Origin of the sequence: Anaerococcus obesiensis ph10, assembly GCF_000311745.1 — a bacterium.
Lineage (GTDB): Bacteria > Bacillota > Clostridia > Tissierellales > Peptoniphilaceae > Anaerococcus > Anaerococcus vaginalis.
The window spans coordinates 367,774-483,116 of record NZ_HE978532.1; the positions used below are offsets into that span (position 1 = coordinate 367,774).

118 protein-coding genes, 2 pseudogenes and 1 riboswitch (1 of these 121 running past the window's edge) are annotated in these 115,343 nt (G+C 30.3%); of the genes and pseudogenes, 15 read left to right on the top strand and 105 right to left on the bottom strand.

The window, feature by feature from the left end:
• Positions 1-170 precede the first annotated feature (170 nt).
• The 4 genes from mobQ (at position 171) to HGAG_RS07815 (ending at position 2,564) form a co-directional block, all read left to right on the top strand.
• Positions 171-1,655 carry a MobQ family relaxase gene (gene mobQ, locus HGAG_RS07800; RefSeq protein WP_019118614.1) on the top strand — a complete coding sequence of 495 codons (1,485 nt, stop codon included), beginning with the start codon at positions 171-173 and terminating at the stop codon, positions 1,653-1,655.
• Positions 1,656-1,742: 87 nt separating this feature from the next.
• Complete coding sequence (locus HGAG_RS07805; protein WP_019118615.1) at positions 1,743-2,102, top strand: DUF3796 domain-containing protein; 360 nt, start codon at positions 1,743-1,745, stop codon at positions 2,100-2,102.
• On the top strand, positions 2,095-2,298 hold the full coding sequence (locus HGAG_RS07810) for a helix-turn-helix transcriptional regulator (RefSeq protein WP_019118616.1): 204 nt from the start codon (positions 2,095-2,097) through the stop codon (positions 2,296-2,298). The genes HGAG_RS07805 and HGAG_RS07810 overlap by 8 nt, the downstream gene beginning before the upstream one ends.
• A 101-nt stretch (positions 2,299-2,399) precedes the next feature.
• Entirely contained in the window at positions 2,400-2,564 is a 165-nt protein-coding gene (locus tag HGAG_RS07815; protein WP_019118617.1) for a transposon-encoded TnpW family protein, read from the top strand.
• A 168-nt stretch (positions 2,565-2,732) separates the two neighbouring features.
• On the opposite strand, the gene HGAG_RS07820 is transcribed toward HGAG_RS07815, so the two are convergent.
• From HGAG_RS07820 to HGAG_RS07830, 3 genes are all read right to left on the bottom strand, one after another.
• On the bottom strand, positions 2,733-4,067 hold the full coding sequence (locus HGAG_RS07820; RefSeq protein ID WP_019118618.1) for a sodium-dependent transporter: 1,335 nt from the start codon (positions 4,065-4,067) through the stop codon (positions 2,733-2,735).
• Positions 4,068-4,266: 199 nt separating this feature from the next.
• Positions 4,267-5,541 (bottom strand): amidohydrolase family protein, encoded by a 1,275-nt coding sequence (locus HGAG_RS07825; RefSeq protein WP_019118619.1) that lies wholly within the window; start codon positions 5,539-5,541, stop codon positions 4,267-4,269.
• 8 nt (positions 5,542-5,549) lie between these two features.
• Positions 5,550-6,971 (bottom strand): NCS2 family permease, encoded by a 1,422-nt coding sequence (locus HGAG_RS07830; protein ID WP_019118620.1) that lies wholly within the window; start codon positions 6,969-6,971, stop codon positions 5,550-5,552.
• Positions 6,972-7,029: 58 nt separating this feature from the next.
• Positions 7,030-7,126, bottom strand: a riboswitch (purine riboswitch).
• A 192-nt stretch (positions 7,127-7,318) separates the two neighbouring features.
• On the opposite strand from HGAG_RS07830, the gene HGAG_RS07835 reads away from it, so the two are divergent.
• Positions 7,319-8,107, top strand: coding sequence for a hypothetical protein (locus HGAG_RS07835; protein ID WP_019118621.1), 789 nt, complete (start codon positions 7,319-7,321; stop codon positions 8,105-8,107).
• A 68-nt stretch (positions 8,108-8,175) separates the two neighbouring features.
• On the opposite strand, the gene HGAG_RS07840 is transcribed toward HGAG_RS07835, so the two are convergent.
• Together HGAG_RS07840 and HGAG_RS07845 are read right to left on the bottom strand one after the other, a co-directional pair.
• Positions 8,176-9,477: a pyrimidine-nucleoside phosphorylase gene (locus HGAG_RS07840; protein WP_019118622.1), complete on the bottom strand. Its 1,302-nt coding sequence runs from the start codon at positions 9,475-9,477 to the stop codon at positions 8,176-8,178.
• Between the two features lie 60 nt (positions 9,478-9,537).
• The gene (locus tag HGAG_RS07845; protein WP_004839362.1) at positions 9,538-9,762 is read right to left on the bottom strand and encodes a hypothetical protein; all 225 of its coding nucleotides are present in this window, start codon (positions 9,760-9,762) and stop codon (positions 9,538-9,540) included.
• Between the two features lie 92 nt (positions 9,763-9,854).
• Between HGAG_RS07845 and HGAG_RS07850 the strand changes: the two genes are divergently transcribed.
• Positions 9,855-10,259 carry a hypothetical protein gene (locus HGAG_RS07850; protein WP_019118623.1) on the top strand — a complete coding sequence of 135 codons (405 nt, stop codon included), beginning with the start codon at positions 9,855-9,857 and terminating at the stop codon, positions 10,257-10,259.
• 225 nt (positions 10,260-10,484) lie between these two features.
• On the opposite strand, the gene HGAG_RS10890 is transcribed toward HGAG_RS07850, so the two are convergent.
• The 20 genes from HGAG_RS10890 to dpaL form a co-directional block, all read right to left on the bottom strand.
• On the bottom strand, positions 10,485-10,823 hold the full coding sequence (locus HGAG_RS10890) for a hypothetical protein (protein ID WP_019118624.1): 339 nt from the start codon (positions 10,821-10,823) through the stop codon (positions 10,485-10,487).
• The gene (locus tag HGAG_RS12160; RefSeq protein ID WP_019118625.1) at positions 10,780-10,926 is read right to left on the bottom strand and encodes a hypothetical protein; all 147 of its coding nucleotides are present in this window, start codon (positions 10,924-10,926) and stop codon (positions 10,780-10,782) included. The genes HGAG_RS10890 and HGAG_RS12160 overlap by 44 nt, the downstream gene beginning before the upstream one ends.
• An 8-nt stretch (positions 10,927-10,934) precedes the next feature.
• The gene (locus HGAG_RS07860) at positions 10,935-12,098 is read right to left on the bottom strand and encodes a M20 metallopeptidase family protein (RefSeq protein WP_019118626.1); all 1,164 of its coding nucleotides are present in this window, start codon (positions 12,096-12,098) and stop codon (positions 10,935-10,937) included.
• The gene (locus tag HGAG_RS07865) at positions 12,098-13,081 is read right to left on the bottom strand and encodes a molybdopterin-binding protein (RefSeq protein WP_019118627.1); all 984 of its coding nucleotides are present in this window, start codon (positions 13,079-13,081) and stop codon (positions 12,098-12,100) included. The genes HGAG_RS07860 and HGAG_RS07865 overlap by 1 nt, the downstream gene beginning before the upstream one ends.
• Positions 13,082-13,150: 69 nt before the next feature.
• Positions 13,151-13,927 (bottom strand): XdhC family protein, encoded by a 777-nt coding sequence (locus HGAG_RS07870; protein ID WP_019118628.1) that lies wholly within the window; start codon positions 13,925-13,927, stop codon positions 13,151-13,153.
• On the bottom strand, positions 13,908-14,729 hold the full coding sequence (gene yqeB / locus HGAG_RS07875; protein ID WP_019118629.1) for a selenium-dependent molybdenum cofactor biosynthesis protein YqeB: 822 nt from the start codon (positions 14,727-14,729) through the stop codon (positions 13,908-13,910). Before yqeB ends, HGAG_RS07870 begins: the two co-directional genes overlap by 20 nt.
• The gene (locus tag HGAG_RS07880) at positions 14,716-15,288 is read right to left on the bottom strand and encodes a nucleotidyltransferase family protein (protein ID WP_019118630.1); all 573 of its coding nucleotides are present in this window, start codon (positions 15,286-15,288) and stop codon (positions 14,716-14,718) included. The genes yqeB and HGAG_RS07880 overlap by 14 nt, the downstream gene beginning before the upstream one ends.
• Complete coding sequence (gene yqeC / locus HGAG_RS07885) at positions 15,278-15,985, bottom strand: selenium cofactor biosynthesis protein YqeC (RefSeq protein WP_040401680.1); 708 nt, start codon at positions 15,983-15,985, stop codon at positions 15,278-15,280. Before yqeC ends, HGAG_RS07880 begins: the two co-directional genes overlap by 11 nt.
• A 257-nt stretch (positions 15,986-16,242) precedes the next feature.
• On the bottom strand, positions 16,243-18,843 hold the full coding sequence (gene xdh, locus HGAG_RS07890; RefSeq protein WP_026074078.1) for a selenium-dependent xanthine dehydrogenase: 2,601 nt from the start codon (positions 18,841-18,843) through the stop codon (positions 16,243-16,245).
• A 237-nt stretch (positions 18,844-19,080) separates the two neighbouring features.
• The gene (hydA, locus tag HGAG_RS10895) at positions 19,081-20,259 is read right to left on the bottom strand and encodes a dihydropyrimidinase (RefSeq protein ID WP_019118633.1); all 1,179 of its coding nucleotides are present in this window, start codon (positions 20,257-20,259) and stop codon (positions 19,081-19,083) included.
• A 15-nt stretch (positions 20,260-20,274) separates the two neighbouring features.
• Entirely contained in the window at positions 20,275-20,874 is a 600-nt protein-coding gene (xdhC, locus tag HGAG_RS07900; RefSeq protein WP_019118634.1) for a xanthine dehydrogenase subunit XdhC, read from the bottom strand.
• Positions 20,867-21,751 (bottom strand): xanthine dehydrogenase subunit XdhB, encoded by an 885-nt coding sequence (xdhB, locus tag HGAG_RS07905; protein WP_019118635.1) that lies wholly within the window; start codon positions 21,749-21,751, stop codon positions 20,867-20,869. The genes xdhC and xdhB overlap by 8 nt, the downstream gene beginning before the upstream one ends.
• A gap of 12 nt (positions 21,752-21,763) precedes the next feature.
• The gene (xdhA, locus tag HGAG_RS07910; RefSeq protein ID WP_019118636.1) at positions 21,764-24,079 is read right to left on the bottom strand and encodes a xanthine dehydrogenase subunit XdhA; all 2,316 of its coding nucleotides are present in this window, start codon (positions 24,077-24,079) and stop codon (positions 21,764-21,766) included.
• Between the two features lie 334 nt (positions 24,080-24,413).
• A complete protein-coding gene (locus HGAG_RS07915) occupies positions 24,414-25,820 on the bottom strand; it encodes a uracil-xanthine permease family protein (protein WP_019118637.1) in 1,407 nt (468 codons plus the stop codon).
• Positions 25,821-25,918: 98 nt separating this feature from the next.
• Positions 25,919-27,247 (bottom strand): uracil-xanthine permease family protein, encoded by a 1,329-nt coding sequence (locus HGAG_RS07920; protein WP_026074079.1) that lies wholly within the window; start codon positions 27,245-27,247, stop codon positions 25,919-25,921.
• Positions 27,248-27,494: 247 nt separating this feature from the next.
• Positions 27,495-28,817, bottom strand: a complete 1,323-nt coding sequence (gene ssnA, locus HGAG_RS07925; RefSeq protein WP_019118639.1) for a putative aminohydrolase SsnA — start codon at positions 28,815-28,817, stop codon at positions 27,495-27,497.
• A 9-nt stretch (positions 28,818-28,826) separates the two neighbouring features.
• Positions 28,827-31,862 carry a putative selenate reductase subunit YgfK gene (gene ygfK / locus HGAG_RS07930; protein ID WP_019118640.1) on the bottom strand — a complete coding sequence of 1,012 codons (3,036 nt, stop codon included), beginning with the start codon at positions 31,860-31,862 and terminating at the stop codon, positions 28,827-28,829.
• A 302-nt stretch (positions 31,863-32,164) separates the two neighbouring features.
• On the bottom strand, positions 32,165-33,484 hold the full coding sequence (locus HGAG_RS07940) for a YgeY family selenium metabolism-linked hydrolase (RefSeq protein ID WP_019118642.1): 1,320 nt from the start codon (positions 33,482-33,484) through the stop codon (positions 32,165-32,167).
• A 28-nt stretch (positions 33,485-33,512) separates the two neighbouring features.
• Complete coding sequence (gene ygeW, locus HGAG_RS07945; protein ID WP_004839385.1) at positions 33,513-34,727, bottom strand: knotted carbamoyltransferase YgeW; 1,215 nt, start codon at positions 34,725-34,727, stop codon at positions 33,513-33,515.
• A gap of 12 nt (positions 34,728-34,739) precedes the next feature.
• Positions 34,740-35,984 carry a diaminopropionate ammonia-lyase gene (gene dpaL / locus HGAG_RS07950; RefSeq protein WP_019118643.1) on the bottom strand — a complete coding sequence of 415 codons (1,245 nt, stop codon included), beginning with the start codon at positions 35,982-35,984 and terminating at the stop codon, positions 34,740-34,742.
• A gap of 254 nt (positions 35,985-36,238) precedes the next feature.
• On the opposite strand from dpaL, the gene selD reads away from it, so the two are divergent.
• The 4 genes from selD to HGAG_RS07970 are packed head-to-tail and all read left to right on the top strand — an operon-like array spanning position 36,239 to position 39,250.
• A complete protein-coding gene (gene selD / locus HGAG_RS07955) occupies positions 36,239-37,258 on the top strand; it encodes a selenide, water dikinase SelD (RefSeq protein ID WP_019118644.1) in 1,020 nt (339 codons plus the stop codon).
• A gap of 18 nt (positions 37,259-37,276) precedes the next feature.
• The gene (gene yedF / locus HGAG_RS07960; RefSeq protein WP_019118645.1) at positions 37,277-37,861 is read left to right on the top strand and encodes a sulfurtransferase-like selenium metabolism protein YedF; all 585 of its coding nucleotides are present in this window, start codon (positions 37,277-37,279) and stop codon (positions 37,859-37,861) included.
• The gene (locus tag HGAG_RS07965) at positions 37,861-38,130 is read left to right on the top strand and encodes a putative Se/S carrier protein (RefSeq protein ID WP_019118646.1); all 270 of its coding nucleotides are present in this window, start codon (positions 37,861-37,863) and stop codon (positions 38,128-38,130) included. The genes yedF and HGAG_RS07965 overlap by 1 nt, the downstream gene beginning before the upstream one ends.
• Positions 38,117-39,250: an aminotransferase class V-fold PLP-dependent enzyme gene (locus tag HGAG_RS07970; RefSeq protein WP_019118647.1), complete on the top strand. Its 1,134-nt coding sequence runs from the start codon at positions 38,117-38,119 to the stop codon at positions 39,248-39,250. The genes HGAG_RS07965 and HGAG_RS07970 overlap by 14 nt, the downstream gene beginning before the upstream one ends.
• 14 nt (positions 39,251-39,264) lie before the next feature.
• Here HGAG_RS07970 and HGAG_RS12165 read toward each other — a convergent pair whose 3' ends face one another.
• The 10 genes from HGAG_RS12165 to HGAG_RS08020 form a co-directional block, all read right to left on the bottom strand.
• Complete coding sequence (locus HGAG_RS12165; RefSeq protein ID WP_019118648.1) at positions 39,265-39,438, bottom strand: hypothetical protein; 174 nt, start codon at positions 39,436-39,438, stop codon at positions 39,265-39,267.
• Entirely contained in the window at positions 39,429-40,298 is an 870-nt protein-coding gene (locus tag HGAG_RS07980; RefSeq protein ID WP_019118649.1) for a sulfate/molybdate ABC transporter ATP-binding protein, read from the bottom strand. The genes HGAG_RS12165 and HGAG_RS07980 overlap by 10 nt, the downstream gene beginning before the upstream one ends.
• Positions 40,291-40,965 carry a molybdate ABC transporter permease subunit gene (gene modB / locus HGAG_RS07985; RefSeq protein WP_019118650.1) on the bottom strand — a complete coding sequence of 225 codons (675 nt, stop codon included), beginning with the start codon at positions 40,963-40,965 and terminating at the stop codon, positions 40,291-40,293. Before modB ends, HGAG_RS07980 begins: the two co-directional genes overlap by 8 nt.
• A 6-nt stretch (positions 40,966-40,971) precedes the next feature.
• Complete coding sequence (gene modA / locus HGAG_RS07990; protein WP_019118651.1) at positions 40,972-41,838, bottom strand: molybdate ABC transporter substrate-binding protein; 867 nt, start codon at positions 41,836-41,838, stop codon at positions 40,972-40,974.
• Entirely contained in the window at positions 41,828-42,286 is a 459-nt protein-coding gene (locus HGAG_RS07995; RefSeq protein WP_019118652.1) for an MOSC domain-containing protein, read from the bottom strand. Before HGAG_RS07995 ends, modA begins: the two co-directional genes overlap by 11 nt.
• A complete protein-coding gene (locus HGAG_RS08000; RefSeq protein WP_019118653.1) occupies positions 42,273-42,764 on the bottom strand; it encodes a MogA/MoaB family molybdenum cofactor biosynthesis protein in 492 nt (163 codons plus the stop codon). Before HGAG_RS08000 ends, HGAG_RS07995 begins: the two co-directional genes overlap by 14 nt.
• Positions 42,745-43,215 (bottom strand): cyclic pyranopterin monophosphate synthase MoaC, encoded by a 471-nt coding sequence (gene moaC / locus HGAG_RS08005; protein ID WP_019118654.1) that lies wholly within the window; start codon positions 43,213-43,215, stop codon positions 42,745-42,747. The genes HGAG_RS08000 and moaC overlap by 20 nt, the downstream gene beginning before the upstream one ends.
• On the bottom strand, positions 43,216-44,163 hold the full coding sequence (moaA, locus tag HGAG_RS08010) for a GTP 3',8-cyclase MoaA (RefSeq protein WP_019118655.1): 948 nt from the start codon (positions 44,161-44,163) through the stop codon (positions 43,216-43,218).
• A gap of 175 nt (positions 44,164-44,338) precedes the next feature.
• The gene (locus HGAG_RS08015; protein ID WP_019118656.1) at positions 44,339-45,484 is read right to left on the bottom strand and encodes a double-cubane-cluster-containing anaerobic reductase; all 1,146 of its coding nucleotides are present in this window, start codon (positions 45,482-45,484) and stop codon (positions 44,339-44,341) included.
• A 60-nt stretch (positions 45,485-45,544) separates the two neighbouring features.
• The gene (locus HGAG_RS08020) at positions 45,545-45,766 is read right to left on the bottom strand and encodes a putative Se/S carrier protein (protein WP_004839399.1); all 222 of its coding nucleotides are present in this window, start codon (positions 45,764-45,766) and stop codon (positions 45,545-45,547) included.
• A 126-nt stretch (positions 45,767-45,892) separates the two neighbouring features.
• On the opposite strand from HGAG_RS08020, the gene HGAG_RS08025 reads away from it, so the two are divergent.
• Complete coding sequence (locus tag HGAG_RS08025) at positions 45,893-46,606, top strand: GntR family transcriptional regulator (protein ID WP_019118657.1); 714 nt, start codon at positions 45,893-45,895, stop codon at positions 46,604-46,606.
• Positions 46,607-46,858: 252 nt separating this feature from the next.
• Here the strand turns inward: HGAG_RS08025 and HGAG_RS08030 are convergent, their stop codons facing one another.
• The 34 genes and pseudogenes from HGAG_RS08030 to HGAG_RS08190 all read right to left on the bottom strand — a co-directional run bounded on the left by HGAG_RS08030 (position 46,859) and on the right by HGAG_RS08190 (position 74,603).
• Positions 46,859-48,040: a diaminopimelate decarboxylase family protein gene (locus HGAG_RS08030; RefSeq protein WP_019118658.1), complete on the bottom strand. Its 1,182-nt coding sequence runs from the start codon at positions 48,038-48,040 to the stop codon at positions 46,859-46,861.
• A gap of 131 nt (positions 48,041-48,171) precedes the next feature.
• Complete coding sequence (locus HGAG_RS08035; protein WP_019118659.1) at positions 48,172-49,251, bottom strand: ABC transporter substrate-binding protein; 1,080 nt, start codon at positions 49,249-49,251, stop codon at positions 48,172-48,174.
• A complete protein-coding gene (locus HGAG_RS08040; RefSeq protein ID WP_051008251.1) occupies positions 49,248-49,988 on the bottom strand; it encodes an ABC transporter permease in 741 nt (246 codons plus the stop codon). The genes HGAG_RS08035 and HGAG_RS08040 overlap by 4 nt, the downstream gene beginning before the upstream one ends.
• 45 nt (positions 49,989-50,033) lie before the next feature.
• Complete coding sequence (locus HGAG_RS08045) at positions 50,034-50,831, bottom strand: ABC transporter permease (protein ID WP_019118661.1); 798 nt, start codon at positions 50,829-50,831, stop codon at positions 50,034-50,036.
• Positions 50,824-51,951, bottom strand: coding sequence for an ABC transporter ATP-binding protein (locus HGAG_RS08050; RefSeq protein ID WP_019118662.1), 1,128 nt, complete (start codon positions 51,949-51,951; stop codon positions 50,824-50,826). Before HGAG_RS08050 ends, HGAG_RS08045 begins: the two co-directional genes overlap by 8 nt.
• A gap of 195 nt (positions 51,952-52,146) precedes the next feature.
• The gene (locus HGAG_RS08055) at positions 52,147-53,232 is read right to left on the bottom strand and encodes a 1-propanol dehydrogenase PduQ (protein ID WP_019118663.1); all 1,086 of its coding nucleotides are present in this window, start codon (positions 53,230-53,232) and stop codon (positions 52,147-52,149) included.
• Positions 53,229-54,089 (bottom strand): MerR family transcriptional regulator, encoded by an 861-nt coding sequence (locus HGAG_RS08060; RefSeq protein ID WP_019118664.1) that lies wholly within the window; start codon positions 54,087-54,089, stop codon positions 53,229-53,231. Before HGAG_RS08060 ends, HGAG_RS08055 begins: the two co-directional genes overlap by 4 nt.
• A gap of 9 nt (positions 54,090-54,098) precedes the next feature.
• Positions 54,099-54,722 carry a DUF4125 family protein gene (locus HGAG_RS08065; protein WP_019118665.1) on the bottom strand — a complete coding sequence of 208 codons (624 nt, stop codon included), beginning with the start codon at positions 54,720-54,722 and terminating at the stop codon, positions 54,099-54,101.
• A gap of 1 nt (position 54,723) precedes the next feature.
• Complete coding sequence (locus HGAG_RS08070; RefSeq protein ID WP_019118666.1) at positions 54,724-55,650, bottom strand: DUF4037 domain-containing protein; 927 nt, start codon at positions 55,648-55,650, stop codon at positions 54,724-54,726.
• Positions 55,647-55,886, bottom strand: coding sequence for a hypothetical protein (locus HGAG_RS12170; protein ID WP_019118667.1), 240 nt, complete (start codon positions 55,884-55,886; stop codon positions 55,647-55,649). The genes HGAG_RS08070 and HGAG_RS12170 overlap by 4 nt, the downstream gene beginning before the upstream one ends.
• A complete protein-coding gene (locus HGAG_RS10900) occupies positions 55,880-56,437 on the bottom strand; it encodes a tetratricopeptide repeat protein (RefSeq protein WP_019118668.1) in 558 nt (185 codons plus the stop codon). Before HGAG_RS10900 ends, HGAG_RS12170 begins: the two co-directional genes overlap by 7 nt.
• Positions 56,438-56,442: 5 nt before the next feature.
• Positions 56,443-56,718 (bottom strand): ethanolamine utilization microcompartment protein EutM, encoded by a 276-nt coding sequence (eutM, locus tag HGAG_RS08080; protein ID WP_019118669.1) that lies wholly within the window; start codon positions 56,716-56,718, stop codon positions 56,443-56,445.
• 41 nt (positions 56,719-56,759) lie between these two features.
• Positions 56,760-58,352, bottom strand: coding sequence for an acetaldehyde dehydrogenase (acetylating) (locus tag HGAG_RS08085; protein WP_019118670.1), 1,593 nt, complete (start codon positions 58,350-58,352; stop codon positions 56,760-56,762).
• Positions 58,353-58,381: 29 nt separating this feature from the next.
• Positions 58,382-58,663: an ethanolamine utilization microcompartment protein EutM gene (gene eutM, locus HGAG_RS08090; protein WP_026065049.1), complete on the bottom strand. Its 282-nt coding sequence runs from the start codon at positions 58,661-58,663 to the stop codon at positions 58,382-58,384.
• A 138-nt stretch (positions 58,664-58,801) separates the two neighbouring features.
• The gene (locus HGAG_RS08095; RefSeq protein ID WP_019118672.1) at positions 58,802-59,446 is read right to left on the bottom strand and encodes a phosphate propanoyltransferase; all 645 of its coding nucleotides are present in this window, start codon (positions 59,444-59,446) and stop codon (positions 58,802-58,804) included.
• Between the two features lies 1 nt (position 59,447).
• Entirely contained in the window at positions 59,448-59,735 is a 288-nt protein-coding gene (locus tag HGAG_RS08100) for a hypothetical protein (RefSeq protein ID WP_019118673.1), read from the bottom strand.
• Positions 59,736-59,744: 9 nt separating this feature from the next.
• Positions 59,745-60,013 (bottom strand): annotated as a pseudogene (locus HGAG_RS12425) (EutN/CcmL family microcompartment protein).
• Positions 60,007-60,300 (bottom strand): BMC domain-containing protein, encoded by a 294-nt coding sequence (locus HGAG_RS08110; RefSeq protein WP_019118675.1) that lies wholly within the window; start codon positions 60,298-60,300, stop codon positions 60,007-60,009. Before HGAG_RS08110 ends, HGAG_RS12425 begins: the two are co-directional and overlap by 7 nt.
• 2 nt (positions 60,301-60,302) lie before the next feature.
• Positions 60,303-61,079, bottom strand: coding sequence for an ethanolamine utilization protein EutJ (gene eutJ, locus HGAG_RS08115; protein WP_208853649.1), 777 nt, complete (start codon positions 61,077-61,079; stop codon positions 60,303-60,305).
• 48 nt (positions 61,080-61,127) lie between these two features.
• Complete coding sequence (locus HGAG_RS08120; protein ID WP_019118677.1) at positions 61,128-61,676, bottom strand: ethanolamine utilization cobalamin adenosyltransferase; 549 nt, start codon at positions 61,674-61,676, stop codon at positions 61,128-61,130.
• Positions 61,664-62,119, bottom strand: coding sequence for a EutP/PduV family microcompartment system protein (locus tag HGAG_RS08125; RefSeq protein WP_019118678.1), 456 nt, complete (start codon positions 62,117-62,119; stop codon positions 61,664-61,666). Before HGAG_RS08125 ends, HGAG_RS08120 begins: the two co-directional genes overlap by 13 nt.
• A complete protein-coding gene (locus HGAG_RS08130; protein WP_004839420.1) occupies positions 62,116-62,454 on the bottom strand; it encodes a BMC domain-containing protein in 339 nt (112 codons plus the stop codon). The genes HGAG_RS08125 and HGAG_RS08130 overlap by 4 nt, the downstream gene beginning before the upstream one ends.
• A gap of 8 nt (positions 62,455-62,462) precedes the next feature.
• Entirely contained in the window at positions 62,463-63,425 is a 963-nt protein-coding gene (gene cutD, locus HGAG_RS08135) for a choline TMA-lyase-activating enzyme (RefSeq protein ID WP_019118679.1), read from the bottom strand.
• Positions 63,426-63,442: 17 nt separating this feature from the next.
• Positions 63,443-65,992 carry a choline trimethylamine-lyase gene (cutC, locus tag HGAG_RS08140; RefSeq protein WP_019118680.1) on the bottom strand — a complete coding sequence of 850 codons (2,550 nt, stop codon included), beginning with the start codon at positions 65,990-65,992 and terminating at the stop codon, positions 63,443-63,445.
• An 8-nt stretch (positions 65,993-66,000) separates the two neighbouring features.
• Positions 66,001-67,266: an aldehyde dehydrogenase family protein gene (locus HGAG_RS08145; protein WP_019118681.1), complete on the bottom strand. Its 1,266-nt coding sequence runs from the start codon at positions 67,264-67,266 to the stop codon at positions 66,001-66,003.
• Between the two features lie 38 nt (positions 67,267-67,304).
• Positions 67,305-67,433 (bottom strand): hypothetical protein, encoded by a 129-nt coding sequence (locus HGAG_RS12320; protein ID WP_019118682.1) that lies wholly within the window; start codon positions 67,431-67,433, stop codon positions 67,305-67,307.
• 10 nt (positions 67,434-67,443) lie between these two features.
• Positions 67,444-67,734: a BMC domain-containing protein gene (locus HGAG_RS08155; protein WP_004839424.1), complete on the bottom strand. Its 291-nt coding sequence runs from the start codon at positions 67,732-67,734 to the stop codon at positions 67,444-67,446.
• Positions 67,735-67,742: 8 nt separating this feature from the next.
• Entirely contained in the window at positions 67,743-68,036 is a 294-nt protein-coding gene (locus HGAG_RS08160) for a BMC domain-containing protein (RefSeq protein WP_004839425.1), read from the bottom strand.
• Positions 68,037-68,044: 8 nt separating this feature from the next.
• Positions 68,045-68,308, bottom strand: coding sequence for a hypothetical protein (locus HGAG_RS08165; protein WP_019118683.1), 264 nt, complete (start codon positions 68,306-68,308; stop codon positions 68,045-68,047).
• Positions 68,308-69,402 (bottom strand): DMT family transporter, encoded by a 1,095-nt coding sequence (locus tag HGAG_RS08170; RefSeq protein ID WP_040401662.1) that lies wholly within the window; start codon positions 69,400-69,402, stop codon positions 68,308-68,310. Before HGAG_RS08170 ends, HGAG_RS08165 begins: the two co-directional genes overlap by 1 nt.
• Before the next feature lie 355 nt (positions 69,403-69,757).
• Complete coding sequence (locus HGAG_RS08175; RefSeq protein ID WP_019118685.1) at positions 69,758-70,216, bottom strand: NUDIX domain-containing protein; 459 nt, start codon at positions 70,214-70,216, stop codon at positions 69,758-69,760.
• Positions 70,217-70,269: 53 nt separating this feature from the next.
• Positions 70,270-73,380 (bottom strand): isoleucine--tRNA ligase, encoded by a 3,111-nt coding sequence (gene ileS / locus HGAG_RS08180; protein WP_019118686.1) that lies wholly within the window; start codon positions 73,378-73,380, stop codon positions 70,270-70,272.
• 307 nt (positions 73,381-73,687) lie between these two features.
• Entirely contained in the window at positions 73,688-74,101 is a 414-nt protein-coding gene (locus HGAG_RS08185; protein WP_026074082.1) for an EamA family transporter, read from the bottom strand.
• Between the two features lie 10 nt (positions 74,102-74,111).
• Complete coding sequence (locus HGAG_RS08190) at positions 74,112-74,603, bottom strand: AMMECR1 domain-containing protein (RefSeq protein WP_019118688.1); 492 nt, start codon at positions 74,601-74,603, stop codon at positions 74,112-74,114.
• Between the two features lie 149 nt (positions 74,604-74,752).
• Between HGAG_RS08190 and HGAG_RS08195 the strand changes: the two genes are divergently transcribed.
• The gene (locus HGAG_RS08195) at positions 74,753-75,934 is read left to right on the top strand and encodes an NAD(P)/FAD-dependent oxidoreductase (protein ID WP_019118689.1); all 1,182 of its coding nucleotides are present in this window, start codon (positions 74,753-74,755) and stop codon (positions 75,932-75,934) included.
• A 32-nt stretch (positions 75,935-75,966) separates the two neighbouring features.
• Here HGAG_RS08195 and HGAG_RS12175 read toward each other — a convergent pair whose 3' ends face one another.
• From HGAG_RS12175 to ilvA, 12 genes are all read right to left on the bottom strand, one after another.
• Positions 75,967-76,491: an erythromycin esterase family protein gene (locus HGAG_RS12175; RefSeq protein ID WP_040401663.1), complete on the bottom strand. Its 525-nt coding sequence runs from the start codon at positions 76,489-76,491 to the stop codon at positions 75,967-75,969.
• A gap of 74 nt (positions 76,492-76,565) precedes the next feature.
• Positions 76,566-77,186, bottom strand: a complete 621-nt coding sequence (locus HGAG_RS12180; RefSeq protein WP_244263847.1) for an erythromycin esterase family protein — start codon at positions 77,184-77,186, stop codon at positions 76,566-76,568.
• 2 nt (positions 77,187-77,188) lie between these two features.
• Positions 77,189-79,180 (bottom strand): ABC transporter permease, encoded by a 1,992-nt coding sequence (locus tag HGAG_RS08205; protein WP_019118690.1) that lies wholly within the window; start codon positions 79,178-79,180, stop codon positions 77,189-77,191.
• Positions 79,167-79,940 (bottom strand): ABC transporter ATP-binding protein, encoded by a 774-nt coding sequence (locus HGAG_RS08210; protein ID WP_019118691.1) that lies wholly within the window; start codon positions 79,938-79,940, stop codon positions 79,167-79,169. The genes HGAG_RS08205 and HGAG_RS08210 overlap by 14 nt, the downstream gene beginning before the upstream one ends.
• Positions 79,941-80,271: 331 nt before the next feature.
• Positions 80,272-81,024, bottom strand: coding sequence for a sensor histidine kinase (locus tag HGAG_RS08215; protein ID WP_244263848.1), 753 nt, complete (start codon positions 81,022-81,024; stop codon positions 80,272-80,274).
• A 188-nt stretch (positions 81,025-81,212) separates the two neighbouring features.
• Entirely contained in the window at positions 81,213-81,881 is a 669-nt protein-coding gene (locus HGAG_RS08220; protein ID WP_019118693.1) for a response regulator transcription factor, read from the bottom strand.
• An 82-nt stretch (positions 81,882-81,963) separates the two neighbouring features.
• Positions 81,964-82,845 (bottom strand): GTP-binding protein, encoded by an 882-nt coding sequence (locus tag HGAG_RS08225; RefSeq protein WP_019118694.1) that lies wholly within the window; start codon positions 82,843-82,845, stop codon positions 81,964-81,966.
• The gene (locus HGAG_RS08230; RefSeq protein ID WP_019118695.1) at positions 82,846-83,922 is read right to left on the bottom strand and encodes an NAD(P)-dependent alcohol dehydrogenase; all 1,077 of its coding nucleotides are present in this window, start codon (positions 83,920-83,922) and stop codon (positions 82,846-82,848) included.
• Between the two features lie 496 nt (positions 83,923-84,418).
• The gene (locus HGAG_RS08235; RefSeq protein ID WP_019118696.1) at positions 84,419-85,711 is read right to left on the bottom strand and encodes an NAD(P)H-dependent oxidoreductase; all 1,293 of its coding nucleotides are present in this window, start codon (positions 85,709-85,711) and stop codon (positions 84,419-84,421) included.
• Positions 85,704-86,906 (bottom strand): aminoacetone oxidase family FAD-binding enzyme, encoded by a 1,203-nt coding sequence (locus HGAG_RS08240; protein ID WP_019118697.1) that lies wholly within the window; start codon positions 86,904-86,906, stop codon positions 85,704-85,706. The genes HGAG_RS08235 and HGAG_RS08240 overlap by 8 nt, the downstream gene beginning before the upstream one ends.
• A complete protein-coding gene (locus HGAG_RS08245) occupies positions 86,903-88,333 on the bottom strand; it encodes a UDP-N-acetylmuramoyl-L-alanyl-D-glutamate--2,6-diaminopimelate ligase (protein ID WP_019118698.1) in 1,431 nt (476 codons plus the stop codon). Before HGAG_RS08245 ends, HGAG_RS08240 begins: the two co-directional genes overlap by 4 nt.
• Positions 88,334-89,518, bottom strand: coding sequence for a threonine ammonia-lyase (gene ilvA / locus HGAG_RS08250; RefSeq protein WP_019118699.1), 1,185 nt, complete (start codon positions 89,516-89,518; stop codon positions 88,334-88,336).
• Between the two features lie 553 nt (positions 89,519-90,071).
• Between ilvA and HGAG_RS10920 the strand changes: the two are divergent.
• From HGAG_RS10920 to HGAG_RS08265, 3 genes and pseudogenes are all read left to right on the top strand, one after another.
• A pseudogene (locus tag HGAG_RS10920) lies at positions 90,072-90,652 on the top strand (N-acetylmannosamine-6-phosphate 2-epimerase).
• Between the two features lie 13 nt (positions 90,653-90,665).
• Entirely contained in the window at positions 90,666-92,171 is a 1,506-nt protein-coding gene (locus tag HGAG_RS08260; protein ID WP_019118701.1) for a PTS transporter subunit EIIC, read from the top strand.
• Positions 92,172-92,195: 24 nt separating this feature from the next.
• Complete coding sequence (locus HGAG_RS08265) at positions 92,196-93,014, top strand: MurR/RpiR family transcriptional regulator (RefSeq protein ID WP_019118702.1); 819 nt, start codon at positions 92,196-92,198, stop codon at positions 93,012-93,014.
• Between the two features lie 200 nt (positions 93,015-93,214).
• Here HGAG_RS08265 and HGAG_RS08270 read toward each other — a convergent pair whose 3' ends face one another.
• The 24 genes from HGAG_RS08270 to HGAG_RS08390 form a co-directional block, all read right to left on the bottom strand.
• Entirely contained in the window at positions 93,215-93,445 is a 231-nt protein-coding gene (locus HGAG_RS08270; protein WP_004839446.1) for a glutaredoxin family protein, read from the bottom strand.
• A 74-nt stretch (positions 93,446-93,519) separates the two neighbouring features.
• Complete coding sequence (rsmA, locus tag HGAG_RS08275; protein ID WP_019118703.1) at positions 93,520-94,368, bottom strand: 16S rRNA (adenine(1518)-N(6)/adenine(1519)-N(6))-dimethyltransferase RsmA; 849 nt, start codon at positions 94,366-94,368, stop codon at positions 93,520-93,522.
• Positions 94,365-94,895, bottom strand: coding sequence for a ribonuclease M5 (gene rnmV, locus HGAG_RS08280; RefSeq protein ID WP_019118704.1), 531 nt, complete (start codon positions 94,893-94,895; stop codon positions 94,365-94,367). Before rnmV ends, rsmA begins: the two co-directional genes overlap by 4 nt.
• 5 nt (positions 94,896-94,900) lie before the next feature.
• Entirely contained in the window at positions 94,901-95,665 is a 765-nt protein-coding gene (locus HGAG_RS08285; protein WP_019118705.1) for a TatD family hydrolase, read from the bottom strand.
• Positions 95,665-97,602: a methionine--tRNA ligase gene (gene metG, locus HGAG_RS08290; RefSeq protein WP_019118706.1), complete on the bottom strand. Its 1,938-nt coding sequence runs from the start codon at positions 97,600-97,602 to the stop codon at positions 95,665-95,667. The genes HGAG_RS08285 and metG overlap by 1 nt, the downstream gene beginning before the upstream one ends.
• A 324-nt stretch (positions 97,603-97,926) precedes the next feature.
• Positions 97,927-98,136: a TOBE domain-containing protein gene (locus tag HGAG_RS08295; RefSeq protein WP_004839451.1), complete on the bottom strand. Its 210-nt coding sequence runs from the start codon at positions 98,134-98,136 to the stop codon at positions 97,927-97,929.
• 345 nt (positions 98,137-98,481) lie between these two features.
• Positions 98,482-99,747 (bottom strand): tyrosine--tRNA ligase, encoded by a 1,266-nt coding sequence (gene tyrS / locus HGAG_RS08305; protein ID WP_019118708.1) that lies wholly within the window; start codon positions 99,745-99,747, stop codon positions 98,482-98,484.
• A 243-nt stretch (positions 99,748-99,990) separates the two neighbouring features.
• On the bottom strand, positions 99,991-100,407 hold the full coding sequence (locus HGAG_RS08310; RefSeq protein ID WP_019118709.1) for a hypothetical protein: 417 nt from the start codon (positions 100,405-100,407) through the stop codon (positions 99,991-99,993).
• 9 nt (positions 100,408-100,416) lie between these two features.
• The gene (locus HGAG_RS08315; RefSeq protein ID WP_019118710.1) at positions 100,417-100,620 is read right to left on the bottom strand and encodes a helix-turn-helix transcriptional regulator; all 204 of its coding nucleotides are present in this window, start codon (positions 100,618-100,620) and stop codon (positions 100,417-100,419) included.
• A gap of 299 nt (positions 100,621-100,919) precedes the next feature.
• On the bottom strand, positions 100,920-102,074 hold the full coding sequence (locus HGAG_RS08320) for an iron-containing alcohol dehydrogenase (protein WP_019118711.1): 1,155 nt from the start codon (positions 102,072-102,074) through the stop codon (positions 100,920-100,922).
• A 502-nt stretch (positions 102,075-102,576) separates the two neighbouring features.
• Positions 102,577-102,861, bottom strand: a complete 285-nt coding sequence (locus HGAG_RS08325; RefSeq protein WP_004839456.1) for a ferredoxin family protein — start codon at positions 102,859-102,861, stop codon at positions 102,577-102,579.
• Complete coding sequence (locus HGAG_RS08330) at positions 102,862-104,154, bottom strand: FAD-dependent oxidoreductase (RefSeq protein ID WP_019118712.1); 1,293 nt, start codon at positions 104,152-104,154, stop codon at positions 102,862-102,864.
• A gap of 20 nt (positions 104,155-104,174) precedes the next feature.
• Positions 104,175-104,858: a ubiquinone/menaquinone biosynthesis methyltransferase gene (locus tag HGAG_RS08335; protein ID WP_019118713.1), complete on the bottom strand. Its 684-nt coding sequence runs from the start codon at positions 104,856-104,858 to the stop codon at positions 104,175-104,177.
• A gap of 1 nt (position 104,859) precedes the next feature.
• Entirely contained in the window at positions 104,860-105,780 is a 921-nt protein-coding gene (locus HGAG_RS08340; RefSeq protein WP_019118714.1) for a prenyltransferase, read from the bottom strand.
• Positions 105,780-106,781 carry a polyprenyl synthetase family protein gene (locus tag HGAG_RS08345; protein WP_019118715.1) on the bottom strand — a complete coding sequence of 334 codons (1,002 nt, stop codon included), beginning with the start codon at positions 106,779-106,781 and terminating at the stop codon, positions 105,780-105,782. Before HGAG_RS08345 ends, HGAG_RS08340 begins: the two co-directional genes overlap by 1 nt.
• A 2-nt stretch (positions 106,782-106,783) precedes the next feature.
• A complete protein-coding gene (gene ldhH / locus HGAG_RS08350; protein WP_019118716.1) occupies positions 106,784-108,943 on the bottom strand; it encodes an L-lactate dehydrogenase (quinone) large subunit LdhH in 2,160 nt (719 codons plus the stop codon).
• 26 nt (positions 108,944-108,969) lie between these two features.
• Positions 108,970-109,521, bottom strand: coding sequence for a LutC/YkgG family protein (locus HGAG_RS08355; RefSeq protein WP_019118717.1), 552 nt, complete (start codon positions 109,519-109,521; stop codon positions 108,970-108,972).
• A gap of 32 nt (positions 109,522-109,553) precedes the next feature.
• Complete coding sequence (locus tag HGAG_RS08360) at positions 109,554-110,717, bottom strand: ArsA family ATPase (protein WP_019118718.1); 1,164 nt, start codon at positions 110,715-110,717, stop codon at positions 109,554-109,556.
• A complete protein-coding gene (locus HGAG_RS08365; RefSeq protein ID WP_019118719.1) occupies positions 110,714-111,889 on the bottom strand; it encodes an ArsA family ATPase in 1,176 nt (391 codons plus the stop codon). Before HGAG_RS08365 ends, HGAG_RS08360 begins: the two co-directional genes overlap by 4 nt.
• 23 nt (positions 111,890-111,912) lie before the next feature.
• The gene (locus HGAG_RS08370) at positions 111,913-112,656 is read right to left on the bottom strand and encodes an LrgB family protein (protein WP_019118720.1); all 744 of its coding nucleotides are present in this window, start codon (positions 112,654-112,656) and stop codon (positions 111,913-111,915) included.
• Position 112,657: 1 nt separating this feature from the next.
• The gene (locus HGAG_RS08375) at positions 112,658-113,005 is read right to left on the bottom strand and encodes a CidA/LrgA family protein (RefSeq protein ID WP_019118721.1); all 348 of its coding nucleotides are present in this window, start codon (positions 113,003-113,005) and stop codon (positions 112,658-112,660) included.
• Positions 113,006-113,853: 848 nt separating this feature from the next.
• Positions 113,854-114,306, bottom strand: coding sequence for a hypothetical protein (locus tag HGAG_RS08380; protein WP_019118722.1), 453 nt, complete (start codon positions 114,304-114,306; stop codon positions 113,854-113,856).
• Positions 114,307-114,351: 45 nt separating this feature from the next.
• The gene (locus HGAG_RS08385) at positions 114,352-115,014 is read right to left on the bottom strand and encodes a CpsD/CapB family tyrosine-protein kinase (RefSeq protein WP_019118723.1); all 663 of its coding nucleotides are present in this window, start codon (positions 115,012-115,014) and stop codon (positions 114,352-114,354) included.
• A gap of 1 nt (position 115,015) precedes the next feature.
• On the bottom strand, positions 115,016-115,343 hold the 3' portion of the coding sequence (locus HGAG_RS08390) for a YveK family protein (protein ID WP_019118724.1). The gene runs 311 nt beyond the window's last position; 328 of the gene's 639 nt are visible here — the last part of the coding sequence; the start codon falls outside the window, past its right edge — the gene reads right to left on this strand; the stop codon is at positions 115,016-115,018.

Here is a 115,343-nt window from a genome sequence, read left to right on the forward strand (position 1 = left end):
CATATCAGCTAACGCTGATACAGGGGAGCTACACTCCCCTACGGAAATAAATTTCCTACCCCTTGTGTACTTCCAAAAAGAAAACCGATAAAAGCTATCCGATTTCTTTTTGGAAGTCTTATCCGTCGCCACATCAAAGTATCAGAAAAACGGAAAGGAGGTTTTTAACTATGGCGATATATCATCTTTGTATAAAGATTATCTCAAGAGGCAAAGGCAAAAGTGCAGTGGCAGCTTCCGCCTATCGAAGTGGCGAAAAGATAAAAAACAAATATGACGGAATAGTCCATGACTTTACAAGAAAAGGCGGAATAGCCCATACAGAAATTTTACTACCACAAAATGCACCGCAGGAATTTGTAAATCGTTCTGTCTTATGGAACAGTGTCGAGAAAATAGAAAAAAGTAAAAACTCACAGCTTGCAAGAGAAATTGAAATTGCCTTACCTAAAGAATTAGACAGAGAAAAACAGATTGAACTTGTACGAGAATATGTAAAAGAAAATTTTGTGAAAGTCGGTATGTGTGCCGATATTGCATTACACGATAAAAATGACGGAAACCCACACGCTCATATCCTGCTTACTATGCGATCGTTAAATGAAGATAAAACATGGGGAGCAAAATCAAAAAAGGAATATATCCTTGATGAAAATGGAGAAAAGATAAAACTCAAAAACGGCAATTACAAAACAAAAAAAATAGATACAGTAGATTGGAATGAACAAGACAAAGCAGAAGAATGGAGAAAATCATGGGCAGACATCACAAACAAATATTTGAAAGAAAATAGCATACAGGAAAAAGTAGACCATCGTTCTTATCAAAGGCAAGGTATAGAACAAATACCGACCATTCATTTAGGAGTATCAGCAACCCAAATGGAGAGGAAAGGCATAGCCACAGATAGAGGAAATATCAACCGAGAAATCAAACATCAGAATAAGATATTAAAAGAAATCGCAAGACGAATAAAAGCCTTAATGAGATGGATAAGGAGTTTAACAACAAACAAGAACAAAGATAATCCAACAGAGAACCAAGAGGATATATCTTTACAATCCACCACCTCACCAAAACAAAATGATTTAACAGATATACTCTCCATTATCATAAAAGAAAATGCAGATAACGGTAACATAGATTTAGAAAAATATATTGAAAGCTATCAATTTCTTAAAGAGAAAAACATTACATCAATATCAGAATTAAAAGAAAGCATATCAGTATTAAGAGATAAGAATTATAAGACCACAAGAGCAATAAAAGATACCGAAAAGAAAATCAATGACAAAGTAGAGCTTATCGACCAATCCGATAAATATTTGAAACATAAAGACACCTATAAAGCCTATACCAAGCTAAAGAAAAATAAACAAGATACTTTCTACAATGAACATACCGCAGAGATTATTTTATTTGAAAGTGCAAAGAAATATCTCAAAGAGCATTTAGGAGAAAGCAAGACCCTAAATATATCCAAATGGAAATCAGAAATAGGCACTTTGAGGAAAGAAAAAGATACTTTATATTCTCAAATCACAGATATACGAAAAGAAGTGGAGCAGGCTGAAAGTGTTAGAAGCTGTATAGAGAATCTACTAACAGAAAACAGAGGACTAACACAGGTTAAGAGAAATGAGTTGGACATATAATTTTAATATTAATTTATTGACACCAAAAACTGAATGTGGTATATTTATATCATAAAGATAGAAATATACCACATTAGGAGATCTATTATGAAAAGAAAATTAAATCCAGTCGGGTTTTTATCCTGTATTTCCATTATTGCGTTGATGGGGTTTATTACAAATAATCGAGGATGGTTTGGTTTTTTAGGTTTTCTTTATTATTTTAGATACTTTTGGATTATACCAGATGAATCTTTCCGAAATAATATCAAGAAATCAGCTACAGTCGCTTTTTTTGCTCAACTTTTTTCTTTAGCTCCATTATTGTTTTTAACCAAATTCTTAATAAGACACGAAAATTTTGTTCCTATATCATTTGGGATAAGCTTTTGCGTAGGGATTTTATTTTTTACCTTGACAATAGTTGTTTTGGAATGGAGGGAATCTAAAGGGATATCAAATGATTAAAAATAAGATAAAGGAATATAGGGCTAAAAATAATATGAAACAGGAAGAGTTGGCTCAAAAAGTAGGTGTAAGAAGAGAAACAATAGGGAATTTAGAAAAAGGTAGATATAATCCGTCTTTGGTACTTGCTTGGAATATAGCAAAACAGTTTAATGCTTCAATTGAAGAAATATTCACCGTAGAAGATGAGATATAAATTTATATTTTACAGAAGATAATGTAATGAGGATTCAAGAAACAGTAAATCAAAAAAGGTTTACTGTTTTTTCTTTGCCTAAAAAACGGAAAGGAGGACTTATGGAAGAAGAAAAAAGAGGAATACAAGCACCACCTAATAAACAGTTAACAATGGATCTTGGAAAGATAAAATATACTGTAAACCTACATTTCAAGCAAGGTACAGGGGAAACATACAAAGATAAAATACTAAGGCTAATCAAGAGAGAAACAGAGAAGATATAAATTTGTCAAAGAAATTTTGTTTATGTCCTTGACAAATCTTCCCAAATCAAGGCACAATCATCTAGTCGAGATGAGTTTTAGCATAATTTTATTTTTGAATTATTAAACTGACTTTGTCTGCGCTCTAACTAGATAAAATAATTATCTCGTTTACTTTTATATAATTTCTCAGCCTATTCCTCCAAGAATTGCTCCTGCTATCAAGGCTATTAGTGATGCTCCTACGTATATATATTTTGAAAGTAGAAAATAAAAATTTCCGACTGGTTTTTTTGCTCCTTGGTTTACTGCTTTTAGGGCAAATTCTTTTCCTCCTACCCACAAAAACATTATTCCTGCAAGTCCTGCTCCCAATGGACAAACATAAATTGAAATTACATCCATCCACTCTCCTACAATTTTTTGAATCAATATTGCCATTATGCAACCAAAAATATGAATTATAAGGGTTGATTTTTTTCTAGAAAAATTAAATTTTTCTTGCAAATAGGCTACTGATGATTCGTATAGATTTATAATTGAGCTAATTCCTGCAAACAAAACGCAAAGGTAAAAAATTATTCCCAAATATCTTCCAGCTGGCATAGAATTTAAAACATTTACTAAGTATATAAACATAAGTCCTGGCCCGCCTGTATCTAGAGGTGTATTTGTTGTTGCCATGGCTGGAATTATTACAAAAGATGCCATAAGGGATGCTATTGTATCAAAAATAGCTACATTTTTTGCGGATGCAATGAGATCTTCTTTTTTTGATAAATATGAGCCGTAAATTATTGTTCCAGATCCTGCTACTGATAGTGAAAAAAATGCTTGGCCAAAGGCATATATCCAAACTTTTGGATTTTTTATTAAATCTTTGTTGATGGTAAAAATATATTCGTAGCCTTTTGATGAGCCATTCATTGTTGAAATATAAATTGCAAGAAATACAAATAAAATAAAAAGTGTTGGCATCATTATTTTATTTGATTTTTCTATTCCTTTTGAAACGCCCAAAATCATAATAAAAAAACTTACAATTATGGCTATTACTATCCAAAGATTTGCCCCGCTTGCTGTTTTTGAAAAAGTTTCGCCAATTAGGTCCATATTATTTCCCATAGCTTTCAAATCTCCAGAAAAAGCCATAAAAGTATATTTAAAAATCCAAGCCATTACGCAAGTATAGCCGATAGCAAGGGCAAGCGAACCTACAACTGGAATTATTCCAAGTCTTTCTCCAATTTTTTTGTTATTGTATCTTAATTCGGTGCATTTACCAAAAGCTCTAACAGTTCCAGATTCTGTAAATCTTCCCAAAGCCATCTCGCTTATAACTCCTGTTGATGCAATTAAAATTACAAATATAAAATATGGAATTAAAAAAGTCATCCCATCATATTGAGAAACAAGAATTGGAAATCTCCAAATATTTCCCATCCCAACAGCCGAACCTATACAAGCTAAAATAAAGCCCCACTTACTTTGAAATCCATCTCTTTTTAAATTCTTTTCTTTCATAATTTACTCCTAGTATTATTATAACAGAAAATAATAATTTTTATTTTATTTTAATAAATATTAAAAAAGTAGGCAAGTAAGTTTTATAACTTTGTAAGAAAGATTAAAATTAATCCATAAAAATCCTTCCGATTTTAAAATTTATAAAGAGTTTTTATCAACAAAAAAACTCCGCCTGCTTTAAAACAGGCGAAGCTTTTTAAAATATTTTATTTCCTCTTACAAATTTTGAAACTATATCTTCATCTTTTGACAAATATACTATTCTTTCAAGTCTTTGTTTTAAGTTGAATTTATCTTCTTCTAATAATTTTTCATCATCTATTACTATAGTATCGAATTCGTAGCCTTTTTCAAATGAACCGACTTTTCCAAAAAATTCTCCTCCGCCCAAAGTTGCCATATAAAATGCTTCTTCGAGGCTTAATGGTTTTATTTTTTCGTCAACTAATCTATATCTTAATTTTGAAACTTTTATGGCATCTGCCATGGCTTTAAAAATTGATGCGTGAGTTCCTCCTGCAACATCCGAACCAAGTCCAATTTTTTGTCCTTCTCTTAGATATTTTCCTGCAGGAGCAATTCCTGATGTTAAATTTGTATTTGAATCTGGACAATGTGCAATGAAAACTTCGTTTTCTTTTATCAAATCTTGTTCATCATCATTTGAATATACACAATGAGCCATTACCGTTTTGTTGTTTTTGCCAAATAAATCAAAAATATTGTAAGCATCTCCATAAAATTTAGCCTTTGGAACTAATTCTTTTACCCATTCTATCTCTCCCAAATTTTCTGATAAGTGGGATTGGATAGGAAGATTGTACTCATCTTTTATTTTTCTTAATTTTTCAAGCAATTCATCAGTACATGATGGGATAAATCTTGGTGTTAAAATTGGATAGGTGTTTTTATATTTTCCTTTAATGGATTCTAGCCAATCAAGTGTTGCCTTTTCTGATTCATCTGCATCTTTTTCTTCAAGGTCTACTCCACCATTTCTATCCATATTAACTTTTCCAACAAATGAAACCATTTTTGACTTTTCCATCAAATCCATCAAAATTTGTGTAGATTTTACATGAAGACTTGCAAAAATTACATGTCTTGTATTTGGTCCATATTTTAAATAATCTACAAATCTTTGGTAAGATCTTTTGGCATAATCTTCGTCTTTAAATTTTGCCTCGCTTGGAAATGTGTAAGTGTTTAACCAATCCAACAATTCCAAATCCATGCCCATGCCCCTAAAATTATATTGAGGGGCGTGGATATGAAGGTCAACAAGACCTGGGCAAATTATTTTTTCTCCAAAATCTATTACTTCTATGTCTTTATATTTTTCATCTAATTTTTCGAAAACTCCCATTGATTTTCCATCTTGGCAAATTAAATAAGAATTTTCAAAACAATTTATTTCGTTTTGATTTTTGCTATAAATTATATTTCCCTTTAGGGCATAAGTTTTTGTCATTTGTCCACCTACCCTAAGGTTATAAAGGCATACCTAAATACAAAGGTAAGGGCAATTATTAGTGTTAGTGGTTTTATTTGATCTTTTTGTCCTGTAAAGAATTTTGCTATACAATATGTGATTAAGCCAAGTGCTATACCATTTGCTATTGAATATGTAAATGGCATGAAAACTATTGTACAAAATGCTGGGAGTGCATTTGTTATGTCGTTAAAATCTATGTCTTTTACGCCACTAAGCATCAAAACGCCTACAAAAATTAAAGCTGGTGCTGTAGCTTGTGCTGGGATTATTGAAATAATTGGCACAAATATTATTGATAGTAAAAATAAAAGTGCTGTTGTAAGACTTGTAAGTCCTGTTCTTCCACCTTCTGCAATACCTGCTGATGATTCTACAACTGTAGTTACTGTACTTGTTCCAACCAAAGCTCCTGCTGCAGTAGAAATTGCATCACTCATTAGAGCCTTTTTCAAATTAATAACTTCTCCTTTTTCATCAACAAGACCAGATTGTTTTGCTGCTGCAAGCAAAGTTCCAAGTGAGTCAAACATATTTACAAGTGAAAAGCTTAGAACAAGCATAGTTACAGTAAAAATTGATGTCCACATATTTTCTCCCGCAAAAAGTCCTGCGAAATCTAAATTAAAAAATGAAACTTCAAAAAAGTCATTAACTTGTGCTCCCAAATTTAAGCTTAAATTTGAAATATGAGTAAGTCCCATTGGAATACCTAAAAGAGTTGAAGCTAAAATAGAAATCAAAATTGCTCCCTTAACTTTTTTGTAAGATAAAATTGCTATTAAACAAAGTCCAATAAGTGAAAGGACTGCACCCATAACAAGTTCTACATTTGCATCAGGGCCTCTCCATTTTGCAAAATCTACAAGAGAAACCAAGGTAGCCTCATTTCCTACAACAAGACCTGCGTTTTTCAAACCAATTATGGTAATAAACAAACCAATTCCAGGTGTCATAGCAAGTTTTATAGAATCGGGAATTGCACGAATAATTGCCTCCCTAATTCCAAGAGCTGTGATTACAATAAATAATATTCCTGAGATAAAAACAATTACAAGAGCTTGGGCATAAGAATATCCCATACCAAGCATAGTAGTATAAGCAAAAAATGCACTTAGGCCCATGCCGGGAGCTTGAGCAAAAGGAAGTTTTGCATAAAAAGCAACTAAAATTGTACCAATAAAGGCACCAAGACAAGTTCCGATAAATACACCGTTTGAAATTTTTTGAGCCATTTGGCTATCACCCATAATTTCAAAAGGCGAAGACAAAACTTGAGGGTTAATTATCAACACATATGCGATAGTGATAAAAGTAGTGATTCCAGCGATAATTTCAGTTTTTACATTAGTATTATTTTCATTAAGATGAAAAAACCTATTTAGAAAACCATTTGTTTTTGAGTCCATAAGGATCCTCCTTCATAATTTTTTTCTAATTTAATAGTTATAGTTATTTTAAGATTAACTATTAATCTTTAAAAGCCATAGCCACTTATTTACGGTAAGTCGTAGAAACTCTCAACCAATTATGAGATTATATCGCTTTTAGTCAAAACTTATCATTTGTCGACAATTAAGATAACGTTTTCTGTATTATACTACATACAACATTTCTTTGTCAATAGCTTATTAGCGAAATAAAGTTATTTTTTATAAGATTTTTTCAAAATTTTGTGATTTTCTAAAAATAAAAATTAAAAATTCAAATTATTTTAAAAATGGGTAAATATCTATTGAGATTTTTAGGAGGACTTATGAAAAAGAAATTAAAAAATAAAAATTACCTAATCGGATTAATAATGTTCATTTTGACATTGATTTTTTCTTATATGGCTTATGTTGGAGTATTTTTTTTACACAAATATAAAGATATTTTAGAAATGTATGAAAATCCACTTGTACCCGACTTTTTTACTTTTTATATTTGGATTTTCATTTATATTTTTTCTCTTTTATTTTTGCTTTTGCCTTTTATTAAAAAGCTTTCAATGACAAATGAGGAAATTTATTACGAAAAATTGATGCCACTATTTATTTTTTGGAATATGGCAAATGGAATTTATGTAGTAATGGTAAACAATAATTATCTTATGCCAGCCCTTATAGGAGCAATGGCTTATGCTTTGATTTTGATTAATCTTGTAAAAACTATTGATCAAAATAAGGATTTTTCTAAAAAATACAAATATCTTATCACTCTTCCTACAGGAATTCATGCAGGATGGATTATTTTTTCGGTTTTTACAAATATAATGATGGTTCTTTTCGAAAATAGAAAAGATTCATATTCAACTTTTGCAATAATTATAAGCCTAATTTTGTTAATTCTTGCAAGTGCTGTGGTTTTGTTTGTTTTTAAAGAAAACAAAAATTCAGGCTTAATTATTGGATTTTTATTTTCCTTGATTGGAATAATAGGAAAACAAAGACCATCATCAAGTTTTCAAAATTCTAATTATATTGTATTTATTGGAGCGGTTGTTTTATTTATAATGACAAGCCTTGTCGCAATTTATATTTTTAAATTCATTAAAGAAAAGTAAAATTTAAAAATCCTAGCTTTTTTGCTAGGATTGTTTTTTTAAAAAATTTTATTATTTTAACTTCAAAACTATTCCAAAATTTCTTCTACAACTGGAATTGGATTTGTTTTTTCATTTGAGTAGGAAAATGTATTGTAAAAACTTTTTATCCATTCATCTGTTAGTTTTTCGTCGTGATAAACTGTTGCGAGAATATCGTCTTTTTTGATTTTATCGCCTTTTTTTACTTTCATTTCAAGTCCTACTGCATAATTTATATTATCTTCTTTCTTTTCACGTCCTCCTCCAAGTTTCATTGATAAAATTCCAAGATTCATGGAATGAATGTTATCAATGTAACCTTCTTTTTGGGATTTCATTTCAGTTTTAAATTTTGCTTGAGGCAAAAGGTCTGGATCTTCTATTTGTTTTACATTTCCGCCTTGGTATTCAACCATTTTCTTTAACTTTTCAAAGGCTTTTCCAGAATTTATTGCATCTTCAAGCATAGCTCTTGCTTCATTTTTATTTTTTGCAATTTTTCCTTGAACAAGCATAATCTCTCCTGCAGTCAAAACCAATTCTGTAAAATCTTTTGGCCCATTTCCTTTAACAGTTTCAATTGCCTCTTTTACTTCAAGAGCATTGCCGATTGTATTTCCCAAAGGTTGATTCATATCAGTAATCATTGCCTTGGTGTCTTTGCCAAGTTTTTTCCCTATATTTATCATTGCATTTGCTAATTTTTTGGCATCTTCAATTGTATGCATAAAAGCACCTTCTCCATATTTTACATCAAGTAAAATTGTGTCAGATCCAGATGCAAGTTTTTTACTCATTATAGATGATGCAATAAGCGGAATTGAATCGACAGTTGCTGTAACATCTCTTAGGGCATAGAGTTTTTTATCAGCAGGAACCAACTCTCCAGTTTGACCAATAATTGCAAAGCCAATTTCATTGACTTGTTTTTTAAAATCTTCTTCTTTTAAAAATACATTGAAGCCTTCAATTGATTCCAATTTATCAAGTGTTCCACCAGTATGACCCAAACCACGTCCGCTCATTTTCGCAAGTTTTAAGCCACAAGCAGAAATTATTGGGCCAAGAGCAAGAGAAGTTTTATCTCCAACCCCACCAGTAGAATGTTTGTCAGCCTTTATTCCTTTTATATCTGACAAATCAATTACATCGCCACTATTCATCATACACTCTGCAAGTTTTGCAGTTTCATGATCTGTCATTCCATTTAAAACAATAGCCATAAGAAGAGCAGAAGTTTGATAATCAGGAATTGATTCATCCGTTACACCATCAATCCAAAATTTAATTTCATCATCTGTTAATTCTTCTTTATTTTTCTTTTTTTCAATTATATCTACAAATCTCATCATATCCTCCTAATTATATATAAATACCCATTTTTCAAATTTTTGAAAAATTTATATAAATTAAGCGTTTTCTTTATCAATTAATTTTTCAATATTCTTATTAAGCCTATCAAGTTGTTTAATCATAAGCCAATTTTGTGCAAATAAAGCATTTATTCCACCACTAGCAAACATAGTAGAATTATTAAAAATAAGGTCCAAATCCTCTTTCTTAATTTCTTCTAATTCATAATAATCAACAATTTGTTCAAACGCTTTCTCATTTTTCCTATCAAAAATCGCCATGTCATCCTCCAATCTATATAATGATTTTACCCCATATAAAAAATATATATAAATTTCTTTTTATTATGATATTATTTATATAGGAGGATTTTATGATTAAAAAATTAATTAAGAATTTTAAACCTAATCTTTTTAGGGTTTTTATTTTACTAATTTTATTTTTAGCAATGGGCGGAGTATTTTTGGCAACAAATATGAGTGGAGCTGTACTTTTGATTGGAGATTTACTTTTTATTTTTGTTACCTTGCTTTTTTCAGATCATTTTGACTTGTATAAGTCCAAAAAATATAAAAATCAATTTTTAATAACCGTAGTATTTACAATTATTTTAATATTAATTTTATCTATGGTTTTGGTTTCTTTGGATATGGATGTGAATGATTTTAAAGGATTTAAATCTATTTCATTTAACTTATATATGCTAACCGGAGCTTATATTTTATCTTTACTTTACAAGGAAATCAGATACTTTTTGGATAAAAGGGCAAAAAAATAAGAGCTGTTACTCTTCATACTGTTGACAAAGTATACAAATCCTCATGCTAAGAATATCATACGGAAAAAATTGATTTGATTTCAAATTTTAAAATTCGTCAAAAAACGCACTGTTTGAGCGTTAGCGAGTTTGCGTTTTTTGAATTTTGGAATTTAGAAATCAACAATTTTTGAAGTCCGATATTCGTGCTTGAGGGTTTGTCTACGCTCTGAAGAACTTTTGCTCTTATTTTTTTAATATATCCAAAGGATTTATAGCCTGAGGGCTTATGGATAATTTGTTTTTATTATTGTAGAAAACAAAAATTGGAAAATTTGTTTTGCCTTCTTCTAAGTTTTCTGCTAGACTTTCTAGGAAAAATTTCAAATCTTTTTTGTTTATATTTTTCTTTTCTTTTTCTAGCCAAAATGGGGATAGGGGTTTTATTTCTTCTATATCAAGAAGGATTCCTACTTCATATTCCCTATTTAAAAAACTTGCCCCAAAGGCATAGATTCCATTTTCGTGGTCTTCTTTTTGGTCAAACTTTAAATTTTTTGGAAGATTTATTACATCTATTTCCATTACATTTGTAATTTCCCCCATTTATTTTTTCAAAATTTTCTAAAATTTTATCTTTTTCTAATTGTTTTTTTACTAGATTGTAGTATTTTCTATTTTTTAACATGATCCCTCCTAATTTTGTAAATCCAAAACTGCATTTGCCATAACTTCTACTGCGGGCTTTATTGCCTTATCTGAGCAGTAGAAATTTTTGCTGTGGAGGGCTTCTTTTTTGTGATTTTCTTCTCCACTTCCAAACCAATAGAAAAATCCTGGGACTTTTTCCATATAAAAGGCAAAATCTTCACTTGCCATGGTTTGTCCTTCTTTTATTATATTTTCTTCTCCCAAAATTTTTTCTGCTGATTTTAAAACTTTTTCATACATTTCTTCTGGGTTATAGACTAGGGGAATTTTTTCTGTGTATTTTATTTCGTACTTACACTCATAGGCACAGGCTATATTTTTTACTATTTCTTCCATTCTTTTTACTGATTTTTCCAAAGATTTTTCTGAAAGTGATCTGATTGTTGCAGACAGATGAGTCCTATCTACAACTAGATTGTTTTCTGAGCCTCCATTTATAGAATTTACGGATAAAACTGCAGAGTCAAATGGATTTGTGTTTCTTGAAATAATTGTTTGAAGGGCCATTACTATATTTGAAGCACAGACAATCGGGTCAATGTTTAAATGTGGCATAGATCCGTGTTGGCCTTTTCCAATAATTTCAATTTTAAAATTGACCTTTGTGCTCATAAGAGGGCCTTTTTTTATTATCGCCTTGCCATAATCAATTTCTGGCCAATTGTGAAGGCCCAAAATCTTGTCAATTTTTACTTTTTCAAAAAGTCCCTTGTCCAAATATTCCTTGGCTCCTGTCGTTATTTCTTCTGATTTTTGGAAAATAAAAACCACATCGCCATTTAATTTTTCCTTATTTTTTGATAAAAGTTTAGCTATAGCAAGGACAACCGATGTGTGATAATCGTGGCCACAAGCGTGCATGATCTTATCATTTTTTGATTTGTAGGAAATTTCTGTTTCTTCCTTTTGTAAAAGAGCGTCAATATCTGCCCTAAGACCAATAACTTCTCCATTTTTTCCAGTATTAAGCCTTGCAATCAAACCAGTTTCTATTGGAAAATCTATAATTTCTATTCCATCAATTTTTTCCAGAAAGTCCCTTATAATTTTTGTTGTCCTAAATTCATTTTCAGAAACTTCTGGGTGCATGTGAATATCGTGTCTAATTTTTATTATTTCTTCTAAATCTTCTTTCGAAATTTCAAGCATTATTTGTTTAATAGTCCTCCCTCTCCAAGTTCAATAAAATCTTCTTTTTTAAGGTCGATTTTTGCAAAAATTCTTGGCAAGAATATGTCAAAACTTGTAAATTTTGAATGCATACTTGCTCCTGGAACCCCAAGTAAATAAGTTTTCCCCTTCATACCAAGAGTGAGCATATTTCCTGGTTGAACTGGCATTCCTTGGATAATAAATTTATCAGATAAATCTTTTATGGTTGATGGAGTTATATCGTCAGGATCCACGCTCATTCCACCAGAAAATATAACAAGGTCAGCGTCTTCTTCTAGATATTTTTTACAAACTTTTTCTATATATTCTTTGTCATCTGGACATTTTTCAATTCCAAGAAGCTCATGGTTAAAGTGGGATAATTTTTCCCTAACTACAGGCTCAAACATATCTTTTATTCTTCCTGTAAAAACTTCATTTCCCGTAATAATTACTCCAACTTTTAATTTTTGAAATTTTTTCACTTCAAAGATTGGCTCATATTTTTTTGCAATTTTTTTAATATTTTGAACCTGGTCTTCTTCGGTAAAAAGAGGAACAATCCTTCCTCCAACCAAATTATCTCCCTCATTTACAATTGAATATGAAGGAATAGTTGCAAAGGTGTAATCTCCTTCCATATTTAGATCAAAAAGTCCCTTTCTGTTTATCACAAAAAGTCCATAGGTCTTGCTTTTAAAGCCAATTTTTCCTTCTGATGGATTTGAATAGGAAATATTTTCTCCAATCAAATCATCTGCAACTTCTCTTATTGCATCTTCTTCGTGGACAAAACCTTTGTCAAGCTCTCCCACAAATATATTCTCTTTTCCAATATCTTTTAATTTTTCTATATCTTCTTTTTGGATTACATGGCCTCTTTTAAAAAGCACACCCTTAAAGCCACTTGCTTTTATTCCAGTTAAATCATGAAAAAGCACATGCCCAACTGCATCTTCTACTTTTATTTTTTTTAGCATAAATTCTCCTGTTTATAAATTTTTCCAAAAAATTACAAACCATTAAATATTTAATGGTTTGTATTTTTTTTAATTTTCTATTACTTTATTATTTTTAATTGAAATCATCAAGGATAGAATTGAAATTGCAATTTCCTCAACACTTCCATCGTCAATATCATAACCTACTGGAGCGTGAACTTTTTTAAGTAAATCTTCACTTACTCCTTTTTCTTTCAAATTATCAAAAACTCTTTTTACTTTTCTTTTTGAACCAATCATACCTAGGAATTTATAATCTTTGTCGATTACATTTTCCAAAACTTCCTCATCATAATCTGGTGTGCAGATTAAAATGTAGGTATTTTTGTTAAATTTATAGGTTGAAGCAAAATCTTTTGGATTTGAAATTACAAATTCTCTTATATTTTCCAAATCTTTTTTGTCTTCGAAATCTTCTCTTTGGTCAACTACGGTCACGTCAAAATTTGTATTTACAGCAACTCTTGCAAGCTTTTGTCCAACATGACCTGCCCCAAAAATAATCAAACTGGGATTTGCCCTAAAAATTTTGATATACCCCTTATTTCTTCCCCCACAAGACATTTTCACTTCTTGTTTTTCATTTAAAGTATAATCAAAAGATTTTTCTTCGTCATCTTCTAGAGCTTTTTTTGCTTGTTTAATAAGATCAAACTCTATAGGACCTCCGCCGATTGTTCCAGAAATTTCTCCATTTTCAAAAACTGCCATAGAAGAATTGTCCTTGCCGGGAGCTGAACCCTTGGTTTCTGTAAGAATTACCAAGGCAACATTTTCTCCCCCATCAAGTTTTTCTACAATTTTTTTAAGAATTTGTATATCCATTTTCAATTCTCCTTTTTCCTATAAGAATAGCATCAAGGCATCCTCCACCAATAAGCCTTGCCTTATCAGAAATAGTTTTTGCATTTTTTGGAATAACTCTTGGATCAACATCTCCAATTTTTAAACCCTTTGTAACAAAAGAGCCATTTCCAATCATGCCCCTAACCATTCCATCAAGTTGTGATTTTATTTCTTTTCCATTTACAAGAGCGACAACTTGGTCTTTTTTTACAACAGAACCAATATCTTCTATAACTTGGATTTGTCCATCGTCTACTGCTCTTAAAATTCTTTCACTTGTAAAGCCTTTAATATTTCCAGGAATTCCTGTATTTTTTTCTGCAAAACCTTCAAAAATTAACCTACCAAGGTCATGGCCCCTGTTTGTTTCAATTACATAATCAACATCAACTCCTGCCTCATAACCAGGTCCAAGAGCGATTGTAATATCAGCCATATTTTTATTTGTTCCAATATTTTTTTTGGCAAGAGTTCCATCAACCACAGCCATAGGTTTTAATTCTTCTAAAATTTCAGCCTTTGGGTCAACAAAAACTGGAACTACATTTTCATCCCAGGCTTTTTTAATTTGTTCAAGACTTTCAACTTTTCTTGCAGTAAAATCTTCAATTTGCACTTCTCCATCAAAAATTGCTTGGGCAGTTGAAACATATCTTCTTATACAAAGAGGTTTTTCCATCTCCAAAACCAAAACCTTAAAACCAGTTCTAAATAATTTTTGGATAGAACCAGTTGCAACATCGCCACCGCCCCTAAAAACTACAATATTATTTAGAGGCATCTTCTAATTCCTCCAAATTTTTGTAGGTATCAATATCCCACAATTCTTTAATATCGTCAATTTTAACTTCATTTTTATTATCATCCTTAACCAAAATCATTCCGCCTTGGTCAAAATCTAAAGACAAAAGACCTTCCCTGTATTCTGGTGAAAATATTACAGGAGCTCCCCTTCTTTTTTCAGTTCTTGGATAGGTAATCAATTGATTTTCCTTATATTTTTCAATTAATTTATTAACAGTTTCAACTTTTAATAATGGTTGGTCAGCTACAAAAAACATCATAGCAGAATCCTTATCACAATTTAAAACTCCAAGCTTAATTGATGCAGATTTGCCAACTTCGTTGTTGTCGTTGAAAATCGCCTTAAATCCTCTTTTTTTGCCAGATTCAAGAATTTCATCATAAGATGAAACAAGGATAACATCATCAAAATCAATTTCTTCTACCAAATCAAGAACCCATTCATAAAGTTTGTCGCCCTTAAAATCAAGTAAAAGTTTGTTTTCTCCCATTCTTCTAGAAAGTCCAGACGCCATAACAATTGCACTAATTTTCATAATATTTCTCCTTTAAAATTGATCCATAAAAATATTTCAAATTTATTTTCTCTCTTAAATAACTTATTACCCCTTTTGCCTGATTTTTCTCAAAAATACTATCAGCTTGGTTAAAGAAAATAAATTTTTCTCCGCAAAAATCTCCGAAAATTCCAGATTTTATAAGTTTTTCAAAAACTTCTTCATCTACAATATCACTTTTTATATTCTCCCTAAATTCATCAAAATTATAAATGAAATCAGGAGAAATTTCTTTTCCATAAACTTTTATAGAAAAAATTCCAACAAGTTTATCTGTAAAATCATAAATAACTGGTTCATATTCTTTCCAAAATTTTAGGGGAAGATTTCTACATCCATCTGCTTCTATTATAATATAATCAAAGTCTTTTTTTATAGTTTTTAAATTATTTTCTCCAATAGACTTTAATTTATTAACTCCATCAAGCTTTTGGCCAATTCCTACAATCTTATTTTTAAAATCTTTTTTTATATAATCATCAAAAGATAAAAAAAGTTCGTCGACTTGGTCTTTTTCTGGAACTTTTATTTTTGTAGAACTAGTAATTAAAACTGAACCTTTTTTCTTTAAAATATTTGCAAGATAAAACATAAGAGAAGTCTTGCCACCAGATCCTGTGATAGAAATCACATCATTTTTTTTGATTTTTAAAATCTCATCTAAATTTTTTTCCATAATAAAATAAATTAAAGGACTGTGAAAGACAATTTTTAAAAAAGCAGAAAATCGAAATGCTAAGAATATCATGCGGAAAAAATTGTTTTGATTTCAAATTTAAAACTTCGTCCAAAATCGCACTGTTTGAGGGCGTCGCCAGAGTTTGCGATTTTAGAAGTTTTAAATTTAGAAATCATCAATTTTTGTAGTCCGATATTCGTGCATGTCGATTTATCTACTTAATTAAAGTGTGAAATTCACAATCCTTTATTCTCCTATTTTTTTATAATTTTCTTTTTATTTTTACTATAAGCTGTATCTCTTAATGGAAGCTCTAATCTTAAATCGTGGTCTTTTGCATAATATGCTCCTTGAACTGCTGGTGCTGTTGGAATTGTTGCAATTTCTCCAATTCCTTTTGCTCCGTAAGCAAGGTCTAATAATTCATCTTTTTCAATTAAAATTGTATGAATATTTGGAGCATCTGGTGCTTTCCACAAGCCCATTGTTCCATATTTTGCTTTTAAAACAGAATTTTGAACTTTCAAATCTTCTGTTAAAGCATAACCAAGACTCATTATAACTCCACCTTCGATTTGGCCTTCAATTGTTGTAGGATTTACAACTTTTCCAGAATCGTGAGCAGCATAAACATCTGTAACTTTTCCATCATCATCTAAAATTGCAACATGGGCTGCAAAGCCGTAAGCGATATGTGATTTTGGATTTGGTTTATCAGAGCCAAGCGGATCTGTTGGATCATCATATTCGTAAAAATATTCTTTTTTATCAAGCTCTTCAAGGCTATGGTTTTCTAAATCTTTTGCAAGTTGTTCAGCACATTTTTTTGCAGCCTCACCAGTTATAAGGGTATGTCTTGAACCTGATGTTGTTCCAGAATCTGGACTTGTTAAAGTGCTTGGTGGCATAACTTTTATTTTGTGATATGGAAGTCCTGTTGCCTTTCCAACCATTTGTAAAATAATTGTACCAACACCTTGACCTATACAAGTTGCTCCAGAAAATACTCTTACAAAATCTTTTTCAACAACAATTTTTACCCTACCAATATCTTTTAGTCCAACACCAACTCCGGCATTTTTCATAGCAACTGCAATTCCTGCGTGATCTTTATTTTTTTCATAAATATCTTTTACAGCCTCAAGACATTCAACCATTGCAGTAGATCTATCAGCAATTTGTCCGTTTGGAAGAACTTCGCCTGGTTTTATTGCATTTCTATACCTAATTTCCCATGGAGAAATTCCAACTTTTTCTGCTAAAATATTTATGTTTGATTCCATTGCAAAATTTGATTGGCAAACTCCAAATCCTCTAAAAGCTCCTGCTGTAGGATTGTTTGTATAATATCCGTAGCCTTTTATATCTGTATTTTGATAATTGTAAGGACCTACTGAGTGAGTACAAGCTCTTTCCAAAACTGGTCCACAAAGTGAAGCATAAGCTCCTGTATCAAAATAAATTTCACATTCCATTCCTTGGAAAATTCCATTTTCATCACAGCCGATTGTAAATGTTCCTTCCATTGGGTGGCGTTTTGGATGCCATCTTAATGATTCATCTCTTGTAAATTTATGTTTAACTGGTCTTTTGAAAAGATAAGCTGCAAGAGCTGCTGGTGGCTGAACACTCATGTCTTCTTTTCCACCAAATCCTCCGCCGACAAATGGATTTACTACGACAATTCTTTCTGGAGTATCTTCCCAATCAAACATAATTGACAATTCTCTTCTTGTATCATAAACTGATTGGTCGGATGAATAAACTCTTACTCCATCCTTGTATGGTTCTGCCACACAACATTCTGGTTCAAGAAAAGCGTGTTCACCAAGTGGAGTTTTGTAAGTAAAGGTTGCTGTATATTTTGAATTTTCCAAAGCTTTTTTTGCATCTCCACGAGAAACATGTCTTTGTTGGCAAAGATTGTCAACGCCTTCGTGAACTTGTGGGGCATCTTCTGCCATAGCATCTTTGATTGAACTAACAGGTTCTAATTCTTCAAGCTCAACTTTTACAAGTTTTTTTGCTTTTTCCAAAGTTTTTTCATCTTCTGCAACTACAAAACAAAATGCATCTGCAAGGGAAGCTGTTGTTTGTCCAACATCAATAAATACCGGCCAATCTCTTTGGATGTGTCCAACTTTTTGTACTGGCAAATCTTTTGCAGTAAGAACTCCAACAACTCCATCAAGTTTTTCGGCTTCGCTTGTATCTAAACTTAAAAGCCTTGCTCTTGGAAATTTACTTCTTACACAAGAACCATAAGTCATATTTGGAAGTTCTATATCATCTGCATAAGTTCCTGTTCCAAGAATTTTTTCTTTTGCATCAATTCTGTCGGCTCTTGCTCCAACAAAAGCATCACTTTCTTCGTCTTTTATTTCTTCTTCGCCTCTTAAAATTTTTCCAGCTAAAGTTATTCCATCAACGATTTTTTTGTAGCCTGTGCACCTACAAATATTTCCCTTGATAGCTTCTCTAATTTCTTTTTCTGTAGGATTTGGATTTTGTCTAATTAAACTTGCTCCACTCATAACCATTCCAGGAATACAAAAACCGCATTGGACAGCTCCTGCCTTAGTAAAGGCGTATGTAAAGGCATCTTTTTCTTTTTGAGATAGACCTTCGTTTGTTATAATTTCTTCTCCATTAAGTTTTGATAGCCTAACTATACAAGATTTTTTGTGAATATCTCCAACTATAACTGTACAAGTTCCACAAGCTCCTTGGCTACAACCATCTTTAACAGAAAATAATTTTAAGTCATCTCTAAGAAATCTTAATAAAGATTTATCTTCGTATGTTTCATAAGTTTTCCCATTAACTTTTATAATAAAGGGATCCTGTCCTTGTATTTTTTTCCTATTAAAATCGTATCTTTATTTGTCATCATATTTCCTTATCTAATTTTCTTTTTATAAATTTGCCCATGCCTTTTTTTCCATAATATCCATTTTTATCCAAAATAATTTTTCCTTTTGCTATTACTGTATCAACTTTTACATCTGTTTTGTATCCTTCATAGCTTGTATAATCACATTTTGAATGTCTGTTTTCTTCTTTTATTGTGTAGGAAATTTTGGAAAATATCCCTATGTCTGCGTCTTTTTTTCTTTTATACTTCCTTTTTTATTTGAAAATCCAAAGATTTCTGCTGGATTTTTGCACAAAAGATTTGTTAATTTACTTAATGGAATATTTCTTTTTAAGCCTTCAGTCAAAACCACTTCCATTCTTTCTTCAACTCCAGGAATTCCTCCTGGCGCTTTTGTAAAATCATCAGCGTAAGGTTTTTTTTCGCTCTCATATATAAATGGACAATGGTCAGTTGCTATTACATCCACATCTTCATTTTTTATTCCCTCCCACAAGGCTTCTATGTCTGATTTTTTTCTAAGGGGAGGTGCACAAATATATTTAACCGCTTCTTCGTTTGGATTGTCCATATATTTACTTTCATCATAAGTTAAATATTGGGTGCATGTTTCGCAATAAATATTTTTAAGTCCTCTGGCTCTTGCTGCTTTTATTTCATCAAGTCCTTGTTTGGTTGATGTGTGAACTATATATAATTTTGGATCATTTGCTACTTTTGAAAGATAGGCAAGTCTATTTATTGTTTCTGCTTCGCTTTCATTTGGTCTTGTAAGGGCATGGTATTTTGGAGAAAGATTACCAGCTTCTATCGCCTCTTTTCTCAATTCTTTTATGAGCCCATCGTTTTCACAATGAACACAAACTATTGTCCCAACTTCTTTTGCTTTTTTCAAAACTCTTAGGATTTCATCATCTTCAAGTTTTCCTGCATAAGTTGAATAGATTTTAATGGATGGGATTCCCTCATCCATTAAATCTTCTATTTCTTCAATCAAATCATCATTGACCTCATACATTGCTCCGTGAAAAGAATAATCTATAACAGCTTTTCCGTCTGCAATATCGTGGTAATGGTCTATTAATTTGTGAAGGCTTGCTCCTTTTTCTAAGGCTCCTATGTGATCACAAATGGTAGTTGTAGCTCCATAACTTGCTGCTATTGTTCCTGTATGAAAATCATCACAAGCAACAAATTTTCCCAAATCCAAAGACATGTGGGTGTGAACGTCTACTCCACCTGCCGTAACTATTTTATCTTTGGCATCAATAATTTTTTCAGCACTTAGGTTTAAATTTTTGCCAATTTTTTGGATTTTTTCATCTTCTATATAAATATCTAAATTTTCTATTTTTTCATCTAGAACCACAGTTCCATTTTTAATCAATATAGACACGCCTTCACCTGCTTTTTACATATAATCTTTTTTATCTTCTTCTTTGATTTGATTTACTACATGTTCTTCTAGTTGTTCAAAACCATTTTCAATATTATTTGCTTTTTGAACTGCAAGCAAGATATTTTCATAGCCTGTACACCTACACATATGATTTGCTAATTCTTTTCTAAGCTCATCAATTGTATAATATTTTCCTCTTGCAATTATTTCTGTTGCTGAAACTATAAAACCTGGTGTACAAAAACCACATTGAACTGCTGCCTCATCTACAAAAGCTTGTTGGATAATTGATAGTGATCCGTCTGATGCAGTTAGTCCTTCAGTTGTCCAAATATCTTTTCCTTCTGCCCAAATTGCAAGATAGATACATGAATTGAAAGTTTCACCATCAATTATAACTGCACAAGCTCCACATTCTCCAACTTCGCATCCTTTTTTTACACTTGTTAGGGCAAATTCATTTCTTAAAAAATCTGTAAGTGACGCTCTCACATCAACCATTTTTGTAACCCTTATTCCATTTATCCTACATTTTATAACCTTATATTGAGGTTCGTAATGTAGTTTTTCTTCTGGCTTTGGGCCATATGGTCCATATTCTCTGCTATGCATTTAATCCCTCCTCGTGTTCTTTTCTAATTTCTTTTAAACATCTTGTTGTTATTTCATAAAGTATTTGTGTTCTTAGGGCTTTTGATGCTCTCCAAGAATCTCTTGGTGATAGTTCATCAAGGGCTTTTTTTGCAAAAACATTTATATTATTATCTGTTAATTTTCTTCCTACTAAAGATTTTTCAGCTTCATTGGCTCTAACCGGAATAGCTGCTGCAACTCCGTATGCAACCCTTACTTCTTCTACATTTCCATCTTCATCAAATTTTACATTTGCTGATGCAGCTGAAGTTGCTATATCCATAGCATTTCTCATTGCATATTTAAAATAATGTCCGTAATGATTTTCATAGGATTCTTTCTTAAACTTTATTGCTGTAACAATTTCAGTTTCTCTTATATCAACTGTTGCATATTTTATATAAAAATCTTTTACAGGAACATCTCTAAAACCATTTTCGCCTTTTAATTCAATTATAGCATCATATGCCATAACTGTTGTACAAGAATCTGCTGATGGAGCAGCGTTACAAATATTTCCACCGATTGTAGCAATATTTCTAAGTTGAGGTCCACCTGCAGTATCAACTGCTTCTCCCAAAGTTTTTAAGTGTTTTTGAATTATTGGATCATTTGTAATATGGGTAAAGCTGGTTAAAGATCCTACTCTAATTGTTCCATCTTCTTCCATCTTAACTCCCCTAAGCTCATCTATAAGATAAAGTGAAATAAGCTCAAGTCCTGCCATTTTTCCTTCTCTGATTTTGACCAAAACATCAGAACCACCAGCTATATATCTTGCTTCAGGATGTTCTTTTTTTAATTTTATAGCCTCGTCAATTGTATAGGCTTCATAAATTCTTTTTACATCATACATATTTTTTCTCCTTTAAGCATCATATTCCATGTCTTTTTCATAATCATTTTCTATTAGTCCAGCTTCTTTGAAAAGTGGGAACAAAACGTGTGGTGTCATTGGACATTTATTTACTCCTACTCCAGTTGCATTTAAAATTGCATTTCTTATTGCTGGAGCTGGAGAACAAGTTGGTGGTTCACCAAGTGATTTTGTATTATATGGTGAAACTGGTGATGGGTTTTCTATAAAATATGCTTCAAAGTGTGGGTGATCCATGGTTGTAGATAATTTATAATCAAGAAGGTTATCATTTAAAATTTTTCCCTTATCATTATATTTTAATTCTTCTGATAAAGCATATCCTACTGCCATACTCATTCCACCGTGAGCTTGAGCTTCAGCAAGTCTAGGATTTATAAGTCTACCACAATCGTGAACATTTATAAGTCTTAGAAGTTTAACTTTTCCAAGTGAAATATCAACTTCAACTTCTGCAAATGAACAACCAAATGAGAAAGCATTATTTCTTATTGTATAAGTTTCTTCAGCAGAAATATGTTCACTATCACGAGTATTATACAAGGCTTCTGTAGCAAGTTCTCCTAAAGACAATAATGGCTTGTTAGTTATTTTATTTATTATCATACTATCAACAAGATCAAGATTGTGTGGAGTATATTCCAAAATTTTACTTGCCCTATCTAATATTTTTTCTTTAAATACTCTAGCAGTATTTGTGATAGAAAAACTTGAAACAAAAGTTTGTCTTGAAGCATAAGCTCCCAAACCAAATGGAGTTACATCTGTATCTTGAGTTGAAACTATATGAACATCTTCCATTTTTACACCAACAGCATCCGCTGCCATTTGTGAAAATGCTGTATCTCCACCTTGGCCGATTTCAGTTTCTCCAAGTTGCAATTGAACTGAACCATCTTGGTTTAAAACCATCCTACAAGAAGATGATTCTAGTGAAATTGGATAAACTGCTGTGTTATACCAAAATGCAGCAAGACCAATTCCTCTTCTTATATTTCCAGTTTGATTTTTATATTCTTCTATCTTTTTATCATAATCAATTGCTTTTCTTCCAACAGAAATTGCTTCTCTGAAAGAATCGTAGTAGTTTTCATTTCTTGAAAATCCATCGATAAAGCCTTTTTGCATAATATTTTGCATTCTTAATTCTAATGGATCCATATCTAAAGCTTTAGCAACATCATCAAGGTGAGATTCAAAAGCAAACATAGTTTGTGGAATTCCATATCCTCTCATAGCTCCTGCTGTTGGTAGGTTTGTATAAACTGTGTATCCATCAGCTTGTGTGTTATCACAAGGATATAATTGGTGGAAGCAATTTGTTCCCTTGGCAGCTATAGAGTGACCGTGAGATGCATAAGCACCATTGTTAGAAAATAACTCTAATTTTCTAGCAGCAAAAGTTCCATCAGCTCTTACATAAGAAATTATATGAAGTTTTTGTGAGTGTCTGGTTCTTGTTGAAACAAAAGTTTCTTCTCTTGATGTATCAAGTTTTACAGGATGACCTCCAACTTGAGTTGTAAGATAGGCTGCTAATGGCTCGTACAAAGCATCTTGCTTGTTACCAAAACCTCCGCCTATATATGGTTTTACAAGTCTAATTTTTCCCCAGCCAATTCCCAAAGCTTGACCGCAAACACGTCTTACAATGTGAGGAATTTGAGTTGAAGCAATTACTACAATTTTTCCTTGTTCTTCATAAGCACAAGCAATTCCATTTTCTATGTGGGAATGTTGAACGATTGGAGTTTCGTACCAACCTTCAACTTTAATAAGTCCTTCTTCTTTTATCGCTTCGTCATAATTTCCCCTGTAATTTTTGGTATGTCCCAAAATATTATCAGGAAATTCATCATGAATTGGTCTTAATCCATTATTCATTGATTCAATAGGATCTAAAACCACATCATATTCTTCGTATTCAACTTCAATTAATTTTAAAGCCTGACTTGCTGAAACTTCATCTTCTGCAATAACTACAGCTACATCGTCACCATAATATCTAACGTGTTCATTTAATAATCTTCTATCAGCAACGTCTTGGTGATTTTTATCAGTTGACCAAGGGTGACCTGCTGTTGGGAATGAATGTTTTGGAACATCAAAACAAGTAATAATTTTAACTACTCCCTCAACTTCTTCCGCTTTTTTTGTATCAACTGAGATAACCTTTCCATGACCAATTGTTGAGTGTAAAATTTTCGCTACATAAGCACCATTTATTATTAAATCTTCTGTATATTTTGCACGTCCTGTTACCTTATCGTATGCGTCAACTCTTTTAACACTTTTTCCTACGTACATTTTAACCTCCTAAAATGTTTTAAAGCATTTTCCTTATATTAAATCTCTCTACAATTTCCCTTTTAATTGCATATTGTATATAATATATTACCACAAATTACTAATCGTTTTCAAGGTTTTGAGGGATTTTTTTTAAAAATTTTTTCCAAATTTCCCCATATTTTTTTCATTTTTTTAAAAATTTTAATTTATTATTCATTTGGCAAAAAAAATAAAGCTTAAAATCTTTATTTTCCTAAAAAATAGTGAATTTTATTTGAAATTTATTTAAAATAATTCTTTTTAAATAATTCCATAAAAAATCTATTTTTTTGAAGATTTTAAGCTTTTATTTTTACTCTTCTTCTAATTCTTTAATTTCAAGATTTGCAAGTGAATCTTCTTTCGCCTTGTCTTCTTCTTTTTCTGGAATAATTAAATTCATTAATACTGCAGAAATTGCTGCAAGTACAACTGGTGATGATCCGATTGCTACTGCTAATTCTTCTGGCATAAATACAACTCCAGCATTTTGTGCGCTTGCTGCAACTGTAGTAAATCCTACACCTAAAGCTACAGAAACTCCAACTATTGAAGTATTTCTTGCACTTAGAGGTTGGCTTGTGATCATTCTAATTCCGTTCATTGTTATAGCAGCAAAAATTGAAAGTGTTGCTCCTCCCAAAACTGGATAAGGAATTGTTGTAAGAATTGATGATAATTTTGGAACAAGTCCTGATACTAAAATTATCAAAGATGCCAGGGTAAATACTTTTTTATTTACTACCTTATTTATTGAAACAACTCCAGCATTTTGTGAAAATGTTGCCGTTGGAAGACATCCAAAAATCGCTCCAACTAAGTTTGCAGCACCATATCCAACAATTCCACCTCTTAATTCTTTTGGTGTAGGAATCCTATCCATACCACCTACTGTTGTAGAGGTCATATCACCGATTCCTTCTATTGCCGTTACTATAAAAATAATTGTAATTGAAATTATTGCTGATGGCTCAAAAGAAATTCCAAAGTGAAATGGTTCTACTACTGAAATCCAACCAGCTTCTTTTACTGGAGAAAAATCTACCATTCCAAAAAACATTGATATTATGAATCCAATAATCATAGCAAATAATACATTTGCAAGTTTAAACATTCCTTTTCCAAAATGTGTAAATCCAAGTCCTAATATTAAAGTTATTCCTCCGACTAACCAATTTTGCCAAGCTCCCCAGCCTGCAACTTCTACGCTTCCTGCTCCACCCATATAATTCATTGCTACAGGATAAAGTGAAAGTCCTATTACTAAAACTACTGTTCCTGAAACAAGTGGTGGGACAAGTGGCATTATGTATTTTAATCCTAGTCCAAAAAGTATTGAACAAATTCCTCCAACAATTTGGGCTCCCAAAACTATTGCAACGACTTCTGCGGGGCCTCGGGCTCCAAATTGATTGGCAAGACCAATCATTGTAGGTACATAAGCAAATGAAACCCCAAATATCATAGGAAGTCTTGATCCTATAATTTTAATTGGATAAATCATCAATAAAGTTGTAAGTGCTGATCCTATTAAAGCTATTTGAATTAAAATCATTGTATCTTTTGGTGAAAGACCACTTGCTCCTGCAAGCATTATTGGTGGTGTAATACAACTTGCAATCATGGCTACAACGTGTTGAAAAGCTAAAGGTAACGCTTCTTTTGTTGTTACGTCTCCTTCAAAATTAAAAAGACCTGTAAATTTTTTATCTTTTTCCATAAATTTTTCCTTCTCTATTTATTTTTATTTTTTCCGTAAGGAAGGGAGCTATTTTAAAACTCCCCTTATAATAATTTTATTTTTAAAACAAAATTATTTTATTTATCATCCATCGCCTTTCTTTCAGCTTCTTCTTCTTCTATAGTTTTCTTTGGCATTATTATATTTAGTAAGAAAACTACTAAAGTTGCTAAAACTACAGGTGAGGATGTAAATACCATTCTAAACCATTCTGGAAATTGTGCTAAAGCCTGATCGCCTAGTTGAACAATTCCCATACCAAGGGCTATTCCTAGTCCTACTATTGTTACATTTCTTGAGCTCATTTCGTCTGACATTATTAATTTCATTCCACTCATTGTTATTTGTGCAAAAACTGTAATTGTTGCACCACCTATAACCGCTTGTGGAACTGAAAGCATTAAAGCTCCAAATTTCGGAATAAATCCTGCAACAAGAATAAGGCTTGCTGTGATTGCAAAAACTTTTCTTGCAACAACTTTTGTTAATGAAACTATTCCTACGTTTTGGCTGTAAGTTGCTGTTGGCATTCCACCAATCAATGAACCAATCACTGAAGCTAAACCGTTTGCTTTAATTCCTCCTTCAAGCTCATCTGCTGTTGGAACTCTATTAAGTCCTCCAGCTGTTGTTGATGATAAATCTCCTACAGCTTGAATTGAATTTACAACAAACATTACTGACATTGTAATTACTGCATCAATTGGAAATTCTAATTTAAATGGCATAATTCTTGGTAGAGTTACCCAAGCGGCTTCTTTTACTCCATCAAAATTAACTATTCCAAAAAATATTGATGCAACATAGCCAACGCCAATTCCTATTAAAATAGCTGCAAGTTTTATAATTCCTTTTCCAAACATATTACAGCAAAGAGTTACTGCTAAAGTTAAAAATGCTACACCCCAATAAACCAAATCTCCTTGGTTAGGATTTCCATTTCCTCCTGCCATATAATTTAAGGCAACTGAATAAAGTGAAAGTCCTATTGTTAAAACTACTGTTCCTGAAACCATTGGTGGGAAAAATTTATAAATTCTTTTTATATTCATTCCTACCACAAAGGCAACTACACCACCAACTAACTGGGCACCATAAACTGCTCCTATTCCATATTTTATTCCTATTGATGTCAAAACTGGAATATAGGCAAAACTTACTCCCATAATTACTGGAAGTTTTGCTCCAACTTTGAAAACTGGATATAATTGCAAAAATGTTGCGATTGCTGCTACAAACATTCCAGCTTGAATTAAATAAACTGCATCTTGAGCTGACACTGCAAATTCTGTATTTGCTAACTGCCCTGTAAGAACGATTGCCGGAAGTGTATTACCTACTATCATTGCCAATAAATGTTGAAGGGCTATTGGCAAACTCCTTTTAAAACTCGGATTTGCATCCATGTCAAACAAGGACGTGTTTGTGTTTTTTTCTTTTTTTCCATCTCATCTCCTTTTTTTTGATATAATTTTTTTCTATATCCTATATTAGAATTTTTTAAACTCCAATAATATGATACATTTACTTATAATTTAAACAAATAAATTGATAAAAAAATTTTTCTTATATTTTAAAAATAAGTTCATAAAATATTTAAATAAGAATTTTATTTATTAAGCTAGTTTAAAAAATAAACTAGCTTAATAAATTTTAAAGATTTTTCCAAATTTTTGCAGCTCTTTGTCTTGAATCTGCATGGATTTTTGCTTGGTCGACTGTTGTAATTATTTTATCTTTCATTACAAATTTTCCATTTATAATTGTATCGTTTACAAGCCTTCCTGTTAAACCAAATAAACTATGTCCACCCCAATTGTCTTTGTTGATTGGTGTATATGGATCGTAATTTATTGTAATTAAATCTGCATAAGCTCCCTTTTTGATTCTTCCTACTTCATTGTTTAGGAAATGTGAAACTATGTCAGGGTTATTTTTAAATTGCATTTCCAAAGTTTCTCCAAATCCTTTTGTTGGATCTTGGGTATTGTGAGCTTGGATAATATTTGAAACTTTCATTGATTCAAACATATCGTTTGTATAGGCATCTGTTCCTATTCCTACTTTTAATCCTTTTTCAAAAAATCTATTTACTGGAGGAACTCCTACTGCATTGTTCATATTTGATTCTGGATTGAAAATTACTGGAGTATTATTTTTCTTTAATATCTCCATTTCTCTTCCGTTTATATGAACACAGTGAATAGCAAGTGAATTTTCATTTATTATGCCAAAATCATTTAGTCTTTCTACAATTCTTTTGCCATATTTTCTTTGACAATCCCATTGGTCTTCGATTCCTTCTGCTACGTGAACATGGAAGCCGTTATAAACTCCATCCATTGCATCAAGAGCTTTTTCTAATGACTCATCTGAAAGAGTAAATGATGCGTGGAGTCCAAATAATCCTCTTAGCATATCATCATTTTCTTTTTGAGAATATTTAATCCAATCTACGTTTTCTTTTATTTCTTTATCTCTAATTTCAGCTCCATCACGATCTGATAATTCATAGCAAAGATTTGTTCTAATTCCTACTTCTTTTGCAGCTTCTCCAAGAGTAAATAGAGAATTTTCTACAGAATTTGGTCCTGAATGGTGGTCAATTACTGTTGTAACTCCATTTGCTATTGATTCCATATAAGTTGTTAGGGCATTTAATCTTACATCTTCTGTTGTAAGTTCCCTATCAAGAGCCCACCACAAATTTTCTAAGACATTAAAGAAATTATCTGTTGGTTTTGAAACTGCCATTCCTCTTGCATAAGCTGAATAAATATGTGAGTGAGCACAAATCATTCCTGGCATAAGAAGTTTTCCTTTTAAATCAATTACTTCTTCATCAGGATATTTTTTTAAAATATCCTGATTTTCTCCAACATCTTCTATTAATTTGTCCTTGATATAAACTGCGCCGTTTTCATAAAAATTATTATTTTCATCGTTTGTAATTATTAGGCAATTTGATAATATCATCTTATCTCCTTATGAATTTAAAATTTCACTTGGCTTTATATAGAAAGCATAGTTTTCTTCGATAGCTTTTATTAATTTTTGCATATTTTCTGACAAATCATCTAAGTTTTCTGTTTCAATTACTTTGCCATTTTCAAGTCTAACTAGATATTTATTACCATCTTTTAAGAAACCTGTATTTGTTGAATCATCAAAGTCTTCTTTTGTCCAAAATACTGTAAGTTTATCTTTGTAAGGACGTCCTGCATGTGGGCAATAGAATCCACAGTTTCCACATTCATTACACATTCCATCTAAGTGGATTATTTGATGAAGATTATTAAATCCATCAACTTTTATAGCTACGTTTGCTCTGTTTGGACAAACTTCTGTACACATTTCACAAATTTGATTACATTTTAAACATCTGTATCCTTCATTTTTGCCTTGGATTTTTTCTTGAAGTCTTCCTCTTTTTTCAAAAATTATTTTGTTTTGTTCTTTAACTTCAAATTTTTCAAAATCATTTTCTAGATTTTCTTTTGCTAAAATATCAAGACAAACTGCTTTTGCTTCTCCCATTGCTTTTACAATAGTGCTTGCTCCAGCTCTACAATCTCCAATTACATAAACATTGTCGATATTTGTTTCGTAATTTTCTGTAGTTTTTACATTGCCCCAATCATCTAAATTAACATTATTTTCTTTGAATGCGCTTGTATCTACTCTTGCACCTGTTGCACCAATTACTGTATCAAATTCAAGATCAAGTTTTTCTCCTGTTGAATTGATTGATCTTCTTCCAGATTCATCAAATTCTCCAAGTTCCATTTTTTCGCATTTTAAAACTTTTCCGTCATAAGAATAAGGAGCTACTAATTCATAAATTTTGTGTCCTTCTTCTTTTACATCATTTACTTCTTCTTGAGTTGCAGGCATGTAAGCTTCTGTTCTTCTATAAACTAAGGCTACGCTTTCAACTCCTTCAAGTCTTGCAGCAGTTCTTGTACAATCCATAGCTACATCTCCTGCACCTACAACTGCAACTTTTTTACCAACATTTGCCTTGCCATTCATTCTTACATCCCACAAGAAATCAAGAGCATCAAGGATATTTTCGCTTCCTTCTTTTACTGGAGATCTTCCCTTCTCCCAAGCACCTGTTGCTGCAATTATATAATCATAATCTTTTTTCAATTCTTCGTAAGATTCTGTTACTTCAGAATCAAAAACAAATTTTACGCCTTGTTTTACAGCAATTTGGTAATCTCTTTCGATTTGTTCATCAGAAATTCTAAATTTAGGAATAACATGGCTTACAATTCCGTAAGGTTTTGACAATTTTTCTCTTACTGTAACGTCCATTCCATTTCTTCTTAGATAAGATGCTACAGCAATTCCACCAGGACCTGCTCCTATAACAAGAACTTTTTTGTCTGATTTTATTTCTGATTCTTTAATATTTTCTACAAACTTATCTTGAGCCTTATCAGCTGCTATAAGTTTCATATCTCTTATTTGAAGGCTCTTTTCATAGTCAACTCTTGTACAATGATCTTGGCAATAATGTGCACAAAGTTTTCCAAGAATTGTTGGTGCAGTATTGTCCATCGCAATAACTTCAATCGCCTTATCGTATTCACATTCAGCAACTAATTGCAAATATTCAGGAATTTGTTGTTGGATTGGACAGCCACCATCTTTACAAGGAGCCTTATAGCAATCTGTAAGTGGAAGAGTTGAATTTGTTTTTCTTGATCCAACTTTTTCTCTGTACAGTTTATTATTAACCCATTCGTTTATGATTTTATCTCTAAGTTTTACAGTTTTTTCTACATCAACATCGTGAAGTTTATCACTTAATAAATCCTCAGTTTCTTTTGCCAATTGGTTAAATCTTAAATATCCACCTGGTTTAAGAATTGTTGTAGCAACTGTAATTGGTTGACCTAAAGCTTCAAAAATTTCTTTAATATTTCTAGCATCAGCTCCACCAGAATATGACATTGGAAGTTTGCCATCAAATTTTTCTGAAAGCATAGCTGCCATAGAAATAGTTAATGGAAGAAGAGCTCTTCCTGACATATACATTTCTTCTGCTGGAAGTTCATTTCTTTTTACATCAACTGGGAAAGTATTTGTAAGCTTTACACCAAAGGCAAGATCATTTTTCTTTGCAAGTTCTAATAATCTTTCAATCATAACGACTGCATCTTCGTATTGAAGGTCATCTTTGAAATGGAAATCTGTAAAAGAAATATAATCAAAGCCCATATCATCAAGGGTTTTTCTTGCATATTCGTAACCTAACATTGTTGGATTACATTTTATAAATGTAGATATTTTCTTTTCATCTATTAGATATGATGCAATTTTTTCAATTTCTTCTGCAGGACAACCGTGAAGGGTTGAAAGAGTTATAGAATCACAAATATTTGTGCTGATTTTTTCTAAATCTTTTTTATCAAATTTTGAAAATTTATCGATATTTTCTTCAAGATATAATTTACATTCTTTAAATACTTCTGTGTCTTTAGCATTTCTTAAATTTTCAATATATGTATCAATTTTTTCAGATTTTATTCCTTCAAGATCATAACCTACTGACATATTGTAAGCAAAATCTTTTTTATCAGAAATATTTAATTCTTTCGCCAAAGCAATAATTGCAAAATATGCTTTTACATATTCATTGTAAGCTTCTTTTACTGTAAGCTCTGTTGACCATTCACAGTTATAACATTCATCTTCCGAATTTATACATGGTTTTGCAACAGCTTTTTGTATATCTACTCCATCAAGTTTTTGAACTGTTTTTAATTCAATAAATCTTGCTCCTGCAAGATAGGATGCTAGAATATTTTGGGCAAGTTGAGATTGAGGACCTGCTGCAGGGCCTACTGCTGATGAAATCTCATCTCCAAAAACAGTTTTTAACATTTTTCCCGATTCATTTTTGTAGAATTTTTCTTTTTTAATTCCAAAAATAGAACCTTCATTCTTATATTCTTCCAAAGCCCAATTCATTAGGTCTTTAAAAGGTATAGGTCTCATAAATTCACTCATTTTTTACTCCTTTTTTATGGGTTTTTATTTTTCAAATCGACAAAAATAGCGTTTTCTTTTTCTATAATTTTTTTTGAAAAATTTATAAAGATGAGGGTAGGAGAACTTCCCTCTCTTTTTAATTTTTCTAGTATATTTAAAATAAGCAATTTTTATAAGAAAGTCTTCCGCCAAGAAAGTGCAAATGACTTATTTTATTTTTATAAAAACTGATTATTTATTTTGCTATTTAAAAGTCAAATTTATAAAAATCTATAAAATTTATATCAAGAAAGGCTTAAGCCTTTCTTGATATTTTTAATTTATTTTATATATTCAAGTGGAAGAACTGCGTATGTTGCTGCACAAGTTACTAAATCTTGTTTGAATGTAACTTCGTTTGGTGCGTGAGCTTGATCTTCTGCTCCTGGTCCAAATCCTATTACTGGAATATTGTGTCTTCCCATTATAGCAACACCGTTTGTTGAGAATGTCCATTTATCTGTTAATGGTAAATCTTTTCTCTTTTCAATTTCTTTTTCTACATTTGGTGCAATTCTTTTATCTCCATAAAGACCTTTGTATGCTCTTTCTAATGCTTTTGTTACTTCGTGATCTTCTGGAATTACCCATGTTGGGAAATAGCATTCTTGTTTTTTGCTTACGCCAGTCCATGATGGTCTTTCGTAATCATACATTGTAACTTTTGCGCCGAATTTTTTAGCTGATGGTAAATCTTCAATTTCTTTTATGCAAGACTCCCATGTTTCTCCAGCTGTCATTCTTCTATCAAGTGAAATTGCACAAGAATCTGCAACTGCACATCTTGATGGAGAAGTATAGAAAATTTGGCTTGTTGTAACTGTTCCACGTCCTAAGAAGTTTGCTTCTTTGTATTCAGGATTATATTTTTCGTCAAGCATTTTTACAAGACCTTTTATTTCTACTGAATCGTCTGCTGGATTTTCGTTTAATTGTTCAATTTCGTTAAGGATTTTTGCCATTTTATAAATTGCGTTATCTCCTCTTTCTGGAGCTGAACCGTGGCAAGAAACACCTTTAACTTCTACACGAATTTCCATTCTTCCTCTTTGTCCTCTGTAGATTCCACCGTCTGTTGGTTCTGTTGAAACTACAAATTCTGGTTTGATTCCTTCTTCTTCAATCATATATAACCAGCAGTTTCCATCACAGTCTTCTTCTTGAACTGTTCCTGTAACTAAAACTCTATATTTATCATTTAAGAATCCTAAATCTTTCATGATTTTTGCTCCGTAAACTGCTGATACGATTCCACCTAATTGGTCTGAGCCACCACGACCACCAATTAAATTTTCATCTTCAAATCCTTCGTATGGATCAAATTCCCAGTTATCAATATTTCCAATTCCTACTGTATCAATGTGACCATCAAATGCGATTTGTTTTTCGCCTGTACCCATTTCGCCAAGTACATTTCCTTGACCATCAATCCAAGCCTTATTAAAGCCTAGTTTTTCCATTTCTTCTTTTATTCTTTTTGATTTATCGCCTTCTTCGCAAGATTCTCCATGTTTTAAGATTAAATCTCTCAAGAAAGCATTCATATCTTCTGAATAATTTTGAGCAGTTTCTTTTACTAAATCATAATTAATTTCTGTCATTTAAATCTCCTTTTAAATTTTAAAATTCTTATTTATTTTCGTCTTCTTTGTCAACTAATCTTTCTTTGTTAGCTTCAATTAATTTTTCAATTGTAGCTTTAGGATCTTTAACTTTTTGTAAGAATATCATTGCAGCAATTATATATGGTTTAAAGCTTGCTTCTTTGTAAAGTGGATCTCTATATCTATCAAATACAGATTCATCAACTTCTCCATCTTCACATGAAAGTCCTGTTATATCTGCTGGAAGACAGTGCATGTATAAAGCTTTACCATCTTTTGTAAGTTTCATCATTTCTTCTGTACAAGCCCAGTCCATGTGTTCTTTGTTTTGTTCAAGAAGTCTTTGTTCAAGTTCATCAATTCCTTTTTGATCTCCTTTTGCATAAAGGTCTGTTCTTTCTTCCATAGCTGCAAATGGAGCCCAAGATTTTGGATAAACTATATCAGCATCTTTGAAAGCTTCTTCCATTGAATTTGTTTTTGTAAAGCTTCCGCCGTATTTTTTAGCATTTTCTTCTGCAATTTCTTCAACTTCTGGCATTATTTCGTATCCTTCTGGATGAGCTAAAACTACATCCATTCCAAATCTTGTAAATAAACCTGAAATTCCTTGAGGAACTGAAAGTGGTTTACCATAAGATGGAGAATAAGCCCAAGTCATAGCAACTTTTTTGCCTTTAAGATTTTCAATTCCACCAAATTCGTGAATAACGTGAAGTAAATCTGCCATAGCTTGAGTTGGATGGTCAATATCGCATTGAAGGTTTACAAGGTGTGGTCTTTGTTCAAGAACGCCGTGATCATATCCTTCTTGTACATATTCAGCAAAGTCTTTCATATATTTGTAGCCTTTGCCTATATACATATCATCTCTTATTCCAACTGTATCAGCCATAAATGAAATCATGTTAGCTGTTTCTTTTACAGTTTCACCGTGAGCTTGTTGTGATTTTCCTTCGTCTAAGTCTTGAACTTCAAGTCCTAGCATATTTGCAGCTGATGCGTAAGAAAATCTTGTTCTTGTTGAATTATCTCTAAATAATGAAATAGCAAGTCCTGAATCAAAGATTTTTGGAGAAATGTTTTTTTCTCTCATTGCTCTTAATGTATCAGCAACTGTAAAAATTGCTTCAAGCTCATCTTGTGATTTATCCCATGTGTGGAAAAAGTCATCGTGGTATAAGTTTTCAAAATCTAAGCCTTCTAATTTTTCTAATAATTTGTTAATATCTTGTGTCATTAATTTTTTCTCCTATCTAATTATTTTTTTATATTCAAATTTTTCATCGTTTGTATAATATCCATCCCAAACTACTTTTCTGTAGTGTTCGAAGTCTGTATCTCCTTCTGTTGAGATAAATAAAATCACTGAATTTTCATCTAATTTTAATTTTTCTTTTATATCTTTTAAATCTTCTCTTTGTAAAATTTCACTAACAGCTCCAACAGTTGCTGCTCCAGATTCTCCAGATATAACTCTCTCATCTTCTCCAATTGGATTTCCCAAAATTCTCATTCCTCTTGCAGCCGAACTATCTGGAACTGATAAAAATGCGTCAACGTAAGATTTTAAAATTGGGTATCCGACAGTAACTGGTTCTCCACAAGCAAGCCCTGCCATGATTGTATTCATTTCGCCTTCAACGTTGTGGATTTTGCCGTCATTTATTTTTGCTGTTAGGTAGTTACAATTTGCTTTTTCTGGCTCGATTAGTCCTATAAAAGGTTTCTCACTTCCCTTATATTCGTCTGAGAAAAATCCTGTTACTCCAGTTGCAAAAGAGCCTACTCCTGCTTGTAAGAATATGTGAGTTGGTTTTTTGCCTGCTTCTTTTAATTGATCAGATGCTTCTTTTGCAAGAGTTGAATATCCTTGAATAATCCATGTAGGAATTTCTTCATATCCTTCCCAAGCTGTATCTTGAACCATAATATATCCTTTTTCTTCAGCATATTTGTTGGCAAGTCTTACGCAAGCATCGTAGTTAAGTCCATCCATAATGTCACATTTAGCGCCAGTTTTTCTGATATTATCTCTTCTTTCAAGAGCTGATCCGTCAGGCATCAATACCACGCAATCTTGTTCTAATTGTTGGCTTGTCCAAGCAACTCCTCTACCATGATTTCCATCAGTTGCTGTAATAAAAGTTACCTTGCCTAATTTTTCTTTGATTTCAGGAGAAATCAATTTCTCATAAGGTAGATCATCTAAATCCATATCAAGTTTTTGGGCTATGTATTTTGCCATAGCATAAGATCCTCCCAAAACTTTAAAAGCATTGAGACCAAATCTTAATGACTCGTCTTTGACAAATATATCCTCCACACCAAATAAATCTGCAAGATTGTTTAATCTTTTTAATGGTGTTACAGAATATTGGGGAAAGCTCGCATGAAATTTTTGAGCTTTTGAAGATTCTTCTTCATTAATAAAACTTAAATCAGCTAAATCTTCCAAATTTCTTTCATTTAAAACTATATTAAAACTCTCTTTCAATCTTTTCTCCTTTCTAGAACTTCTTCTGGTATTATAGTAACATATCACACATCAAAATGCAATACTTTTTAAAAATGTTTTCAAAAATTTTTTTAATTTTTTATCTTTTAATATTTTTCTATTTTAAATTTTTATTTTCCTGTGAAATTTTTTCGAAAAATTTCTATTCAAATTTTTTCTTTCATTAAATTTTTCGTATAGTATAATTTAAATAGAGTATTTAAAATTCAATAATTTATAGAAAGAAGGAAGATATGTCTAATATAGAACTAGAAGTTTGCGGGGGTTGTAATGCGAAAATCCCCCAAGAAAGTCTAGGCGAAACTTTATCTTCTATTAAAAATTTTAAAAGAGATGATGTTTTGATTGGATACGATACCATGGATGATTGTGCTCTTATAAGAGTTGATAAAAATAATGGAATTGTATCTACCCTAGATTTTTTCCCGCCGATGGTTTCTGACCCATATATTTTTGGACAAATCGCTGCGGCAAATGCCCTATCAGATATTTATGCTATGGGAGCTGAACCAATTTGTGGGCTAAATATTGTTTTGTTTCCTGAAGATGAAGATATAAATATTTTGAAAAAAATTCTCCAAGGAGGTGCAAGCAAGGTTATAGAAGCTGGTGCATCTCTTGTAGGCGGTCATTCAATTCATGATCCAAAAATAAAATACGGACTTTCTGTAACGGGAAAAGTCGATATTGATAAAGTTTGGAAAAATAATACGCCAAAGGAAAAAGATATTTTGATTTTAACCAAGCCTTTGGGGGTAACTTTAGTTACAAATGCCTACGGGATTGATATTCTTGGACAAAAAGAAATGGATAAGGCCATTTCTTCTATGATATTTTTAAACAAATATGCCAAGGAGATTTTGGAAAAATATAGGATAAGCTCAGCTACTGATGTTACTGGTTTTTCTTTTATGGGGCACTTGTCAGAAATGCTTGGCGATAAATATTCTGCCATAATTGATTCTAAAAATATTCCAATCCTTGATGGAGCAAAAAAAGCTGCAAGCGAATTTGTTTTTACCAAGGGAGGGCAAAGAAATAGGATGCATATGGAAAATATGGTGGAATTTCTTGTTGATAACTTTGCTCTTGAGGAAGTTTTATACGATCCTCAAACATCTGGAGGACTTTTGGTAAGTATTAATAAGGATGATGCAAAAGACGCCTTGGAAGAATTAAGAAAAAATAATATAAATGCAAAAATTGTTGGTCAAATAAGTAAAAAATATGATAAATCAATATTTATCGAATAAAAATAAAGGAGTATGAAAATGAAAGAAATTGATGCTAGAGGAATCGAATGTCCAATGCCTGTAATTATGGCAAAAAGAGAAATTAAAAATGGAGAAGAAAATTTTTATGTGCTTGTAAATGAGGACATAGCTGTAGAAAATTTGAAAAAACTTGCAAAAGAAACTAACTTTGATATTGAAATCGAAGAAAAAGAAGATGGAGTTTTCAAATTAACTTTTAATAAAAATGAAGAAAAAACAGAGAAAGATGATAAGGGAGAAAGCCTATCTTCTTCTTATGTTGTGGTTTTTGATTCTGATAAAATCGGAGATGGAGATGAAGATTTTTCAAAATCTTTATTGGAAAGTTTCTTAGTTTCAATAACTGAAGCAGACGTTCTTCCAAAATTTGTAATTTGCTACAACAAGGGAGTATTTTTGACAACTCAAAGAGAAAATACCATAGAAGATTTGAAAAAACTTGCTGATAATGGAGTAGAAATTATCTCTTGCGGTCTTTGCCTTGACCACTATGGAGTAAAGGAAGAATTAAAAGTTGGAAGAATTTCAAATATGTACGAAATCTCTTCTCTAATGAGAACTCATCACACCATTAGACCATAATGGAATATGTAATTTATACTTTCAAATCATCAAATTTAGCCTATCTTGCCCTAAGCAAAGTCGAAAACGAAAATATTAGGGCAAGGCTAGTCCCTCTTTTGCCAGAAATTGATGCAGGTTGCGGACTTTGTCTTAGGTATGAAAAAAATTTTGATGAGAAAGTAAAAGAAATTTTTTCAAAAAACAAGCTCGATTTTGAAGAAAAATACCTGCTTATTTACAAAGAAAACAAAAGAAAGCCAGAGGTTAAAGCTTATGATTTATCTTGATAATGCTGCAACTACAATCGACAAGGACGAATCAGTTGCAAGGGCAGTTTATAATGCTATAAATTCAAAATCTTTTGGCAATCCCTCAAGAGGAGCTTATAAAGTTAGCCTTGATGCCCTAAATTTATTGATGCAAACCAGAAAAGAAGTTGGGGCTTATTTCGGTATGGAAAATCCCTTAAATGTGGTTTTGTGTCCAAACATAACTTTCGCCCTAAATTTTGTGATAAAATCACTTTTTACAAGAGGCGACCACGTCATAACGAGCCTTGCAGAACACAACTCCGTCCTAAGACCCCTTTATGATTTGGCAAAAAACGGAACAGAGCTTTCTTTTATCGATATAAAAGATGATTTTAGCCTTGATCTTGAAAAAATTGAAAGTTTAGTCAAAAAAAATACAAAAGCTCTAGTAATTACAGGAGCATCAAACGTATCAGGAGTTTTGACAGACCTTGATAAGGCAAATGAAATTTGCAAAAAATATGATTTGAAATTAATAATAGATGGAGCCCAAGTTGCAGGATATGTGCCTTTTGATATAAAAAAATATCCCGAATCAATATTTTTATTTACAGGCCACAAGGGACTTCACGCTCCCCAAGGAACGGGTGGATTTATTGTAAATGGAGATTTTGATTTCAAACAAGTTTTTGCTGGTGGGTCAGGTTTTGATTCATTTTCAAAAACCCAACCACACGTCTTGCCAGATTTATTTGAGCCAGGGACTGCAAATGTTCATTCCTTTGCAGGACTAAAAAGTGCCATAGAATTTTTGAGAGAAAATCCTCAAAAGGATATAAATGAGCTTACAAAAATCTTGTATAATGGCCTAAAAGATATTGATGGAATTAAATTTTATTCAAACATAAATTTAAAACACGTTCCAATAATTGCATTTAACATAAAAGATATTCCAGCAAATTATATAGCAATGAAACTATGGGATGATTACGAAATTTGCGTAAGAGCAGGCAGCCACTGTGCCCCACTTTTTCACGAAAAAATGGGAACAAAAAAACAAGGCATAGTAAGAATGAGCCTGTCATTTTATAACACAAAAGAAGAAATAGAAAAAACAATAGAGGCTGTGAAAAATATAGCAAATGAAAAAAGCTAGGGTAATCCTAGCTTTTATTTTAAAAACATTATTTTATCTTCATCTAAATTAAAATATAGATTTTTTTCATTTTTTAAATCATTCCATTTTTCTTTTTCTATAAAAACGGTAATTTGTCCTTCGCATTCTTTTTTTCTTATTAGTAGGCAAGTGTTGAAAGTTTGGTCGATTTCTTTTATTATTTCCATTTGGAAAGAATTTTTTTCTTTTTATTTTTGGAAATTTCTATATCATGGCCTCTTATGCCTATAAATTTTTCTTCGTGATTTTTTTCTAAATCTAAATCAAGGTTCCAAGCCTCGGCTTTATAAATATTTTCTCCAATTTTTTCAACTTTTGAGAAATTTTTGCAACCTGATAGCTCTGCTGCTGCCATGGTTTCTGGATTGTGAAAAAGCTCCTTGGTTGGTTTTTTTGCTTCTGATTTTCCTTTTGTCATTATCACAATGTCATCACACATTCTGTATATTTCATCCCTATCGTGGGAGACAAAAAGAGTTGGTATTTTATATTCTTCTATAATTTTTCTAACTTCAAGCTCAATTGACCATCTCAAATATCCATCAATTGCTGAATATGGCTCGTCTAACAAAAGAATTTCTGGTTCGTTTACCAAAATTCTTGCAAGAGCCGCTCTTTGTTTTTCTCCACCAGAAATCATTTCTGGCATAGAATTTTTTATGTGTCCAATATGAAGTTCTTCTAATTTTTTATTTATTATTTTTTCAGAATTTCTATTTTTTCCCCTAAGCCCAGTTTTTATATTTTCATAAACTGTCATGTTTGGAAAAAGTGCGTAATCTTGAAATAGATAGCCAACTTTTCTATCTTTGGTTGGTATATTTATTTTTTTATCTTTATCAAAAAGGATTCTATCATTTAAAACTATTCTTCCATAATCTGGTTTTATAATTCCTGCTATTGCTTTTAGGGTTAAGCTTTTGCCAGATCCTGATGCTCCCAAAATTCCCAAAATTCCTTCTTCATTTGTAAATTTTGCATCAAGTTTAAAATTTGTAAATTCTTTTTTTATTTCAACATCAAGCATAATTTTTTTCCTTTGGATTTGTATCTTCTAAGAAATTTATGGCAACAAGAACAACAAATGAAATCAAAACATTTATCATAACCCACTTATAAGCAACAGCGTCTTGACCGATTCTCCAAAATTGATAAACAGTTGTTGAAATGGTTGCAGTTTTTCCTGGAGTGTATCCGCTTACCATGGATGTTGCTCCATATTCTCCAAGGGCTCTAGCAAATGATAAAACTAAACCTGCCATAACGCCTTTTTTGCAATTTGGCATCAAAACTTTCCAAAAAATCCATGTATTTGACTTGCCCAAAGTTTGAGCTGCGTATGATAAATTTTGGTTATAAGCTTCAAAAGCTCCTCTAGTTGTCCTATACATCAAAGGAAATGTTACTATGACTGTTGCAAAAATTGCTGAATACCAATTCATTATAAGAGGAAATTTAAAATATTCTACTGCGATTTTTCCAAGTCCTGAATTTGGTCCTAGAATTTTTATTAGAAAAAATCCTACAACAGTAGGAGGCAATACCAAGGGTAAGGTTAATACCACATCTATTGCCCCCTTTACTTTTGCAGGTAATTTTTTAATATAGTAGGCAGCAAATATACCAAGAAAAAATATTATTACCGATGATATACTTGCAATCCTTATTGAATTATATAAAGGATATAAGTCCATATCTATTTATTTAATGCCTTTATTTAATGGCTTAAATCCATATTTATCTAAAATTTCTGATGCTTTTTCGCCTTTTAAAAATTCTAAATATTTTTTGCCTTCTTCTGGATTTTTTGAATTTTTAAGTAAAGCTGCTGGATAAATTACTTTATTTTCTAGCATTGAATCATCAGCTACTGCTACTGTTTCAAGTCCTGCTGTTTTTGCGTCAGTTTTATAAACTATTCCACAATCAGCAGCTTTTTCACTTACCCATGATGTAACTTCTTTTACGTTTGAACCAAGTGTAACTTTATCTTGAATCTTATCCCAAATTCCTAAATTTTTAAGAATTTCTTCTGAATATTGTCCAACTGGAACGTCAGCATTTCCTAGAGCGATTTTTTCTACTTCATCTTTTTCAAGATCTTTAAAATCTTTTATTCCTTTTTCATTTCCCTCTGCTACTGCAAGAGTTACTTCATTTTCAAGTAAATCAAATCTTGTTTCTTTGTCAATTTTTTCTTCTTTGTCAAGTTCATCCATTTGTTTTTGAGCTGCTGAAACAAATACATCACAGTCTGCTCCCTCATCAATTTGAGTTTTTAATGTTCCTGATGAATCAAAGTTGAAGGTCAAACTAAGATTTGGATTTTCTTTTTCAAATTCTGTTTTTAATTCTTCTAAGGCTTCTGTCATTGAAGCTGCTGCGAATACTACAAGGTCTTTTTTCTCCATATTGCCCGCATTTTCATTTGATTTTTCTACGCTTGCATTTGAATTTGACATAGCTTCATTTGAATTGTTGTCATTTTTTTTGTTGTTACCACAAGCTGCTGTTCCGATTAATAATGCTCCTGCTAGAGCTGTCATTGCGATTTTTTTAATATTCATTTTCTTCTCCTAAAATTTTAATTTCATCACCTGTTTTTATCACGCCTTCTTTAATTACTTTTGCAAATATTCCCTCATAAGGCATAATACATTTTCCTACACTTTGCTTTATGGCGCAGCCCTTGTGACATTCTTTTCCAATTTGACTAACTTCCAAAATGCAATCGCCAATTTTTAATTTTTTTCCTATTGGAAGCTCATGCAAAACAATTCCTTGGGTTGTAATATTTTCTGCAAAATCCCCAAAAGCAAATTTGCGATTTTCATTTTCCATTTTTCTAATTGACTCTACTGCCAAAAGACTTACTTGCCTGTGCCACTTTCCTGCGTGGGCGTCATTTTCTAGCCCAAAATCTTTTTTAAATAAACCCTGACCTATCTGTTCCTTTCTCACTCCCTTTGTCTTTGAAATATTTATTGATAAAACTGTTGCGTTAATTGTGTCCACTATTATCCCCTTCTAATATATCTAAGCCATGACTTAAAAAAGGCAAAATTCCTTCTATACTTTCTATGACAGCCTTGGGAGATCCTGGTAAATTTATAATTAAAGAATTATTTTTTATTCCAGAAACTGCTCTTGATAAGGCCCACATATGAGTTTTTTCTTTTGAAATCAATCTTATAGCCTCGCTTATGCCTGGCGTTTGTTTTTCTATTACTTTTAAACTTGCCTCTGGTGTGTTATCTCTTTTTGAAAGTCCTGTTCCACCAGATGTTAAAATTAATTGGATATTTTCACCAACTAATTTGTTTAATTCATTTTCAATATTTTCCAAATCATCGTTAATTATAGACTTATAAACCATCTTATAATTTTCTGGCATTGTTTTTGCACAAGCGTCAATACATCCGTCTTTATTTTCTCCGCTTGATCTGGTATCAGAAATTACCACAAAGGCGTAATTATAAATTTTTTCTTTCATAAAGACCAGATTTTCCTCCTGATTTTTTTACTAAATATATATCTTTTATGGTCATAGACTTATCAAGAGCCTTGCACATATCATAAACTGTCAAAAGACCAGCTGAAACTCCCGTCAAAGCTTCCATTTCAACGCCGGTTTTTCCTTGGCACTTAACTTTTACTTGGCAAAATAATAAATTTCCCTCAAAATTAAAATCTACATTTATTCCATTTAATAAAAGTGGATGAGCCATAGGAATTATCGAAGATGTATTTTTTACAGCTTGAATTGCTGCAACTTGAGCAATGGCAAGGACATCTCCTTTTTTTATTTTTTCATTTTTTATTGCATCTATCGTTTCATTTTTTAATTCAATTGAACCCTTGGCTATGGCTTCTCTTTGGCTAATTTCTTTTTGAGAAACATCAACCATTTGCCCCCTGCCATTTTTGTCTAAATGTGTAAACATTTATCCTCCTATCCTATACATAGATTCTTTTATTACTTCTTTTTCCAAATGATGTCTTTTAGGTTTTTTCATAAGAGCCTCATCAATTAATTTTTCTATATTTTCATTTGCTCTTATTGCTTTTTTTAAATCAATTTCTAAATCCGAATGAAGACAAGGCCTAATTTTCCCGTCAGCTGTAAGTCTTAATCTGTTGCAAGTAGAGCAAAATTTATGACTTAATGGCTCAATAATCCCAAGTGTATAATCAAAATCTGGTACTTTGTAAAGGCTTGTTGGCGAATGAGTATCGGGATTTTTTATTGGAATTAAATTTAATTTTTTTATAATTTCATCGCTTGAAATAAATTTATCTTTTGAAAAATCTGCCGTACCGCCTATTGGCATTAGCTCAATAAATCTAAGCTCTATGTCATTTTCTTTGGCAAATTTTATAAAATCATAAATTTCTCCATCATTAAATCCCTTTATCAAGACGAAATTAATTTTTATTTTATAAGCAAAATTTTTGGCATAAGAAATTGCATCAAGGACTTTTTTTAAATCGCCACCTTGGCTCATAATTTTATATTTTTTCTCATCAAGGCTATCAAGAGAAATATTTAATCTTTTTAGTCCATTTTCCCACAAAATTTCTGCCTTTTCTTTTAAAAAATATCCGTTTGTTGTCATTGCCAAATCTTTTAGTCCATCAATTTCAGCAAGCATTTTTACCAAACTTTCTACATTTTTTCTAACTAAAGGCTCGCCACCGGTAAGTCTAATTTTTTTGATTCCTTTTTTTACAAAAATTTTGCTTATTTCATTAATCTCTTCTAGAGTCAACATATCTTCATGACTTTTTTTGCAAGAAAGACCATCCGGCATACAATATTTGCACCTATAATTACAACGGTCTGTAAGAGAAATTCTCAAATAATCTATTTTTCTTTCATACTTATCAAGCATATAATCAACTACTTTCTATATTTTTATAATATCCTAGCTTAAAGCCAAATAAACAATGTTCTTAAAATTTTTAAAAAAAATTGAACTTGGAAAGAAAGTAAATCTTCTAAATCTCATTAAATAACTAAAGTGAAAATTAAAAGATTTGCCCTCTTACACCAAGTTCACTATTAGCTTAAAGCATTTCTATAAAAGCTGCAATTCTTGTATTTATTTGTCCAATATCTGTTTTTGAAAAATCTGTTTCCAAAGATATGTATGGGATATTTTTTTCTTCTGTTACAAATTTTCTAATTGATGTAGTTTCTATTGCATAAGTGTGGCAAGCTTGAAGCTCTACATCCAAAACTGCATCGACTTTATATTTGTCGATTAACCTATCCAATAAATCAAATCTGTTTTTATTCGGGCTCATCACTGAACAACCAATATCTATGTATCTTTTTGCAATTGCCTTTATTGGATCGTCTGTATTTTCTTCTACAAGTCTATCATAATTTTTTTCGCCTGTACAGTTTTCGTAACTTACAACAACTGCCCCATTATCTTCAACAGCTTGTATGACTTTTTCAGTTGCCTCACCGATTGGACAACCTGTAATTAAAATTCTTGGTTTTTTTGGGCGAGTTTTATCATATTCTTTCATGATTTTTTCTGCCAAATTATTAAGCTCATCAGCAAGATTTTCCCTATCAAATTTAAAAGTTGAACCATACAAAACTTTAAAATAATCATAGCCTGACATAGGAGTTGGATCATTTGCCATTGTACCCGCAAGTTTTTTGAAAGCTTTTCTAATTTTATTTTCAAGCTTAATTTGATTTTCTAAATTTTCATCAGAAATTTCTACTCCAAAAGTATCTTCAATTTTTTCTTTTACTCTAATAACTTCTTTTTCCCAAAGATTAAGGGCATCTTCTCCTTGATTGTGAGGAAGATTCATAACATGAACTGGTTTAAATTCTCCCATAAGCTCATACATTTTTTGTTTTCCATCACAAGTAGTTTCCCCTATTACCAAATCTGAAAAATGAAAAAATGGACACTTGTCTGTGATTGCAAATCCATAAGATGATTTTATCAAAGGACAAAGATTAATTGGCAAATCTTTTTCAGCCTCGCTTATAGTTTCATCTGATGTAGAACAAAGTGAAACTGTTCTTGCTCCCATGGCTTGGGCGATTTCTCTTGGAAAATATGTACAATACATCCCAACAACAGGCTTTCCACTATCTTTTATTTTTTTAACTTGCAAAAAAGAATTTTTTCTTTGCTCAGCAAATTCTTCAAAAACTTCCGGTAAATCTTTTACTAATTTCATTTTACCTCCTTGTGATAAAACACTTTTATGGTTTTATTTATAAGTTCAAATTAAAAACAATTATATGTCTAAAATTTTTAAAATCTTATACGATATATTTTCATCATTGAGGATTTTTTTTATTTTTTCAAAATTTTCATCTTCAAATCTAAAAGCCAAACCGCAACCTGCTCCAAATTCTTCTGGAACCGGAATTAATTCTCCATTTATTTTTTTGTTTTTACAAAAATTTTCCATCAAAAGAGCATCGTTTGTCGTATCAAATCCTGCAACAAGTTTCATATCTCCTCCTCATATTTATAAGTAGAGTATAACATATCACTAAATCCTTTTCAATGAAACGTTTGTAGATATTTATATTTCTGTTATAATATTTTTGTATAGAATAATTTGATAAAAGAGGAATTTATGAGCGAGAATAGTAAAAATAAAGTTAAAATAAAAAAAATAAGCAGGACTTTTGTAAAAGACGAGGCCTATAATTTGCTTGCACAAAGAATAATTAATGGAGAATTAAAACCATGCGAAAGACTTAGAGTCCAAGAGCTTTCAGATGATTTGGGAATTTCTAGAACTCCAGTAAGAGAAGCTTTGTTGCAACTTGAAAGCGAGGGCTTAGTAATGACCAAGGCAAATCGTTGGACAATAGTTGCTCCTATAAATCCTTGCGAGGCAAAAGATATTTATCCAATTATCTATAGCTTGGAGGAGCTTGCTTTGATTGAAGCTTTCGACAAAATTGACGAGAAATTTATTGAAAAAATTCAAGATATTAATGAAGATATAAGTTATTTTCATAGAAAAAAAGACCAATTAAAAACTATAAAAAAAGACAACGAATTTCACGATGCTTTCATCGAACTTTCTGGAAATGCTGAAATAAAACCAATTATTGATAAGCTAAAAAGAAGAGTTGAAAGAATGGAAATTTATTTTTTTGAAACAGGCGATGAAAATTTCACAACTTATAAGGAGCACATGAATATAATTAACGCCTTAAAAGAAAAAAATTTGGATAAGGCAAGAAAATTTTTAGTTGAAAATTGGAAATCAACCATACATACTATAAATAAACTTTCCAAGGATTTGGAATTTGAAAATATAGAAGACCAAATAAAATAAAGGACTTTTTTAAAGGTACTCAGACTGTAGACAAAGTATACAAACCCTCATGCTAAGAATATCATACGAAAAAAATTGATTTGATTTCAAATTTTAAAATTCGTCAAAAATCGCATTGTTTGAGCGTTAGCGAGTTTGCGATTTTAGAATTTTAAAATTTAGAAATCAACAATTTTTGGAGTCAGATATTCGTGCTTGAGGGTTTGTTTACGCTCTGAGCACTTTTTAAAAGTCCTTTTTATTTTTACATTTTTATAACAAAAATTCTTTTGGCAAATCATGGCTTGCAAAGTGTAAAATCGAAAGGCTAAAGCAATAAGCTCCAGCGTTTGAAACTTTCAATATATCGCCAATATTTGCTTTTTTTAATTCTATATCACTTGCTAACAAATCTAAACTTGTACACAAGTGTCCCCCAATATCTACAATTTCTTTTTGGGAATTTTCTCCAATAATTTCAAATTCGCATTGATTTTTTCCTGTATAAAGTGGCTCAAAGGCTTTTTCGCACTCATATCCCAAAGCTTGTTTTAGCATTTCTTTCATAGGTCCTTTGACAAAACCATTCATGGCATTTTTTACAACAAGGTAGGTTTTCCCATTTGAATATTTTTTGTCGATTATTGGCGTGTAATAAACTCCCGAATCCATAACCAAAAATCTTCCGCTTTCTATCAAAAATTTTGCCCCAAGTTCATTTTTATTTTTTTCATATAAATCTTTCATAGTTTTTGCCAAAATATCCAAATTCACATCATCTTCGTTTTTTTTGTCGTAGGCAACTCCTATGCCTGAGCCAAAATTTATAAATTTAATGTCAGCATGTGATAGTTTTGAAAATTTCACTGCCAAATCATAAGTATTTTTGTAATAATTTGAAAGAAGATTTGTGTCAAGAATTTGGCTTTGAACGTGAACGTGAAGACCTACAAGTTTTAAATTTTTGTAAGCCCAATCGAAAGAAAAAATTTTATCTTCATCAATTCCAAATTTACTTGAATGGGCTTTTTTATCTGTCATAGAATAATTCGGATTTACTCTTATGCCAATTTCTAAAATTTCTCCGTGATTTTTTGCCAATTCATCTAACAAATCAAGTTCGTGGAAAGAATCTGCAATAAAAATACACTTATCCCAAGCTTTTTGTAAATCTTCCATAGTTTTACCTGGGGCAGAATAATAAATTTGATTTTTTTCCATACCAGCCTTTATTGAAAGCAAAACTTCATTGCTTGATGCTGCATCTGATCCAATTCCATTTTCTTTGATTGTTTTTATAACTGGCATAAAGGGATTTGCCTTGATTGAATATAAAAATTCTATATTTTTAAATTTTTCCTGTAATTTTTGGCAAGATTTATCAATTATTTCTTTTTGATAAATATAACAAGGGGCGTTTTCTCTTACAAATTCGTCAATATTTTTTGCTTGCATAATTTTCTCCTATTTTTGTCTGAAAACCTTTCTTCATGATTTAAATTTACTTCTTAAATCCATTATACAATAAATTAATTTATAAAAAAATCCTTGAAAAATTACTGACTAGTAAATTTTCAAGGAAATATCTAATCTGCTTGTGGCGAAATTTTTAAATCCAAAAACAAATCATTGTATAAAATTGTTGTTTCTTTGCCCAAATTTTTGAAAACTTCTAATTTTTCTATATCTTCATCATCTGGATACAAGGTCTTATCATTTCTTGCTTCTTTGTCAATATATTTCATCGCCTTTTTGTTTGGAGTTGGATACCAAACATAATCTGCGTTTTTTGCTGCAACTTTTGGTTTTAGCAAATAATTTATTAGAGCATAAGCTCCCTTTGTATTTTTTGAAGTTTTTGGAATAACCATGGTATCAAACCAAATATTTGAACCTTCTTTTGGAATAGCATAAGAAAGATTTGGATTTATTTCTTTTGCCATTGAGGCTTCTCCAGAAAATGTAATTCCAACATCAGCTTCTCCTTGAGCCATATACATTCTAATTTCGTCAGCAAGAATTGCCTTTACATTTTTCATAAAACCAACCAAGTCATCCTTAGTTTCTCTCAAAATTTTTTCATCTTTTTCATTTAGACTTTTTCCATTTGCCAAAAGACCAATGCAAAGTGTTTCTCTTGCTCCATCAAAAGATAAAATTTCTCCTTCAAATTTTTTATCCCACAAATTTTTCCAAGAAGAAAAATCTTCTTTTTTGTATTTTTTATTGTTATAAATTATACCAAAAGATCCCCAAAAATATGGAATCGAATATTGGTTGTTTGGATCATAAGAAAGATTTAAAAATCTTTGGTCAATATTTTCAAGACCTTTTATTTTTTTGTGGTCTAATTTTTTCAAAAGTTTTTTATCTTTCATCATCTCAACCGTATACTCTGACGGAAAAGCCAAATCGTAGGAAGTTTTTCCCTGCTCAACTTTTGCCATCATCGCCTCGTTTGAATCGAAAGTTTCATAAATCACGTGATAGCCTGTTTCTTTTTCAAAATCTTTTATAATTTCAGGGTCAATATAATCTCCCCAATTATAAAAATAAATATTTTTTGAATCCTGATCTTTTGCTTTTTCATTTAATTTTTTTTGTCCAACAAACAAAAGAAGGCAAAGAGTTAAAATTCCTAAGAAAAATTTATAAACCTTATTCATCTTGTCCTCCTTTTTTCTTCTCTACTTTGTATGACATAATATCCGATTGCAAGAATTAATGACAAAATAAAAATCAATGAAGAAAGCGCATTTATTTCCAAAGAAATTCCTGTTCTAACCCTTGAATAAATTTCTACAGAAAGAGTTGAAAATCCTGAGCCTGTCACAAAAAATGTAACTGCAAAATCATCCAAAGAATAAGTAAGTGCCATAAAAAATCCAGCAAATATTCCGCTTGCAATATTTGGAAGAATAATTTTATTTAAAATTGTAATATCATTTGCTCCCAAATCTTCAGCAGCCTTCATCATATCAGAATTTAGGGCGTAAAGCCTTGGAAGAACCATCAAAACCACAATTGGAATTGAAAAGGCAATGTGAGCAAGCAAAACTGAAAAAAATCCCATAGGAATTTTTAATAAAAAAGAAAATAAAATCAAAAATGAAGCGCCCATCATAACATCTGGCAAAACCATAAGGACTGAATTTAGACTTAAAACTTTCTTTTTTAATTTTTTATCTCTCATATAATAAATCGAAATTGCACCAAGCGTTCCAATAATTGTTGCAATCAAAGACGATAATAAGCCAATTATTAAAGTATTTATTACAATATTTATAAGCCTTTCGTCATTAAAAACTTTTTTGTAATAATCTAGGGTAAAGCTTTCAAAAACATTCATATTTCCCCCGCTATTAAATGAATAAAAAATCAGAAAAGCTAAGGGCAAATACATTATTATAAATACAAAAAATAAATACAAATTTCCAATTTTATTTTTTTATTTTCCATCTTTGACCGCCTTTTTATTTAAAATAGAAATAACTGCAAACATCATAAAAATCAAGACAAGCCCAATAGTTGATCCCATCCCCCAATTTTGAGTTACCAAATAATGCTCTTCAACAGCTGTTCCCAAAGTTATAATTTTATTTCCTCCAATAATTCTTGTTATAAGAAAAAGTGAAAGAGAAGGAATAAAAACCGCCTGGCTTGCTGCCATTACTCCATCCATAGAAAGTGGGAGGATTATTTTCCTAAAAGTTTGAAATTTATTTGCTCCCAAATCTTCACTCGCAATAATATATTCATTTGGAATAGAATCTATTGCCCTAAAAATTGGAATTATCATAAAGGGAAGTTCGACGTAGGAAGCAACCAAAATAAAGGCAGGATTTGTAAACAAAAATCCCTCACTTGCAAGTCCCAAAAATCCCATAATACTTCCATTTTTATTGAAAAGTCCAATAAAAGCATAGGCTTTTAAAACCAAATTTATCCAAGTTGGAAGAATTACCAAAAGCAAAATAAAATCCTTGTGCTTGGCCTTTGATAAAAAATATGAAAATGGATAAGCCCACAAAAGTGTAAAAGCTGTAATCAAAAATGCAGTCAACAAAGAATTGAAAGTCATAATCATATAATTTTTATTTGAAAAATAGGAAATATAATTATTTAAAGTAAAATTTCCATAAATATCAAAAAATGATTGATAAATCAAAAGAAGAATCGGAGCAATAATAAAAATTAAAATCCACAAATAATAAATCGCAGATAATTTTTGGTATTTTTTAGCCATCATCTTCTCCAATCGCATATTTTTCAATTCTTTTATCAAAATCATCCTCGCTTTCGTTATAACGCATAACGTGGATGTTGTCAGCATCAATTTTTATTCCAATATCATCGCCTTCTTCAAAAGTTCTTGTCGTATGAATTTTCCACCTAAAATCAGAAGAATCAAAACAAATTAATTCATTAAAAACTCCTCTATACAAAATATTGTCAATATTTACAACGATATCAGCATTTTCAATAGGAACAACATTAATATCTTCAGGTCTAATTACAACTTCAACCCTTTCATTTTTATTAATTCCAGCATCAGAGCAAGCAAAAGTTTTATTTGCAAATTCTACTTTATAATCATCAACCATCCTTGCCTTTAAAATATTACTTTCTCCAATAAATTGAGCAACATAACGATTGATTGGCTCATCGTAAATATCTTTTGGACTTCCTTGTTGGACAATTTCTCCCTTATCCATTACAAAAATCCAATCACTCATAGCAAGAGCCTCTTCTTGATCGTGAGTTACAAAAACAAAAGTAATTCCAAGCTCCCATTGCAAATCACGAAGTAAAACTTGCATAGATTTTCTAAGTTTCATATCAAGGGCAGACAAGGGCTCATCAAGCAAAAGCACATCAGGTTTATTTACAAGAGCACGAGCTATGGCAACTCTTTGTCTTTGTCCTCCTGACATTTGAGAAATTTCTCTTTTCTCAAACCCTGATAAATTTACCATATCAAGAGCCTTTTCAACCTCTTTTTTAATAATTTTTTTGTCAGTTTTTTTAATTTCAAGACCAAAGGCAACATTATCAAAAACATTCATATGAGGAAAAAGAGAATAATTTTGAAAAACTGTATTAACCTTTCTCTTACTTGCAGGAACATCCAAAACATTTTCTCCATTAATATAAATCTCTCCAGAATTTGCTTCCAAAAATCCAGCAATAAGATTTAAAATTGTAGTTTTCCCACAACCCGAAGGCCCCAAAAGAGTATAAAATTTCCCTTTTTCAAGCTCCAAATCGACCGATTTTAAAATCATTTCATCATCAAAAGACTTAGAAACGCCCTTTAAAACCACAGAATATTTATCTAAATTTTCACACACAAGATCACCCCCCATTAGTTTCTTTTAACAGTATAACATAAAAGAAGAAAAAATTTGCAAGTCAAGTCTACAATATTTTATTAGTAAATTTTACATAATATTATGAACTTGCTTATAAAATAGTGATTTGTTTAAATATAAATAAAAAGTGTGACGGCTAATAAATAATTATAACCATCACACTTTTTATTACACATTGATTTTAAAACCTTAAAAAGCATCTCTTAGGATATTTGCCAAGTCAAATTTTGTTACCAAAGCTGGATTTGTTGGTGTACACCTATCATTTAAAGCTGTAAGTGCCATCTTTTCTATAGAATCTTGGTAAGCTTTTTCATCAATTTTTCCAAGTCCACTTAATTTTTCTGGAATATTAAATTTTTTATTCATTTCTTTTATTACTTTGATTAAACAAGTGTAGTCCCTATGATTTAATTTTTGAGCTAAATCGTCTAATTTTTTTCTAGCCTCTTCACTATTTTTACAATTATATTCTATTACATAAGGTAAAAGTATTGCATTTAATCTTCCGTGAGAAATATGGAAAGTTCCACCAATTGTATGGGCTAGAGAATGATTTATTCCAAGTCCTGCATTGTTAAAAGCGATTCCTGCCATATTTGAAACTTCTAGCATTTTTTCTCTAAGTTTTAACCTATCTCCTTCATCATATACTTTTGGCAATATTTCAAAAACTGTCTTTATGCAAGTTTCTGCAAAAGTATCGGTATATATTGATGCACTTTTACTACTATAGGCTTCTATTGCGTGAGTTAATACGTCCATACCTGTATCAGCTGTAATAAAATTTGGTACAGTTTTTGTAAATTTGGGAATTAATAAAGCATAATCTGGGAGCATTATATCATCTATTAATACTTTTTTATCATTGCCTACTGTTACAACTGCAAAATTTGTAGACTCACTTCCTGTTCCTGCTGTAGTCGGTATAGCTGCAAAAATTTTTTTTACTTTTTCTTCCTTATATATATCATATATAATTGCTTTAGTAGCATCTATAGCTGAGCCTCCACCAATGGCACAGATTAAATCAGGATTTGAATTTTTTAAAGCTTTTTTCCCTTCTTCAACTAATTCTTGGCTAGGATCTGGTTGAATATTGCTAAAAATATCATAGGAAATATTTTTATCTAAAAATTTTGTCACCTGATCTATCATTTTACTTTCTACTACAAATGGATCTGTTACAAAAAAAATTTTATTAGGATTTAAAGAATTTAAAATTTTTATGCTATCATCTCCAACATTTATAGTAGGCTTTACTGAAAACGTCATATATTTTCCTCAACTTTCATTTCTATCGGTATTAGTATCTCTGTTACATATTTTTTTTCATCTCTAAAAGTCCAAGAATCTACCACAAATCTCTCTATAACATCTTCTGATAATTTATATCTATACTTTTTAGCCCACTCTCTAAGTTTTTCATAGGATTTACTTAAATTTTCATATTTTCCAAAATGATAAATAGAACCATAGAATCCATCTTTCAATGTAAAAATGATTCTTTCATCTTCAATAGGTTTAACTGCTTTTTGTATGTATAAACATCTAATGTTTCTATTTTCCTTTTCACACTTTAATCTTTGTATATAAGAATCAAAATAAAACATTACAGAACCTGTAATCTTGTTATTTTCGCTTTTTACAAAATTTGCAAAATCTAAATCTAATACAGTATCTTCATAACAAAAACTAAAATCTATAGGATAAGATATTAGTTCACTTTGTTTTATATATTTAATACTTGGGGTATTATTGCCAATAATAAATGCTGAAGATGCTTCTGATATTAACTCATTCCAATCTTTTATAATAGTTAATCGCTCATCTAATTTTTTTATTTCATTACTTGTTCTTTTAATAAGTTCATTGAATGATTTGCTCACATCATCATAGTCTGAATTAAATATAAAGTCTCTAATTTCATACAATGAAAAATCCATAAATTGCAAATATTTTATTATAGAAATCAAGAGAATAGTATCCTCTGTATAATATCTATATCCATTTTCTTTAACTACATCTGGTTTTATAAGTCCTACAGTTTCATAATGTCTTAAAGCTCTTGTGGATACATCCGCTTTATTTGAAGCCTGACCAATGGAATATAATTTTTCTTTATTGATCATTTTTACTCCTTAATTATTTACTTTTTCAAATAAGTATTTAGTATTTTTATAAATGTTTTCTTCTAAATTATAAAAAGGGCTTTCAATCATCTCTTCTATAGCCCATAATGTTTTCAAAGACAAACAAGTAATTTCTGCTACATAATAGTCATTAGATGAAATTCTTTTATGTTGAGATTTTGTTGGTCTTACTCTTTTTAGTTCTTTGGGAATGTTTTTTGACTTATCGTTTAAGATTTTTTTTATATTTTCTAATAAATGAACTTTAACAGGTGACAATTCTTCTAAGTTTTGTTTAATATCTTCAAATTTTTCTTTATCTGTAAATTCCATCATTCTAGCATACTTATCAAAAATAGGATTTACGCCATTTTTTTCAATTTCTTTTAAGTCTTTATATAAATAATCTATAATTTTTTGATTATACGCCAAATATTGAGAAAGCCTCATAATGAAAAATTCTTTAGGTGAATCTTGGCAAACTGCCCTACCATTAAGTCCCCTTATTTCATCAAAGTTTTTCCATTCAAAATCTAAAATCCAAGAAAGCTCATCGAAAACACATAATAAATTATAATCTCTAAGTATATCTTTCATCAAGTTCTTGTCAATATTTTTAAATAAATATCTCATATCAATTTCCTTTCACCAAATTAATAGCCTTAATTTGTGGATTTATAATTGAATTTTGTACTTCAATAGCATGAGCCAATAAAAAATCATCATTTGATTTAGTAATAGATCTATATTTTAATATATCCTTTACATATATACTTAACTTTTCACTCAAGTAAACAAGATCTTTTTTGTGATTTGATTCCATAAATTTATTCATATCCTCAAACAAATCACGAGGATAATAATTAATTTGTGCTAATCTTTTGTATCTTAACTTATAATAAGGCATATATACTTTTGCAAATAAAAAAAGTACTCCCAATAAAGCTTCCATAAATTCAGCTTTTGCAAAAAAAACTGCTGAAATATCATTTCTATCAAGAGATCTTTTTAAATTATATTGTCCCGCTTGAGCCATTTGGAAAAGATATGCTGCAAGTTTTTTTCTGAGTACATCTTCTGGATAAAAGTCTAATAAATATTTTCTATAGTCTGAAAATAATTTACAATTATCTAAAAAAATTTCTCCATTAGTAACAGTAGCTAGGAAAGATTCTGGTATTTTTAAAAAATCTATATCACTTATTGGAAACTTTCTAGCTGATGTATATTTTTCATAAAAATCTTCTAAAGAGAATAAACCAACTCTTTTATCTACCAGTTTCGACTCAACTTTCTTATATCCTAGAAATTCATCTGGTAACTTTTCCAAAACAGAATTAATCCTATTTTTATAAATTTTTACATCATCTTCTTTTAACCAAATACAAAATCCCAGACCAAAATCGTGATCTTTTGAGATTTCATCATCAAGACCAAAACATTCAGAGCCTTCTCCAACCAGACCAATTGAACAAAGATCTAAAATTTCTGGACAATTATTTTTAAAAATTGGATAGGCTATATCATAAAAATATTTTTTTGATAATTCCATACCATTCATGATATTTCCTTTTGCTTTTTAGCTTGATTAAGGTTTTTAATTAGAATTTCCTTTACTGGCCCTTCACCAACAGTTTCATCAAATACTTTTATAGCTTTTTCATAATAGTATACAGACGTATAATATTCTTTATTATTATAATAAATATTAGCAGCTGTCGCATAAGCATTTGCCAAATGTGGAAGTCTTAATTTATTTTTTTCATAATAAAGTATAGCCTCATTTACATTTACCAATGCTTTAGCATACTTTTTTTAAGTATTAATATTTCTGCAAGATTTATCTTAGATACAGCTATTTTTTCTTCATTTTTTATTATTTTTAGAGCTTTTTCAATATCTTCTTGTGCTAAATCCAACATATTTTTTGCCCTAAAAGCTTGAGATCTATTATTATATACGCTTGCCATTAAATGTTTTGTATCACTAAGTTGGCTAAGAATAGTTTCCGTTTCATTCAAAGTATCAATTGCTAAATCATAATTTTTAGAAACTATATGGCAATTCGATATATTTATAAGAAGACTAGCATAATCTTTTGAAATAAATCCGTAATTATCTAACACTAATTTCTTTATAACTTTATAAATCTTATAAGCCAAGTCTGTTTGACCCTTTACTCTAAGAAAAGATGCGAGCTCATTACCAACAGCGATAATGGCTCTTTCATCTTTTAAACTTATAGTTTTAGAAAATTCTTCCATCAAAAATAGAATAACTTCCTTACCATTTGATTTATTAAACTTTAGCTTTAAATCTTTATAAAAGTTTGATAAATCATATTTCATGATTCTTATTTATTTTTTGGTAAAATTGTTTCAACTTCTGTATGTGGTCTTGGAATTACGTGTACTGATACTAATTCTCCAACTCTTTGTGCTGCAGCTGCTCCTGCATCTGTTGCTGCTTTTACTGCTCCTACATCTCCTCTAACTAAAACTGTTACAAGTCCTCCTCCAACATGTTCTTTTCCTACAAGTGTAACGTTAGCTGCTTTTACCATTGCATCTGCTGCTTCAATACTTCCTACTAATCCTTTTGTTTCAATCATTCCTAAAGCTTCGTTCATTTTTTCTCTCCTTTATATTTTTTATTTTTTTATTAACTTATTTATTCACCTTTAAAGGCATTTACTAGTGAGTCTACCATTTCTTTTAATTCTTCTAGATTTATCTCACCTGTTTCATTAAAGTTTGAAGATTTCTTTTCTTCTTCTGTTTTACAATTATTACAACCTGTTGAATATTCAAAATATTTTGCTTGGTTTCCATAATTTGGTAATGAATTGTTATTTAATGAAGAATTATTTCCGTGATATTTTTTAAATATTTCATCTTCTTCAACAAGTTTATCAGCATCTTTTATTCCATAAACTAATTTTTTGAAGTTTACAAGGTGTTTTGGACCAACATTTTCTGATACACTTGATCCTCCCATTGTTCCACATCCTAAGGTTAGAGCTATTGGAAGGCCTGTTGTAAGTCCTGTTCCTCCCATTGTTCCACCAGTGTTTACAAGGATCCTACTTGCTGGTTTTATAGCAAATTTTCTTGCTATTTCTTTATCTTCTGTATGTAGGCTCATTGTATGTCCTATTCCATTTTCCAAAAGTTTAAATGAAAGATCGCAAGCTTCCTTCCAATCATTTACTGTATAAAAACCAAGTACTGATGTTAATTTTTCGTAGGATAATGGATATTCTTTTCCAACTCCATATTGTTCTCCTACAAGTACTTTAGTTCCGCTTGGTATGCTAATTCCTGCTGCATCTGCTATAACTTTTGCACTTCTACCTACAAAATTAGGATTCATAGCTGTTCCATTTCTAAATAATAAGGCACAAACTTTTTTACATTCTTCATCAGTCATGAAATATGCACCAGCTTTTTTAAATTCTGATACAACTTCTTGTCTATTTGATCTTTCAACTATTAATGATTGCTCTGATGCACAAATTGTTCCATTATCAAAAGTTTTTGATGCCATTATGTTTCTAACAGCCTTTTTAATATCAGCAGTTTTTTCTATATAAGCTGGAGAGTTTCCTGCTCCAACTCCTATAGCTGGTTTTCCAGCAGAATATGCTGCTTTTACCATTGCTGGACCACCTGTTGCTATGATTAATTTAACTTCATCAGCATGCATTAATTCATTTGTTGCATCCATTGAAAGTTTTGTTAATCCTTGAACTATATTTTCCGGTGCTCCTGCTTTTACGGCTGCATCATTTACAATTTCTATTGCCCTTGATGTACATTTACTAGCTTTTGGATGTGGACTAAAGATTATAGGGTTTCTAGATTTTATAGCTATCATTGAATTGTATAAAACTGTTGATGTTGGATTTGTTGATGGAACAATTCCCATTACCAAACCAACAGGATCTGCTATAGTAATAACTTGACCTTCTTGGTCAGCATCTACTATTCCTATAGTTTGTTGATTTTTAATTTCTTCATATAAAAGTCCACTTGCCATGTGATTTTTATATATTTTATCTTCTACCTTTCCAAAGCCTGTTTCTTCTACTGCAATTTCTGCTAATTCTTTTGCGTGAATTTCTCCAGCTTCAGCAATAGCTTTTATAATTCTATCAATTTGATCGAATGTATAATTTTTTAATTTTTTTTCTGCTTCGGCTCCTTTTCTAGCAAGATCTCTTGCTGCTTGAATTGAAGATAGATCAAAATCTAATTCTGCCATGCTTACCTTCTTTCTAATTTATTTGTTAATTATTCTTTGTGTGGTAAGATTGTTTCAACTTCTGTGTGTGGTCTTGGGATTACGTGTACTGATACTAATTCTCCAACTCTTTGTGCTGCAGCTGCTCCTGCATCTGTTGCTGCTTTTACTGCTCCTACATCTCCTCTAACTAAAACTGTTACAAGTCCTCCTCCAACGTGTTCTTTTCCTACAAGTGTAACGTTAGCTGCTTTTACCATTGCATCTGCTGCTTCAATACTTCCTACTAATCCTTTTGTTTCGATCATTCCTAATGCGTCTAATTGTGCCATTTTTTTTATCTCCTTTTTTTCTACTTTTTTTACGATCTTATTTGTGTTTTTTTTGTTTACTTCTGTCTTCACTTCTTCATTTTTTGTAGCTTCTGTTTTTTTTGCTACTTCTTTCTTTTTTTCTGTCATCTAAACCCCTTATATAATAATTTCTATAAAGTCTTTAGGACCTAATCCTAGAGCATTGGCTTCTTCTTGATCTATATGACAATCAAGATATCCGTTATCTCCTACTCTAACACTTACATTTTCAAGTAATGCTGATCTTTCGCCTTTAGTTTTTATTGAAACTATATCTCCATTTTTTAATCCTCTTTCTTTCGCTTGAAGATTGTTAAAATGAATGTGTCTTTGAGCAACTATTGTGCCTTCTTTTAAAACAACTGTTCCTTCTGGTCCTATTACTGTGATTCCTGGAGTATCTTTAATATCTCCTGACAATCTTAGTACTGGTTTTATACCAAGTTTAAAGGCATCTGATCTTAGTATTTCTACTTGACTTTGTTTTCTTACTGGACCTATTATTCTAACTTTTTCTATGCAACCTTTTTTTGCTGCTATTGTCACACATTCCTTGCATGCAAATTGTCCTGGTTGTGATAGGCTTTTTATTGGTGTAAGCTTATATCCTTTCCCAAAAAGTGTATCTAAATCTTCTTGAGATAAGTGAATGTGTCTTCCTGATATTCCTACAGGAATCTTATAAAGATCTATATTAACTTTTTGCTTATTATTTTTATAATTGTCTACTAAGCTTTCTAGCAACTGACTAAATTCATTCATCCTATCCTATTATCCTTTCAATATCATTTTCAGATAATAGGCCTTGTTCTATTCCTTTTTTTAGAATCTTGTAAATTTGATCTTCTGATAAAACAGCTGATGATTTTTTACATTCTTTTTTTTCTTCTATATCATTTTTTTTATCTTTACAATCACATTTTTTAAATTCTATGCCAAAATCTTTTGCCAAGTCTTTGGCAGCAGCTGTGATTATAGTGTTGTCATCGATATAGATTTCTTTTTCATTTTTTTTCTTTAAGACTTCTTCTTGACTTATGAGTCTTTTCATCAAAACCTCCTAGAAATCACAATCCTCATCTATTATTCCAACTATAACAGCATCTACAGGAATTTTTTGATTTTGATTTTCCTCAAGAATTGCTCTTGCAGATGAACCTTGGGTTATAATAACCCTATCTCCTCTACCAGCTCCTATTGTATCTACTGCTACTATTTTTTTATTTTTTCACTTCCATCTAAAATTTCTACTAACATAAATTTAAGACCATTTAGTGAATCATATTTTCTTGTAGCCCATACATTACCTATAAGTTTTGCGATTACCATATATCTTTTTCCTTAATTTTTTCTTCAATATTTCTTAGGGCAACTTTAACTTCTTCCATCTCTCCTATTATTGCAAGCATAATCATATTTTGTGGACATGATCCTCTAACATCTACTACTTCTACCCCACTAGTTTTATAGGCTATATCACTTGCCATAGTCATTTCTATTAATTTTCCTTGGACAAGCCCTAAAGCTCCAGGATTTTTTTCCAATTTGAATTTGGATCTATTTTTTATAATATCAAGTGTGGCTGGGCTTGGTGCTTTTATAAGTTTAATATCCATTTTTAATCCTCTATTAATGACAAAGCTATCCCTATTGGCGTTACAAACATAGGATTTGATGGTTTTAATGTTTTTATTTTTGTCTTTTGACCAACATAATCTTCCATTCCACTTAAAAGTGCTGTACCACCTACCAAAACAATTTTATCTATTTTTTGATCTTTGCTTGCATTTTCGATTATAGAAATTATTTTATCTATAACAGGTCTTACAACAGGAAATATTTCTTGGTGTTTTGAAAAATCTCTTTTTAATTCTTCTGCTTTATCAAAGTCAATTTTATATGCCCCTGATAATACTAATGAAAAATGTGTTCCACCTGTGGCTTCATCTAAAACTTTTACTACTTTTTCGTCTTTTACTATTGATATTCCAGTTGTACCGCCACCGATGTCTACTACAGCTCCATTATCAAGATTTAATAATTTATTTGCAGCTGATGGTTCATCTAGGACTTTTTCAACTATAAAACCACTTGACTCTGCTACATTTTTTACTGCTCCGCCGTCTATATTTTCTGTTCCTGGTGGTATAGCGCATCCTGCTATAAGAAGTTCTTCTCCTAGTTTTTCTTCTAGTTGATTTTTTAACTTTCTTACAATATCGCAAGCTCCTATATAATCCACAACCATTCCATCTTTAACAACTTGAGCAAATTCGTATGCTCCTGCAACTGGTTTTTTATCTTCATCAAATACACACAAAACTATAAAAGCAGTTCCTAAATCTATACCTGTGTAAAGTTTTTTATTTTTGTTTTTATAGGCTTTTTTATTGATTCTTCAAAGTCTTTTATGACTTTATTAACATTTTCTAAATTGATAAGCTTATCCTCCTTTGCAAATATTTATAAACCAGATATAAAGTCTAATAGCTATTTTATCTATAAGATCTTCATTATTTTTTTCTTTAATCTTATTAAGTTTATCAATACCTTCTTCTATACTTATAAAGCTTTTAAGATATGGATTATCAAGATTCATATTCATATAAATATCTATAGCTTCACTTTCTTTACAATTCATTTTCTCTAGGTCTATAATTTCATTTTTAAAAATTTTTATCGCTAAGTCATTTAGATAAGAAGCAAATTTATGGTCAAAATCTTTAAGCTCAAAAGCAATTTTTTTAATTATCAAACTCACTTCTTCATCTAATTTTTTCTCATCCAAATTTTTACAAATCGGATTATCCCCAAGCTTATTTTGTTTCTTTTTTGTGTTTTTAGCCTTTGTTTTATCAACTATATCTATCCTAAAATCCAAAAGAAATTGTCTAGCTTGTGGAGTTAGCTTACTACCTTTTTCAATGATGTATGAGTCAAAAGGGCTTTTTTTGTATTTGTATCTTAAATTATCTTCCGTTATAAAAAGCATCTTTTTTCCTCAGTTTCTTTTATATATTTTCTTAATTTTTCTAGTCCCTTACCTGTCTTTAGTGATATCTCAAATATATAATCACTTCCAATAGCATTTGCTATTTGCCTTAATTTTTCCAACTTTACATCATCATAAAGATCAATCTTATTGATTATTGTAATTGTTGGTCTGGTAAATGATTTTGCAAAGTTTGGTGGAACATGACAATCTTTTTGTAAATCTATCATAAAAATATTTACTAAGGCTTGATTTTGTCCAACCATAATCAAAGCACTATTTAAGTAGGGATTTTCTATATATCCTTCTGATACTTCAATAGTTTTTTCTCTAAATTGAAGATCTAAACTTTTTTTTGATTTAAGATTTTTCTCTTCAATTAAGCTTGCAAGACTTGTCTTTCCCACTCCATCATTTCCAGCTATTAACCACTTTCTTCTCATGACATTGTTACGGGACAAGAAGTAAATTTTAGCATACTTTCAAAAGTATCTTTAACTGCTTGTAGGGACTGTTTTACGCTTTCATTATCTCCTTGTAAAAGAACGCATCCATTAAATCTATCAATAAAGCAAACTTCTACATTCGCAGCTTTTGCTGCCACATCAGCTGCTATTATGGAACTTTCCGTTGGAGTTAAGGTCATAATTCCTATGGCATTTCCCTTATCCAAACCAATTTTTTCATTTACTGATGGATCGGGAGAAGAAATAAGATGAAGAAGTGTTATTTGTTTGCCTGGTACTGATTCTTGAACTATTCTTTGTAAATTTTCCATATTATCACCTAATGCCTTACTAAATTCACTTCGATTTTCTTTTCATCAATCCATTTTTGAATTTCATCTAACTGTTCATTGGACAAGGCAAATTCACCTTCCATTTCAGAATCCATTGGATAATCCATATCAAGCTGTTCATATTTGCCAACCCCATACCTATGATAAGGAAGTAAATCTATGCCATCGAAATTTTTAAAACATTTAAAATCTTCTAAAAAATCTACAACTGCTTTTATTTCTTCGTGGCTATCATTTACTCCTTTTAAAATTGGCATCCTTACCCTAACTTTTTTTCCACATTCGAGTAAATATCTTAGATTGGATAAGATTCTTTCATTATTTACTCCAGTCCAATATTTATGTTTTACAGGATCCATTTGCTTAATATCAAATAAAAATAAATCTACATGGTCTTTTATTAAATCCAAAGATTTTCTTGAAGTATATCCACAAGTTTCTATGGCTGTATTAATTCCACTCATATGACTTGCTTCAAGTAGGGATTTCAAACTTTCAGCTTGAGCACTACATTCTCCTCCGCCTACTGTTAGTCCACCACCACTCATCATATAAAAATCTTTATCTTCTTTTACAATATCCATTAATTCAGTTATTGTTTTGTCTTCGCCTACAATTTCTATAGCTTTTTGAAGGCAATTTTTCTCACATCTTCTACAACCTATACAAGTTATATCTCTATGAACTTTGTGTGTTCCATTCTCCATATAATGAATTTTTTTTGGACAAACACTAACACATTGACCACAATTTATACAAGCATTTTTTTTAATCATCACTTGATATTCTCTTTTTAATCCTTCAGGATTGGAGCACCACTTGCATCTAAGTGGGCAACCCTTGAAAAATATTAAAGTTCTTACTCCTGGACCATCATGGACGTTGTACTTTTGAGTATTGAAAATTCTAGCAGTCCTTTCAATTCCTTCTTTATTTGAATCTACATCCATTTATATTCCTTTCTATTCTAGAAATGTTCTAGCATTGTACGACTTATAATTTCGTCTTGAACATCCTTACATAATTCAACGAAGAAGGCTGAATATCCAGCTACACGAACTACTAAATCTCTATGTTTTTCTGGATGTTCTTGAGCATCTAGCATAGTTTCATTATCTAAGTAGTTAAATTGCATCTCTCCATTTCCATACATACATGCTGTACGTAATAAGGTTACAAGAGCATTTTCTCCTTCTATAGAATCTAAAATTCCTTTTTGAATTTTGAAATTGTGTACCATACCCATATTCATTGAATCATTTGCCATTTTTGATACTGATTTTATAATTGCTGTTGGCCCATTAAAGTCAGCACCTTGAGTTGGTGATATACCATCTGATAATGGTGTCCATGCATCACGACCGTTAGCTGATGCTCCTGTCATTTGTCCAAATGGTGTATTATTAGATATTGAAAGTGTTCCATGGCAAAGTCTTGAATAAAGTGTTCTATATTTTGCGTGTTCTCTTTCTGTAAAGTTTATAATATCGTTACAAATCTTATCTGCATAGTCATCATCGTTACCATATTTTGGAGCGTCTAAGCAATCTCTTTTAATTTGTTCATAGCCTTTAAATTCTGCTTTTAATGCTTCATTTAATTGTTCTAGGCTATATTTTTTATCGTCATAAACTAATTTTTTGATCGCTGCCATACTATCTGCATAAGTTGCAAGTCCTGACCATACAACTCCTGGACCAAAATTATACATTGCTCCACCTGCTGAAACATCTTTTCCATGTTCCATACAGCCTTCATACATTATTGACATTAAAGGCTTAGGTGCCATATCTCTGTGAACTATTTGAGATATTGTAGTTGCTGCTGCTGTTAATTTTGTTATATATGAAATTTGTTCTTTTACAGCCTTTTCAAATTTTTCCCAAGTATCAAAGTTTGAGAGACTTCCTAAATCAGGTGTAACTTGTTTTCCATACCAAAGTGGAACACCGTGGTTTAATGTTAATTCTATTGCTATTGGCCATTGTGTGTATGAAGTTGATGTCCATTGATATAATCTTCCAGATTTTTGTGGTTCAACGCATCCCATCATACAATAATCTCTAGCATCTTCTACGCTTACTCCTTTTGCAAGCATCATTTTTATGTGAGTATCATCAAAGTGGCAAGCAGGGAAGCCCATTCCAGCTCTTACTACATCTACAATTTTTCTTAAATATTTTTCTGGAGATTTTGTGTGGATTCTTGTTGCAAGTGATGGTTGGTATATTTTCACATGTCTTACCGCATCCATCAAAAGATATGTTAAATCATTTGTTGCATCGACACCTTCTCTTGTGATTCCACCGATTGTCATATTAACGAATGGTTGATATCCTGCAAAGAATTTAGATGAACCTTCACTTGTTAGCCACATCATCTCGCTCATTTTTATTAGCATACATCCTGCAAGTTCAAAAGCTTGGTAATCATTCATTCTTCCACTTTCAATATCTTTTTTGTAGAATGGATACATATATTGGTCAACTCTTCCTATTGACATTCCTGTTTGGTTTTCTTCAACTACAAGCAAGGATTCTATTGTCCAAACTGCTTGTATCGCTTCCCAAAATGTTCTAGGTTTATTTGCTGGAACGTGAGCATTTACTTCTGCTATTTTTTCCAATTCAATTTTTCTTTTTGGATTTGTTTCTTTTTGAGCTAATTGTTTTGCATATTCACTTAATCTTTTAGCATATATCATTACCCCTTCAGTTGTTTCTATTACTGATTTGTAGAAGTAAATTTTATCTATATCTTCTGGATTTGAATAATCAAGTTTTTCTAAGTGCTCTTTTGCTTCTTGTTGGATATCTTTCATTCCTTTTTTCATTAGGATTACATCATATCCTGGATTGGAATCTCCTCCTCCATTTACTTGGTGGTAAGAACAGTCTGATACGAAAGATTCTCCTGATAATTCCCATACTCCAGCATCTCTATATTGGTCTTCACATACTTCATCAAGACTTCTTCCTTCCCAGAATGGGAACAATACGTCTTTACAATATTGTTTGTCTTCTTCTGAAATGTGGAATGGATCTTGTGGTCTGTTTTCAATTGTATCTAATTCATCTCTTAACCATCTCCAAGAAATATCTGGAGAAAATGCTCCGCTTCTTGGTGCCCCACAAGGTGAACCTACTATTAATTCATTATCTTGAATTACAAGTGGTGCTGTTTCACAATTTTTTCTAAAAGCTTTTGCTCTTAGAACATTCTTTGGCATTCCTGGATTTGCTTTTGTTAGTTCTGTTACTATTTTTGCCCTATGCAAGGTTATAGTTGGAACTTGTTTTAAAAAGTTTGCCTTTAAATCAATAAGTCTTTGAGTAGGTCCATTAGGAATTTGTGTTCCTTCACTTTGTATTCCCACACTTAAATCACAATTTTTATTATCTTCTTTATTTAATTGATCTTGCACTTTTTCAAATAATTTGCGTACACTTTCTTTTTCTGAATCTGACATATGCTCTGTTGCCATTGCCAATTTCTTAGAAAATTCTCTTAAGTCCATTTCTCCTCCTAATAATCTTTTTCTAATGAATTTAATATTTTATCAAATAAATCTTTATCTTTTTTGACAGTTTTTTCGCTTAGAAAGGAGCTTATATCTTTTTTATCACATATACCTATTTCTCTAAATTTCATAAAATGGTTTGGTGTTAGTGATGTTTGATTGCATCCTTCTATTTTTTTTGTTGATAGGCTAAAACTTATGGGAAGGTTTGTTCCTATTCCTACTGAACCTAAACCAGTTGGTGAGTTCACCAAAACTCTTGCTACAGGTTTTTTTTCTATAAATTGTTCAATTACATATGCATCGTCAGAATATATTGAAAGGCTTTGACCTTTTTTGTCGTTTAAAATTAATTCAACGCATTTTTCACAAGCATTCAACCAATCATTTTCTATATATAAAGAAACTATAGGATTATATTTTTCTTTTGAATAAGGACTTTTTTCTGATACATATGGTTTTGTAACCACTAGAATTTTTGTATCTGAATTAACTTTTATTCCTGCAATTTCGGCGATTTGCCTTGCACTTCTTCCTATAAGTTCCTTTCTGCAATTATGGTCTTGATCATATAATATTTTTTCAAGTTTTATATGTTCGTCTTTGCTTAGAAAAAATGCTCCATATTCTTTAAATTTTTCTACAACCTTTTCATAAGCATTTTCTTCTACTACTATTGATTGCTCTACTCCTGGCAAAAGTCCGTTATTAAATGTTTTTGAATTTATAACTTCACAACTTGCCTTATCTATATCACAATCTTTGTCGATAAATACTATGTTATTTCCTATTTCCGCTTTAAAAATTTGAGCCTTATCGTTTTGGATTTTTCTTTTGTTTTCGCTTAGAAGATTTTCCAATATGAATGAAACTTTTTCACTTTCATATAAGGTTTTTTCTCCTAAGTCAGAGTTATAGGTTAAAATATCTAAAAAACCTCTTGGATAAAAATTTTCTTTTAAGATTTTCTTAATATCTTCAACCATTTTTGTTACAGTCTTTTCACATCGTAAATCACTTACTACAATAAGAGGATTTAAAGCTCTTATTGCAAAATATATGGCTTGAAAACTAGTAAGTGTTGATAGGTATGGGGCTATAAATACAAGACTAACACCTTTTGAAAGAGCTACTTGTCTTGAGTTTTGATTTTTTACTATATCATATATTTGAGGATATGCTTTCAATTCATTTTCCAAATTATCTAAATAATAATTTCCAAGTTTTATCTCATCCTCATATTTTCCATATGATGTTTCTTCAAAAGACATTTTTGCAAGTTGGTCTATGTTAGTTTTGTAATATTGTTTTATTTTTTTAATAGTTCATTTCTTGTTTCTTTGTCAATGTCAAGAAGAATTTCCCTAGAATTTTCTGCCTGTTCTAATAAAATTCTTGCTTGTTGAATCGAAAGAAGATCTGTATCTATTACTTTCATAGTCCACCCCTTAAATCAAATTATCTAAATTATAAATTTCGGTTACTTTCTCTAAATCTGGATGTGGGCTTGGTATTACTAATGACGAGTAAACTTCTGCTCCCATAGCTTCTACTGCCTTAACTCCTGCTTGTACTGCTGATTCAACTGCTGACACATCTCCTTTTACAAGTATTGAAATATATCCACTGGCTACGTTTTCGTAACCAATAATTTCTACACTACCTGCTTTTTCCATTGCATCTGCGGCTTCTAGCACATATACTAAACCGAAAGTTTCTATGCCTCCTAATGCTTGCATCTTTTCTCCTAATCTTCTACTTTATGAACTGAAATTACTTTACTTACATTTGTTACTGGTCGTTTCATAACATTATGAGCTGTTATTTTTCCAATTTTTTCACCTTCAGCTACTCCGGCTTTTACTGCACTCATACATGATGAAACATCTCCTCTTACTATTACAGTAACTAGAGTTGATCCTACGTTTTCATAGGATACAAACTTTACATCTGCTGCTTTTAGCATAGCATCTAATGCCTTTATAGCTGGCAACATACCCAAAGTTTCTATAAGACCTATTGCTTGTGATTCGTATTGCATATTTTCACCTACTTAATATAAGAATTTATAGTATTTTTTTGTTCTTCACTTGCTTTATAATAAACAACTAATTCATCATCTATTAGCATATATGAATCCTCATCTATTAATCCATTTTCTTTAGCCGTCATAAGACTTTCTATTATATTTTCCATTGTAAAAGCCTTGTGATTTTTGAATTCATCTTTTAACGCTTGATAAACATCTTTTGCAGACGCCTTATCCACATTAGTAAAATATTTTAATATTTCATAGTTTAATGGTCTTCTCATTATTTGTTACCTCTTTTAAAATAATCAAGTGGATTTACACTCATTATAAATATTCCTAATGCCATAAGAAGTGATCCTAACCATGCTATTGGCACTATTTCATAACCTGGATTTTTCAAAATTATTCCAAGTATAATCCAACAGAAAAATGGACCCCAGAAAGTATATGTTCCATTGCATGCCATACCTAAAGCTGCTCCGCACATTGAATTTCCTTTATACCAAAAGGCAAATGATATAAATGTAAAAAATCCACTAGCAAATAAAATTAAAATTGTTGGATCAGTAATAGCATTTATGAAAAGACCAGAAATAAGATGTATTCCGCTCCCTTCAATTATTCCAAAAACTGGTAAAACTATTAATAGATTTGCTAATGATGATGTGGTTTGCCTAATAGCTATTCCTATTTCCGAATCAATCATTGAAGTTCCAAATCCAGCTATAACTCCTTCAAGTCCCCATCCAAATGCTGCCACGATTGCAAGGATTATTCCTAAAACCATTCCATCTTTAACCTCTCCAGTAAGACTTGTCGCGCCTATTAAAAGAGACGAAGCTAAGCAAATAACAATTCCTAAAATTGTTCTTGCTGATAATTCTTGCTTTAAGATTATTCTTCCAAGAATTGCTCCAATAGCTACATTAAGACCCGCTATAGGTATAACAACTGGTCCTCCCATTTGAACAGCAAGAATATATGTAACTCCTGCTATCGGCCCTCCGACTATAGCTGCAAATACCATTATCATTCCTGGCTTTGTTTTTAAAGTCTTTATAAAATCTCCAAATTTCCCCTTGATAATTGAATTTGCTAAAGCCCAGATTGCTGATGTTAAATCGTTTATTCCTGTTGCAAGTGTTCCAAGAATAAAAGCCAATGTAATATCTGAAAGTCCAGCTTCACCTGAATACCAAAACTTCCATATTCCATACACTGTGGCTGTAGTTACTAATGCTGTGTAAAGTCCATAATATATACCAGATTGAATACCAATATTTAAACCCTTGCTAAAATACTTTTTATCAAGTTTTTTCTTAGTGGATTCAGCTTTACTAACAGCATCTGAATAATTTTTTGTTTTTTCCACCACTCTATCTCCTTCTTCTTAATTTAAAAACATATAAATGTTTTCCTTGTTTAGATATTAACAATATACCTAACGTAAAAGTCAACTTTTTTTATAAGAACAACGTTTCCAATTGAAATTCTAGCTTTCTTTTGTCATATTTTTATATTTTTCTTTTCTTACATTATCTTTAATCTTAACCTTAGCGTAAAACTTTTTGATTTTTTTTCTATATTTTTTATATATTTTAAATACTTATATATTTATAAATTGATTTTTTAATGTTTTTTGTGAAATCAATTAGATAAATAACTAAAAAATAGCAGAACATACCTATTCTGCTACCATTAGTCTTTATATTTTTTAAGTTTTAAATTTATTAATAATAATCCTTTCTATCCTTATCCACATCCCAATAAATTTCCCTGTATTTACCGTCATAAATTTTTAAAATTTCTGGCATAGAATCGCTCATCTTTTCCATCTTTTTAAATTCCTCATAATCTTTCCAAAACAATTTTCCTTCCCTATTATTTTCAATTAATTTTCCAGAAAAATCATTTGTTTGATACAAAAGTCCAACGTCTTTTTGAAATTCGCCCTTATCATTTGTAAATGCCCAAGTAATTATTCCTACGAATTTTGGATTTTTTATTTCTAAATTTGTTTCCTCTTTTGCCTCTCTTATTACTGAATTTTCAAAAGATTCGTTTTTTTCAACTTTTCCACCTGGAAAAGTGAGGCCCTCCCAGCCATATTTTTTCTTTTTATCTAAAACTAGAACCTTATTATTTTTTTCATCATAAATTTTTACCATATTCATAAGTACAATTTTCATATATACTCCAATCCACAAAAAAAGGAAGCAAGTTTCCCCACTTCCTCTTATATTTATTTTCTTTCTAGTTCAATTTTTACACTTTTATCATTTAATTCGAATTCTTCTGTATCAAGGTCTTTTACTTCCATTGTATCTGCTAAAGTTTCTTTTTTGATTTCTTCTTCAAATTCTTTTAAAGCATTTTTCAATTCATCATCTGCGCTGTAGAAAATATCAATTCTATCTGTAACTTCGTATCCATTATCTTTTCTAAGATTTTGGATTTTTGATACAAATTCTCTTGCATATCCTTCTTTTTTAAGATCTTCTGTGATTTCTGTATCTAAAACTACAAAGACATTTCCATCCATCTCAACATCAAATCCTTCTTTTGCTTGGATTCTTATATCAAGATAATCTTTTTCGACAGTGTATTTTTCTCCATTTATTTCGATTTCTTGTGGAGAATTTTCAACTTTTTCTACAAATTCTTTTGCATCAACACTAGCCAAGAATTTACCAAAGGCTCCTACGTTTTTAGCAAAAATTTGTCCAACTTTTCTGAAATTTGGTTTTAAATAATAATCCATAAAGTCTGAAAGATCGTCTGCAAATTCAACTTCTTTTATATTTAATTCTTCTTTGATTAAACCTGTCAAATCACCGATTGTGTCTTTAAATGATCCATCTACTATTATTTTTTCTAGAGGTTGGCGAACCTTGATTGATTCTTTTTCCCTTGATGCACGACCAAGTGTAACCATTTTTCTTACAAGATCCATTTTCTCTTCTAATTTTTCATCAATTAAATCTTCATTAACTTCATCAAGTTTTTCAACGTGAACTGAAAGTCCGCCTGTTAAATTTCTGTAGATTTCTTCTGAAATAAATGGAGCTATTGGAGCTGTCATTTTAGAAAGACTTACTAAAACATCGTAGCATGTTTTGTAAACTGCTTTTTTGGATTCTGTTAAATCTTCTCTCCAAAATCTCTTTCTATTTCTTCTTATATACCAATTTGATAAGTCTTCTACAACAAAATCATTTACCAAATGAACAACCTTGTTGTAGTCAAAAGATTCCATTTGTTCGTAATAAGCTTTTAATAGTGAATTTAATCTTGAATATAACCACTTGTCGATTTCTTCAAGCTCTACATTTTCAAAATTTTTGATCTCATCAAGTCCAATATTATCTGTATTTGCATAAAGAACAAAGAAATTATAAACATTTTCGATTGTTCTAAAGAAATTATTTTTAACTTCAATTAGACCTTTTTCATCAAATTTTGTTGGAACCCAGCAAGGTGATACATATAATGAATAAAATCTTACAGCATCTGCCCCATATTTATCAAATAATTCGAAAGGATTTAGGGTATTTCCTTTTGATTTTGACATTTTTTGTCCATTTTTATCAACAACCAAGTCATTTACTAATACATTTTTGTATGGTGCTTTTCCTGTAATAATTGTTGAAATAGCCATGAGTGAATAAAACCATCCTCTTGTTTGGTCAATTCCTTCGCAAATGAAATCTGCTGGGAAATAATTTTCTAAATCTTCCCCTTTTTCAAATGGATAATGAACTTGTGAAAATGGCATTGCTCCTGAGTCAAACCAAACGTCAATTACATCTGGAACCCTGTGCATTACTTTTCCACATTCTGGACAAGTTAAAGTTACATCATCAACATAAGGTCTGTGAAGTTCTATATCTTCACTTATATCTTCTCTTGCTTTTTCTGCTAATTCTTTTCTTGAACCAATTGATTCAACATGACCACAATCGTCACATCTCCAAAGATTTAGTGGAGTTCCCCAATATCTTGATCTTGAAATTGCCCAATCTTTTACATTTTCAAGCCAATTTCCAAATCTTTTATCCCCGATTGTTTGTGGATACCAATTAACTTCGTTATTATTTTCAACCATTTTTTCGGAAAGTTTGCTCATTTCTATATACCAAGATGGTTTTGCGTAATAAACAAGCGGAGTTTTACATCTCCAACAGTGAGGATAATTGTGTTCGATTGTTTGTTTTTTATAAACTTTTCCCTCATCTCTTAGATGAATGAAAATTTCTTCGTTTGTATCAAAAATAAATTTGCCCTTCCAAGGAGTTTCTGTAAAACATCCTTCAAGGTCAACTGGTTGAACGAATGGCAAATTATATTTTCTTCCAAGTTGGTAGTCATCTTCTCCAAAAGCTGGAGCTGTGTGAACAATTCCTGTTCCGTCTTCTGCTGAAACATAATCAGCACAAGTTAAGAAAAATGCCTTGCCATCTGGTTTTACATAAGGAAGTAGTTGTTCATATTCAACATACTCAAGATCTTTTCCTTTCATCTCTTCAACAACTTCGTATTCATGATCTGCCATAACTTTTTCAAGCAAAGATTTTGCCAAATAATAATAGCAGCCATCAGTTTTATCATTTACTTTTACATAGCTAAGTTCTGGATGAACAGTTAAAGCTACGTTTGATGGAAGAGTCCATGGAGTTGTTGTCCAAGCTAGGAAATATTCATTGTCAGCATCTTTTTTCTTAAATTTACAAATTAAAGTTATGGCCTTATCCATTTGATAGCCTTGAGCAACTTCGTGACTTGCAAGACCTGTACCACATCTCGGACAATATGGCATAACTTTTGCGCCTTCATAAATTAATCCTTTTTTGAAAGCCTCATTTAATAGCCACCATTCAGTTTCTATATAATCATTGTCCAAAGTTATGTAAGGATTGTCCATATCGTAAAGAAAAGCCATCCTGTCTGACATATCTCTCCACATATCAGAATATTTAAAAACAGAATCCTTACATTTTTGGTTGAATTTTTCAACGCCGTATTTTTCTATTTGATCTTTTTCTGTAAAGCCTAATTCTTTTTCAACTTCGATTTCAACAGGAAGTCCGTGTGTATCCCATCCAGCTTTTTTCAAAACCTTAAAGCCCATCATATTTTTATATCTTGAAGTCATATCCTTCAAGGTTCTTGCTATAACGTGATGGATTCCTGGTTTTCCATTTGCAGTTGGAGGGCCATCAAAAATTATATATTCGTCTGCATCTTCTCTTGTTGTAAAAGTCTTATCCAACAGGTCAATTTCTTGCCAATATTTGGAAAGATCAAGTTCTCTTTGTTTAGTATTTTTTGTATCTAGTGATTTAAAACTTGCCATAATTCCCTTTCTTTCTTATAAATTTTCTTTTAAAATAAATTATAATAAAAAAACGCCCCCAGAAGGGACGGTCCACCCAAAAATTGAGTATGAAGTTAACGCCTATCTTACGTAATAAACTAATTTTTTCATTTATTAAGCTAAAAGATGATCTTCATAATAAAAAATTCATAGCCACTTTCACCTAAAGGCCTCTCTGTAAATTATTTTTTAAAACTACTCTTCTTTTAATTGCCTATATCTACTGACTAATTTACTATTTTTAAAGGAAAAAGTCAAATTGCTTTTTATTTAAAAAAATATATATTTATAAAACCATAAAAAGAGTTCCTGCTGTAATTAAAATACATCCAATAATAGATTTTGCCGTAAATTCTTCGCCCAAAAATAAAAATGCAAGAATCAAAGTTAAAACCACACTCATTTTATCAATCGGAACAACCTTTGAAGCATTTCCATATTTTAAGGCTCCATAATAACAAAGCCAACTAAGTCCAGTTGCAAGACCTGATAAAATTAAAAATATCCAGGATTTTTTGCTAATATTATAAATTCCAGAAAATGAAGAAGTAATAAAAACCATGCCCCAGCTCATTATTAAAACTACAAAAGTCCTGATTGCAGTTGCAAGATTTGAATTTACCCCTTCAATTCCAACTTTTGCCAAAATTGAAGTAAGAGCTGCAAAAATTGATGAAAAAATCGCAAGTAAAAGCCACATAATATCTCCCTTATTTATGAATTTTAAGCTTAAATTTATCAATAGAAAAATTATCCCAGCTATCAACATTAGAAATTTCTAGGGCTTTTTCTAGCATTTTTATATCAGAATCAAAGTCTTTTCTATAGACATAATAGTTTTCTTCCATAAAAGAAAGCATTATTCCATCATAATCTTTGAAATCTTCAATAAATCTAAGTTTTTCTACATCAAAATATTCAAAAACTTTTATCTCTAAATGTTTTAAATTTTCTTTTCTAATTGGATTAAATTTTAGATCAAAAAATCCTGCATTTACTGCCTCATAAACTATATCAAGTCCTAAATTTTTTCTAGTTGGAAAAATTGAGCCAGAAATTCCTTTTAGTCTTCCATCAATTTTCACTTCAACTCTTATCCCATTTAATTTATTTTCAAATTTTTTATCAAAATTCCTAAGATACGTTTTATTTTCCAAATAATATTTAATTGCATCATAAGCAAGTTTTACATAATCATCCATTTTGAAATTCTTTCTTTATTTTAATTTTCAATTTTTATTTCCTTTTACTCTATTAATTTACCCAATTTATAGATAAATTAATTGAAAATGGGTAAACTAATAGGAAGAGAAAAAATTTTAGTTAATAAATAAACAAAAGGAGAAAATAAATGTACGATTATTTAATTGTTGGAAATGGAATAGCAGGTCAAAAGGCTGCTGAAACTATTCGAAAAAAAGAAGAAAATTCTTCTATTATTATAATTTCAAAATCAGCAAAACACACTTATTGGAGAACAAAATTATCTGAGCTTATTGCAAAAGATTTTACAGATGATGAAATTTTGGTAAAAAAACCTGAATGGTACGAAAAAAATAATATAGAAGAAAAGCTTGAATGTGAAGTAGAAAAACTTGACCTTGAAAATAAAAAGGCAATTTTAAAAAATGGGGAAGAAATTGAATATAAAAAAGCCCTTATAGCAACAGGATCTCATCCATTTGTGCCACCAATAAAAAATATTGACGCTGATGGAGTTTTTGCAATTAGAAGTGTTGAAGATTTAAATTCTTTCAAAAACCACATCAAGGAAAACAAGAAAGTTGTAGTAATTGGTGGGGGACTTTTGGGACTTGAAGCTGCTTTTTCTGTAAAAAATACAGGTTGCGAAGTCCTTGTTATTGAAACTTTTGACTATATTTTAGGAAAACAACTTGATAATGAACTTTCCAAAAAGTTAGAAAAAGAATTAAATGACGCAGGAATCAAAACTTCTACAGGAAAAAATACTGCAGAAATTTTAGAAAAAGATGGTAAAGTTTGTGGAATAAAACTTGAAGATGGAGAAGAAATCGAAGCAAATACAATTTTGGTTCAAACTGGTGTGAGAAATAATCTAGAACTTGCAGAAAAATCTGGACTTGAAATTGAACGTGGAATCCTTGTAAATGAAAATTTAAAAACAAGTGATGATAATGTATATGCAGCAGGAGACTGTATGCAATTAGGACAAGCTACAATCGGTCTTTGGACAGCATCAATGGAAATGGGAGAAATTGCAGGAAGCAATATGACAGGAGATAACAAAACCTACCAAACACCAAAACCATTTTCATCCCTACTTCTTGGAGATATAAAACTATTTTCAGCAGGCTTAAATTCAGGCGAAGCAATAGAAGAAATCAAAAAAGAAGACGGAGAAAAAGTCTACAAATTATTCAAAAAAGGCGAAGATTTTGTAGGAGGCATCCTCTACAAAGACATAAAATTCCAAAATGACGTTAAAAAAATAGTATTCGAAAAAGAAGATCCAAAAAATACAAAACTTGGAAAAGAAATTTTTAGGATGTAAAAATAAAGCTCTTGGCTAACCCAAGAGCTTTTTTAATTTTCTATATTTTTAATAGGATTTGCTTCATATACAAAAATCATCGAATCAAAAATTTCTTTTGGAGAATTTTCTATTCTATATGAGTATGGGATAAATTTCATTACCCAAGTGTAGCCTTCGCCTAATGAGCCCATTTTTATTTTTGAATCTAAGAGATTTTTACAATCTCCATCTTTTACTTTTGAAAAATCTAAATAATAGGAATTTTTATAATTTTTTGCCTGGTAGGCAAAAGGATCTGCTGATATAAATTTTTGTATTGTCCTTTGATTTTTTTGCATAGTTTTTATATTTACCTTTGTTTTATAAAAATCTGTTCCTATTGGAAAATATGATTTTTTATATTTTTCCAGTAAATTTTCTCCCATATTTTTATACATTGGTTCCTTTTTTCCAATATGGCCATTGTGGCCTGCTATCATTATTCTTGAATTTTTTTCGTAATCTTTTATCCAAGAAATATTTTCTGCCATTTTTTCATCTCTATATTCACTTGATTTTACATAATCATCAACCATTTTATAATATGGAAAACTTGATAGAATATTTTCTATAAGTCTTTTTTCTTTGGTATTTTTTTCAAGTTTTTCATTTAATTTTTTAAATTTTCTTCCAAGACTTTCATCTTTGGATCTTTGATTGAAATATTATCTTTTTCTAAGACATCCAGACTTTTTATATCAAAATCTATATTTTCTTTTTTTACAAAATCTTTTAAAAGTTTTACGGAATTTTCTGGATTTTGCATATCAAAACCGTAAAAGGAAATTTTTTGGTCGTGATTTTGGTTGTATTTTTTTATCCAATTTATTAAATCATTCATCTGATTTGTATGATAGATTGTAAAGGAGAAAATTTTTGATGGATTTTTTTGAAATTTTCCTGATTTTACATAAGAATCTATTTCCATCCCTTCTGAAAAATCACATTCCAAGGCAAAGGCTCTAACATTTGCATCTTTTACTAATTTTTTTAATATGTCTAATTTTAATTCTTGAAATTCTTTGTTACCATGTGTAGCTTCTCCAAGACCAATGATTTCTACTTGGTCATCAATCTTTATATCTTCTATTTTTTGAGCATATTTTCCCAAATCTGAAATTTCTTTTTTGGCTTTAAATTCCGGAATTTTTGTCCACAAAAATATAAACAAAAATCCTAATATTGAAATTGAAATTATTATATATAGAAGAATTTTAAATATTTTTTTCATTTTTACTCCTTATTTAATTTTCCCATCTCAAAATATATTGGTAAGGTTATTCTAAATATCATTATATAAATTAATGAGAAAATTATTATACAAATCGCTTCTATTTCTATAAATCTTCTAAGCTCAAGCATGGCAAACATTTGAATCATGCCAAAGGCAAGTTTTGACGCGATTAAAATATGGATTATTGAAATTATTAGTGGACCAAAAAATGTAAAATAGTTTTGTTTTTTGACTGATTTTTTTATTTCTTTTTTGCTCATTCCCACTTTTTGTAATATTTTTATATTTCTTCCATCTTCAAGACCTTCTGCGGCTTGTTTGTAATAAATTACAATTATGGTTGAGATTAAAAATACTAGGGCTAAAATAAGAACAACAATATAGGCTCCCGTGTGAATTTTATCAAATTCCATCCTGTTTTCTATGGAATTTTTAACTAAAATTTCATCTGTATCAGATATATTTTTATTTAATGTATTTGCCATCTCATCAATATTTTTTTGATTTTTTTCTTTTAGGTCAAAATACGTTCCTGATACACTAGGGAAAATCTTATTATTTTTGCCATCAGATATTTTTTTTGAAAATTCATCCAAATCATCTACAACTACAAGAATATTGTGAAAAAGACTTGTCGTAGGATCCATTAAGACATAGGAAATGTTTTTTGCATTTTCTTTTACTTTCAAATTTTGATTTTCTAAAGAAATTTTTCCGTATTTTTTTGCTTTGGAATCAAAAACTATAGCCTCATCCTTTTTAAGAGAAATATTTGTCTTATTTGCCATATTAAAGGATTTTATATCTGTTATGGATATAATTTTTGTTTTATCATCCATTATTGTTTTTCTTAAATCATCATCTTCCAGTATAGAAAATTTTCCAGGTGATTTTTCACTAACTACAAGACCTTTTCTTTTAAATTCTCCAAGATTTTTTATTTTTTCTTTGTCTATATTTTTTTCAAGGAAATTTTTTGTATATTTTTCACTTTCCTTATCATTTTCTTGGTATTGGATCAAAAAATCACTTGGAGCAATCCTATCTAATAAATCATTTTTCCCAACAAACATGGCACTCATTACAACAAAACTCAAAAGAAAAAGTGAAGAGATAATTGTAATTGATGAAAGAGCCATGGCAGATTCCTTGCTTCTTTTGATAAGCTCACCTATAAAGGTCATATTTGTGCCCTTATAATAAATTTTTTTATTTTTTCTAATTGCTTTTAAAATCCAAATCACAAGAGACCTGAAGAAAAAATATGTTCCAATTATTACGGCTATACTTGCTGGTAAAAATCTTGGAAGAGCTTGAAATATTCCCCCATCAATTGAAAGGGCTGTATAATAGCCATATCCAATCAAAATTATGGCTAAAATCATAGAAATAATATTTGCCCTTGGCTCTTTTTCTCCTTTTTGGGAAAGTTTTGAAAGCTCAATTGGATTTGTTTTTCTAATTGAATTTAAACTTATCAAAGTTATTAAAATAAAGATTGTGGCAAAAATCATAAGTCCCAAAGCTAACTTAGAAAAATTTATAGAAAGTTTAATTTGAGTTTGAATTTTTAAAATTCTTGCCACCAAATTTATAAAAAGAGGTCCCAAAAGAATTGTAAAAAATGTTCCAATTATCAAGACTAAAATTCCAAGAATTAAATTTTCTATAATCAAAATTTTTCTCAAAGATTTTTTGTCCATTCCAAGTCCATACAAAAGTCCCAATTCCTTGTAGCGATTTTTGACAATGGTTTTTGCCATGTAGACAAGAAAAATCAGAGAAAAAATAGCCACAATCCATGAACCCATTTCCAAAAGAGTTTTTATGATTTCGCTTCCCCTGGAGTCTAGAATAAATTTTTCACTTTTTAAATCTATTAAAAGATTAAAAATGAAAAGCATAAAACTTGATGCCAAAATGTAAGGAAAATACAAAAATTTATTATTTTTTATTCCCCTTGTCGCCATTTTAAAATTAAGCTTGTTCAAATCCCTCACCTCCAGATAAAATCATCATTTGAGATTTGACCAATTTTTCATACATTTGGTCATTGGTCCTATCTCCCTTATAAAGGTCATAGAAAATTTTCCCATCTTTTATAAATAAAACCCTAGAGGCCCTTGCAGCAGCCATGGTTGAATGAGTTACCATAAGAATTGTTTGCCCATTTTTGTTTATTTTTTCAAAAATATTTAAAAGCTCCATTGATGAATTCGAATCCAAGGCTCCTGTTGGCTCATCTGCCAGTAAAATTTTTGGATTTGTAATAAGAGATCTTGCAACGGCAACTCTTTGTTTTTGTCCTCCGGAAATTTGATAAGGAAATTTATCCAAAAGATTTTCAATTTTTAAGGCACTTGCAATAGGAGCTAATTTTTCTTCCATAATTTTGTATTTTTCATTTGCCAAAACCAAAGGCAAAAATATATTGTCCCTGTTGTTTAAAGAAGATAAAAGCGAAAAATATTGGTAGACAAAGCCCAATTTTTCCCTCCTAAACTTTGCCCTTTCCTTATCACTTTTATTTTTTGTATTTTCACCAGACAAAATCACATCTCCAGAAGTTTCTTTATCCAAAGTTGCAATCAAATTTAAAAGAGTAGACTTTCCAGACCCACTCTCGCCCATTATGGCAACAAATTCGCCCTCTTCAACATCAAAATTAATATCTTTTAAGGCAACAACCTCTGTATTTTTATCTTCACTATTATAAACTTTTCTTAAATTTTTAACTTCTAATATATTCATATATTCCTCCTGAGTCTATATTACAAAAAATAAAAGAAAAAATCCCTAATCTAAACTTACAATTTTTCCCCTAAACTTACATATTGTAAGATTAAAAAAATCGGCAAATGCCGATTTATACTGTTGATAAAGTATTCAAATCCTCATGCTAAGAATATCATACGTAAAAAATTGATTTGATTTCAAATTTAAAAATTCGTCAAAAATCGCACTGTTCGAGCGAACGCGAGTTTGCGATTTTAGAATTTTAAAATTTAGAAATCAACAATTTTTGTAGTCAGATATTCGTGCTTGAGGATTTGTTTACTTATAATATATACAAAAACCCCAATTAATTTTCAATAATATCAGCCTTTTTAAGATTAAGCGAAAAAACAGTCCCCTCTTTCTCCTTCGAATCAATCTTATAAGCATATCCAAGCTTTTTTAAAATATCATTTACCAAAAAAAGTCCTATGCCAGTTGAATTTGCATCTCTTTTATCACTATCTCCACTAAATCCAAATTTATTAATATTTTTCAAATCCTCTTTTTTAATACCAATTCCAGAATCTTCAATTTTTAAAATAAAATCATGGTAGGATATTTTTATATATCCCTTGTCTGTGTATTTTATAGCATTAAACAAAACCTGCTCAAGGACAAATCCCAGCCATTTTGGATCTGAAACTATATTTTCATCTTCTATATCAAGAATTAATTTTAAATTTTTATGGATAAAAAAACTCCTATATCTTTTTACAATATCTTTAATAAGCTTTTCAATAGAAAAAGATTTAAAAGAATAATCCAGACTATCCTGACCTAATTTTATAAAGGACAAAATCGATGCAATATAATCGTCAATCCTTATTAGTTCTCTTTTTATATCATAATTTTCTTCCCTTTCGCTAATCAAAGAAATACTTGAAAGGGGTGTTTTTATTTGATGGGTCCAAATTGTCAAAAGATTTTCCAAATCATTTTGCCTTAGTTTACTAGAAATTCTAAGATTTTCTATTTCTTTTTCCTTACTTTCAAAAATTTCTTTCAAATGCCTTTCATAAAGATTTTTCTCAAAAAAAGAAAAAGAATTTTTTTCCAAACACTTTTTTACTTTAAAAAATCTAAAAATTCCTATAAATAAAAAAATAAAAAATAAAATTAATAAGCAATAGGAAAAAATCCTAAAATCTATAGGAAAGGCAAAAGAAAATATTAAAGATGAGATAAGAAAAATAAAAAAGGAGAAAATATAAGCCCTATTAATGCTAAAAAATAATTTAAAATTTTTCATTTTATAAAATATCCCACTCCCTTTTTTGTTTGAATAAAATCATCTAAAGAAAGATTTTTCAATTTTTTCCTAAGCCTGTTGATATTTACAGTCAAAGTATTATCATCAATAAAAGAATCAGTCGCCCAAAGTTTATCCATAATAGCTTCTCTCGAAATAATTTTTTCAGGTTTTTCCATAAGGATTTCCAAAATCAAAAATTCATTTTTAGAAAGATTTATTTCCTTGTCATTAATTTTTAAAATCATCTTATCCTTAATCAAAGAAATATTTTTATAAGAAAGGTTTAAATTTTTCCCAGAAAAATCATAAGACCTTCTAAGAAGGGCCTTGATTTTCATATTTAAAACTTGCATAGAAAAAGGCTTTGAAATAAAATCATCTGCCCCATAATTTATAGCATTAATTAAATTTATATCATCAGCCGCACTGGTTAGAAAAATTATAGGAAGATTTGAAATTTCCCTAATTTTCTCACACCAATAAAATCCATTTTCAAAAGGAAGTTTCAAATCCATCAAAACAAGCTTATAATCTCTTTTTTGAAATTCATCCAAAATATTAGAAAAATCATTTGGAACAAAACACTTATATCCCAAAAGCTCAAGCTGAAAACAAAGCTCCTCACAAATTTTTTTATCATCTTCAACAATAAATATATCCATAATAACTCCTTAAAATTATTATAATAGATTTTTTAGTTTTTGAAAATTTTCACAAAAAAAGAAGCCGCTGGGCTTCTTTTAATTATTTTTTAAAAAGTATATCAAAAGATTTTTCTTCTAATTTTTCTCCAATAAATATCAAAGAATTTGTAAAAGATTCTCCTTCGTATTTTTCTACTGAAAATTTATTATCGACAACATCAACTTTAACTTTTTTATTTTCTACATTTACAAGACCTTTTGCCCTAATTAATTTTCCAAACCTATTTTGGCAAACTGCATTGAAATTTGTCCCAAGTTCATTGAAATCTTTGAAAACTACATTTTCATATACCAAATTATCAAGGTGTAAATGTTTATAGTCCCCTCTTATTAGAGATTCCTTATCATATTCCCCAATAAGAGAGTCCCATTCTTTTTTGTCAAAATCATTGTAGTGGCTGGTAAAAACTTTTGCTTTTGTTAAGTCTTCAAGTTTTTTTACTTCTTTTTCGATTTTTTCTGTACTTATATTTTCAGTTTTTGATAATAGTATATAGGATGAATTTTGGATTTGATCTAGGAAAAGTTCTTTATATTCTCCCATAATCTTATCTATACTGTAATAGTCAACTATGGCTATTGGTTTTAAAATTTTAATTTTTTCATATTCAATTGGACTAATATTTTCAATTATTTTAGAAAGATAGCCCAAACCTGTTGGCTCTATTATCAAATATTCTGGATTTATTGTATTTTCTATACTCATAACCGTTGTTGCAAAATCTTTTTGTTTTGAACAACAAATACATCCTTCTTCCAAGGATAAAATTTCTTTTCCTGTATTTTTTAATAAGTCTTTATCTACATTTGCCTTGGCATAATCATTTTCTAAAATTACTGCATCATCCAATTTTTTTGACAATTTTTCTATAAAGGTTGTTTTTCCACTTCCCAAAAATCCTGATACTATTATTATTTTCATCTAATCTTCCATTAAATCTTCTGCTACAATTACAACTGGTTTAATTAAATCTTTTGGTTTATCTTTCATTAAGTATAATGCTTTTTCAACATTTTCAAATCCGTTGAATTTATGGGTAACAAGTTTTGAAAGATCTAATTTTCCACAAGAAACAAGTTTAGCAAGTTTTTCCATTCTGAGTCTTCCACCTGGTGTTAGGCCTCCATTAATTGCCTTGTGGCCCATTCCAACTCCCCATTCAACTCTAGGAATTTTGATATATTCTCCTCCGTCAAGGTAGTTTACATTACCAATTTTTGCACCTGGTTTCATAGCTTTGATTGCTTCTTCAAAAGTATCAACTGTTCCACCAGCAATTATAACTCTATCAACGCCCTTACCATTTGTAAGTTTTAAAACTTGTTCAGAAATTGATCCGTCTTTGTAAGAAATTATATCTGTTGCTCCATAAAATTTAGCAGCTTCAACGCAATTTGGACGAGTTCCTACTGCATAAATTCTACTTGCTCCTCTTAGGTTAGCTCCTGCAACTGACATTAAACCAACTGGCCCAATTCCTACTACTAAAACTTCATCTCCAAATTGAACGTCAGCTTGTTCAACTCCGTGGAATCCTGTTGTAACCATGTCTGATAACATTGGAGCTAAAACTGGATCTACTCCTTCAGGAATTAAAGCAAGGTTAGCATCAGCATCATTTACATGGAAAACTTCACCAAATACACCGTCTTTAAAGTTTGAAAATTTCCATCCAGCAAGCATTCCGCCTGAATGCATTGGAAATCCTGCTTGACTTTCAAGAGATGACCAATCTGGAGTAATAGCTGGAACCAAAACCCTGTCCCCTGGTTTAAAATCTTTAACTAATTCTCCAACTTTTACAATTTCTCCTGCAGCCTCATGACCTAAAATCATATCGTGTCTATCTCCGATAGCTCCTTCCCAAACTGTGTGAATATCTGAGCTACATGGAGCTAAAGCTATTGGTTTAACAAGCGCATCTAATGGTCCCATTTCTGGTTCTGGTTTTTCAATCCAACCTGTCTTACCAATTCCCAACATCGCAAACCCTTTCATAGAGTCCTCCTTATTTTTTATTTTTTTATTCTATGTTTTATTTACAATTTAATTTTAATTTATCTTTCAATACTTGTCAATCATTTATCATTTTATTTTTCTATTTTAAATTTTGATGAAAACCATAACTTTAAACTAATTCATAATACTATCATAATAAAATTAAATTTTCACAAATCAAATTTTTATTTTTAATTTTTAAATTATTTTTAAAATTTTTCCTATAAAAAAATAATTGCAGATTAAAAAGAGCAAAAAAATAAGACTGCGTTTGCAGTCTAGACTGTTGACAAAGTATACAAAACCTCACGCTAAGAATATCATATGGAAAAAATTGATTTGATTTCAAATTTTAAAATTCGTCAAAAATCGCATTGTTTGAGCGTTAGCGAGTTTGCGATTTTAGAATTTTAAAATTTAGAAATCAACAATTTTTGGAGTCAGATATTCGTGCTTGAGGGTTTGTCTACGCTCTAAGATTCATTTGTAATCTTTTCTATAATTTCATTGAATTTTGTCTTCTTCTTAATTTTGTTATTGTTGCTTCTTCGTCAAGTTCTATCATTGATAAATTTATTACTGTATCTTTTGGAATATCTACTATTGCTTTTGTTTTTTCTGTGATTAGGGCAATTGGAAGTAGATCTTCTTTTATTGATCTTGTGTGGTCGGTTAATTTTCCAAATACCTTATCTGATCCTATTCCCTCTAGATATTCTCCCTTTTTTATATCTCTTTTTGCAACTGAAACTGTATCGGCAACTTGTCCATGAAGTGGAGCTATTGTTGGCTCATTTTCTAAAACTGCATTGTAGATTGTAATTGGCGTTTCAAGACTTGTTAGGTGGTATGGTCTAAATAATAAATAGTTTGGGCCATCTCCAAAGCCTAAAAATTTCATCAAATCTCTTACTTCTTTTTTGTCGCTTGTTACAATTAGAAATACTCCTGGCGCCATGCCTGGAGAAAATTCTACTGTTTTGTAAGATGATAAAACTCCACCGTCTTCTTTTAATTTAAAATCTTCTACGGCAGTTTCTGGGCTTGTAGCAATTCCATGACAGCCAAATGTATCTGGCAAAAATCCAAGGCAGTTACAAACTGAATTTAATTCTATCATTGTATTTGTTCCATCGACAAAACTTGTTAGCATTCTTGGAGAAAGTCCTTTTTCTTTTGCTTGGTCTTTTAAAATCTCTGCATTTGCATAGTTATCTAATGGATTATTTTTTCCTTTTGCTGCAACCAAAATCTCAAGGCCAATTCCATAAGCAAAATCGCACAAATCTATTATTGAGCCTGGTTCATCTCCTGCAATTCCTGTATAAACAACTCCAGCTTTTTTTGCCATATCGTAAAGAATTGGTCCAACAACTGCATCACATTCTACATTAAGTGTAATAAAATGCTTATGATATTGAATTGATTTTGCTGCAAGCTCTGCTCCAAATGGTGGATTTCCTGTTGCATCAACTACGGCTGTAATTTGTAAAAGTTTGTAAGCAAGTCTATAATTTGAACTTACTACAACAAAACCCTTGTTCAAAGCCTCATAGGCTTCGTCATAAGAATCTGTGTTTATAATTTTATCTTCAGAAATTCCTGAATCAATTAGGGCAATTTTTGCTTTTTGTGGTGTGTGTTCTATTACAAGAGAAACTTCTATTGCATCAATATCTCCCAATTGATTTATAAGACTTGCTCCCATTTTTCCACAACCAATTATCGCCAAAGAAATTCTTTCTCCATTGTGTTTTAATTCTTTTAGCTTTCTATTTATCTTAAACATTTAATCTCCTTATATCCTCTGAGGCAGTTTTTGCTGATGAGAATGCCCATTGAATATTATATCCACCGCAATCTCCAGCAACATCCATAACCTCTCCTATAAAATAACAATCTTTAATTTTTAAAGATTTCATGGTTTTTTTGTCGATTTCCTTACAAGATACTCCTCCCAAAGTCACTTGGGCATTGTTCTTGTCATTTATATCCATAATATCAAAAGGAAGATTTTTCAAAATATTTGAAATTTTTTCTAAATCATTTCTTGAAATATTTTTTTTACCAGGATTTATTTTAATCCTTTTTAATATATCAATTATGAGTTTTTTATCTAAATTCCCAATTAATAATTCTTCGATATTTCTATTAGGAAATCTCTTTGACTTTTCTTCTAATTTCTTTAAAAGTCCATCTTTTTTATACTCTGGATAAAAGTCAATGTCAAGACTAACTTTTTTACCATCTTTTAAGGCAAGAGAAATTAAATTTGAAAGATCCAAAATCGCAGTTCCTGTAAGGCCATAAGTTTGAAAAATCACATCATCAGTTGATGATTTTATAAATTTTCCATCTACTTTCAAACTTGCTTTAGCATTTACCTTAACACCCTTAGCTTTTTTGGACAAGGGATTTTTCGCCTTAAAATTTGTTATTCCAAAAGTCATATCTTCGATTTTTGTATGTTTTTCTAAAATTTTAAAAATAGAACCATCAGAACCCGAATTTTTTAAAGTTTTTCCACCAGATGCAATCACAAGAAGGTCGTACTTGTATTTATTTTTTTCTGTTATGATTAATTTTTTGTTAAAATCAATGTCCAAAACTTTTTGGTCAAAAATAAATTTTGCATTTTCATTTGCCCTCATCATGAGAGCATCTTTTACAGTCTGTGAGCTCATTGTTTTTGGATAGCATCTTCCTGATGGCAAATTTGTCCATTCTATTCCCAAATATTCAAAATATTCTAATAAGTCATTGTTGGAAAAATTATCCAAAGAATAATTTACAAAATCTTTTTCTTGTGAATAAAAATTTTCATAGGAAAGCTTTAAATTTGTAAAATTACACCTACCGTTTCCTGTGGCAAGGAGTTTTCTTCCACTGTCTTTGTTTGAATCTAATACTGTTATATTTTTATTATCTAAAAAAGAGCAGAAGGCAAGCGAACTTACCCCTGCTCCTATTACAAAAATTCTCATAATTCTTCTAGAACTTCCCTTATGGTTTCTTTTTCGTTGTAGTAGGTTTTAATATTTGCTTTTAATTTTAAGAAATCTTCTTCGCCCTTGCCAAGCATAAAAACAAAATCCCCTTTTTTTGCATGACTTATAGCATACTTTATAGCTTCTTTTCGATTTCTTATAATAATGCATTCCCCATTATTTTCTTCGACTCCTTCTTTAATTTGATTTGAAATATTTTCAAAGGTATCAAATTTAGGATCATCGGTTGTTATTACAGAAAATATATCATATTTTGCAGATATTCTACCAAGACCTCTTCTAATATCAGGAGTCCTATCTCCACTTATTCCGTACACTGCAAATTTTTTTCTATCTTTTGGCAAATCTTTATAAAGACTTTCAAAAGATGTTGTTGTGTGGGCAAAATCTACTACTATATTTATTCCAAGGTCATTTTCTATAAATTCAAATCTTGATTTTACTCCCTTAAATCCTTCCAAGGCTTTAGAAATTTCTTCCAAATCAAAACCAAGGTCATTTGCAATTGTTATACCACAAAGGGCGTTGTAAATGTCATACATTCCAAATCTTTTTAAGTGAAATTTAACACCATTTACAAAAAATTCAAGTCCCAAATCTACTCTTTTTATATTTTCTGCCTTATAGGCTGAATCTTCGTTTATAGAAATTGTAAGGGCATCTTTGAAAATTTCTTTGGCTTTTTTACCATAATCGTCATCTAAATTTACGACTTGTTTTTTGGAATGATTTAATAAAATCATTTTTGCCTTGAAATAGTTATCCATAGTTTTATGGTAGTCCATGTGTTCTGGAGATAAATTTGTGAAAACTCCATACTCATAAGCTATTCCATAATTTCTTTTTAGGCACAAACCATGAGATGATGTTTCCATAACTACATTTTTAATTCCATCTTTTTTGACTTCATTTAAAATATAGTTTATATCTGTAATTTCTGGTGTCGTATGCTCAGTTGGTAAAGTTTTGCCGTTAAAAAAAGCTCCATCTGTACCAATATTTGCACAAGGCTCTCCCAGTTTGTTCAAAAGAAATGAGATTATATTTGCAGTTGTAGTTTTCCCATTTGTTCCTGTAACTCCAATCATTCTAAATGATTTTGATGGAAAATCTGATAAGAAATTTGAAATTTTTGCAAGAGCTAATCTTGCATCTTCAACTTTTATATAATTTATTCCATTTTTAAATTCAACGTCATCATTTGTATAGACTATAGTTGATGCTCCATTCTCTAGGGCATTTTCTATATAATTATGTCCATCGAATTCAAATCCTCTTATCGCTACAAATATAAAATCTTTTTTAATTTCTTTTGAATTTGAAGAAACTCCTACAATTTCTCTATCATTTTGAATATTTTTTGAAATGTAGGAAATTTCTTTTAGTATCTTTTCTAATTTCATTTAATGAATATTGTATCCTTTCTCAGTAAGTAATTCTTTAATCTTCCTGATATGGTCTTTTCCATTTGTTTCAAGGGTTATTTCAACTTGGATATTTTTATATCTGCTAGTTGCTGCAAGGCTATCGTGAAGTACCTCAACAATATTTGCTTTTGTGTAAGCTATAACATCAAGAAGATCTCTAAGCTTTCCAGGTGCATTTTGAAGTTCAACTGTAAATCTTGCAATTCTTCCATCTTCATAAAGTCCCTTGTGAATTAATTGAGAAATAAATGACATATCAATATTTCCACCACTGATTACGCAAACAACATTTTTATTTTTGCAACCAAGTTTTTTACTTGCAGCAAGACTTAATGCTCCTGAAGGCTCTGCTACTAGTTTATGTTTTTCCATCAAAGTAGTCAAGGCTACCATGATTTCTTCTTCTGTTACAGAAATATATTCATCAACATTTTCCTTGCAAATTTCGTAAGTAATATCTCCAACTCTTGCAACAGCAGTTCCATCTGCGATTGTATCAGCAGAATCTAATGTAATTGGGCCACCTTTTTCCATAGCAGCTTGCATTGATGCAGCATTTGCTGGTTCTACACCAACTATTTTGATTTCTGGTTTCATTTCTTTTGCACATTTTGCAATACCAGAAACAAGTCCACCGCCACCGATTGGTACTAATATGTAGTCAGCTTCTTGTAAACTTTCTAAAATTTCAAGAGCAATTGTTCCTTGTCCTTCAATTACATCTTCATCATCGTATGGAGGAATAAAAGTATATCCTTTTTCTTTGGCAAGTTGTTGAGCGTATGTATTTGTTTCGTCAAAAGTTTGTCCGTGAAGATCAACTTCAGCTCCATATTTTAAAGTTCCATCAACTTTAATCATTGGAGTTGTTTCTGGCATACAAACAATTGCCTTTATGCCTTGATGATTTGCAGAAAATGCTACACCTTGGGCGTGGTTTCCAGCTGATGCGGTTACGATTCCAACGGATTTTGATTCTTCATCCATTTTTGAAATCTTGTTATAAGCTCCCCTCAATTTAAAAGAACCAGTTTTTTGTAAATTTTCTGGTTTAATGTACACATTGTTTTTTGATAAATCTGAAAAAATTTCAGAATAAAACATGTGGGTTGGGTTAATAGCTTCGTCTACTCTTTTTTTTGCACTTTTAAAATCAAACATAAAATGCCTCCTTTTGCTTAAATTATATCACAAGAAAAAGGAAATAAGAATGTTTTTCTATATTTTTTTGAAAAAAGATTGCCAAATAAAATTAATCGCATAATTTCAATCTTTAAAATAATTTATTTCGAATTTATTTTGTAAAATTTTAAAAATCATTTATAAAAAACGTTTTTTTGTTAGATAAATTTTGAATTTTTAAAATTTAAAAATTTCTTTATAAATTTAAATGAGTAGGCAAGTCATCTAGCACGAATATATAACTTAAAAAAATTAATTTAAAAATTTTAAAATTTTTTGCTAATTTTTAATTTTTTTCAATCGCCTTGAAAGTACTTCCAAATTCTTTTATTTTTGTCTTAAATTTGTCGCTTTTTGAAAGACTAACCTGTTTAGTTGCTTTAATTGAAAACAATTTCTTGTTTTTATATAATTAAGTAAAGTAAATAGATAAGGAGGTTATATGGATTTAGAAAAATTAAGGGGGAAATTAATTGTATCGTGCCAAGCCTTAGATGATGAGCCTCTTCATTCTAGTTTTATTATGGGAAAAATGGCTCTTGCTGCAAAAATTGGCGGAGCAAGTGGTATTCGTGCTCAATCTGTTGAGGATATTAAAGAAATTCAAAAACAAGTTGACTTACCAATTATTGGAATTATTAAAAAAATTATCCTGACAGCGAAGTTTATATCACTCCAACTAAAAAAGAAATTGAAGAATTAATTGATTCTAAGTGCGAAATAATTGCTCTTGATGCAACTAATAGGAAAAGGCCAAATGATGAAAAATTGATTGATTTACTTAAATTAATTCATGACAATAATATTTATGCCATGGCTGATTGTTCTACGATTGATGAATGTAAAAACGCTTTAGATCTTGGCTTTGATATTATTTCAACAACTCTTTTTGGCTATACTTCTTATAGTAATAATTTTGATGGTCCTGATTTTGAGTCTATTAAAAAAATTGTAGAATTTTCAAACAAGCCTGTTATAGCTGAAGGCAAAATTAATACGCCAGAAGATTTAAAAAAAGTTTTTGCTTGTGGAGTATTTTCTGCTGTGGTTGGTTCTGCAATTACTAGACCTCAATTAATAACCCAAAAATTTGCTGATGTTTTAAAAAAATAATTTAGGAGGAAATATGTTTAAGTATTTACAAAAAGTCGGCAAGGCTTTTATGCTACCGATAGCATTGTTGCCTGCCGCAGGTTTACTTTTAGGAATTGGTGGTGCTTTTTCATCACAAGCTACAATTGATGCCTATCCTTTTTTAGCAAATAGTGTTTTACAAACTATTTTTAAGGTTATGGCTGGTGCTGGAAATATAATTTTTGCAAATCTTGCCATGCTTTTATGTATTGGTATTATGGTTGGTCTTGCAAACAGGGAAAAAGGAGTTGCAGCTCTTGCTGGTGCCGTTGGATTTTTGGTAATGAATGCAACTATATCAACTCTTCTTTCAATTTTTAATCCTGACGGAGATCCAATTGATACTGGTGTTGTTGGTGCTTTGGTTATTGGTCTTATTGCAGTTTATCTTCATAATAATTATTACAATATTCAATTGCCACAAGTTCTAGGATTTTTTGGTGGTTCAAGATTTGTTCCTATAGTTACATCTTTTGTTGCAATTATTGTCGGAGTATTTTTCTTTATAGTTTGGCCACCTTTCCAACACTTATTAATTTCTGCTGGAAAATCAATTGCAAAACTTGGCGTTTTTGGAACATTTTTATATGGAATGCTAATGAGATTATCTGGAGCAGTCGGTCTTCATCACATGATTTATCCAATGTTTTGGTATACAGAACTTGGTGGTGTGGAAATGGTTGCTGGAGAGCAAATTGTTGGTGCTCAAAAAATATTTTTTGCTCAATTAGCTGATCCAAATCACGTTGGATTATTTACTGAAGGTACAAGATTTTTTGCAGGAAGATTTTCAACAATGATGTTTGGTTTGCCTGCAGCAGCCCTTGCCATGTACAAAAATGCAAAAGAAGAAAACAAGAAAAAATTAAAGGGATTATTTTTGGGAGTTGCTTTAACTTCATTTATTACAGGAATTACAGAGCCTCTTGAATATATGTTCCTTTTCGTTCAACCACTTTTATATGTTTTCCATTCATTCTTGGATGGTTTATCATTCTTAATTGCTGATTTATTAAATATAAATATTGGAAATACATTTTCTGGTGGAGTAATTGACTTTATTTTATTTGGTGTACTTCAAGGAAATGAAAAGACTCACTGGTTATTAGAAATTCCATTTGGATTAATCTGGGCAGCTCTTTACTACTTCTCATTCTCTTTCTTAATAAAGAAATTTAATATAATGACACCAGGAAGAGGCGATGATGAAGTTTTGGAAGAAAAAGATAATAAAAAAGATTCAAATTCAAATCTTTACGAAGAAGCTCTTGTTATTTTAGATGCACTTGGTGGAAGTGAAAATATAATTGATGTTGACGCTTGTATAACAAGACTAAGAGTAAATTTAAAAGATCCAAAAATTGTTGATAAAAATATTTTAAAACAAACAGGGGCAACAGGAGTTCTTGACGTTCCAGGAGGAGTTCAAGTAATCTATGGAGCAAAGGCAGTCTTATATAAAAACGAAATTAATGATATACTTGGAGTAGTTGATTAGAAGATTTCAATAAAAGAGGTAGCCATGATAAAAAATTCCGCCATTGTTGCTATAGTTGATAGTTATGATAAATTTACAGAAGTTGAAAAACTAATTGCCGATTATTTTATAAAAAATAAACACAAGGAAGATTTTTCAATAAAAAATATCAAAAACAAACTCCACGTTTCCGAATCATCCATAACAAGATTTTCACAAAAATGTGGTTTTAAGGGATATAGAGAATTTATTTACAGGTATGAAGAAGGATTTTTAAAAGGAATTTCCAAATCTTCATTTAATGTAGAAGAAGTTTTAAACACTTACGGAAGAATTTTAAATATGTTTCCATCCCTTATCGACAACGAACAAATTGATAGAATAGCAGATTTGATTATAAAATCAAAATCAGTATTGTTTGTGGGAATAGGAAGTTCGGGACTTGTAGCAAGAGAAATGCAATCAAGGCTTACAAGGCTTGGAATTTTAGTAATGGCAATAGATTATCAAGATGAAATGAGAATGAGGGCAGTTTTTCAAAAAGAAAATTCTCTGCTTATTGGCATAAGCCTTTCAGCCAACAAAGAATCCGTTCTTTTCGCCCTAAAACAAGCCAAAGAAAATGGCGCAAAAACAATTCTTGTAACATCAAATTCAAAAGATAATTTTTCATTTGTGGACGAAAAAGTAATTATCCCAACAATAGAAGATTTGAGAGGCGGAAATATAATCTCCCCACAATTTCCAGTTCTAGTTTTTATGGATTTTTGCTACAATAAAATCATAAAAAATAATCTAGAAGATGATTACAGAAAACTTCTCCACAAAAAAACAATAGATGCCTTAGAAGAAGACAAAAAGTGAGCTATAAGCTCACTTTTTTTGTGGAATAAATTGCTGATAGTATTTAGATAAAGTTATTAATATTGGTAAATCAAGTAAGCTAATACTCTAATTTAATTGTCTAGCCTTACTTAATTAAATCCATCTAATAATTAGCCCAAACAAAGTAAAACCCATCCGACCAAAGAGAAATCTCAAAAGGTCTAAGATGGGTTTTTGTTTTATAATCCTAATTTTTCATCTACTACTTCTTTGTTAAAGCCTACAATGTCTTCTCCGTCTATATTTATTACCGGAACTCCTCTGTGGCCATTTTCTACTAGATAGTCGATTGCGCTTCTATCTTCGTCTACGTTTTTTTCTTCAAAATCTATATTATTTTCTTTTAAATAATTTTTTGCTGCCTTACAATGTGGGCAGGTGTTTGATGTGTAAATTGTTACTTTTTTCATATTTTCTCCAATCTTTTTTTATAAATCTATTTTTCTAACATCATTATTATACTCAAATGATAATCTCTTTCAATCTACCCTTTTATTTTTTCAAATTCATTGGCTATTTTTATAAAATCGTCAAGGGAAAGATTTTCTGCTCTGAGATTTTCTTTTAAGTCTAATTTTCCCAATATTTCTTTTAAATTTTCTTTTTCTATCACGCTTGATAGGGAATTTAGGATAGTTTTTCTTCTTTTATTGAAACCTGCTCTTACTATGTTAAATAGGGTGTTTGTATCAACATTTTTATCATACAATCTCAATTTTAATTTTAATACTTGGGAATCTATTTTTGGTTGGGGCATAAAAACTGATTTTGGGACTTTAAATTGCCCAGTAATTTCTGCATAATATTTTATAAAAACTGAAAGCGATGAATAGTCCTTGCTTTTTTCATCTGCTTTCATCCTATCTGCCACTTCTTTTTGAACCATAATAGTCATGTCCTTGCATGAAAGATTTTCTTCAAATAATTTTTCAATTATTGGAGTTGTTATATAATATGGCAAGTTTGAAACAACTTTAAAATCTTCTCCATCAAATTTTTCTTTGGCAATTTTTTCAAGGTCAGTTTTTAAAATATCTGCATTTATTATTTCGACATTTGAAAATTCGCCAAGATTATCGTTTAAAATTGGGATCAAAGTCTTATCTATTTCTATTACCACAAGTTTTTTGCAAGTTTTTGCAATCTCTTGGCTGATTGTTCCAATTCCTGGTCCAATTTCCAAAATATTTTCGCCAGAAACTTCTGATAAATCTATAATTTTATCAACAAAATTTTTGTCTACCAAAAAATTTTGACCCAAAGATTTGCTAAATTTAAATCCATAAAGGTCTTGGATTGTTTTTATTGTTTTTGGTGAATATAATTTTTTCATAATTTTTCAACCGCACTTTCAAATTCTTCTCGACTTATGCCAAAGGAATTTAGTTTTGATAAAAGTTGCTTGGAATTAAAATATCCTATGGATAAAATATCGCCAAGTTTTTCCCTTCTATTTCTGCTGTCGTTTGTAAGAGTGAGATTATTGTCCAAAAGGTCTTTCATGGTAAATTCTTCTCTTTTTTCACTTTTTGTTGCATGAGCATTTTTTAAAGCCTCAATTATATCTTCTTTTGAGGCGTTTTCTACTCCCAAATCTCCCTTTTTGATTGCTTTTTTTCTATCAAGGTAGGCGTGCTTAGCGTTTGGAATTTCTTTGGAAATTTTTGCCCTGATTTTTTTTCCTGCAAAATCTGGATCGGTAAAAATTATTATTCCACACCTTTTGTCAATTTCTTTTAATTTTTCAATCAAATCTTTGCCAAAAGCAAGGCCGTTTGTCGCTATAAGCTCACAGTCGACCGCTGATTTTATATTACTTATATCGTCTTTTCCTTCAACTACTATTGTTTCTTTTATCATATTACCTACTTTATATTAAAAAATTCCATAGCATTTTTGCTTGTTCTTTTTGCAAGTTTTGATAATTTCATCCCACGAAGATTTGAAATTTCTCTTGCAACTTCCACGATTTTTCTTGGATCATTTCTCATCCCCCTGTAAGGTTCTGGAGAAAGATATGGACAGTCTGTTTCAAGCATGAGCTTATCCAAATCTACATTTATGGCTGCATTTTTTTCATTGTCAGCGTTTTTGTAAGTTACAACTCCCCCGATTGAAATATAATATCCCCTTTTCATACATTCCATAAGATGGATATATGAATAAGAAAAACAGTGAATTTGAACTTTTAAATCTGAATAATCTTTTAAAATTTCCAAACAATCGTCAATTGAATCTCTGGAATGAATTACGACCGGAAGATTTATTTTTCTTGCAAGATCTAACTGCTTGATAAAAATTTCTTTTTGCTCATCCTTGTTGTCATCTTGCCAATAATAATCAAGTCCAATTTCTCCAATAGCCACAACTTTTGGATTTTTTGCCAAATCTTCTAATTTTTCTATATCTCCATCTTTGAAAGAATCTATGTTTTGAGGATGAAAACCAACTTGGGCATACAAATTATCATATTTTTTTGAAAGATTTAAAACATTTATAGAATCTTCTAAATCGCAAGCTGGCATTATGACATAATTTACGGCAAAATTAGACAGATCCTTTATTAGAAAAGATCTGTCCTCATTAAAATCATCACTCGTTAAATGGGCGTGTGAATCTATTAATTTCATTAAGAAATCACCGTACCTGGTTTGCAGTCTTTGATTGTTGTAAGTAAAACTGCTTCATCTCCTGCAGCAAGAAGCATTCCTTCTGACAAAATTCCTCTCATTTTTACAGGTTTTAGGTTTTTGATTACAGCAATATTTTTACCAACTAATTCTTCTTTTTTGTAGAATTCTTTTATGCTTGAAACAATTGTTCTTGTTTCACTTCCAATATCAACTTTAAAAACAAGAAGTCTGTCAGCATCTGGATGGTCGTTCACTTCCAAAATTTTTCCAACAACAAGGTCAAGCTTGTCAAAATCATCAATTTTAATTTGTGATTTTGATTGGCTTTCCTCTTCTTTTTCTTCCTTTTTAACTCCAAGCCTTTCTTCTACAAGCTTGTTATTTAAATCGTGAAGTTTTTCAAGTTCTTTTTCTGTATCAAGTCTGTTAAATAAATTTTCGCCTTTACTAACTTTAGTTCCTTCTTTAATCAAACCAAATTTATAAGCAGATTCAAAACCTTGGTTTTCTACTCCCAATTGTTTTAAAATTTCTTCTGTTGTATTTCTCATTACAGGCTCAAGCATTTGGGCAATAATTCTTAAAGATTCGGCAAGATTGTATAAAACAGTATTTAATCTGTCATATTTTTCTTCACGTCCCAAAATCCATGGCTCAGTTTGGTCAACATACTTATTTGATCTTCTTACAAGATTCCACAAACATTCCAAAGCCTCATTAAACTTGAATTCGTCCATTAATTTTGTAAAATCTTCATAAGTTTTTTCAGCCAAGGCAATCAATTCGCCATCAATTTCATCTTTTTCCAAGCCTTTTTTTATAATTCCATCATTGTATTTTGAAATCATTGAAACAGTTCTTGAAAGTAAGTTTCCCAAATCATTTACAAGATCAGAATTGTACCTATCCATAAATTTCTTTGAAAGGAAGTTTCCATCAGCTCCAAAATTAAATTCACGAAGTAGGAAATATTTCAAAGAATCAGTTCCATACAACTCTACAAGTGGTTCTGGATACATAATATTTCCCTTGGATTTACTCATCTTGTCATTGTCAAACAAAATCCAACCATGAGCAAAAACTTTTTTAGGAAGTGGAATATCTAAAGCCATCAAAAGTGCTGGCCAAATTATTGTATGAAATCTTACAATATCTTTTCCAATTAAATGAACACCAGCTGGCCAATATTTATTAAATTTTTCCATATCGTGACCATAACCAATAGCTGTCAAATAACAAGATAAGGCGTCAATCCAAACATAAACAACGTGTTCATTGTCAAAAGGAACATCAACTCCCCAATCAAAAGTATTTCTAGATACAGAAAGATCTTCAAGACCTTTGTCAATAAAATTATTTAACATTTCATTTTGCCTAAATTTTGGCTCAAGAAATTCTGGATGGTCTTTGAAAAGTTCCTTTAATTTATCAGTATAATTTGAAAGTCTAAAGAAATATGATTCTTCTTTACGATGATTAACTCCTCTGCCACAATCAGGACAATTTCCATCATCAAGTTGGCTTTCAGTAAAATAAGATTCGCAAGATTCGCAATAATATCCGTCATAATGGCCCTTGTAAATATCTCCCTTATCATACAAATATTGGAAAATATTTTTTACATTTTCTTCGTGTTTTGGATCAGTTGACCTAATAAATGAATCATAATCAATATCAAGTTTTTTAAGTAAAACTTTTGTTTCGCCTGCAATTCTATCAACAAATTCTTGAGGTTTAGATCCATGAGAAAGAGCTGCATTCATTATTTTTTGACCGTGTTCGTCAGTTCCAGTTGTAAGATAAGCATCAAATCCCCTGAGTGCCTTATATCTTTTCAAAACATCAGCAATAACTGAAGTATAAACATTACCAATATGTAAGTTGCTATTTGGATAATATATTGGCGTTGTTATATAATAAGCTTTTTTATCCATAAATTCTCCTTTTTAAAATTAATAAAACTAAATTTCTTTTTATATATACCTATATTATAGCGTTTTTGTCTATTTTTTCCAATTTAAAATATATAAGAAAAAATTGGCAAAATATAAAACAGAATTTAAAATTAAAATTGTAAAAAATATTTATAAGAAAATATAAACTTTAAATTAGAAGATAAAAATTATTGGATTCAATTAGAAAATTATGAAATAAAAAAAATCACAAAAAAACCAGAGTAAGCTTTAATGCTCACTCTGGTAATAGGTCAAACTTGGTTTTTTTATTAGAAAAGCAAATTTGTCCTTATTTATTATTTATTAGTCAACAGCTACCATAACATTGCTTGCTTTAATTACTGCATAAGCTTCTTTGCCTTCTTCAAGACCAAGTTCTTTGATAGCGTTGTTTGTAATAGATGATGTGATAATTGTTCCGTTTCCTATGTCGATTTTAACAATTCCATTAACTGCACCTTCAACAACTTCTACTACTTTTCCTTTAATTGTATTTCTAGCTGAAATTTTCATAATGTTCTCCTTAAATTTTTATTTTCCAAATTATTATACCCCAAATTTTCTGATATAAATTTTTTTCAAAAAATGCTACTAGCTTAATTTTTTTTAAAATAAAATAAAGACTGTTGACAAACCAAAAAATATCCATTTCGAGCGAACGTAGTGAGTCGAGAAATCTCATGAGATCTCTCCGTGCGTTCGTTTCACTCACACTAAAACACGTTTGCTTCGCAAACTTCTTCATGCTTTCGCATGAAATTTTAGGGATAATTGTGCCAAATCAAGGCACAATTATCTAGTCGAGATGGTACGTAGCTTAATTTTATTTTAAAATAAAATATTATCTAAGCTCTATTCTTATTTTACTGTAACTTTGTGGAAGGTTTTTTTGCCTTTTTTTACAATTATTTTCCCATCTTCAAACAAGTCTTCGTTTATTTCAAATCTTGGGTCGGTTATTTTTTCATCATTTATACTTACTCCACCGCCCTTTACTGAATCTCTTGCTTGAGAATTTGATTTTGTTAAGCCTAACTTTGTAAGTAGGGTTAATATTCCCATTGGGAGTTCTTCTTTTTCTATTTCAGTTGTTGGCATTGCTGATTCATCTCCAGCTCCAGAGAACAAAGCTTTTGATGCTTCTAGGGCTTCTTTTGCTTTTTCTTCGCCGTGAATTAATTTTGTAATTTCATAAGCCAAAACTTCTTTTGCGTGGTTTATTTCTTTTGCATCCTTGCCATTTCCCAATTTTCTACATTCAGCAGTTGGAAGGAAAGTTAACATCAAGAGGAATTTTTCTACGTCCCTGTCGTCAACATTTCTCATATATTGGAAAAGTTCGTAGGCTGAAGTTTTTTCTTCATCAAGCCAAACAGCACCCTTTTGACTTTTTCCCATTTTTACTCCATCAGCAGTTGTAAGTAATTTGAAAGTCATTCCATAAACTTTTGCGTCTTCTTTTTTTCTAATCAAATCATAACCACCGATTATATTTGACCATTGGTCTGAGCCACCAATTTCCAAAGTACAATTGTGTCTTCTAAATAGTTCTAGAAAATCGTAAGATTGCAAAAGCATATATGAAAATTCAAAAAATGTAAGACCTTTGTCCATCCTATTTTTGTAGGCGTCTTTTTTGAGCATTTCATTTACAAGGAAATTTGATCCAACATCTCTTAGAAAATCTATAAAAGGAAGATTTAAAAGCCAATTTGCATTATTTTCAATTATAGCCTTGTCGCCAGAATCTTCTCCCTCATTTTCAAATTCCAAAAATCTTTGAAATTGTTTATAAAAACAATTAGCATTATGATTGATTTTTTCCTTTGTCATAACCATTCTCATATCACTTCTTCCAGAAGGATCCCCAATCATTGTAGTTCCTCCACCAAGAAGAGCGATTGGTCTGTGGCCATAATTTTGCATTCTCATCATAACCATAATTTGGATAAGATGACCTACTGTCAAAGAATCAGCAGTTGCATCAAAGCCACAATAAAAAGTTAATTTTTCATTCTTTAATTTTTCAGCTAACTCTTCTTCATCAGTTGCAGCCTCAAAATATCCACGATCCTTTAATTCATCAAATACATTATCATATTCTTTTTCGTATTGAAATTTCATTTTTTTCTCCTTTATTTTTAAGTACAAAAAAAGAGTATAAGAAGGCATCTTGATGCGGTACCACTTCTTTTTATACTCCACGCTTCCACTAAGTAGAAAGCCAACTTTGGACAAAGAATTTTGTAATTTCAAAAAAATTATCCCAAATTTTTCCTACTGTAAATCCTATAAGTCCTATTTACTTAAAATTAATTATACAATATTGCTTGATTTTTTCAAATTTTTCAAAAAAATATCAAAAATTTATAATCTATGCCAAGATTTTTCCATTAAATTTTCAAAATTTTTCCTATTATCAACAGCCATTTTCCCATCAAAATCAATCTCATAAGAAATATTTTTATCCAAATGAGAAAAATTTATAAAAGCTTTTCTAGATTCTTCAACGATTTCAAAAACTTCAATTTCATCCCAAGGCATAAGAATAAAATCGCCTTTTGTAGAATTTGAAATTTCCTTTTCATAAATCCCCTTTTCATTAAAATGCAAAAGAAAAGTCCTTGAAGAATCTACTGTGTTATACAAATTACTAACAAATAATTTCAAAAATCCCTTGCCAGTTGAATTATGTTTAATAGCAAATAAATACGAATCAGTATTTTTGAATTTTTCATATATTTTTTCCCTAAATTCATTCACATCATTAAATAAAAATCCCATTTTCTCTCCTTATTTAAAAATAAAAACCTCTTTGATGTCCTTATCCAAAACCTTGCAAATTTTGTAGGCAGTTTCAAGACTTGGACTAATAGTATTATTTTCATAAGCCATAATCGACCTTCTTTTAAGCCCAACAAGCTTTGCCAATTTGTGCTGAGAAAGATTTTTCTCTTTCCTAAATTCTCTAATCCTATTTTCAATCTCAACTTCCATATCAAAATCCTCGGTTACATTTTTAGTACATTTTTTGTTACATTTATAGTACCATAATAATAAATTTTTGTAAAATTAAAAAAATATAATTTTAATAAATAAAAATTTTAATTTCATTGATAAAGTAAAATAAAAACAAAAGAAATCTCTTCTATTAATTTTATCCAATTATTTACCAAATCCTTTAGAAAAAAATTCCCAGCTCAAAATAAAAAAAAATAAAAACAGGAACTCTCGCTCCTGTTTTTTGCTAATCGATTTATATTTTTTAGTAATTATTTTTTAAGGATTTATTTAACTTAAAAATCTATTTTTTTGCCGTAATATGCAGCCTCATAGATTTTCTTAATATCTTCTGGAGATGTTTCTCTTGGATTTGTAAGTGTACAAGCATCTTTGAATGCATTTTCACTCATTTTATCCAAAACTTCTAAGAATTTATCTTCTTCAATTACAGTGTTTTTGCCATCTTTTATATTTGCAGTAAGTCCTACAGAAGCATTTAATTTTCTGATTTCTTCTGCAATATCATCAATTCCTAGGATTTTTTCTAATTCATCATATCTATCTGTTGATTTTCTATTGTAATCAATGATGTATGGAAGCATAATTGCATTTGCTTCTCCGTGTGTTAAGTGGAAAATTCCTCCGATTTTGTGAGCCATTGAGTGAACTATTCCAAGTGATGCATTTGAAAATGCCATTCCTGCAAGTGTTGATGCGTCGTGCATTTTTTCTCTTGCATCTATATCTTCGCCATTGTCATAAGCTTTTTTAAGATTTCCAAAAACAAGCTCAATTGCTCTGATTGCAAGTGGAGATGTATAATCATCTGCTGCTGTTGAAACGAAAGCTTCAACTGCGTGAGTCATAACGTCCATTCCTGTTTGAGCTGTGATTAATGGTGGCATTTTGCTTGCAATAACTGGATCACAAATTGCTACATCTGGAACAAAATCAGGATGAACCAATGGATATTTGATTTCTTTTTCTGTATCAGTAATTACAGAAAATGCTGTAATTTCTGAAGCAGTTCCTGATGTTGATGGAATACAAGCCATTTTTGCCTTTGTTCTAAGTGGTGGGTTATCAAAAGCTGCTAATTTTTCAAAACTATATCCAGGATGTTCATAGAAAATCCACATAGCTTTTGCAGCATCCATTGCAGAACCTCCACCAATTGGAATAATCCAATCAGGGCCAAATTCTTCCATTTTTTTGCCGCCTTCAAGACAAGTTTTTACAGAAGGATCAGGTTCAACACCATCAAGAATCATAACTTCCATACCAGCTTCTTCCAAATATTTTTTAGCTTGATCCAAAAATCCAAATTTTTTCATAGAATGTCCACCAGTAACAAGAACAGCTTTCTTGCCCTCTAAATTTTTTAAATATTCAAGACTGTCCACACCGTGAACAATAGTTCTAGGAACTTGAAATGTTGTAATAGTCATAATTTTCTCCTTATAAATTTTCTTTGTTAATCTTTTATCACTATCATTATATGAGATCGTCCCTAAATGTCAACATTATTTTTATCTAACATATAATTTTCGTTATATAAATAACATTATTAAAATTTATCAGAATTTATTATTTAATGTAATTAATTTTTTCGAATTATTATCTACTAATTAATACAATTTGGTTTAATCAATTTAATTTTTATTTAAAAAACTATTTACTTTTTATTTTGCAAAATATTTTTCTAGCCTAAGCAATTTTTCATCAAAATGATTTTTTAATTATCTTGTCTAGTATCTTTTATCTTTTGGAATTTTTCTTTTTTATGTATTCTTTTATAAATTTAATAAAAAATACCCTCCTTACTGGTTTGTCCAGTAAAGAGGGTACATATCAGATTTTTTTACAATGCTGTTTTTTATTTTTAGTCTTATATCGAATTTTATGATTAGTGGATTAATTATTTTCTAATTTTTTCTTATTTTCTTATCTTTAGCCTTGTCTAAAAGTTACTCCTACTTCTCCTTGTGGATGTTTCCAATCTTTTACAATTTTTCCATGTGATAGGATTCTACAGGTTCCACATTCTAGGCATCCAAGGTGACTGAAACCAAAAACTCCATCTACATAGGTGTAGCAACCTGCTGGACATGCCATTAAAAGTTTATTTATTTCTTCTTCATCTTTGTAGTCTGTATCTACATCGATGTGTGAATTATGCTCATCTGTATGGTATATATCAAGACCTAATTTATCTTCTATGCTCATTCTTTTCATTTATAGTGCCTCCATTACTGCGGAAATAAAGTTTGATAATTGTGTTGCGCTCATTCTACTTGCAAGGTCGTTTACTGTTCCCATTATAAATCCTTTGGAATCTTCGCCATTTACTTTGAAAGCTCTTTCTGCTACATCGTTAATAATTTCTGGGAAGTCTTTAAAAATTTCTCTTCTGCTTAATATTGTTGGGAATGCCTTGAAAGTATTTAAATCTTTCATTATGAAGCTGTCTTCTAAAAGTTTTTTATAAATTGATAAGCTTTCTTTACTGAAATCTTCTTTTTCTTTGCTAGCTATTATTGATAGTGCTGCAAGTCTACCACTTTCAATTGCAAAATCCATTCCTCTTACTGTATAGCCTAGGTTTACGCAAAAACCTGCTGCATCTCCTACTACAAGGAAACCATCTCCATATAATTCTGGAATCATATGAATGCCTTCTTCTGGAACAAGATGTGCTGAATATTCTATTGTTTTTCCACCTTTTATAAATGGCGCTACATTATCGTGTTCTTTGAATCTTTCTAACAAATCGTTTATTTTTGTATTTGCATAACCTATATCTGATAATGTTGCAACTACTCCGATAGATATGGAATCTTTATTTGTATAAATAAAGCCTCCACCAAATCCTCCCATAGTTGGATCGCCACATGAAAGCCAGCTCATACCTTCATCGCTTTCTAGATTAAATCTTTCATTGATTATTTCTTCTGATAATTCAATAACTTCTTTAGCTCCAACTGCTACTTGATGAGGTTCTAGTTCTTTTTTTATTCCTAATTGTTGAGAAAGTAATGAGTTTACTCCATCAGCTATTATTACTACATCAGCAAATACTTCTTCTCCTGTAGCATCAATACCTACTACTTTTCCATCTTCTACAAGTAATTTTTCTACTAAAACTCCACTTATTATTGAAACTCCTGCTTCTTCTGCTTTATCTGCTAGGTATTGGTCAAACTTACTATGTAATACTACATAGGATGAATCTTTATCTTTGCCAAGAGCTTTTGATGAAAATCCTATATCAAAAGATGATTTTTCACTCATCATTGATATTTTTTCTTTTACTACTTTTCTTTCTATAGGAGCTTCTTCGGCAAAATTTGGTATTATTTTTTCTAAACTATGACCATATAACCTGCCTCCTGTCACATTTTTTGCTCCACAATAGTCTCCTCTTTCAACCAACATAACTTCTAAATCATTTTCTGCTAAAACTATAGCTGCAGATAATCCTGCAACACCGCCTCCTACAATTATAACATCAAATTTATCTTCACTCATTGTTTCCCCCATGTGTTGAATTATAATTTTTGCCCTTTGATCATTACGCAAGCTCCAAAGAGCATTTTTTTTACTTCAATATTCTCAACTCCAAATCTTTCACAGATTTTTATTATTTCATTTGGACTGATAAAATTCTTCGTTGATTCATATAGCCACATATAATCTTTATATCTTCTAATACCTCCACCAAGGACTGGCATTAGATATTTAAAAAATAATTTATAAAATGGTTTTATAATTTTATTTTCTACTGGAAAGGAATCTAATATATATATTCCTTTTTTTCCTACTCTAACCATTTCGTTTATTACTTTTTCATAATCATCTGTATTTCTTAAACCAAAAGATATCGTTACATAATCAAATTTTGAATTTTCGTATGGAATATTTTTTGCATCTGCCTTTAATAAAGTTATGTTATTTATTTTTTTTGATTTTTCTTTTGATATCCTAAGCATATTTTCTGAAAAATCTACACCAACAACTTTTGCATCACTCTTTTTAGCTATTTCTATTGCTATATCTCCTGTTCCGCAGCAAACATCCAATACTTTTTCATCATTTTTGATATTTTTCAAAATATCCTTTACTAATGTTTCTTTCCAACTTTTTTGTAATCCTAGGCTTATCCTATCATTAGCCTTGTCATAATATGGCGAAATTTTTTGAAATATTTCATAAACTTTTTTGCTTTTCTCCATATTATTCTCCTATTAAACTTATGACTATTATTACTAAATAACTGAAATTTAATAAAATATTTGTAAGTCCTATATCCATCATTTGCCTAACTCTATCTTGGGGAAGTAGGCTTGCTGTAAAAATTCTAAATATAAATTTTCTTTTTAGAAAGAATATGATTAAATCTATGATTAAAGCTTTATACCCTCCAAAATAAAGGACTAGATAGGATTGTGATATAAACCACACTATAATTAATATTTTATATAAAATTCTAATATTTTTCCTACCCATAACAACAGCAAGTGTATTTCTATTTGCTTTTTTATCTTTCTCTATGTCACTTGAATTGTTACTCATCATAATTAATGAAATCCCTATTATAAAAGGCATTGCATATCCCATAATTGTAAAATCAATTTTTTCTGAAATCACGCTAAATACACCGATAGGTATTAATCCTCCCATTACTATTCCACTAAATACTTCTCCTACTGGAAGATATGAAATAGGGAAAGGTCCCATTGAATAATTTAAAACCGTTATTACTCCAATTATCCCTATGATGATACTTTTATAATTTATACTTTCTAAAGTTAAAAGTCCAAACACAATTCCAATTGCTAGAAAAAATAGCCCTAAATTTCTAACGCTTTCTGGTCTAATACAATTATAGAACATAATATTATCAGATTCTTTTAAGTTATCTTCCTTACTATCTACTCCATTTATGAAATCACTATAATCATTTATAGTATTTACGGATGATTGTAGGAAAACACACGATAAAACCAACCCCAAAGACCTTAATAAACTTATGGAATATCCTGATTTTATCAGCATCAAAATCCCAAAAATCGAAGGAATAATAGATGCTACAAATGATTTTGGATTTGCAAAATTAATTATGTTTTTTAATGTCATCTTTTGATAAGTTTTCATTAGTTCTTCTCTATCTTATCTAAAATCTTATATAAGTAATCAGATTCTCTAATTGGAAGACTTGCTAGTATCAACCTATTTTTATCGGCAAACTCCTTGATTTTTTTTGAGCTTAAAATACAAGCTTTTGATTCTATGAGTAATTGCCTTAATGTAAGTAATTCGTCATAATTAAGACTTACTTCTTTGTTTTTATTAAGCAGCTTATATATTTCATCTCCATACTTGTCATCATTCATGCTGGATAATAAAGGATATGTGTATACTCCTTCTTTTACATCAACAAACTCTCCTTTTCCTGTTTCATCTTTACTTGAGAATAAATCTAAAATGTCATCTCTCAATTGAAACATCAAGCCTAAGTTTTTTCCAAATTCAACCATTTTATTAATATCAATTTGATTGAATCCAGCATTTTTCGCTCCAAAATAACAAACTGTTTTAAAAAATGAAGCAGTTTTTCCGCAAATATTTTCAAAATATTCTTTTTCACTAATATCTAGTCTGTATTTTATTAAATTTTGACCAACTTCGCCATTGCACATATCTCTAATAGTGTCAGATATTATAGAAATTTCTTCGACAAGTCCTTTTTTTGCCAAGTAACTAAATACTTTAGATATCATATAGTCGCCTGCAAATACGGCTACATCTTTGCCATATTTTGATTGGATTGACCTATGTGATCTTCTAATTAGCGAATCGTCTATTATATCATCATGAATAAGTGATGCAAGATGAGTTATTTCTACTGCAGCGCATTGACTAATTATTTTATCTGAAATTTGGTTTTCTCCCATCAGGCTTATATAAATCAAAAGCTTTGTTCTAATCATCTTTCCGCTAGAAATCAAAGTATTCTCAATAATATTATAGAGCTTTTGGCTTTGCTTGTAATCTCCTAAGATTTCTCTCATTTCTACAAGTGTTTTATCAATTAAATAATCTATAATAGTTTGCTTTGATTCTTTTGCTAAACATTCACTTATTGCAAAATTCATTTTTAGATTAATCCTCTCTTTTCAGATATTATTTCTGAAGTGTGTTTTACCTTAATATCAAGACCTTCTGCTTCAAGTCCTCCTCTAATTTGCATCATACAACCTGGACAATCCACAGCAACCACATCTGCTCCAGAATTTTTGATATTTTCTATTTTGTTTTTTAATATTTTTGATGAAATATCTGGATATAAAACATTATAAGAGCCTGCAAATCCACAGCAGTTATCGCTATCTTCCATCTCAACAAATTCTACGCCTTCTGTATTTTTAAGTAAATCTCTAGGTTCTTCATAAACTCCCAAAGTTCTCTTTAAATGGCATGAATCATGGTAAGTAACTTTTACTTCTTTTCCATCTCCTGCATTTACTTTGTCATCTTTTTCATGGAATAATTTACAAAAATCTACGCATTTTTCTCCCAAAACTTTTGCTCTTTCATACATTTCACTTCCTTGTTCAAAGAAATCTTTGTAAGATTGAAGTTGATGAGTACATGATGGACAAGCAAGAAGAATATAATCGTATTTCTCTGCATCCATGGCTTTTATATTTATTTCTGCTTCTTTTCTAGCATTTTCGACATCACCCATATTACTTGCAGGACAACCACAACAAGCTTGACCTAGAGGAAACTCTACTTTGTATCCTATTGAGTTCATGTTTTTAATCAAAGATTTAGCTGTATCAACATATACAAAATCAAGTAAACAACCAGCAAATAAAGCCACTGTTCCTTTTTGATTTTCTACATTTTGTTCAATTTCATCAAAAATATCTCTAAGCGGAACTTTTGCTATTGATGGTAAAACTTTTCCTCCAGTCATTCCTGATACGAAATCTGGAAGATGTCTAATCATTGTGTCGCCCTTAGTAAATGGCTCTTGAGCAATAGATGCAATTCTTAATAATGAATGGAAAAGTTTCCTATCTGTTACTGCATCTAATGCAAATTTCTTTATTGGATCTGGATTTTCCTTAACGTGTTCTTCTCTAACTTTCATTATCATTTCAGCTATTGGAAGTCCACCACCACAAACTTCATTACATCTGCCACATTGTAGACATACACTTTCTATTTCATTTGCTCTATCTTTATCAATTAAGAAGTGAGTTAAAAGCGTTCCTATTCCTCCAGTATAAACATTGGAACCGTATACGTGTCCTCCTACTAAAGCAAAGGCTGGACATACATCAAGACAAGCTCCACATCTAATACAGTTAAATATTTCTCTATAACCCTCTTGAGCCAATATTTCTCTTCTGCCTGGATCATCTATAATCAAACAATAGAATCCTTTTTCTTCTTTTGTATCACTTTCTTTGTCAGTAGTTACTTCACAAGCACCTGTATACAATGATAAGTAAGCTGTAATTCTTTGAGCAGTACCATTACGAGGGAGAGCTTTAAAAATCCATCTAGCATCAGAAATTGAATTTACAAATTTTTCTATTCCAAATATATACAAATGATTTTTTGGAAGAGTTCCTACCATTCTACCATTACCTTCATTTGTCATTGTAAATACTGTTCCAGTTTCAGCAACGGCAACATTTGCTCCTGAAACTCCTAAATCTGCATTTTTAAACTTATCTCTCATAACTCTTCTTGAAGTTTTTACTTCTTCAGATATTATAGGTTCGTGTTTAGTTTTAGTGTATTCTGAAAAATAGTCTGCAACTTGTTCCTTATTTAAATGCAAGGCTGGCATAACCATATGTACTGGGCTATTTCCTTCAAGTGAAATAATAAATTCTCCCAAATCAGTTTCTTGGCAATCTACACCATTATCTTTTAGTATCTTATTAAAATGAATTTCTTCAGAACACATTGATTTAGATTTTACGGCTGTTTTTATGTCTTTTTCTTTTAAAAAGTTTTCAACCCATTTTGAAGCTTCTTCTTTGCTTTTTACTACAACAACGTGTCCTCCTCTTGCCTCGCAATTCTTTTTGAATTCACTTATCATTTCATCAACATGCTCGGCAGCAAATGTTTTTACTCTTTTTATAGCTTGTTGAGTTTCTTTAAAATCAATTCCTTGATAAGAATTTAGTCTTCTTTTTGGATAAGTCTTACAAAAATTTCCGAGGGTTCTACCTAAAGTTGCATTGTCTAACGCATCTTTTATCTCTTCTTTTAAACTAATATTATCAACCATATTAATCTCCTCTTATAATCTTAAACCTATAGATCTGTAACTATCACTATACTCATTTGCAAAGGACCATGAACACCAACTGTACTTACGCACTCTATATCCGCTGTCCTTGAAGGGCCTGTTATAAAACCTACATATTTTGGGAAAGGTTTTAATTCGGATAGTTTGTCAAACATATCATCATAACTTTCCACAATTGTTGAGCCTTTAACTATTCCTATATAATAATCTGGCATAATAGCCATAAGCCTAGCATCTACTTCATCACTTGCTTGTACAACAGAACCAAGCTCAGCCACGCCATAAGCAACTTCTGTTATTCCGCCTTTAGCTGTTTCGCTGTTTAGTCTAATATGATTAGTATAAACTGTAATATCATTTTTTCTAAAAGCTTCAACTACTCCTGCTTCTTTTGCAAGCTCTGTTTCCAACATACAAGTTGATTCTATTCCATTGTCCTTGTAAATATTTACAAGTGTCTCTGCTAAATCATTCTTACTTATTTTATAACAAGTACCATTAACACTTTCTAAATTTTTTGCAAAAGTGTCAAATAATTCTATTTTATTTTCTATCATTTACGACCTCTCATTTTTATTTTTTACATATTCTAGTCATAGTCCATTACAACTCTAAGCTTGTTATCTTGCAAAGAAAATGAGCTTATTTTCCTTGAAGATATATTATCTGCCAACTTAAATCTTCTTTTATAATTTAAGTAAGAAACTTCTAAATCATTTCCTATTTTTCTAACTTCTACCTCCTCTTCTTTAGCATATTTCAAATCTATTACAATAATCTTACTAGCTTTTTCTTCTATGATATAAAACGCTTTATCATTAACGAAAATATCTTCTAGTTTAAGATTTTTAAATATCTTATCATGCAACTTATTTAAGGCTTTTAACCCGATAACTTCATAATCTTGTAAGTGAATCTTAAAAACTTTTTTTTCTTTGAAAAATTCTTCTATTTTTATAATATTTGTTTTATCTTCATCTAATAGATTTCCATAAGAAGATTGTTGAATTTCTTCTGGATATATCATATTAATAAATACGCAATCCGATAAAAATCCATACATATTTATAAGGCTATAAGATCTAAAAGTTTCATTTGCTATAACTTTATTTGCTTTGCTTATAAATCTGATTGTTGTTATATTTGGATTTTGTAATATACGTTCAAGTTCGTATAATTTTTTTGATAAACTTATAAACTCATCAAATACTATATCTTTTGGCTTTTTAACGTCTGTTCTTTTTTCAATAAAGCTTCCAAAAATACTATTAAACTTCTTAACTAATGGTACTAATGAATCCGACAAATTATTAAACTTTTCTCCAGTCGATAGCAGGGATATTGTTTCACCACTGGGCCCACAATCAACAATCAAAATATCAAACTTTCCTTCTTTATAAATTTCTAAAATTTTAAGTAGAGAAAATACATCATCAAATCCAGGAAGAAGTGACAACTCATCTAGCTGTATTTCTGTTGTTACACTTTCTTTTACAAGCTCTCTCATATAAGAGCTTATATTTCCCCACGCTTTTTTACTTTCTTTGATGGGATTAATCTCAAGTCCGTAAAGATTATTTGCTATCTGCTTGGGACTATCATTTAATTTTTCTTCAAACAAATCACTTAAACTATGAGCAAGATCACTACTTATAACTAAAGTTTTATATCTTTTGGAAATATTTATAGCTGTTAGCGCTGAAATTGTAGTTTTTCCAACTCCACCCTTGCCAGTATTTATAATAATTCTCATATCTTATCCTGTTTTACTTTTAAATATATATAAAGCTCATCGTTATTGCGGACACATTTGTGAATATAAGAATCAAACAAAATATTGGGCAAGCTAATAATTCTTTTCATATCATCCACTCTAATATTTATATCTGTCCCTTTTTTATAGACATCATAATCATGAATTTTTGAAATATTTATCCTCAATATATATCCATCATCGATTTTTTCATAACTATAACTTTCACAAATAGGTTTTATATCTAAAATTGAATCTTTAAAAGATAATTCCTCTGCAAATTTTTCTATATCCTCTAGATTTATTAAATCTTTTTTCATCAATTTTATTTTATAGACTGGCATATTATAAAAACAATCTTCAATCTCTTTTAAATGCTTTGACTGTATTTCTATTCTCTTTCTTACAAAATCACTCTTATCGTCATCAAAAAGTCTATTGACAAAAAATCCATCTACATTATAATCAAAAAGATTTAGGTAAGATAAATCTCTTTTACTTTCTTCTAAAACCATCTTCTCAGCCAATCCAACTAATCTAACCGTTGAAATCCTACTATCTTTTAAAATCCCCTCTAATTTTATAAGCCTTTTATAAATAATTTCAATTTCATCCAAAGATTGATTATCTGGCAAGTTGATTTTATATTTGTATTTAGATACAGGCCTTAAAGTTCTAATTATTCCCTTACCTATTCCAAAAAATTTCTCCAAATACCACGAAAGCATTTCTGGTATTTTTAGATAAGCAAATGTAGATGCTGATGCTGGACAGTCCACTATTATATTTTCAAAATCAAACTTTTCATATATATCCAATATTTTTAGCAATGACAATATATTAGCAATAAATGGCATATCAACACTTGAATTATAAGATACTTTTGAAAAATCTATTTTTCTAAACCTATCTGCAAGACCAGCCTTTATATCAGGAAATCTTTCCTCTAAAATTTTTGAGCTATCAATTTCAACAACAGACAAATTCTCACAGACTTTAGTAATCTCTCCGCCTATTTTTATTCCATAAACATCTGATAAACTATGAGCTTGGTCTATACTGATTAAAATTGTATTTATATTTTTTTTTGCAGAAATAATAGCAGTAGCGCTTGATATAGTAGACTTGCCAACACCGCCTTTTCCTGTGTACATAAAAATTTTTTTATTCATTTAATTTCAAAATTCAAAAAAATCTAAATTATAAAAAGCATTACAAAAAGTGGCATCAAAATAACTGTACAAATACCAGCTATAGCAATAGATAATCCACTCATAGCTCCTTCAACTTCTCCCATTTCTATAGCTTTTGATGTTCCCATTGCGTGGCTTGCCGTACCGATACCAATACCAATAGCTACAGAATCTTTTACTCTCATGATTTTCATAACTGTAGGTGCAAATATAGCTCCAACAGTTCCTCTAAGTATAACTGTTATTGCAGTAATTGCTGCATAAGTCTTAATGGTCACTTCATCTGCCCCAAATTTACCGATATATTCCTCAGTCAACGATTTTGCAATAGGAGTAGTTACTGATTGAGGCATCATTGACAAAGTCAAATTCTTATCAAATTTAAAAATCTTTGATAGGAAATAAGCAGACAAAATAGCAACAATAGACCCTACTATTACCCCTATTAAAATAGGAACAAGATTTGCCTTTAATCTATCTATATTTCTATACAAACTTACAACTAAAGCAACAGTAATTGGTGCTATCATAAATGATATGTACTTTCCACCCTTATTAAAATTATCATAACTAATACCAGTAATTTTCAAAAAAGCTATACAAAATATTATAGCAAGCAATAACGGATTAAAAAACGCTATTTTAGTTTTTTTACTAACCATCATTCCTATTCTAAACATAACTATGCTCAAAACAATTCCAAAAAAATCATTATCAGCTATATAAGTATTCAAAAATTCGCTCATATTACTTCCTCACTTTTTGTACTATTTCTACAATTTTAGCAGTTACTGCCATAGTTATTAAGCAAGATATAGTCATAACCACAAGTATTTGTATTGCATTATCTTTAATTACATCAAATTGCACCATAAGACCAACACCAAGAGGAGTAAAAGTAAAAGCTAGAATAGAAGTTAGAAAATCTGATGTTTCTCCAACATCCTCAACCTTTACAATCTTAAATAGCAAAGCAACAAACAAAAAAATCATACCAAAAACTGGTTCAGGTATTGGTAGCCCAGTTAATTTCTTAGCTACAAAGCCTAGTAGCAAGAAAAAAATCAAATAACAAAATTCTTTAACATATTTCATAAAATCTCCTAAAAATACATTTTTCTTTTAAAAGCCCTATAAACTCTAAGCACAAATATATAAACTAAATATATATTTTTTTACTACCAAATATCTTTTTAAACTCCCACTTCCTTCCATAAACAACAGCTAAAACTATTGTTTAATATAAAAAAATAGCTTATGTGTAATTTGTCGCAAAAATATTAAAATTATAGGATCCATATAATTTCACAGCAACAAAAATAAAATTAAAAAAATCCAAACTCTTGATATCGATTTCTTGAGTATTTAACCAATATTAAACTGTTTGGGTTTATAATAAATAATAATATAAATTAAGGACAAGAAAAATAATCAAATAAAAATATACTTATCAAAATTAATAAACAAAACGTGTAAAATACTAACATTAATCAATAAAAAATTTTATATGTAGTAGTAATGCTAAATTTATATTAAATTATTTTCTATCCAGAAATATGTTTTTTTAAATTATATCATAATTTTTTAAAAAAGAAAATGTTTTTTCGAATTTCAATACCGATTTATTTTGTAAAATAATTATAAAAAAATATAACAAGTAATTACAATATTTCTCATCAATAAAACAAGAAAATTATTAGTCAAATACAAACGCCAAGTTGTTTCATTCAACATTGCATAGACACTTTTGATATATTATTTCACAATTTAAAAATATTACATTAATCATTTTAAAATTTTAATACAAAATATTGAGCATTAAAATTTAAAATTATATCATAAATTCAAAACACTTTAAAAATTAATAAATTAATCAAAAAAATACCCCCTTGTAGATTCAATCTACAAAGAGAGTATTTATAAATCTTAATTTAAAACACTATTTACTTCTCATTTTTCAAAACATTTCTTCTAACATAACCAATATTTCCATCAAAAGAAATTTTAGACCATTTTTTGCCATCAACTTTTACATTTTTGATTAAATTTACCTTTGAATTCTTTGGAATTTTTTCTATAATATTATCTTCATCTTCAAAGGGTTCTTTTCTAAAATCAGTTTTTGATGATATTACAAATTCTTTTCCCATTCCTAAATTGCTATCTTCTTTTTCTTTTATATCTTCAGTACTTGATATCTCATTTGCACTTTTTTTAATCAATTTCGTTAATTTTTCAAGGTCCTCATCTTCATCATCTGAATAATCATAAGAAAAATTACTATCAAATATTGTATCTACATCTACATTTTTACTTTGATAATTTTCTTTTTCTTCTTTACATGAACTCAAACTAATCAGAAGAACAAGAAGACATATAATTTTTTTGATTTTCATCTTTTCCTCCAAAGTTTCTAATAGCTGTTTTTCTATAAATAAAAACTATTTATTAAGATAGCTCTTATATAGATTTTTATCTACCTGCGCATGGGTCATCAATAAGCCTATTATATTTGCATCAACTTCTTGTAAATTTTTAATTGCCTTGTCAAGGTCTTCTTTTTTTGTATCATTGTATTTTACTGCCACAATAATACCATCACAATAAGTTGAAATTATTGAGCCATCTGCCAATAAATCAACCGGAGGTACATTTATAAATATATAATCAAATTCTTTTGATAAATTTTCTATCAATTCTTTTATTTTTTTTGAATCTAGTATTTGAGTTGGATTTGTTGGTCTTTGACCTGCCAATAAAATAAATAAATTTTCTTCTGTTTTATCTTTTAACAGTAAATTTTCAACAGCAATTTCACCATTAAAATAATCTGTAAGCCCAAAATTTTTATCAGCTTTTATAATATTTCCTAATTTTGGCATTCTCAAATCAAAATCTAAAATAGCAACTTTTAGACAATCTTTGGCAAAAGTTTTAGCAAGATCATATAAAATTTCAATATTTTCCTCATTAGGCTTTGAAGAGGTCATGCCAATAACCTTGCATTTACTATAATTCTTGTTATATTTTATAGCAGTTTTTATAGAATATATAGACTCATCATATAAAGATGAATTATTTAAATATCCATTATTTTCTATCATCTTATTCTCCTTTTGCCTTATCTGGAACTATTCCTATCAAAGGAATCTCATAATATTCTTTTATTTCATCAGCACTTTTGATTCTTGTATCAGTCATATCTTTTACTATTACATAAATTACACTAATAAAAAATCCAAGAAAAATACCAATAGCTGTATTTTTTTTAACGTTTGATGAAATAGGTTTTTTAGGAACTCTAGCCTTATCAGAAATTAAAATTTTATTTTTATTAAGTTTTCCAATTGTGTTTTTTAATTCAATAGCAGTTTGATTAGCAATATCAGCTGCTCTTTCTGGGATTGTGTCTTTAACTTTTATATTTATCATT

Coding starts and splice junctions, on each gene's coding strand:
- mobQ (WP_019118614.1), top strand. CDS start 171: ATGGCGATATATCATCTTTGTATAAAGATTATCTCAAGAGGCAAAGGC.
- HGAG_RS07805 (WP_019118615.1), top strand. CDS start 1,743: ATGAAAAGAAAATTAAATCCAGTCGGGTTTTTATCCTGTATTTCCATT.
- HGAG_RS07810 (WP_019118616.1), top strand. CDS start 2,095: ATGATTAAAAATAAGATAAAGGAATATAGGGCTAAAAATAATATGAAA.
- HGAG_RS07815 (WP_019118617.1), top strand. CDS start 2,400: ATGGAAGAAGAAAAAAGAGGAATACAAGCACCACCTAATAAACAGTTA.
- HGAG_RS07820 (WP_019118618.1), bottom strand. CDS start 4,067: ATGAAAGAAAAGAATTTAAAAAGAGATGGATTTCAAAGTAAGTGGGGC.
- HGAG_RS07825 (WP_019118619.1), bottom strand. CDS start 5,541: ATGACAAAAACTTATGCCCTAAAGGGAAATATAATTTATAGCAAAAAT.
- HGAG_RS07830 (WP_019118620.1), bottom strand. CDS start 6,971: ATGGACTCAAAAACAAATGGTTTTCTAAATAGGTTTTTTCATCTTAAT.
- HGAG_RS07835 (WP_019118621.1), top strand. CDS start 7,319: ATGAAAAAGAAATTAAAAAATAAAAATTACCTAATCGGATTAATAATG.
- HGAG_RS07840 (WP_019118622.1), bottom strand. CDS start 9,477: ATGAGATTTGTAGATATAATTGAAAAAAAGAAAAATAAAGAAGAATTA.
- HGAG_RS07845 (WP_004839362.1), bottom strand. CDS start 9,762: ATGGCGATTTTTGATAGGAAAAATGAGAAAGCGTTTGAACAAATTGTT.
- HGAG_RS07850 (WP_019118623.1), top strand. CDS start 9,855: ATGATTAAAAAATTAATTAAGAATTTTAAACCTAATCTTTTTAGGGTT.
- HGAG_RS10890 (WP_019118624.1), bottom strand. CDS start 10,823: ATGGAAATAGATGTAATAAATCTTCCAAAAAATTTAAAGTTTGACCAA.
- HGAG_RS12160 (WP_019118625.1), bottom strand. CDS start 10,926: ATGTTAAAAAATAGAAAATACTACAATCTAGTAAAAAAACAATTAGAA.
- HGAG_RS07860 (WP_019118626.1), bottom strand. CDS start 12,098: ATGCTTGAAATTTCGAAAGAAGATTTAGAAGAAATAATAAAAATTAGA.
- HGAG_RS07865 (WP_019118627.1), bottom strand. CDS start 13,081: ATGCTAAAAAAAATAAAAGTAGAAGATGCAGTTGGGCATGTGCTTTTT.
- HGAG_RS07870 (WP_019118628.1), bottom strand. CDS start 13,927: ATGGATATACAAATTCTTAAAAAAATTGTAGAAAAACTTGATGGGGGA.
- yqeB (WP_019118629.1), bottom strand. CDS start 14,729: ATGCCTCTAAATAATATTGTAGTTTTTAGGGGCGGTGGCGATGTTGCA.
- HGAG_RS07880 (WP_019118630.1), bottom strand. CDS start 15,288: ATGAAAATTAGTGCAATTGTTATGGCGTCTGGACTTTCTAGAAGAATG.
- yqeC (WP_040401680.1), bottom strand. CDS start 15,985: ATGGAAAAAAATTTAGATGAGATTTTAAAAATCAAAAAAAATGATGTG.
- xdhC (WP_019118634.1), bottom strand. CDS start 20,874: ATGCATAGCAGAGAATATGGACCATATGGCCCAAAGCCAGAAGAAAAA.
- xdhB (WP_019118635.1), bottom strand. CDS start 21,751: ATGTATGATGTAAAAAGAATTTATGAAGCCTATACAATTGACGAGGCT.
- xdhA (WP_019118636.1), bottom strand. CDS start 24,079: ATGTACGTAGGAAAAAGTGTTAAAAGAGTTGACGCATACGATAAGGTA.
- HGAG_RS07915 (WP_019118637.1), bottom strand. CDS start 25,820: ATGGAAAAAGATAAAAAATTTACAGGTCTTTTTAATTTTGAAGGAGAC.
- HGAG_RS07920 (WP_026074079.1), bottom strand. CDS start 27,247: ATGGATGCAAATCCGAGTTTTAAAAGGAGTTTGCCAATAGCCCTTCAA.
- ssnA (WP_019118639.1), bottom strand. CDS start 28,817: ATGATATTATCAAATTGCCTAATAATTACAAACGATGAAAATAATAAT.
- ygfK (WP_019118640.1), bottom strand. CDS start 31,862: ATGAGTGAATTTATGAGACCTATACCTTTTAAAGACCTAATGAATTGG.
- HGAG_RS07940 (WP_019118642.1), bottom strand. CDS start 33,484: ATGACAGAAATTAATTATGATTTAGTAAAAGAAACTGCTCAAAATTAT.
- ygeW (WP_004839385.1), bottom strand. CDS start 34,727: ATGACACAAGATATTAACAAATTATTAGAAAAATTAGAAGGCTTAGAT.
- selD (WP_019118644.1), top strand. CDS start 36,239: ATGTCTAATATAGAACTAGAAGTTTGCGGGGGTTGTAATGCGAAAATC.
- yedF (WP_019118645.1), top strand. CDS start 37,277: ATGAAAGAAATTGATGCTAGAGGAATCGAATGTCCAATGCCTGTAATT.
- HGAG_RS07965 (WP_019118646.1), top strand. CDS start 37,861: ATGGAATATGTAATTTATACTTTCAAATCATCAAATTTAGCCTATCTT.
- HGAG_RS07970 (WP_019118647.1), top strand. CDS start 38,117: ATGATTTATCTTGATAATGCTGCAACTACAATCGACAAGGACGAATCA.
- HGAG_RS12165 (WP_019118648.1), bottom strand. CDS start 39,438: ATGGAAATAATAAAAGAAATCGACCAAACTTTCAACACTTGCCTACTA.
- HGAG_RS07980 (WP_019118649.1), bottom strand. CDS start 40,298: ATGCTTGATGTTGAAATAAAAAAAGAATTTACAAATTTTAAACTTGAT.
- modB (WP_019118650.1), bottom strand. CDS start 40,965: ATGGACTTATATCCTTTATATAATTCAATAAGGATTGCAAGTATATCA.
- modA (WP_019118651.1), bottom strand. CDS start 41,838: ATGAATATTAAAAAAATCGCAATGACAGCTCTAGCAGGAGCATTATTA.
- HGAG_RS08000 (WP_019118653.1), bottom strand. CDS start 42,764: ATGAAAGAAAAAATTTATAATTACGCCTTTGTGGTAATTTCTGATACC.
- moaC (WP_019118654.1), bottom strand. CDS start 43,215: ATGTTTACACATTTAGACAAAAATGGCAGGGGGCAAATGGTTGATGTT.
- moaA (WP_019118655.1), bottom strand. CDS start 44,163: ATGCTTGATAAGTATGAAAGAAAAATAGATTATTTGAGAATTTCTCTT.
- HGAG_RS08015 (WP_019118656.1), bottom strand. CDS start 45,484: ATGAAATTAGTAAAAGATTTACCGGAAGTTTTTGAAGAATTTGCTGAG.
- HGAG_RS08020 (WP_004839399.1), bottom strand. CDS start 45,766: ATGAAACTTGTTGCAGGATTTGATACGACAAACGATGCTCTTTTGATG.
- HGAG_RS08025 (WP_019118657.1), top strand. CDS start 45,893: ATGAGCGAGAATAGTAAAAATAAAGTTAAAATAAAAAAAATAAGCAGG.
- HGAG_RS08030 (WP_019118658.1), bottom strand. CDS start 48,040: ATGCAAGCAAAAAATATTGACGAATTTGTAAGAGAAAACGCCCCTTGT.
- HGAG_RS08035 (WP_019118659.1), bottom strand. CDS start 49,251: ATGAATAAGGTTTATAAATTTTTCTTAGGAATTTTAACTCTTTGCCTT.
- HGAG_RS08040 (WP_051008251.1), bottom strand. CDS start 49,988: ATGTATTTGCCCTTAGCTTTTCTGATTTTTTATTCATTTAATAGCGGG.
- HGAG_RS08045 (WP_019118661.1), bottom strand. CDS start 50,831: ATGGCTAAAAAATACCAAAAATTATCTGCGATTTATTATTTGTGGATT.
- HGAG_RS08050 (WP_019118662.1), bottom strand. CDS start 51,951: ATGGGGGGTGATCTTGTGTGTGAAAATTTAGATAAATATTCTGTGGTT.
- HGAG_RS08055 (WP_019118663.1), bottom strand. CDS start 53,232: ATGACGTTTTCAGTAAAGCCTACTATAAATGTTGGAGATGATAGCATA.
- HGAG_RS08060 (WP_019118664.1), bottom strand. CDS start 54,089: ATGATCAATAAAGAAAAATTATATTCCATTGGTCAGGCTTCAAATAAA.
- HGAG_RS08065 (WP_019118665.1), bottom strand. CDS start 54,722: ATGAGATATTTATTTAAAAATATTGACAAGAACTTGATGAAAGATATA.
- HGAG_RS08070 (WP_019118666.1), bottom strand. CDS start 55,650: ATGAATGGTATGGAATTATCAAAAAAATATTTTTATGATATAGCCTAT.
- HGAG_RS10900 (WP_019118668.1), bottom strand. CDS start 56,437: ATGAAATATGATTTATCAAACTTTTATAAAGATTTAAAGCTAAAGTTT.
- eutM (WP_019118669.1), bottom strand. CDS start 56,718: ATGAACGAAGCTTTAGGAATGATTGAAACAAAAGGATTAGTAGGAAGT.
- HGAG_RS08085 (WP_019118670.1), bottom strand. CDS start 58,352: ATGGCAGAATTAGATTTTGATCTATCTTCAATTCAAGCAGCAAGAGAT.
- eutM (WP_026065049.1), bottom strand. CDS start 58,663: ATGGCACAATTAGACGCATTAGGAATGATCGAAACAAAAGGATTAGTA.
- HGAG_RS08095 (WP_019118672.1), bottom strand. CDS start 59,446: ATGAATGAATTTAGTCAGTTGCTAGAAAGCTTAGTAGACAATTATAAA.
- HGAG_RS08100 (WP_019118673.1), bottom strand. CDS start 59,735: ATGAAAAGACTCATAAGTCAAGAAGAAGTCTTAAAGAAAAAAAATGAA.
- HGAG_RS08110 (WP_019118675.1), bottom strand. CDS start 60,300: ATGGATATTAAACTTATAAAAGCACCAAGCCCAGCCACACTTGATATT.
- HGAG_RS08120 (WP_019118677.1), bottom strand. CDS start 61,676: ATGCTTTTTATAACGGAAGATAATTTAAGATACAAATACAAAAAAAGC.
- HGAG_RS08125 (WP_019118678.1), bottom strand. CDS start 62,119: ATGAGAAGAAAGTGGTTAATAGCTGGAAATGATGGAGTGGGAAAGACA.
- HGAG_RS08130 (WP_004839420.1), bottom strand. CDS start 62,454: ATGGAAAATTTACAAAGAATAGTTCAAGAATCAGTACCAGGCAAACAA.
- cutD (WP_019118679.1), bottom strand. CDS start 63,425: ATGGATGTAGATTCAAATAAAGAAGGAATTGAAAGGACTGCTAGAATT.
- cutC (WP_019118680.1), bottom strand. CDS start 65,992: ATGGACTTAAGAGAATTTTCTAAGAAATTGGCAATGGCAACAGAGCAT.
- HGAG_RS08145 (WP_019118681.1), bottom strand. CDS start 67,266: ATGTCTTTTGAAGAAACATCATATGGAAAATATGAGGATGAGATAAAA.
- HGAG_RS12320 (WP_019118682.1), bottom strand. CDS start 67,433: ATGAAAGTAATAGATACAGATCTTCTTTCGATTCAACAAGCAAGAATT.
- HGAG_RS08155 (WP_004839424.1), bottom strand. CDS start 67,734: ATGCAAGCATTAGGAGGCATAGAAACTTTCGGTTTAGTATATGTGCTA.
- HGAG_RS08160 (WP_004839425.1), bottom strand. CDS start 68,036: ATGCAATACGAATCACAAGCAATAGGTCTTATAGAAACTTTGGGTATG.
- HGAG_RS08165 (WP_019118683.1), bottom strand. CDS start 68,308: ATGAGAAGACCATTAAACTATGAAATATTAAAATATTTTACTAATGTG.
- HGAG_RS08175 (WP_019118685.1), bottom strand. CDS start 70,216: ATGAAAATTGTACTTATGAATATGGTAAAAATTTATGATGAAAAAAAT.
- ileS (WP_019118686.1), bottom strand. CDS start 73,380: ATGGCAAGTTTTAAATCACTAGATACAAAAAATACTAAACAAAGAGAA.
- HGAG_RS08185 (WP_026074082.1), bottom strand. CDS start 74,101: ATGTGGCTTTTACTTGCGATTTTTTCATCAATTTTTGCAGCTCTTACT.
- HGAG_RS08190 (WP_019118688.1), bottom strand. CDS start 74,603: ATGGATGATTATGTAAAACTTGCTTATGATGCAATTAAATATTATTTG.
- HGAG_RS08195 (WP_019118689.1), top strand. CDS start 74,753: ATGTACGATTATTTAATTGTTGGAAATGGAATAGCAGGTCAAAAGGCT.
- HGAG_RS12175 (WP_040401663.1), bottom strand. CDS start 76,491: ATGGTTGATGATTATGTAAAATCAAGTGAATATAGAGATGAAAAAATG.
- HGAG_RS12180 (WP_244263847.1), bottom strand. CDS start 77,186: ATGAAAAAAATATTTAAAATTCTTCTATATATAATAATTTCAATTTCA.
- HGAG_RS08210 (WP_019118691.1), bottom strand. CDS start 79,940: ATGAATATATTAGAAGTTAAAAATTTAAGAAAAGTTTATAATAGTGAA.
- HGAG_RS08220 (WP_019118693.1), bottom strand. CDS start 81,881: ATGGATATATTTATTGTTGAAGATGATAAAAAAATTTGTGAGGAGCTT.
- HGAG_RS08225 (WP_019118694.1), bottom strand. CDS start 82,845: ATGAAAATAATAATAGTATCAGGATTTTTGGGAAGTGGAAAAACAACC.
- HGAG_RS08230 (WP_019118695.1), bottom strand. CDS start 83,922: ATGAAAGGGTTTGCGATGTTGGGAATTGGTAAGACAGGTTGGATTGAA.
- HGAG_RS08235 (WP_019118696.1), bottom strand. CDS start 85,711: ATGTTTAAGATAAATAGAAAGCTAAAAGAATTAAAACACAATGGAGAA.
- HGAG_RS08240 (WP_019118697.1), bottom strand. CDS start 86,906: ATGAGAATTTTTGTAATAGGAGCAGGGGTAAGTTCGCTTGCCTTCTGC.
- HGAG_RS08245 (WP_019118698.1), bottom strand. CDS start 88,333: ATGAAATTAGAAAAGATACTAAAAGAAATTTCCTACATTTCAAAAAAT.
- ilvA (WP_019118699.1), bottom strand. CDS start 89,518: ATGTTTGATTTTAAAAGTGCAAAAAAAAGAGTAGACGAAGCTATTAAC.
- HGAG_RS08260 (WP_019118701.1), top strand. CDS start 90,666: ATGTTTAAGTATTTACAAAAAGTCGGCAAGGCTTTTATGCTACCGATA.
- HGAG_RS08265 (WP_019118702.1), top strand. CDS start 92,196: ATGATAAAAAATTCCGCCATTGTTGCTATAGTTGATAGTTATGATAAA.
- HGAG_RS08270 (WP_004839446.1), bottom strand. CDS start 93,445: ATGAAAAAAGTAACAATTTACACATCAAACACCTGCCCACATTGTAAG.
- rsmA (WP_019118703.1), bottom strand. CDS start 94,368: ATGAAAAAATTATATTCACCAAAAACAATAAAAACAATCCAAGACCTT.
- rnmV (WP_019118704.1), bottom strand. CDS start 94,895: ATGATAAAAGAAACAATAGTAGTTGAAGGAAAAGACGATATAAGTAAT.
- HGAG_RS08285 (WP_019118705.1), bottom strand. CDS start 95,665: ATGAAATTAATAGATTCACACGCCCATTTAACGAGTGATGATTTTAAT.
- metG (WP_019118706.1), bottom strand. CDS start 97,602: ATGGATAAAAAAGCTTATTATATAACAACGCCAATATATTATCCAAAT.
- HGAG_RS08295 (WP_004839451.1), bottom strand. CDS start 98,136: ATGAAAATTTCAGCTAGAAATACAATTAAAGGAAAAGTAGTAGAAGTT.
- tyrS (WP_019118708.1), bottom strand. CDS start 99,747: ATGAAATTTCAATACGAAAAAGAATATGATAATGTATTTGATGAATTA.
- HGAG_RS08310 (WP_019118709.1), bottom strand. CDS start 100,407: ATGGGATTTTTATTTAATGATGTGAATGAATTTAGGGAAAAAATATAT.
- HGAG_RS08315 (WP_019118710.1), bottom strand. CDS start 100,620: ATGGAAGTTGAGATTGAAAATAGGATTAGAGAATTTAGGAAAGAGAAA.
- HGAG_RS08320 (WP_019118711.1), bottom strand. CDS start 102,074: ATGACTATTACAACATTTCAAGTTCCTAGAACTATTGTTCACGGTGTG.
- HGAG_RS08325 (WP_004839456.1), bottom strand. CDS start 102,861: ATGAAAAGAATGAGCATAGAAGATAAATTAGGTCTTGATATATACCAT.
- HGAG_RS08330 (WP_019118712.1), bottom strand. CDS start 104,154: ATGAGTGAAGATAAATTTGATGTTATAATTGTAGGAGGCGGTGTTGCA.
- HGAG_RS08335 (WP_019118713.1), bottom strand. CDS start 104,858: ATGGAGAAAAGCAAAAAAGTTTATGAAATATTTCAAAAAATTTCGCCA.
- HGAG_RS08340 (WP_019118714.1), bottom strand. CDS start 105,780: ATGAAAACTTATCAAAAGATGACATTAAAAAACATAATTAATTTTGCA.
- HGAG_RS08345 (WP_019118715.1), bottom strand. CDS start 106,781: ATGAATTTTGCAATAAGTGAATGTTTAGCAAAAGAATCAAAGCAAACT.
- ldhH (WP_019118716.1), bottom strand. CDS start 108,943: ATGGTTGATAATATTAGTTTAAAAGAAGAGATAAAAGATGCGTTAGAC.
- HGAG_RS08355 (WP_019118717.1), bottom strand. CDS start 109,521: ATGATAGAAAATAAAATAGAATTATTTGACACTTTTGCAAAAAATTTA.
- HGAG_RS08360 (WP_019118718.1), bottom strand. CDS start 110,717: ATGAGAATTATTATAAATACTGGCAAGGGTGGAGTTGGAAAAACTACA.
- HGAG_RS08365 (WP_019118719.1), bottom strand. CDS start 111,889: ATGAATAAAAAAATTTTTATGTACACAGGAAAAGGCGGTGTTGGCAAG.
- HGAG_RS08370 (WP_019118720.1), bottom strand. CDS start 112,656: ATGAGCGAATTTTTGAATACTTATATAGCTGATAATGATTTTTTTGGA.
- HGAG_RS08375 (WP_019118721.1), bottom strand. CDS start 113,005: ATGAAATATGTTAAAGAATTTTGTTATTTGATTTTTTTCTTGCTACTA.
- HGAG_RS08380 (WP_019118722.1), bottom strand. CDS start 114,306: ATGAAAATCAAAAAAATTATATGTCTTCTTGTTCTTCTGATTAGTTTG.
- HGAG_RS08385 (WP_019118723.1), bottom strand. CDS start 115,014: ATGATAGAAAATAATGGATATTTAAATAATTCATCTTTATATGATGAG.